Source organism: Roseateles sp. GW821-FHT09H11, from assembly GCF_059415845.1.
Genome location: NZ_JBWKOA010000009.1, coordinates 226,176 through 336,306, shown reverse-complemented (window position 1 = coordinate 336,306; position 110,131 = coordinate 226,176). Strand labels below are relative to the sequence as shown.

Genomic DNA, 110,131 nt, shown 5'->3' with positions numbered 1-110,131 from the left:
CTTCGGGCCTCTTTTTCATTGCGGCCCGAAGCCACCGCGTGAAAGCGCTGAAGGAATACTTCAGGAATGGCGGCGCCGGTGACGACATCCCCGCATCGTTCCGGACCAAGCCCGATGCTCTTTCGCGGCACTTGAACGACTTCAGCGCCAAATTTTGGGTCGGCCGATCCAACGGTTGAAGTCGTGGTCTGAACGCAGGCCCACGCCCGCTGACGGCGCCAGCTGAGAAATACAGCGCATGGTGCGAACCGGCACCGACGCCTGCCTGCCGGCCCCAGCCAATCCGGTGCCCTCCGGGAAATCGCGCGGGCGCGACGACCACGCCGACGGCGCCTACCTCGAACCCGGCCCGGCAGCCTCGCTCAGGAGGCGCTTGATGCTCCGCGGCTCCATGAAGCCTGCACCGCAATGTGCGAAGACCTCCGCGAAGGCGACCGCACAAGCGTTTCTCTGAGGCTCCTCACGGGCTTGGTGCGCCTCGTCCAAGATCGACCAAGCCGGCGATGGGTTGTGCAGCGCCTTGTTGAGGTCCCTGGCAAGCGAGAGATGTTCGGCGGGGCCTTGCATCATGCAAGCCGTCGATGCGCGCCCCGCAATTCCATAAGGCGCGGTACGACAGGTCTGTTCCGCGAAGAACAGGTAGTGCGTCGCGTCGGCGTACGCTTGCTGGAGCTCCAAGTCTGACGCAGGGCTGCCGTTGAGCGTGCCGCCCAGGCTAGCCACGAGGCTCAACCCAGCTAAGAGCTCCACCAGCGGGTTCGCCGAGCGGCGCTCCCCGCCCCAAAGCACTCCTGCGAGCGCGATGACTGCGGTCAGAGCTCCAGCCAGCGCCAGAAGCAGGTGGCCATACCACGCATGGCGAATTGCCAACGCCGTGCCGACGATGCAGAAGCAGATGCGAACGTACACCAACTGTTCTCCTCCTCAGCAGGAAGAGGCGACCGGATGCAATGACGAGTGAAGTAGGTTTCCCGAGGCGCCGGCGGAGGCGTTGCCGCACCAGGATGCGCGACACCCCCAGGCTAGAAGGCCGAAGCGCGGATGCGCCTCGGCCACCAGGCTTACAAGGTCAATTCCCTGATGAACGCCGAACCGGGGCCGGTGATGCGCGGTTCCAGGAGGCATTCGCCGCCGTCGGCGGAGGCATCCTTGGCGTCCATCAGACCGAGCTCCACCAGCTCCCTCACGTCATGCACCGAGTAGCAGGACGTCTCGGTGATGACAGATGGGAGCCGCCGCTGGCTAGCGAGCTGGAGGATGGTGACCTGGGTAGCTGAGAGTTTCATGAGACCTCACATAGTTGAAGGCGGACAAAACGTCCGCATCGAAAGATGCTAGGGAGAGTTCTGTTTCCGGCGTTCAAGCTGGTCCGGCATGAGCCTCCGCAGCATTCCGCCACGAAGGGGCGGCCCCTAGGCGGGAGGCGCCTCGAAAGCGGCCAGGGCCTTCGGAATGACGGTGCTCAACGCGTTGGCACCACGGTCGCCAAGAACCTTCGCTCCGTCCTCCTCAGGCGCTCTCCGCGGCCAAGGCGCCGACGAAGGGAACGAAGTGACATGTCGAGACATGGGGAGGTTTCAAAACTGGCCCCATCGCGGGTCGTGGGTCAGATCTTCCTCGGGCAGCGGCAGCTGAGTCGGGCCAACTTGCTCAGCCTTGGCCACTTGAACGACGTGGTGCACTCTGGTCCACCCAAGGAAGCTGTTGCGCAAGCGCCGGTCACTGAAAGTACAGGTCGGCCCCTGGCTCTTCGGCGCTAGGCCGACGTCAGCGGTTCCTTCTCTGCCCGCGATGCCAAGGAATCCCACCATCGGAGCAGCGCTCCTCGTGCGAGGTAGTGGAACGTTGACAGGTTGATCGGCAGGTCCCCAGCGACCCAATAGCCCCCTTCCGTGGTCACGGCCAATCCCACCGTGCCTACTTCAATCAACGGTCCGTCGACATCGACCCGACTGGATGGCAGGCACATCGGCGCAGGGAACGGCGTACCTCCATGCAGCGCTTCCGACCGATACCTGTAAATGACCCTCAGCACCGCCTCCAGGTTAGAGGCTGTCCACTCGACCTGGTAGCTCGGCGAATCTGGTCGAACAGCTGGCGGCGCGGGAAGATGCTCGACGACAAAGGCGACGAACTTCTCGGTCGATTTGACGAGGTGTGAGAGCTTCTTCGCGACGAACGACAGCAGATCGTCGCCGCCAACGCCTTGCACGCGCTTCGCTAGGTCCGGCATAGCCGCCTTCAGGTTCGCCACCGGCGTGCCCCAGCTTCTCTTCCACCGATTGGCGGCCGTTTCAAGCGCCGACACCAGCAGCAGCCAAGCGAGGTTCGGCTCCGATTCGGCGACCCACAGCGCGTCCTGGTACAGCCGGGCCGCACGAACCAGTTCGATGCAGTCTTCCCGCCCCAACGTCGGAACCGAGCCCAGCCTGGGTATTAGGTCTCGCAGGTCCCCTTGCGTCGCCACATAGGGAAGCATCGACCCCTCTCGGTTCATCAAGAGTGTCGGCTCGCCCCTACGACGCGGTGAGCTCGGAGTGCCGAGGTCATCCAAACCGTCGAAGCGCCTCGTTTCGTCCCCCGCCATGAACCGTTTGCCGAGCGCCAACGACGCCACTGCTGCGACCTCGTCCGGTATCCAACCACCGTGGTACAGCTCCGTCGAGGTAGGGCTTCCATAAGCATGCCGTTGGAAAAGCTGGGTGTGCATCGCGATCCGTGCGACGACAGGAACCTGCACACGCCCTGGCGCGACAGATAGGGGGATGGTGTTCAGGAAGCTATATGGCCACCCCTCTTGTCTGACCTCCGCGATGAAGCAGGCGTCCGAGAAAAGGGGGAACTCAACCACCGACAAGGGCGCGGCGCCGGCCTCTGCTGCGAGCCAATTGCTCTGGATGCTTATCCGCCGTACATCGTCTTGTTTCATGGGCAACGCAACTCCCTCGCTTCAGCGTAAGTCATGGTGAACCGCGTGTCGTCGATGGCTTTAAATATAGTTTGGCGCCATACTCTAAATATGAACGCGGACTCAGCCGATTGGTTCACAGCTCAACAGGCAGCCCGATGCTCTGGGCTGTCGCTCGCGATGGTGAACTACCTCTGCAGAAACGGCGTCGTGGTGCCATCCGGCAAAGTTCAACGTGGTCACGGCAGAACGCGCCGCTACATCTTTGGGGATCTAGTCGCGCTTCGCTTGGTGGAGAAGCTGGCACACACAGGAGTGAGCCCACTAAGGCTGAAGAAGGGGTTGATGGGGTTGCGGAAGCACCATCCAGAGATCACTCTTACGTCCTTGCCGGGAAGCCACGTCATCACCAACGGGCAAGATCTCTACCTTCGAGAAGAAGGGCAACCGATCGAACGGGCATTTGATGGGCAGTTCGCGTTCGCGTTCGTGATTGAACTCGCAACGCTTCAACGTGAGGTCGCGGAGAAGGCGCTCGCGCTGGTGAAGCGTTCCACGGACCGTAAGGCGGCTTGAGCAGCAGCAGCTGACTTCAGACTGGCAGAATCCCCAGTCCGGGTTTACGCAACCCAGTCAGCGATCTCCAACCGGGTCTCGCGCTAGGAGGAGTCCTGAGATGGTCACATTGCAACGAGAGTTCGACGTCTACCAAGCGGCGTTACCAGCCTTGCTGCGAAGCCGGCAGGGGCAATTCGTGGTCATTCATGACCTGAAAGTCTGCGACTGCTTCGAATCGTATGAAGCCGCGCTGAACTGGGCCTATGCAAAGTTTGGCCTCGAACGCTTTTTCGTCAAACAAGTCGAGCCTGACGAGCAGACGATTCACTTCCTGCACGACCTTCGTCCGTGCCGCGGATAACGCAGCCGATCACCGCTGTTGGGGCGTTGATCGATGGCTACGTGGCTGTCAGTAGCGCCAGGGCGTCCGCCTTGATCGCGGCTGGCCAACGGGTGCCGCCGCCGGCGCACGTCACGTTTCTCATCGACACGGGAACTAGCGCATCGCACGTTGACGACGGCGTGATGCGGTCTCTGGGTCTCTCGCCAACGAGCAGCGCATGGGTACACACTGCATCGACAACAGGCGTGCCTGTCGGCTGCGATGCGTACGACGTGTGCCTGCACATCAACGGCAATGCGACCCCGAACTCGTGGCTTGTCGATCCCATTCAGGTGATCGCTCTCCCCCTACTAAACCAGCCCTTTCAGGCGATCTTGGGGCGAGACGTACTGAATCGGACAAGGTTCGTTTTCGACGGACTGGCCGGCCACTACATCCTCGACCACTAGCGCCGCCGAGGTGCTCGGTTGTGCGGCTAATTTGAGGGACGCCTTCTGGGCGTCGCCCCCAACTCACCAATGCCTCGGCGCTCGCTGCAGTAGTCCTAGCCACGGCAAGCCTTGGTCAGCGCTTTCGATTCGATTGCGAAACCACGGAGCCGGCCAGGGTCTTCGTGGCGCTCGCAGAACGCGGATTGTCCAATGCGCCGGAAGCCTTGCCCTCGGTCCTTGCCCCGGTCTGCGCAGCCGTAGTACCAGCCTGGCGCAAGGCGGAGGCAGCCAATGAGCGTTGAAGAGCGCTCGCCGAGTCGCTCTGCAGCGTCTTGCCCGCAAGGGAAGCGACGCCTGGAGAAGTCTGCTTGGTGTTCGTGCCCATGAAAGCTCCTCTGCGCGAAACGATGGCGCCTGGGTTTACATCCAGATTTCACTGTATGTAGTGCTCCGTCCAAAGTCAATACACCATATCTAGTGTCTCCCTACCGATGTCGCCAGTCAGCCGGCCGTCGTCGGACTTCGACGAACAAGGGCTGAAAAGTTCGGAGTTCATTGGTTCACAGCGACGGAATAGGATGAGCGCATGCAGGCCGTGACGGCCAATCCATGGCCTTCGTCAATTCGGAACTGAGCGAACTTCGACAGCCGGAGCCCCCAATGCCTCGGGGATCGGCTCCCCCATCGAAACACCCTATGCTCGGCGCCTCCTCCGCGAGGTCTCCGACGCCCATGTCCGCACCCACCGGCCTCTCGCTCCGCGCCCGCCTCTACCTGGTCCTGGGCCTGGCGCTCGCCTTGGTTGCCGCTTCCGCGCTGCTGGGGTGGTGGCAGTCGAAGCGGCTGGCCGGGATCGCGCAGTCGCTGTATGAGGACCGCCTCGTCCCCGTCGACCTGCTCCGCGAACTCGAGCACGCGCTCGGTCCCCACCAGTTGGGCACGCTGCTGATCACGCAGACGCAACAGCCCGACGCCGGCAAGCTGGACAGCGGCGGCCGCCGTCTCGCCGACACGACCCGCCAGCTCTGGACCCGCTACCTCGCCACGCGCATGACGCCGGCCGAGAGCGCCCTCATCGCCCGCACGCAGCCGCTGCTCGACCAGCTCTGGGCCGCCCTCACTGCGAGCCAGGGGGCCACGCCGGACACGCTGCGGGAGCTGAACCAGCGCCGCCTCGCGACGACGCGGATGCTCGACGAGCTGATCGCCTTCCAGCTCAGCCAGGCCCGCGTCGACACCGAGCGCGCCCAGCAGGCCGCCACGGAGGCCGTGCACTTGGGCCTGCTGCTGGTGCTGCTGACCGGCGGCCTGTGCAGCGTCGTCGTCTGCACCGTCTGGACGCGTTACGACGACGAGCGCCGCCTCAGCCAGGATTCGCGTGAGCAGCTTCAGCGGCTCTACCTCGCGCTGTCGCAGACCAACCAGCTCATCGTGCGCCGCGAGGCCGAGGCCTTCGATGATCCTCGGGCCGAGCAGCATCTGTTCGAGGGCCTCTGCCGCATCTGCGTCGAGACGGGCCATGCCCGCTTCGCGGCCGTGGTGCTGTTCGATGGCGATCACTTCGAGCGTGTCGCCGAGCACGGTCCCGGCGACCGACTGATGCCCGGCGCGCCCCGCGAGTGGTCGCGCGACTCGCCCTTCGCGCGCAGCTCGATGGCGACGCGCGCGATCCTCGAAGGCACGCACCAGGTCAGCAACCGGGCGCTGGAGGACCCGAGCCTCGCCGTCCCCGGCGCGCCGCTGATCCCGCCCGGCGTCGAGGCCATGGCCGCCTTCCCGCTGCGCCGTCGCGGTGAGGTCGTGGGCGCGCTCACCCTGCTCGCCGGCGAGCCGGGCTACTTCAGCCCGCAGGTGCTCGGGCTCATGGACGAGATGGCCGGCGACCTGTCCTTCGCGCTCGACCATCTGCGGCGCGAGCGCGATCAGGCGCGCGAGCTCGACGGCCTGCGCGACGCGCTGCATCGACAGGAGGCCGGTCTCGTCGAGACCACGCCGGCCGCCTTCCGGCCTCCGACGCCTCCGCCGCCGCTGAGGCCTGCGGCAGAATCGCCCGATGCAACTGATCAGTCTGAACACGGCCCGCGCTGAACCGCTGCTCATCGACGGGCGCCCGGTCATGACGGGCATCCGCAAGCGTCCGGTGGACGGCGCGATCGAAGTCCGGCCCCTCGGCCTGGAGGGCGACGAGCAAGCCGATCCCAGCGTCCACGGCGGCCTGTCCAAGGCCGTCTACGCCTACCCGTCCGAGCACTACGCCTTCTGGCGCACCGTGCGGGCGCAGGCGCAGGTCGCGGGCTGGGACGACGCGCTCCCCTGGGGGGCGATGGGCGAGAACCTGACGATCTCCGGCCTCGCCGAGGGCGACGCCTGGATCGGCGACGTGCTGGTGTTCCCGGACTGCGAGCTCGCCGTCAGCGAGCCGCGCTATCCCTGCTTCAAATTCAACGCGGTGATGGGCTTCAACAAGGCCGCGAAGATGATGACCCAGAGCGGATGGTGCGGCTTCTACCTCGCGGTGCGGCAGCCCGGCACGATCACGGCCGGCCAGACCTTCACCGTGCGCCCCGGCCCGCGCGAAGTCTCCATCGCGGAGCTCTTCCGGGCTAAGACCCAGCGCTGATCGCCCTTCTTGCTCCCTCTCCCGCTTGCGGGAGAGGGTGGGGGTGAGGGCCAGCGGCGATGGCAGTACTGAAGCCCTCAGTCCGCCAACGCCGGATAATCCGTATACCCCTCGGCGCCACCGCCATACATCGTGGCCGAGTGGGCCTTCTGCAGCGGGGCGTTGAGCTTCAGCCGACGCACCAGATCCGGGTTGGAGATGAAGCTGCGGCCGAAGGCCACCGCATCTGCGTGGCCCTTGGCGACGGCGTCGATCGCCATCTCACGGGTGTAACCGTTGTTGGCGATGTACACGCCCTTGAAGCGCTCGCGCAGCGCGTCGTAATCGAACGGCGCGACATCGCGCGGCCCGCCGGTGTGACCCTCGATGACATGCAGGAAGGCCAGCTTCATCGGCGACAGCTGCTCGACGACATGGTTGAAGAGCGCCTGCGCATCGCTGTCCTGGCCCGCGTCGTTGACCGGCGTGACCGGGGACAGGCGCAGTCCGGTGCGATCGGCACCGATCGCGCCGGCGATGGCCGCCATCACTTCAAGCAGCAGGCGCGCGCGGTTCTCGATCGAGCCGCCGTAGGCATCGGTGCGGTCGTTGATGCTGTTGCGCAGGAACTGGTCCAGCAGGTAGCCGTTGGCCCCGTGAACCTCGACGGCGTCGAAGCCCGCGGCCATCGCCGCCTTCGCCGCATGGACGTAGGACTGGACGACACCGGGCAGTTCCTCGGTCTTCAGCGCGCGCGGCGCGGCGACGTCGACGAAGCCATCCTTGGTGAAGGTCTTGCTATTGGCCTGACGATCCGTCGCCGACAGCGGCTTGGCGCCGCCGGGCTGGAAGTCGGCATGGGAGATGCGGCCCACGTGCCACAGCTGCACGGCGATCTTGCCGCCGGCTTCATGGACAGCGTCCGTCACCTTTTTCCACGCGGCAATCTGCTCGGGCGAGTGGATCCCGGGCGTGTCGAGGTAGCCCTGCCCCTCCTGCGTGATCTGGGCGCCTTCGCTGATGATCAGGCCGGCGCTGGCGCGCTGGCGGTAGTACTCGATCGCGAGCGGTCCCGGCACCAGGCCGACGGAGCGGTTGCGCGTGAGCGGCGCCATGACGATGCGGTTGGCCAGGGAGACGGCGCCGACTTGCAAGGGATCGAAGAGACTGGGCATGTCGATATCGAGGATGCGGAATGGATGTGGCGTGAAGCCCGGCGGGGGCCGGACAAGGATGGATCGCAGCTTAGCGAGCGAAAGGGTCCGTCGCAGCGCCTAGGCGACAGCCCGGACGCCGGCTGGGGCCTTGCGTGACCTTCACGGCCGCGCTGAAACGCTTGGCTACACTCGCCCGGCTGCCGGGGGACGCCGTCCCCCTCCGCGCGGCGCCCCTCCTCCACCGCCACGACTCGGGAGCCTGTCGATGCCCTTCGGTTCCTCGCTCGAATCTCGACGCCGCCGGCTTCTGCAGGCCGGCGCCTCGCTGGGGCTGGCGCCCTGGCTGCTGTCGGCTCGCGCGCAGCGAGGCGGCGCGTCGGGCGCCGTGATGCACGTGGGGCCCGACCATCCGGTGAAGACGCTGGCGGCGGCCGCCTCGCAGGCGAAGGCCGGCATGACGATCGAGGTGCAGGCCGGTGACTATGCCGGCGACGTCGCCGTCTGGCCGCAGGACGACCTGACCCTGCGCGCCGTCGGCGGCCGCGCCCGGATGGTGGCCAAGGGCGCGCATGCGCAGGGCAAGGGGATCTTCGTCACGACCGGCAAACGGATGACGATCGAGGGCTTCGACTTCGTCGGCGCGCGTGTGCCGGACCGCAACGGCGCGGGCATCCGCCTGGAGCGGGGCTCGCTGACGCTGCGCGACTGCCGTTTCCAGGACAACGAGAACGGCCTGCTCGCCGGCAACGACGCCGGCATCGAGCTGCGCATCGAGTCCTGCGACTTCGGCCCGATCGCGCCTGGAGAGGGCCGCACGCACACCTGCTACGTCGGGGCGATCGGCAAGCTGTCGGTGGTCGCAAGCTACTTCCACCACGGCGCATCGGGCCATCTGCTCAAGTCGCGCGCCGCGGTGAACCACCTCTTCTACAACCGCCTGACCGATGAGACGGGCCGCGCGAGCTTCGAGCTCGAGTTCCCCAACGGCGGCGTCGCGCTGGTGATGGGCAACGTGATCCAGCAGAGCCCGTCGAGCGAGAACTACCACCTGATCGCGTATGGCAGCGAGGGGCTGTCCAACCGCCGCAACGAGCTGCACCTGATCAACAACACGCTGGTCGACCGGCGCCAGGCCGGTGGCGTGTACCTGCGCATGGCGCAGCAGGCGCAGAAGCTGCGGCTGATCAACAACCTGCTGTGCGGCAAGCACGAGCTGCCGGCCGGACCGGACCGCGAGCAGCACCACAACTACTTCGTCGAGCTGGACAGCTTCGTCGACGCGGACCGCTACGACTTCCGGCTGCGGCCGGACTCGCCGCTGATCGGGCGTGCGGTGGATGCGGGCGTCGTCGACGGCCAGGTGCTCAAGCCGGCGATGCAATACCAGCACCCGTGCGGGCTCAAGGAAGTGCCGGCGGGGACGGCGTATTCGCCGGGGGCGTTTCAGCTTTGAGGCCGATGGGCAGCTGACCCGCGGCCTGCACCGGGTACAGTGCCGGACATGCTCGCTTACCGACACGCCTTCCACGCCGGCAACCACGCCGACGTGCTCAAACACCTGGTGCTGGCCGAGGTCCTCCGCTACATGGGGGAAAAGGACAAGCCCTACACCGTCGTGGACACCCACGCCGGCGCCGGCGGATACGCCCTCGACGGCCGCTACGCCCAGAAGAACGCCGAACACGCCGGCGGCATCGCCGCGCTCTATTCGCGCAAGGACCTGCCCGAGCCGCTGCAGCAGTACGTGCAGCTGGTGCACGACTTCAATCCCGGCAAGAAGCTCGAGCAGTACCCCGGTTCGCCGGCCATCGCGCGCATGCTGATGCGCTTCGACGACCGCCTGCGCTGCTATGAGCTGCACGGCACCGACCACCGCATCCTCGCCAGCTACCTCGAGGACCGCGCCAACACGCAGGTCCTGCAGCAGGACGGCTTCGCGTCGCTGAAGGCCGAACTGCCGCCGCCCTCGCGGCGCGGCGTCGTGCTGATGGACCCCTCCTACGAGATCAAGGCCGACTACGGCAAGGTCGTCGCCGCGTTGCGCGAAGGGCTGCAACGCTTCGCCGACGGCACGATCGCGATCTGGTATCCGCAGCTGCAGACCGTCGAGTCCGCGCAGCTCGTGCAGCGCCTGAAGTCGGCCTCCGAGCCCGTCGCCAAGAAGGGCTGGCTGCACGTGCGCCTCACCGTCGCGCAGGCCGACGAGCGCGGCTTCGGCATGATGGGCAGCGGCATGTTCGTCGTGAACCCGCCGTTCGTGCTCCACGACAAGCTGGCCGAATGCCTGCCCACGCTCGTGGACACGCTCGGTCAGTACGACGACGCCAACTATCTGCTGGAACAGCAGACCGCCTGATCGCGCTCCCGCGCGTCCGGGCTCCAGGCTCCAGGCTCCTGCTCCGGGCTCGCACGAAGTTCTCGCTCGGAGCAGCGGAGGCCGGTGCCCCTGGGAGCGAATTCCGAGCGGCGAGGAGGAGATTGAGCGGACAGGGGCACCGGCCTCCGCTGCGATCTCCGGCAGCGATCAATACCCGACCGTGAACCGCCGACGGATGTGCTGCGGGCGTTCGAGCTCGTCGACGATGGCGACCGCCAGGTCGGCTGTCGACACGTGCGCCGGGCCGTTGGCGTCCATCACGGGGGTATCGAGGCTGACGCGGTAGCTGCCGCGGCGCTCGCCGGGTTCCAGGTGGGGTGCGGGCGACAGGAAGGTCCAGTCGAGCGACGACTCCAGGCGGATCAGGTTCAGCGCTTCACGCGCGGCCAGGGCGCCTTGCTTCCATTGGTCCGGGAATTCCGGCAGGTCCACGATCTGCACGCCCGGGGCCGCATACAGGCTGCCCGCGCCGCCGACCACCAGCAGGCGCTTCACGCCGGCGCGTTTCACGCCGTCGTAGATCGCGCGGGTGCCGTCCAGGAACTCGGTGTGGATGTCCGGCACCGACCAGCCCGGGTTGTAGGCGCTGACGACCGCGTCGCTGCCTTCGACGGCGGCGGCGACCTGGTCCGTCTGCTTCGCGTCGGCCTTCACCACGGTCAGGCCGGAGCGGGTTTCCAACTTCGACGGATCGCGCGCCAGGGCGACAACCTCGTGGCCGCGGGACAGCAGTTCCTTGAGCACTTCCTTGCCGACAAAGCCGGTCGGTCCGATCAGGGCGACTTTCATGGGGATTCCTTTCGAGGGAGGGTCCGAGGGATTCGGGGGAGCGACGGGGGTGTCGCGATGAAGTGGACTGTAGGAACTTCACAATCGCCGCAGAAGTCCTCAGAATCCGACTCCATTCTTTAGAAGATCTACACAATCCCCGATGCTGGACCAACTCCGCCGGATGGCCGTGCTGGCGACCGTCGTCGAACAGGGCAGCCTGGTCGCGGCGGCGCGGCAGCTCCAGACCACGACCTCCGCGGTCAGCCAGCAGCTGCGCGCACTGGAGCGCGACATGGGCGTGACGCTGCTGCACCGCTCGACGCGGCGCATCAGCCTGACGCCCGCTGGCGAGCGCTTCGTGCAAGGCTGTCAGGCGATGCTCGCCGCGGCGCGCGAGGCGCAGACCCAGCTGCACCACCTGCGCGACGCGCCCGAAGGCGAGCTGCGCATCAGCGCGCCGGTCGGCGCCGCGCGGCAGATCGGGCCGGCGCTCGGGCCGCTGCTCTCGGCGAACCCGGGGATGAGCCTGCACCTGGAAGTCGACGACGGTTTCACCGACCTCGTCGCCAAGCGCATCGACCTGGCCGTGCGTTTCGGCCGGCTGCCCGACAGCAACTGGGTCGCGCAGCGCATCGGCCAGCGGACGGTCGGTCTCTATGCGGCGCCCGCTTACCTGGCGCGGCGCGGCGTGCCCACCTCGATGTCGGACCTGACGCGGCACGACTGGGTGTTCCTGCGTTCCGACAGCGGCGCGATGCGCAGCCTCTCGCTCGTCGGCCCCGAGGGGCGCGAGGAGGTGCTGCGCGTCAGCCCACGCGCGAGCAGCAACAACCAGCTCAGCCTGCAGCAGTTCTGCGAAGCGGGCATCGGGCTGGCGCTGCTCAGCGCGGAGGATGTCGATGAGTCGCAGGCCCAGGGCCGCCTGTTGCCGCTGCTGCCGGGCTGGTCGCTGCCGACGCTGCCGGTCTACGTGATGACGCCGCAACGCGATGCGCAACCGGCCAAGGTCCGGCATGCCATCGAGGCGCTTCGTCCGGCGTTTTCGGGCTCGCCCTCGACAGCGCATCCGACATCGTCGGCATCATCCGCATCGTCGACCGCATCCGCCAGGAGCGCCCCCGATGGCCGATGACCACTGGATCCAGCTGCGCCGCGACCCGCGCACCGGCATCGAGACCGTGCGGGCGCACTTCACCGGACATGCGTACGACCCCCACGGCCACGACGAGCTCCTGATCGGCATCACGCAGCAAGGCGTGCAGCGCTTCCGTTGCCAACGCGCGCTGCACACGAGCACACCCGGGCGCGCGATCCTGATCGAACCGGGCGCGGTCCACGACGGCCATGCCCCGGAGGATGCCGGCTTCACCTACGCGATGCTCTACCTGCCGCAGGACTGGACGACACGGTTGCTGGCGCAGCACGGGCTCGGCGGGTTGTCCGCGATCCAGCCGGCGTTTCGCGACACGCTGGCGGAGGATCCGCGCCTCGTCTCGGCGATCGGGCAGGCCTTCGACGCCCTGCACGCCGGCGAGTCGCGCCTGGGCTGCGACCAGCACCTCGACCGCCTGATCGGGCTGCTCGCGCGGCATGTCGGTGTCTCGGACGAACCGGTCCGCGGGGACTCCACCCGGCTCGCCGAGCGCGCCCGCGAGTTCCTCCATGACCGGATGGCCTGGGACGTCGGCCTCGACGATCTGGTCGCGCACACCGGGATGGATCGCTTCCGGCTGACGCGGCAGTTCAAGCAGTCCTTCGGGCAATCGCCGCATGCCTACCTGGTGAGCCTGCGGCTGCGTGCCGCGCGGGCGCTGCTGGCGCGCGGCCATCGACCGTCCGAAGTGGCGACCGAGGTCGGCTTCTCCGACCAGAGCCACCTGGGCCGCTGGTTCCAGCGGGCCTATCGCCTCACGCCGGCGGACTACCGGCGTCGCTGCACAAACGTTCTAGACCGGGATCCGGGGCCGCCGTGAGGATGCGGTCTTCGCAGTTGAAGCACGCAGTGCGACGTCCATGTTTGATACGAAAGTGGCGATCATCGTCCGCAACGACCTGGCGACCTGGCAACGGCTGAACGTGACCGCGTTCCTCGCGACGGGCGTGGCGGCCTCCGCGCCGGAGGCCATCGGGGAGCCGTATGTCGATGCCCTGGGGCGCCGGTTCGCGGCCATGCTCGGCCAGCCGATGCTGGTCTTCGAAGCCGACCTCGCCGGCCTGCAGACCGCGCACCGCCGGGGCATCGACAGCGACCTGACCCTGGTGCCCTACGTCCATGCGATGTTCTCCACCGGCCATGACGAAGCCAACCGCAACGTCTTCCTCGCGGAGGACGCCCACCACCCCGACCTCGTCGGATTGGCGCTGCGGGGACCGAAGAAGGCGGTCGACAAGGCCGTCAAGGGCCTCTCGCTGCACCGCTGACGGTTCCTCGGTTGTCCGCATGGCACGGTCACGGCTCGCCGGTACATTCGCCGGATGCCATTGAGTCAAGCCGCCTGGGCCCGCATCGTCCCCTTCGCCCTCTTCATGTTGCTGCTGGCGCTGCGGGGCGCCTTGCCGGAGCAGAACGCCCTGGGCCTCGATCCGCGCTGGATCTACGCATTGAACCTGGTGGTGGTCGGCGGCGCGCTGGCCTGGTTCTGGCGCGGCTACGGCGAATTCGACCGGCAGAACCGGCCGCGCCTCGGCGAGGCCGGGTTGAGCATCGCCGTCGGGTTGATCGTCTTCGGGCTGTGGATCCATCTGGACGCGCCATGGATGCAGCTCGGCGAGGCGACCGCCGCCTTCGTGCCGATGACGGCGGACGGTCGCGTGGACTGGCCGCTGATCGCGGTCCGCTGGCTCGGTGCGACGCTGCTGGTGCCGGTGATGGAGGAGCTGTTCTGGCGCAGCTTCCTGATGCGCTGGATCGCGAGCCCGCAGTTCGAGACCGTCGATCCGCGCGCCGCCGGCCTGCGCGCGCTGGTGCTGTCGACCTTCGTCTTCATGCTCGCCCACACGCTGTGGCTGGCGGCGATCGTGGCCGGCGCGGCCTATGCATGGCTCTACATCCGCACCGGCAAACTGTGGTGCGCCGTCATCGCGCATGCGGTGACGAACGGGGTGCTCGGGATCTGGGTCGTCTGGAGCGGACGCTGGGAATTCTGGTGACCGGCCCGGAGGCGCCGCCGCTCAGCGCTTGAGCACCTTCGTCACGGCCGCCGGCCGCTGCAGGTGCTTGAAGCGCTCGAACAGCCAGCAGCGCATGCCCATCACGAGCGTGAACTGGCGCTTCTCCTCATCGGGCAGCTTCTGGTCGAGCAGGTGCTGGCGCGCGAAGTCCTCGGCGACGCGCTGAAGCCGGTCGCGCAGTTCGCGCGCCATGCCGGGGCTGAGCTGGCCGTGGACCAGCATCAACAGTTCCGCGTCGTTGTCGAAGCCTCCGGCGAAGAAGTCCTGCATGACGTTCTCGCGGAAGAAGGCCATCACCGGACCTTGCGGCCGCCAGCGGAAGGTCTTCGCCACCTGCAGCCGATATCGGTTCAAGGGCCGCAGCTCGATGATGCCGAGCCGGTCCAGTTGCACCAGCGCGCGCGTCACGTCCGGCTCGCCCATGCGGTAGGTCGCGACGATCTGCTCGAAGCTCCACTGGCTCAGGCAGCAGATGGCGGTCAGCAGCAGCTTCTCGTCGGCGACGACCTCGCGCTCCTGCTGCAGGGTCAGCTCGCGGCGCAAGGGCTGCGACTGCGCCAGGCGCTGCGAGAGCTCGGCGAAATCGGTCTTCAGCACGCGGCAGATCTCGTCGATGCGCGACAGCGGCATCTCGCCGCCCGACGCGAACATGCGCTTCACGCTGGACTCCGACAGGTCCAGCGCCGTCGCCAGCTGCGCATAGCTGATGCCGGACTGCTTCAGCTCGGCCTTGATCAGATCGATGAGGGATTGCGTGCTCGCCATGGGGGCGGACGTTAGCGCAACTCGCTGGCACGACCGGGTACCGGGATTCGAGACCGGCCGGCCCGCGCCGCGATACCGCCGCACATGAAGCGCGTCACGGCCGGCGTGAGTCCCGACCATCGCGTCCGTTCCAACTTCCAACGGGCGCCGACATGCTCCGCCGACGTCATCTCCTGTGCTGCGGCGCCGCCGCGGCAGCGGGCCTCTTCAGCGCGCTCGCGGCCGATGCGGCCGGTCCGTTGCGCAATCCCTGCGGCCATGCCTCTCTGCCGATTCCGGGCGTCGATCCGCAGTGGCTCGAACGGATCTGGGACGGCCTCGACCTCCAGCAGCTCTGGGACGTCCACGCCCATCTGATCGGCACCGGCGATTCGGGTTCGGGCTGCTGGATCGCGCCGTCGCTGTCGCAGTGGTGGCATCCGGTCGAGTTCGCCCGCAAGCACGCGATCCTCAACGGCGCCTGCGTCGATCCGCGCGCCGTCGCCGCGGGCGATATCGACCGCGCGTACGTCCGCCGCCTCACCGCGCTGGCCGATGCGTTCCCGGTCGGCGCACGCTGGCTGCTCTTTGCGTTCGACGAGGCCGTGGACGCCGCCGGTCACCGACGGCCCGACTGGACGACCTTCCACGTGCCCGATGCGTATGCCCGCGCCGTCGCGGCCGCACGACCCGACCGCTTCGGTTGGGTCGCCAGCATCCATCCGAACCGCGAAGACGCGCTGACACGGCTGGACCGTGCAATCGCCGGCGGCGCGCTGGCGATCAAGTGGCTGCCCAGCAGCATGGCCATCGACCTGCGCGACGCCCGGCTGCGGCCGTTCTACGACTGTCTCGCCGCAGCACGCCTTCCGCTCATCGTCCATTGCGGGGAGGAGCACGCCGTCCCCGGCGCGGACCGCCAGGACCTCGGCAATCCGCTGCTGCTGCGCGAACCGCTGCGCCACGGCGTGCGCGTGATCGCGGCGCACTGCGCCTCGCTGGGTCACGCGATGGACCTGGACCTCCCCCGCCCCCGCTCCGTGCCCGCCTTCGAACTCTTCGCCCGCCTGATGGACGAACCGGCCTGGCAGGGCCTGCTGCTGGGCGACGTCTCCGCGATGTTCCAGTTCAACCGCCGGCCCGAGGTCTGGCGGACCGTGCTGCGTCGCCAGGACTGGCACGACCGGCTGCTGCACGGCTCCGACTACCCGCTGCCGGGGGTGCTGCCCCTGGTCCGGCTGCCCCAACTCGTCCGGGCGGGTGTGCTGGACGAGGCCCACGTCGCTCCTTTGGGGGCATTGCGCGACCACCACCCCCTGATGTTTGATCTCGCCCTCAAGCGGCTCGCCCGGTGGCAGGGAGACGCACTGGCCGCCCCGGTCTTCGCGACCGCCCGGCACTTCCCTGTGCAGGCGGCGTGAAGGACACCCTGGAACCCCGTGGCCTACCCAGGCGATCGGGGCCGGACCGAGCGGTAGCACCGATCGATACCGGGACAGGCGGCGGGTGATACTCGCCGCAAATCTGCAGGGGGACCGGACCGCTCGCGACGACAGTCGCGCCATCGCCACCGGAAACCACTCAAAGGGGCGATGACCCCGGCAAACACACCGGTCCTGACCGACCGGCCCACAGGAGGAAACGTAGACATGAGCACCCCGCACATCCGCATCCAGCGCGACACGCAAGCCTGGCGCTACCAGGTGTGGATCTCCTTCGGCATCAGCGTCGCGCTCTGCGCGATCGGTCTGGCCTGGCTGCCCGGCGCCGACCTGGACCGCGCCTTCATGGTCATGGGCTACGTGTTCTGCCTGTCCGCCGCCTTCGCGTTGTCCAAGTACATCCGCGACAACCAGGGCGCCCGCACCGACACGCCGATGTGGGGCCTGGTCGTCTGGAGCGGCTTCGCGCTGGCGATGTCGCTCACCGGCTGGGGCCTGTGGCGCATGGAGGTCCAGCCGGTCTGGAAGGCCTACCTGCTGGTCTGCTGGCTCTACCTGATCTCCAACGTCTTCACCCTCGCCAAGATGCTGCGCGATGCGCACGAGGCCGACCTGGCCGAGGCGCGCCAGCAAGGCCGCCGCGAGGCCCAGCGCGAAGCCGTGCCGGCCGCCGCTCAATGAGCGCCGCCGCCGACCTCGCACCGTCACCCTCTTCGACTGTCCCGACCGCAAGGAGTCTTCCCATGCGTCCCCGTTCGTCCCTCATCACCCTGTTGACTGCCGCCGCCCTCGCCTTCGGGGCGACCGGCGCCGCCCGCGCCCACGGCGGTCCCAGTGACGCCAGCGTCGCGTTGTCCGCCGTCCCGGTCGCCATCTCGGTCGTCGCGCCCTCCGCGGTGCTGGCCGGCGGCGCGGCCTTCGTCGTCGTCGCGGTCGAGAGCACCGCCCGCGGCACCGTCTGGGTCCTGGAGCGCGCCTCCGACGGCGCGCGCATCAGCGTCGAGTTCTCCGGCAAGGTGGTGGTCGGCGCCGCGACCTCCGTCGGCACGGCCGTCGTCGTCACGGCGATCAGCACGGGCTATGTGATCTCCGCCGCGGCCGAGGCCATCGCCTTCATCCCGAACGAGATCGGCGCCTCGCTGCTCTACAACGAGCGCGTCACCAACAAGGACCGCGTCACGCGATGAGCGGCGGCCCTGCCATGAAGGCGGTCCTGGCGGCTGCCGCGCTGGCGGCGACCCTCGCGACGGCACCGGCCCACGCGGGCCGGCCCTGCGAGGACAAGCAGCCCACGCTCGACCAGATCCGGCGCGGCATGGACCTGGCGCAGGCGACCGCCGCCGCGCTGGACCGCAGCGGCGCGGACGTGGTGCTGCTGGCGCGCGCGGGCCAGAACCTCAGCGAGTACGGGCTGCGCTGGTCGCATGTGGGCTTCGTCTATCGCGACACGATGGGCAGCGGCGCCGATGCCAAACCGGTCTGGCGCGTGATGCACAAGCTCAACCAGTGCGGCACGGCGCTGGCCGACCTGTACCGGCAAGGGCTGGGCGAGTTCTTCATGGACAGCCCGTTCCGCTACGAGGCGGCGTACTCGGTGCTCAAGCCCGAACTGCAGCAGGCGCTGCTGCCCTTGCTGCGCGAGAACGCCCGCGTCGCCGCGCTGCACACGCCGGCCTACAACATGGTCGCGTACCCGTGGTCCCGCGAGTATCAGCAGAGCAACCAGTGGGCGCTGGAGACCCTGGCGGCGGCAGCGGCGCCGCGCGAGGTCTTCAACCGCGCGCAGGCGCAGGACTGGCTCAAGCGCCAGGGCTACGAGCCGTCGGACCTGCGCCTGTCGACCGCGAAGCGCCTGGGCGCGCGCATCGGCATGGCCAACGTGGCCTTCGACGATCATCCGTCCGCGAAGCGCTTCTCCGGCCACATCGAGACCACCACCGCCGACACCATCTTCAGCTGGCTGACCCGCAGCGGCTACGGCCAGGCGCCGCAGAACGTCAAGGCCGCGCCCTGACGACCGCGCGCCAGGCCACTGATCGATCTCCTCCCCCGACTTCCACAGCGAGCCCTCCCATGAGCGACTCTTCCCACACCAGCCAGTTCGCATTGCTGAGCCAGCGCCGCTTCGCGCCGTTCTTCTGGACGCAGTTCCTTGGCGCGGGCAACGACAACCTGTTCAAGTTCGCCTTCACCGTGCTGGTGACCTACCAGCTCAACGTGAGCTGGCTGCCGGCGGCGCAGGCCGGGCTGGCGATCGGCGCGCTGTTCATCCTGCCGTTCGTGCTGTTCTCGGCCACCAGCGGCCAGCTCGCCGACAAGTACGACAAGGCGCGGCTGATGCGCCTCGTGAAGTCGCTCGAGATCGTCATCATGGCGCTGGCCGCCTACGGCTTCTACGCCGTCAACGTGCCGGTGCTGCTGGGCTGCGTGTTCCTGATGGGGCTGCACTCGACGCTGTTCGGGCCGGTCAAGTACGCCTACCTGCCGCAGCATCTGGACGATCACGAGATCACCGGCGGCAACGGCATGGTGGAGATGGGCACCTTCGTCTCCATCCTGCTGGGCAACCTGGCGGGCGGCCTGCTGGTCGCGACGCCGATCGTCGGGCCGCAGCACGTCGCGATCGCCTGCGTGGTGGTGGCGCTGCTCGGTCGCGCGACGGCGCAGGCGATTCCCGCCAGTCCGTCGACGGATCCGAACCTCGTCATCAACTGGAACCCGGTCAGCGAGACCTGGCGCAACCTGAAGCTCGCGCACGGCCAGCTGGCGGTGTTCCGCTCGCTGCTGGGCATCTCGTGGATGTGGTTCTTCGGCGCGGTGTTCCTGGCCAACTTCCCGTCGTTCGCGAAGGAAGTGCTGCACGGCAACGAGCAGGTGGCGTCGCTGCTGCTGATGGTGTTCTCCGTCGGCATCGGCGTCGGCTCGCTGCTGTGCGAGGTGCTGTCGCGCCGACAGGTCGAGATCGGCCTGGTGCCGCTGGGCGCGATCGGGATGAGCGTCTTCGCGATCGACCTGTACTTCGCGTCGCGCGGGCTGCCGCCGTCGGCGCCGATGAGCGTGGGGGCCTTCCTCGCGAACCATGCGCACTGGCGCGTGCTGGCCGACCTGGGCCTGCTGGCGCTCTTCGCCGGCCTGTACAGCGTGCCGATGTACGCGCTGATCCAGATGCGCGCCCAGCCGTCGCACCGCGCGCGGATCATCGCGGCCAACAACATCCTCAACGCGCTGTTCATGATCGCCAGCTCGATCCTGGCCGGTGCGCTGCTGGGCGCCGGGCTGTCGATCCCGCAGCTGTTCCTGGTGGTCGGCATCGCCAACGCGCTGGTCGCGTTCTACATCTTCCTGGTGGTGCCGGAATACCTGCTGCGCTTCTTCGCCTTCGTGCTGTCACGCGTCATCTACCGCTTCCGCGTCAGCGGCGATCAGCACATCCCGGCGCAAGGCGCGGCGGTGCTGGTGTGCAACCACGTGAGCTTCGTCGACGCGGTCCTGCTGATGGCGGCGAGTCCGCGGCCGATCCGCTTCCTGATGGATCACCGCATCTTCCGGGTGCCGGTGCTCGGCTGGCTGTTCAAGCTGGCCAAGGCGATCCCGATCGCGCCGCAGAAGGAAGACGCCGCGACCTACGACGCCGCGTTCGCCGCCGCGCAGGCGGTGCTCGACGACGGCGAGCTGGTGGGGATCTTCCCCGAGGGCGGCCTGACGCGCGACGGCTCGCTGCAGACGTTCAGGGGCGGCGTGATGAAGCTGCTGGAGGGTCGCCCCGACATGCCGGTGGTGCCGATGGCGCTGCAGAACCTGTGGGGCTCGTTCTTCTCGCGCGTCGAGCAGGGGCAGGCGATGGTGCGGCCGTTCCGGCGCGGGTTGTTCAGCCGCGTGGGGCTGGTGGCGTCGGCGCCGATCGCGGCGAAGGATGTGACGCCGGAATTGCTGCGGGAACGCGTGGCGGTGTTGCTGGGCCCGGAAAGCGCTGTGGTGGCTCAGACAGCGAAGGCGTGAGCTGATGACGCGCTTCGGTCACAAGCATGAAGGCCTCCGGAAGGAGGCCTTCTGCTTTTCAGCGCCAGGTATCACGCGCTACGCGCGCCTCGCCGCATCAGCCGCCTGATCCTCAACTTGATCGCCCTCGCCGAGCGCCACACCGCGCTCGCGCGCACCCAGACCAGCAGGCCTTCCTTCCATACAGTCCAGCGGTCGTAGAGGCGCGCGAACCAGGGCAGGCTCATCAGCGCGGGCTGCGTCAGCGCGAAGATCCGCGCGACCACCGCCGTGCCGACGACCTTGGCGAGGACGATGACGGCGAGCCCCAGACCCGGCCGGCCGATGCCCATGAGCCAGAGTGCCAGCAGCTTGATCGGCAGCAGCAGCAGGCCCGGCAGGAAGAAGACGACGAGCGCCACATACGGCGGAAGTCGTCTCACGACGGCTTCCAGGTGACGCAGCACCGGCAGACGGCCAATGGCCGCCATCACGCGCTGCAGCGGCTCCCAGCCCCATTCCTCGAAGAGGATGACGATGGCCAGGACCACGCGGATCAGCCATCGGATCGGCGCGAAGAGCAACTTCAGCATCACGCCATCTTTGCACGGCCCGACTTAGGGCCCTCTGAAGTCAGACCCCGCGCGCCCGATCCGCCGCGAACCGCTGCCGGAACCCTTCGAAGTCCCCGGCATCCAGCGACTCCCGCACTTCCTTCATCAGGTTCAGGTAGTAGTGCAGGTTGTGCACGCTCGTCAGCATCGGGCCGAGCATCTCACCGCAGCGGTCGAGGTGATGCAGGTAGGCGCGGCTGAAGTTCTGGCAGCAGTAGCAGCTGCAGGTCTCGTCGACCGGCTTCTCATCGGACTTGTAGCGCGCATTGCGCAGCCGCAGGTCGCCGAAGCGGGTGAACATGTGGCCGTTGCGCGCGTTGCGCGTCGGCATGACGCAGTCGAACATGTCGACGCCCTGGCGCACGCCTTCGACCAGGTCCTCCGGCGTGCCCACGCCCATCAGGTAGCGCGGCTTGTCCGCCGGCAGCTGATGCGCGATGTGATCGAGGATGCGGAGCATGTCCGCCTTCGGCTCGCCCACCGACAGCCCGCCGATCGCGTAACCCGGCAGGTCCAGGTCCTTGAGCCCGGCCAGCGACACGTCGCGCAGGTGCTCGAACATCCCGCCCTGCACGATGCCGAACAGCGCGTTCGGGTTCTGCAGCTTCGTGAACTCGTCCTGGCAGCGCTTGGCCCAGCGCAGGCTCATCTCCATCGACAGCCGCGCTTCCTTCTCGGTCGTCAGCTGGCCCTTGGATTCATACGGCGTGCATTCGTCGAATTGCATGACGATGTCGCTGTTGAGCACCGTCTGGATCTGCATCGAGATCTCGGGCGTCAGGAACAGCTTGTCGCCGTTCACCGGCGACGCGAACTTGACGCCTTCCTCGCTGATCTTGCGCATCTCGCCCAGCGACCAGACTTGGAAGCCGCCCGAGTCCGTCAGGATCGGCTTGTTCCAGCTCTCGAAGCGGTGCAGCCCGCCGAACTGCTTCATGATGTCCAGGCCCGGCCGCATCCAGAGGTGGAAGGTGTTGCCCAGGATGATCTGCGCGCCCATTTCCTCGAGCGACCTCGGCATCACCCCCTTGACGGTGCCATAGGTGCCCACCGGCATGAAGATGGGCGTCTGCACGACGCCGTGGTTGAGCGTCATGACGCCGCGTCGCGCGCGGCCTTCGGTCTTGAGCAGTTCGAACTTCAGCATGGGCGCGATTATCGGGCCCCGCGTCCGATGGGGTCGCGCCGTGGCGAGGCGTCACGGCCGCGGCGTAGACTCCTCTCGCAATCGGGAGCGCAGACTCCCCGGAGAAGCATCTTGAGGTCCTGGATCGCCGCCCTTGTCGCGACGGCCGCCGGCACCATCGCGCCGGCGCCCGCGCTCGCCTGCGGGCCGTACACGGTCGGCCTCTACGAGTACAGCGGGCTCTACTACCGCGACGCCCAGGGTCATTGGACCGGCATCGACAAGGACGTCGTCGACGAAGTGGCCCGCCGCAGCGGCTGCAAGCTCTCGGCCATCACCGAATCGCGCGTGCGCATCTGGGCGCGGCTCGCCTCCGGCCAGATGGACATGACGGTCTCCGCGATGATGACGAAGGAGCGGGAGCTCCTCGTCGAGTTCATCCCGTACATCGAGTCGAAGCAGTTCGTCGTGATGCGCCCGGCGCTGGCGGCCTCAAGCGGAACGCCCGCGGCCTTCCTCGCCGACAAGCGGCGCCGCGTCATCGTCGTGCGCGGCTACGTCTTCACGCCGACGGTCGAATCGTGGCTCACGTCCCTGCGCATCCAGGGCCGCGTCGACGAGGCGCCCGATCAGCCCACCGCGATCCGCATCTTCAAGGCCGGCCGCGGCGACGCCGTCGTGCTGGGCGCGCACAGCCTGGCCCTCGCGCGGCGCGCGGATCCGGTGTTCGCAGCCTTCACCGCGCTGTCCTTCGCGCCGAACGAGCGCAGCATCGGCGCGCTGGCGCTGTCCCGCGAACGCATTCCGCAGGCCGATCGCGACCTCATGCGGCATGCCGTCGACGAGATGCTGAAGGATGGGACCATCGAGGGCTTCAAGCACAAGCATCTCGGCGATCTGTCCCAGACCCCGTGAGGCAATCGCGTCGGACGACGCGGACGCGACAATCCCGCCCATGCCCCACAGCCTCGCCGCGCCGGTCCACGCCGAACTGATCATCAAGAAGAGCCGCTTCATCGGCTGCGTGGAATCGGTGCCCGATCGCGCCGCGGCGCTGGCGCGCGTCGAGCAGCTGCGCACCGAACACCCCGGCGCCGCCCATGTCTGCTGGGCGCTGATGGCCGGCGGGCAGTCGGCCGCCAACGACGACGGCGAGCCCGGCGGCACCGCCGGCCGCCCGATGCTGGAGGTGCTGCGCCACCAGGACCTGGAAGGCGTGCTGGCGACGGTGGTGCGCTACTTCGGCGGCGTGAAGCTGGGTGCGGGCGGACTCGTGCGCGCCTACACCGACGCCGTCGCGCAGGCGCTGCTGAAGGCCGACAAGGTGCCGGTGATCCGGCTGCGGACGCTGCGCTGCACCCTGCCCTACGCGCAGGAAGGCCTGTTGAGGCGCGAGGCCGAGAAGGCCGGGGCGCAGTTGGTGGACGTGGCGCATGGGGCGCTGGTCGAGGTCACGCTGCGCTTGCCGGAGAGCGCCGCTGAGGGCTTCATCGCAGTGCTCAACGAGGCCGGGCAAGGGCGGATCGGCTGGCTCAAGGAAGCCTGAGTTGCCCGTTGGCGGAGCGATAAGCGCGCTGACCTTCGAAGTAAGCACGCTAACATCGCAGGTTGCATTTTCCCCTACCGTGAGGCGTACCGTGGCCGCAACCATCCTCCAAAAGATTCCCGCCGGCGAGCGCGTCGGCATCGCCTTCTCGGGCGGCCTGGACACCAGCGCCGCGGTGCACTGGATGCGCGGCAAGGGCGCCGTCCCCTGCGCCTACACCGCCAACCTCGGCCAGCCCGACGAGAGCGACTACGACGAGATCCCCCGCAAGGCCAAGGCCTACGGCGCCGAGATCGCCCGCCTGGTCGACTGCCGCGCGCTGCTGGTCGCCGAAGGCATCGCCGCCCTGCAGTGCGGCGCGTTCCACATCAAGAGCGGCGGCGCCACCTACTTCAACACGACCCCGCTGGGCCGCGCCGTGACCGGCACCGCCCTGGTCGTGGCCATGCGCGACGACGGCGTCAACATCTGGGGCGACGGCTCGACCTTCAAGGGCAACGACATCGAGCGCTTCTACCGCTACGGCCTGCTGGCCAACCCGGCGCTGAAGATCTACAAGCCCTGGCTGGACCAGACCTTCATCGACGAGCTCGGCGGCCGCAAGGAGATGAGCGAGTACCTCATCGCCAACGGCTTCGACTACAAGATGAGCGTGGAGAAGGCCTACTCGACCGACTCCAACATGCTGGGCGCCACCCACGAGGCCAAGGACCTGGAGTTCCTGAACAAGGGCATGAACATCGTCACCCCGATCATGGGCGTGGCCTTCTGGCGCGACGACGTGGCGATCAAGGCGGAGACGGTGACGGTGCGCTTCGAGGAAGGCGTGCCGGTGGCGATCAACGGCCAGACCTACGCCAACCCGGTCGACCTGTTCATGGAAGCCAACCGCGTCGGCGGCCGCCACGGCCTGGGCATGTGCGACCAGATCGAGAACCGCATCATCGAGGCCAAGTCCCGCGGCATCTACGAAGCCCCCGGCATGGCGCTGCTGCACATCGCCTACGAGCGCCTGGTCACCGGCATCCACAACGAGGACACGATCGAGCAGTACCGCATGAACGGCATGAAGCTCGGCCGTCTGCTGTACCAGGGCCGCTGGTTCGACCCGCAATGCCTGATGCTGCGCGAGACCGCCCAGCGCTGGGTCGCCCGCGCGATCACCGGTGAAGTGACGCTGGAGCTGCGCCGCGGCAACGACTACACGATCCTCGACACCGTCAGCCCCAACCTGACGTACGCGCCGGAGCGCCTGTCGATGGAGAAGGTCGAGGACGCCGCCTTCACGCCGGCCGACCGCATCGGCCAGCTGACGATGCGCAACCTGGACATCGCCGACACGCGCGAGAAGCTCGGCGTCTACAGCCGCAGCGGCCTGCTGGGCAAGAACTCGGAAGGCTCGATCCCGCTGCTGACCGGCGGGGGCGAATAAGCACCGAGTCGGCACCGAGCCGGAAAGCAAAAAGCCGCTGATCGCTCAGCGGCTTTTTTCATTCGCGGGGCCGACGCCCCGATCCCGGCGATCAGCCGCGGCGGCGGCGCACCAGGAAGCCCAGCGCGCCCAGGCCCGCCAGCATCAGCGCGTAGGTGTGCGGTTCCGGGACGGCCGGGGCAACCGCGGCGTTGACGTTGGAGCTCAGGAACTCCGCGCGCAGGCCGGTGAAGTTGTAGGTCTGGTCGACCGTGTCGGTCACGACGAACTGCAGCGTGTTCACGCCCGCGAGGAAGCCGCTCGAGGCCGCGAACGAGGTCCAGTCCGCGTAGCCGCGCTGGCCGGAGATCGTCGAGATCGCCACGCCGTTGAGCAGCAGCACGCCGTTGTTGTCCGCCGCCCAGTGGCCGCTGAACGAGGCGCTGCTGGCGTCGAAGCCGGTCAGGTCGAAGTTCAGCGTCCAGGTGAACGTCGAATTGCCCGTCGGGCTGTAGTTGGTGTTCTGGTCGGCACCCGGGATCAGCCACGACGAGGTCGCCGTGTTGGGCAGCCAGCTCGGGAACGGATCCGCGCTGCCGTTGCTGACGACGCCGAAACCGGACAGGCCGGCCGCATTGCCGGTGGCCGTGTACTTGTAGTTGGTGTCAGTGCTGCCGGTCGACTGTCCGGCGCCGGTGTTCACCAGGCCGCCGATGGAGGCGGCGGCGGCCAGGCCGCTGAACAGCGCGGCGGCGGCGGCGATCGAAGTACGTGCGAACAGCGTCATGGTGAATCCCGAGCAGAGGTAGATCTTGTAGGCTCGATTGTCCCTAAACATAGGGATTCCCAAACACGCCCAACCCCCCGTGGGCACGGGGGGACACCACAGTCCGAAGGAGGGGGTCGGGTGTTGCCTCCCCGGTCATATCGCGCCAGAACGGCGCGGAACTGCGCTGTGTGGGCGCATCGCGCCCACTTTCGGCTCACGCCGCACCGTCGCCGGGCGGGGCGGAAACGGACGGCGGCACGGCCCCGGAAACCACGAGCGGCTCGATCCTCGGCAGGTGACCGAGCTTGTCGGGATTGCGCTGGACATAGATCGCGCTGACCCGGCCCGGTTGCGGCGCGGGTCGCAGCGCGACGGTCTGGATCGGTTCGCCGGCGACGTCGTAGACGATGTAGCCCGGCAGACCGTTGACCCGCGCCGGGCGGACGCGCCAGTCGCGGGCGGTCGGCATCTTCACGAAACCCACGAAGGTCCTCGCCACCAGGGCGCCGCCTTCGAGCATGCGCGGCACCGCCGAGACCTTGCCGCCGCCGTCCGCCAGCAGGATCGCGTCGTCGGTCAGCACCTTGGCCAGGCCCTCGACGTCGAAGGACTGCAAGGCCCCCATGAAGGCCTGGAACAGGCGCTGGCGCTCCTCATCCTCGACCTCGTGGCGCGCGTAGTCGGCCTTGACGTGCTGCCGCGCGCGGCTCGCCAGCTGGCGGCAGGCCGCGGCGCTGCGGCCCAGCCGGCGCGCGATCTCGTCGAAGTCCAGCTCGAACACCTCGTGCAGCAGGAAGGCAGCGCGCTCCAGCGGGGAGAGCCGCTCCAGCGTCAGCATGAACGCCACCGACACGTCCTGCGCGAACTCGGCCTGCGCCTCCGGGCTCGGCGACCAGTCGCCGGCCTCGTCGACCAGCGGCTCGGGCAGCCAGACGCCGACGTACTGCTCGCGCCGCATCGCCGCCGACTGCAGCCGGTCCAGGCAGAGGTTGGTCACCAGCCGCGACAGGAAGGCGCCGGCGTGGCGCACGGTCGACTCGTCGACATCGGCCCAGCGCAGCCACGCTTCCTGGACGATGTCCTCGGCCTCGGCGCGCGATCCCAGCATCCGGTAGGCCAGCGCCCGCAGCGATCGGGCGTGATCGCGGTCGTAGCGCAGCGCGCGCGCGGCGGGCGAAGGGTCGAGCGCCGGGCCGTTGGCGGCGGGAGCGTCGGGAGCAGGGTCGGGAACGTGATCGGTCATGGCGCGTCGTCCGGAGTCGTCTTGCTCACAAGACGACGCAGCCTACTCCGATGTGACACGACCGGTGAGCGCAGCCGCCCCTCGTCGGCCGACGGAGGGCGGGCCCGGGAACGGGACCCGCGTCGATCAGCGCCCGGCGCGCTCCAGCAGCATGGCGTCGCCGTAGCTGAAGAAGCGGTAGCGCTGTGCGATCGCATGGCGGTAGAGCGCCATGATGGGCTCGTAGCCGGCGAAGGCCGACACCAGCATCATCAGCGTGCTCTTGGGCAGGTGGAAGTTGGTCACCAGCCGGTCGACGACCTGGAAGTCGAAGCCCGGCGTGATGAAGATGTCGGTCTCCCGCGCGCCGGCCTTCAGCCCGCCGCCGAGCGCCGCCGACTCCAGCGCGCGCAGCGTCGTGGTGCCGACGGCAGTCACCTTGCCGCCCGCGGCGCGGCAGCGCGCGATCGCGTCGACGGTGTCGGACGTGACCTGGAACCACTCGCTGTGCATCTTGTGCTCGGCCAGCGATTCGACGCGCACCGGCTGGAAGGTGCCGGCGCCGACATGCAGCGTCACGTGCGCCGTGCCGACGCCGCGTTCTGCCAGCCGCGCCAGCAGGGCTTCGTCGAAATGCAGCGCGGCGGTCGGCGCGGCCACGGCGCCGGGCTCGCGCGCGAACACGGTCTGGTAGCGCCGCACATCGTCCGCCGAGTCGCCGTGCTCGATGTAGGGCGGCAGCGGCACATGGCCGTGCTGCTCGAGCAACTCGAACGGGTCGCCGGACAGGCGCAGGTGGAAGAGACCGTCGTCCGGTCCGCAACGGCCGAGGACCTCGGCGTCGAAAGCGTCGGCGAAGCGCACCACGGCGCCCGCCTTCGGGCTCTTGCTGGCGCGCATGTGGGCCCAGACCTCGCGAGTGCCGGGCAGCACGCGCTCGACCAGCGCCTCGACCGCGCCGCCGCTGGCCTTGGCGCCGTACAGGCGGGCCTTGATGACCTTGGTGTCGTTGAACACCAGCAGGTCGCCGGGATTCAGCAGATCGGGCAGTTCGCGGAACACGCGGTCGACGGGCGGATCGGACCGGCCGTCGAGCAGACGCGAGGCGCTGCGTTCCGCGGCGGGGTGTTGGGCGATGAGGTCGGGAGGCAGAGCGAAATCGAAATCGCTCACCGAGAAGGTTCGGGACATGGGAACGATTTTCCCACTACTGCCAGCGCGCCCCCTGCTGCAGCAGCATCGCCAGCCGCCCGCTGCCCTGCAGATCGCCGATGCCGCGGCTCAGCGCGGCGGCGAAGCGCTCGCCTTCGGGCCGGATCTTCGAGAACACCGTGAACAGCGGGATCTCCGACACCGAGGGCTCCAGCCACACCAGCTTGCCGGCGGCCTCGCGCAGGTGCGTCTCCAGCAGATGGGCGCCAACGCCCTTGTCGATCAGCGCCAGATCGACGCGACCGGCCAGCAGCTTGCGCAGGTTGGCGAGGTCGTCGACGGCGCTCTCGATGGGCAGGTTCGCGGCGTCGAAACGGGGTGGATTCGCGTAGCCGTTGACGACGCCGATGCGCACCTCGCGCAGCGCGGCGAGGTCGTCGACGCGAAGCCTGTGATCCGCGCGCGCCATGAAGCCGAGCTGGTTGAGGATGCCCAGCGCTTGCGGGAAGCGCATCGTGCGCTCGCGCTCCGCCGAGCGCCACGCGCCGATGACGCCGTCATGTTCACCGCGCTGGAATTCGAGCAGCGCCCGCGCCCAGGGGCGGAAGGTGAGCGTCATCGACCGGCCCGACTGACGCAGGGCCGCGCGGGTGACCTCGCAGGCGATGCCGCCGCCCGGCAAGGTGCTGCCGGTGTAGGGCGGGAATTCGGTGGCGACCATCCGCACCGGCGCATCCTCCGCCTGCGCCGGCAGCGCCGGCATGGCGGTGGCGGCGAGCCAGAGCAGGCTCTTGCGGCGGGTGGTCATGGGCGGACGGGGTGAGTTGGATCGATGAGGGCAGACGGCCGGCAGGCGCGTCTGGGCCAGCCTAGCAGCCGTGAGTGGCGTGCGACTCCCCTCCGACCCGGGTGCGAACGCCAGAACGGCGGGCCTAACGGGCAATCGATCACGGCCACGCGCGAAATGCATCGGTATCGGGCCGGCGTTCGATGTGCCCATCCGCCGTCGTCCGCCCTCCCTGGTCACGTCCGGGACAGGGCGGCGTCCGAGGCAGAATCCTGCCCATATGTCCGAGGCCAGCACCGCTCCATCGTCGCCGCCGCCGCCCGCGAAACCGGGTCGCGCGGGAGCGGGCGGAGAGGCCGCGCCGTCCAAGTCCGCGCCGCAGAAGGCGATGGAAAAGATGGGCCTGACGCGCGACATCGACCTCGCGCTGCACCTGCCGCTGCGCTACGAGGACGAGACCACGCTGACGCCGCTGGACCGCGCCCGCGATGGCGACACGCTCCAGTGCGAAGGCGAGGTCATCGAGAGCCGCATCGAGATCCGCGGCCGCCGGCAACTGCTGGTCAAGCTGCGCGACGACGACGGCGCGCTGCTGACGCTGCGCTTCCTCCACTTCTATCCCGCGCATCAGAAGACGATGGCGGTCGGCACCCGCGTGCGGGTGCGCGGCGAAATCCGCGTGGGCTTCTTCGGTCGCGAGATGGTCCATCCGAGCTTCCGCAAGGTCGACGTGGACACGCCGCTGTCGACCTCGTTGACGCCGGTCTACCCGACCAGCGCCCAGCTGCCGCAGGCCTACCTGCGCAAGGCCGTCGCGTCCGCGCTGCGCAGAGCGCCGCTGGACGAGGTCCTGCCGCTCGCGCTCGTCCCCAAGGGGCTGCCGGCGCTGCGCGACGCGCTCAACTTCCTGCACCACCCGCCGCCGTCGGCCGGCCTGTCGACGCTGGAGGACCACACCCATCCGGCCTGGCAGCGGCTCAAGTTCGAAGAGCTGCTCGCACAGCAGCTCAGCCAGCAGCGGGCCCAGCGCGAGCGGGCCCATCTGCGCGCACCGCCGCTGCGTGGCAGGCCCGGCGGCCTGCATGAACGACTGCTCGCCGCCCTGCCCTTCGCGCTGACCGGCGCGCAGCACCGTGTCGCCGAGGAGGTCGCCGCCGACCTGGCCCGCCCGCAACCGATGCACCGCCTGCTGCAGGGCGACGTCGGGTCGGGCAAGACCGTGGTGGCCGCGCTCGCGGCCGCCGTGGCGATCGACGCCGGCTGGCAATGCGCGCTGATGGCGCCCACCGAGATCCTGGCCGAGCAGCACTTCCGCAAGCTCATCGGCTGGCTGGAGCCGCTGGGCATCCGCGTCGCCTGGATCACCGGCAGCATCAAGGGCAAGGCGCGGCAGAAGATGCTCGACGCGGCCGCCTCGGGCGAGGCCACGCTGATCGTCGGCACGCACGCGGTGATCGAGGACAAGGTGCGCTTCCACCGGCTGGGGCTGGCGATCATCGACGAGCAGCACCGCTTCGGCGTCGCGCAGCGGCTGGCGCTGCGCAAGAAGCTCGCGGACGAGGCCACCGGCGCCGCGGGCGCGGGCGCCTCGGGCTCAAGCCCGCTCGAGCCGCACCTGCTGATGATGAGCGCCACGCCGATCCCGCGCACGCTGGCGATGACCTACTTCGCCGACCTGGACGTGTCGACGATCGACGAACTGCCGCCGGGACGCAGCCCGATCGTCACGCGCGTCTTCGCGGACAGCAGACGCGACGACGTCATCGAGAAGATCGCCGCCGCCGTCGAGGACGGGCGGCAGGTCTACTGGGTCTGCCCGCTGATCGAGGAGTCGGAAGCGCTCGATCTCAAGAACGCCACCGAGACGCATGCCGAGCTCGGGGCCGCGCTGCCGGGGAAGATGGTCGGACTGCTGCACGGCCGCATGCCGTCGGCGGAGAAGGCCGCGGTGATGTCGCTGTTCAGCGGCGGGCAGATGCAGATCCTCGTCGCGACGACCGTCATCGAGGTCGGCGTCGACGTGCCCAACGCCAGCGTGATGGTCATCGAACACGCGGAGCGCTTCGGCCTGTCGCAGCTGCACCAGCTGCGCGGCCGCGTGGGGCGCGGATCGGTCGCCAGCGTGTGCGTCCTGATCTACACCGGGCCGCTCTCGGACACCGGCAAGTCGCGCCTGCGCGCGATGGCCGAGACCACGGACGGCTTCGAGATCGCGCGACGCGACCTCGACATCCGCGGACCGGGGGAATTCATGGGCGCGCGCCAGAGCGGCGCGCAGTTGCTGCGCTTCGCCGATCTGCAGGAAGACGCGCCGCTGCTGAGCGCGGCGCGGGCGCTGGCGCCCCGTCTGCTCGACGAGCAGCCGCGCGCCGCGCAGCTGCAGGTCGAGCGGTGGCTCGGTCACAAGACCGAGTACCTCAAGGCCTGAACGCTCAGGGCCGGATCGCTCAAGGCCGGATCACTTCAGCTGGATGGCCCAGTACAGCAGGACTTCGGTCGCCGGGGTCTCGGCGCCGCTGTAGAGCTGCGGCTCGGCGTTGATCTTGTCGACCGTGGCCTGGCCGGAGATCACGCGGCCGAAGGCGGCGTAGCCCGGATCGGCGGCGGTCTTGTAGTCCAGCGTCGCGCTGTTGTCGACGGAGTTGAAGAAGAACTGGCTGGTCGCCGAGTCGGCCACCGAGGTGCGCGCCATCGCGATCGTGTACTTCACGTTGGATACGCCGACGTTGGTCTCCAGCTTGATCGCGCCGCCCAGGTCGGTGCCGGGGGTCTTGGCCACGTAACCCGTGATGAAGCCGCCGCCCTGCGCGACGAAGCCCGGCACGACGCGATGGAAGATCGTGTTGTCGTAGTACTTCGCGTTGACGTACTTCAGGAAGTTGGCGGTCGTGATCGGCGTGCGGGCGTCGAGCTCGACGACCATCTCGCCGTCGCTCGTCAGCATGCACACGACGCGCGCGGCCGTGCTCGCGTTCGACGCGGCGATGCCGGCGGCGCTGCAGGACGTGGTCGGCGCGACCGGTACCGGGTTCGGCTTCGGCGTCTGCACCGGATTGCCGCTGTCGTTGTCGCTGCCACCGCCGCAGGCGGCCAGCATCAACGCGCCGCCCAGCGCGGCGGACAGTGCCAGCAGACGGGGCTTGGAGGAGATCGGGGAGAGGAGGGTGATCGACTTCATGTGGGCTCGCGATGGGAGCTTGTGGCTCCCGCTTTCTGGCAAAGAAGGGCGAAGTATCGTGGGCGCGCTGACACAAGTCATGGGGCCCGGTGCGGGCGCCGCACGAAATGAGGCGGTGCTTTCCCTAACGCCGCGTTTACAGAGTGTCGGACCTCACTCTGGCGGTTCTGGAGTGCCCAGGATTCCCGCCGGAAAGACACGTCCCGTTTCAGAACTCGAGGTTGTCGATCAGGCGTGTTTCACCGATCCGCGCGGCGGCGAGCGCCACCAGCGGCTCGCCCTCGCGCGCCGCGCCGAGGTCGTGGCGACGGCGCAGCGTCAGATAGTCCGGCGCCCAGCCGGCATCGCGCAGCGACGCCATCGCGTCGGACTCGATGCGATCGAGGTCGCGCTCGCCCGCCTGCCAGCGCGCGATCATCGCTTTCAGCGTGCGCGACAACAGCAGCGCGTCCCGCTTCTGCTGCTCGCTCAGGTAGCCGTTGCGCGAGGACAGCGCCAGGCCGTCGGCGTTGCGCTCGGTCTCGCCCGCCAGCACGCGGATCGGCATCGCCAGCTGGTCGACCATGCGGCGGATCACCATCAGCTGCTGATAGTCCTTCTTGCCGAAGACGGCCACGTCCGGCCGGACGATCTGGAACAGCTTCGCGACCACCGTGCAGACGCCGATGAAGAAGCCGGGCCGGAAGTGCCCCTCGAGGATGTCGGCCAGTTCCGCCGGCGGATGCACCTTGTAGCCCTGCGGCTCGGGGTACATCTCCCGTTCGTCGGGCGCGAAGACCAGGTCGCAGGTGGCGCCTTCCAGCAGCTCGGCGTCGCGCGGGAGCGTGCGGGGGTAGCGGTCGAAGTCCTCGTGCGGCGCGAACTGCAGCCGGTTGACGAAGACGCTGGCGACGACCAGGCCGTCCGGACCGACCGCGGCACGGGCCTGGCGCACCAGCGCCAGATGGCCGTCGTGCAGGTTGCCCATCGTGGGCACGAACGCGACCGGGCGGCCGCCCGCGAGCGCGGCGCGCAGGCCGGCGATGTCGTGGTGGATCTTCATGATCAGTAGGTGTGCTCGGCGGCGGGGAAGGCGCCGGACTTGACCTCGGTCACGTAGCGCGAGAAGGCGTCGCCGATCGAGGCCGCGCCCTGCATGAAGTCGCGCACGAAGCGCGGCTTGCGGCCGCCGCCCACGCCCAGCATGTCGTGCATCACCAGCACCTGGCCGGAGCACTCCGCGCCGGCGCCGATGCCGATGACGGGCACGCCCAGCGAGCGCGTCAGCTCGCCGGCCAGCGCGGCCGGCACCATCTCCAGCAGCAGCATCTGCGCCCCCGCGTCGACAAGTTCGCGCGCATGCGCCTTGATGCGCGCGGCGCCGGCTTCATCGCGCCCCTGCACCTTGAATCCGCCCAGGGCGGTCACGGTCTGCGGCGTCAGGCCGAGGTGGGCGCAGACAGGGATGCCGCGCTCGGTCAGGAAGCGGACCGTCTCGGTGGTCCAGCCGCCGCCTTCGAGCTTGATCATGTGCGCGCCGGCCTGCGCCAGCTGCATGGCGTTTTTCCAGGCCACCTGCGGGGACTCGTGGTACGTGCCGAACGGCAGGTCCGCGATGACCCACGCGACGCGACGCGCGCGCGCCACGTTGGCCGTGTGATAGACCATCGCCTCCAGCGTGACGGGGACCGTCGTCTGCAGGCCTTGCACCACGTTGCCCAGCGAATCGCCGATCAGGATCGAGTCCACGCCGGCGTCTTCCATCGCGTGCGCGAAGGTGGCGTCGTAGGCGGTCAGCATCGCGATCTTCTCGCCGGCGGCATGCATGTCGAGCAGGCGCTGCAGCGTGACGGGCTTGCGGTCGGGCGACGAGCCCGCGGGCCGCGGCACGGCGTAGAGGGAGGTCGGGGGGGAGGTCTGGTCGGTCATGCGTGTCCCCTGGAGGCAGGTCCGGGGAGGGTCCGGGGGGTGGGGCGGCAGTGTACCGGGACGGTGCCACGATGCCGCTTTCTGAGGACAATGCCGGCCATGACCCTGACTGAACTGCGCTACATCGTCGCCGTCGCCCGCGAGCGCCATTTTGGCCGCGCCGCGGAAGCCTGCTTCGTCTCCCAGCCGACGCTGTCGGTGGCGATCAAGAAGCTGGAGGAGGAACTCGACGTCAAGATCTTCGAGCGCGGCGCCAACGAGGTGACGATGACGCCGCTGGGCGAGGACATCGTGCGCCAGGCCCAGTCGGTGATCGAGCAGGCCAGCGCGATCAAGGACATCGCCAAGCGCGGCAAGGACCCCCTGGACGGGCCGTTGCGGCTGGGCATCATCTACACGATCGGGCCCTACCTGCTGCCGGAGCTGGTCAAGCACTGCATCGACCTCTACCCGCGCATGCCGCTGATGCTGCAGGAGAACTTCACCCAGAAGCTGCTGGACATGCTGCGCACCGGCGAGCTGGACTGCGCGATCATGGCCGAGCCCTTCCCCGACGCGGGCCTGGCGGTGGCGCCGCTGTACGACGAGTCCTTCGTCGTCGCCGTGCCGGCGGTGCATCCGCTGGCGAAGAAGCCGCGCATCAGCGCCGAGGAGCTCAAGGCCGAGACGATGCTGCTGCTGGGCAACGGCCACTGCTTCCGCGATCACGTGCTGGAGGTCTGCCCGGAGTTCGCGCGCTTCTCGACGGACGCCGAGGGCATCCGCAAGAGCTTCGAGGGCAGCTCGCTGGAGACGATCAAGCACATGGTGGCGTCCGGGATGGGCGTCACCGTGGTGCCGGCGCTGAGCGTGCCGGACCACGTCCCGCCGCACCTGCGCTACGTCCCCTTCGAGGACCCGGCGCCGACGCGTCGCGTCGTGCTTGCCTGGCGCCGCACCTTCACCCGTTACGAGGCCGTCGCGGCGCTGCGCAACGCAGTCTATGCGTGCACGCTCAAAGGGGTGACGTTGCTGTCGTGACTTGCCGCAAGACCCGACCCCTTGCCTAAGCCGCCCTCGGGCGGCTTTAGTTTTTCCTTATCGCGACACTTAAGCTATCCAAATATCGCCATCGATAGCAATTCTCTAAAGTCCTCCTCATGCGCCGTCGCCGTCCTCCTTCCGGGAGAGTTCAGCGCCGGTCCGGACCTCTACAAAAGCGTCCCTGTCTGAAGCATCGAGGAGTGCCCCGAATGAGCGCCAAGCCCCAACATCCCGCCCAGTGCCCGGTCATGACGACGAGCGCCGGCGCGCCGATCGCCGACAACCAGAATTCGCTGACCGCCGGCCCGCGCGGCCCCGTCCTGATGCAGGACTACCAGCTCATCGAAAAGCTGGCCCACCAGAACCGTGAACGCATTCCTGAGCGCGTCGTGCATGCCAAGGGCTGGGGCGCCTTCGGCACGCTGACCGTCACGCAGGACATCACCCGATTCACCCGCGCGAAGCTGTTCGGCGAGGTCGGCCGGCAGACGCCGATGCTGGCGCGCTTCTCGACGGTCGCCGGCGAGCTGGGGGCCGCCGACGCGGAACGCGACGTCCGCGGCTTCTCGCTGAAGTTCTATACCGGCGAAGGCAACTGGGACCTGGTCGGCAACAACACCCCGGTGTTCTTCATCCGCGACCCGCTGAAATTCCCCGACTTCATCCGCACGCAGAAGCGTCACCCGGTGTCCAACCTGCGCTCCGGGACCGCCGCATGGGACTTCTGGAGCCTCTCCCCCGAGAGCCTGCACCAGGTCACCATCCTGATGAGCGACCGCGGCATCCCCGTCAGCCCGCGCTTCATGGACGGCTTCGGCTCCCACACCTACAGCTTCTGGAACGCGGACGGCGAGCGCTTCTGGGTGAAGTTCCACTTCAAGACCCGCCAGGGTCATCGCACCCTGACCAACGCCGAGGCGAGCACGGTCATCGGACAGACCCGCGAGAGCTACCAGGAAGACCTCTTCGGCGCGATCGAGCAGGGGCAGTTCCCGCAGTGGACGATGTCCGTGCAGGTGATGCCGGAACTCGACGCCGACAAGACCTCGTACAACCCCTTCGACCTGACCAAGGTCTGGCCGCATGCCGACTATCCGCTGATCGAGGTCGGCGTGCTCGAGCTCAACCGCAACCCGGAGAACTACTTCGAGGAGATCGAGCAGGCCGCGTTCTCGCCGAGCAACATCGTGCCCGGCATCGGCTTCAGCCCCGACAAGGTCCTGCAGGCGCGCATCTTCAGCTACGCCGACGCGCACCGCTACCGCCTCGGCACGCATTACGAGGCGCTGCCGGTGAACGCGCCCAAGTGCCCCGTCCATCACTATCACAAGGACGGCGCAATGAAGTTCTTCCGCACGCCGACGGGCAATCCGAACGCGTACTACGAGCCCAACAGCTTCGGCGGCGCGACGCAGGATCCGTCCGTGGCCGAACCGCCGCTGCGCCTGCAGGGCGACGCGGCGCGCTTCGACCATCGCGCCGGCAACGACGACTACGCGCAGCCCGGCGCCCTCTTCCGCCTGCTCGGCGAAGAACAGCAGCAGCGCCTGGGTCGCAACATCGCCGAATCGATGCGCGGCGTGCCGGCCTTCATCATCGATCGGCAGCTGGGCCACTTCGACAAGGCCGATCCGGCCTACGGCCGTGTCGTGCGCGCCGCGCTGAGCGCGCTCGACATCGAGTTCACCGTCTGACACCGCCGGATTTCATCTGTAAGGAGCAAGACATGACCCCACGATCCGGACAACGCACACTGGGTTGGTTGCTGGTGGCCGCCGGCGCCGCGCTGAATGCACAGTCATTGATCGACTGGATGCAACACAGCGTCGCCTGAGCAGCACCCGCCTCGCGCCCCACGGTCATGTTGCCGATCACCTGGATCGGTTAGGCTGCGGGGCGTCTTTTGTCTTCCATTCCCGTAAGGAGTCCCTCGATGGCCAAGAAGAGCCCCTCGCCCGCCAAAGCCGCCTCTGCCAAGGGCGCGCCGTCCATCCAGATCGGCATCAGCGACAAGGACCGCGCCGCGATCGCGCAGGGCCTGTCCAAGCTGCTGGCCGACACCTACACCCTCTACCTGACCACGCACAACTTCCACTGGAACGTGACCGGGCCGATGTTCAACTCGCTGCACGCGATGTTCATGGCCCAGTACACCGAGCTGTGGAACGCCGTGGACCCGGTCGCCGAGCGCATCCGCTCGCTGGGTCACAAGGCGCCGGGCTCCTACGCGCAATTCGCGGCGCTGAGCTCGCTGCCGGACGCACCGACCACGCCGCCCAAGGCGCTGGACATGGTCCGCATCCTGGTCGACGGTCATGAAGGCGTCGCCCGCACCGCGCGCGCGCTGTTCGACCTGGTCGACAAGGCCAGCGACGAGCCGACCGCCGACCTGCTCACCCAGCGCCTGACGGTGCACGAGCAGACCGCGTGGATGCTGCGCTCGCTGCTGGAAGAGTGATCAGCCCACGGCCTTGATGCGCCCGTCCCGCCGGGCTTGCGCCAGCATCGAGGCCAACGCGCACGACGCGAGCCGCGCCGTGCGCGAATCGGCGCGGCTGGTCAGCACGATCGGCACCTTCGCGCCGAGCACCACCCCCGCCGCATAGGCCTGCGCCAGGAAGCTCAGGCTCTTGGCGAGCATGTTGCCCGCGTCCAGGTCCGGCACGATCAGCACGTTGGCCCTGCCCGCCACCGGCGACACGATGCCCTTGATGCGCGCGGCCTCGGGATCGATGGCGTTGTCCATCGCCAGCGGGCCGTCCAGCACCGCGCCGGTGATCTGCCCGCGGTCGGCCATCTTGCACAGCGCCGCCGCGTCCATCGTCGACGGCACCTTCGGATTCACCGTCTCCATCGACGACAGCAGCGCCACGCGCACCTCCGGCAGACGCAGCGCATGCGCGAGGTCGATCGCGTTCTGCACGATGTCGACCTTCTCCTCCAGCGTCGGCTGGATGTTGATCGCCGCGTCCGAGATGATCAGCGGCTGCGCATGCCCCGGCACGTCCATCACGAAGCAGTGGCTGATGCGCCGCGCGGTGCGCAGGCCGCCTTCGCGCCGCACCACCGCGCCCATCAGTTCGTCGGTGTGCAGGCTGCCTTTCATCAACGCGTCGACCTCGCCCTTGAGCGCCATCGCCACGCCCATGTCCGCCGCAGCATGGCTGTGCGGCACGTCGACCAGCGTGTAGCGCGACAGGTCCACGCCGGCCGCGGCGGCAGCCTCGGACACCTTGCCCGCCGGGCCGATCAGGATCGGTTCGATCAACCCCAATGACGCGGCCTCCGTCGCCGCGAGCAGGGACACGTCGTTGCAGGGGTGGACGACCGCCATGCGCAGCGGCGGCAGGTGGCGCACCGCCTCGATGAGGCGGTCGTAGTGCGGATGGGCACTGGGCGCTTGTTCGGTCATTGTTCGATCACCCTGCGTCTCCCTGGGACATTGGCAACGAGTCGCGGTCGATGATGCATGCTGCGGTGCAACAAATCAAGCCGAGCGGACCTCGCGAGGCAGTGCTGGGAGCAAAGCGAATGTCCGGAACGTCCGACTGGATCCACGACTGGCAAGCGTACGCGACCGACGCGTGGCAGCGCACGCTGCTGACGCTGGACACGATGCGCGAGCGCGGCAACGTGTTCCTCGACCATCTGCAGGCCGGCAAGCCCGCGCTGCTCAAGTTCGAACATGAACTGCTCATCGACGGCCGCGACCTGCCGCAGCCCTGCAACTACGCGCTGCTGCGCATCCTGCCGGCCGACGGCGACATCGTCGATCCCGCGCGCCGGCCCATCGTCGTCATCGATCCGCGCGCGGGCCACGGCCCCGGCATCGGCGGCTTCAAGCCGGACTCCGAGATCGGCGTCGCGCTGCGCGCCGGCCATCCGGTCTACTTCATCACCTTCGAGCCGGAACCGGTCGAGGGTCAGACCTTGCTCGACGTCGCCCGGGCCGAGGCGCAGTTCATCGAGGAAGTCGCCCGCCGCCATCCGAAGGCGCCGGGACTGCCGGCGGTGATCGGCAACTGCCAGGCCGGCTGGGCCGTCGCCGCGCTGGCCGCCGTGCGCAGCGACCTGATGGGCCCGATCGTGCTGAACGGCGCACCGCTGTCGTACTGGGCCGGCTCGCCCGAGCAGAACCCGATGCGCTACGCGGGCGGCGCGCTCGGCGGTGCCTGGATGTCGGCGCTGTCGGCAGACCTCGGCGGCGACCGCTTCGACGGCGCGCACCTGGTCTCCAACTTCGAGAACCTCAACCTCGCCAACAGCTGGTGGGACAAGTACTACCACCTCTATGCCAACGTCGACACCGAGCGCGAGCGCTTCCTCGACTTCGAGCGCTGGTGGGGCGGCTACTTCCGGATGACCGGCGAGGAGATCGAGGCCATCGTCGAGAACCTGTTCATCGGCAACCGCCTGGCGCGCGGCGAAGTCGAGCTGGAAGGCTATCGCCTGGACCTGCGCAACATCACCGCGCCCATGGTGATCTTCGCGTCCTGGGGCGACAACATCACGCCGCCGCAGCAGGCGCTGGACTGGATCATCGACGTCTGGGGCAGCGAGAAGGCGCTGGTCAAGGCGGGCCGCACCATCGTCTACATGCTGCACCCGAAGATCGGCCACCTGGGCATCTTCGTCGGCGGCGGCATCGCGCGGCGCGAGCATGAGCAGATCTTCGACACGCTCGAGCAGATCGCCGCGCTGCCGCCCGGTCTCTACGAAATGAAGATCGACGCCCGCGATCCCGACGCACCGCTGGCGGCGCTGGAATCGGGCGACTACTCCGTGAGCTTCGAGACCCGCACCGTGGACGACCTGCGCGCGCTGAATCCGGAATGCCGCCGCGACGAGGCGCTGTTCAGCACGATCGCGCAAGTGTCGGAGATGAACATGCGCCGCTACCGCCAGTGGCTGCAACCGGCGGTGCGCGCGGTCGGCAGCAAGGCGCTCGGCGAGTGGCTGCGCTGGACGCACCCGCTGCGCCTGCAGCATCTGGCGATCTCCGACCTGCATCCGCTGGCGCCGTGGCTCAAGCAGGCCGCCGACCACGCGCGGACGCAGCGCCAGAACGTCGATGCCGACAACCCGTGGCTGAAGTGGGAGCAGCTCGGCTCCCGCGCGATCAGCGAATCGCTGGACCGGCTCGGCCACCAGCGTGACGCGACGCTCGTGCACTGGGTCGAGGCGGTGTATGGCCCGAGCGGGCTGGGCGCGGTGCTGCCACCGCGTGACTCGGACCTCGCGTCCGGCGTCGCGCACGCGGCCGCCGACGAGCGCGAAGGCCGTCGCATGGCGCTGGAGCAGGTCGAACAAGGCGGATTCGCGGACGCGGTCTGCCGTATCCTGCTGGCGGGGCTGGCCCACCGCGGCGTCGTCCAGCGACGCGGGCTGGTCCTGGGCCAGCTGCTGGCCGATTCCCACCGCCGCATGGCCGAGGAGGCCGAAGGTGCCGTCGCCGCCGAGGCGGTGCCCGGCGAGGACTGGGCGACGCTCCTGCATCGGCAGGCGCTCATCGTGACCTTCGCGCCCGACGAGGCGATGGCCGCGCTGCCGACGCTGCTGCCGACGCTCGAGGACCGCGAGCAGGCGGTGGCCCTCGCGAGCGCGGTGCTGATGGCCGAATCCGAGCTCGCCGACCCGCAGTCGCCCGCGGCGCGCTACGTCCACGACCTGCTGCACGTCGATCCGGCGCGTGTCGCCGACATGGCGCTCGCGCTGTCGGCACCCATCGCAGCGACCACGGCGACGGTCTCGATCGCGGCCTCGACGGCGGCCAAGCCCGCGCGTCGTCGCAAGGCGGTGGCATGAACTCCGCCGCCGTCCAGTTCGGCCGCCTGCTGGCCGGGCGCAAGGTGCTGATCACCGGCATCGCCAACGACCAGTCCATCGCCTACGGCTGTGCCCGGGCCTTCCGCGCGATGGGCGCCGACCTGGCGCTGACCTACCTCAACGACAAGGCCCTGCCGCACGTGAAGCCGCTGGCCGACGCGCTCGGCGCCGAGCTGCTGCTGCCGCTGGACCTGCGCGAGCCCGAGTCGCTCGACGCCGTCTTCGCCGCGGTCTCCGAGCGCTGGGGCGTGCTGCACGCGGCGTTGCACTCGATCGCGTTCGCGCCGAAGGACGATCTGCACGGGCGACTCGTCGACAGCAGCGCGGCCGGTTTCGCGCTGGCGATGGACATCTCGTGCCACAGCTTCATCCGCATGGCGCGTCTGGCGGAGCCGCTGATGCGCGTCTCCGGCGGCACGCTGTTCACGATGAGCTTCCAGGGCGCGAGCCGCGTCGTCGAGCACTACAACCTGATGGGCCCGGTGAAGGCCGCGCTGGAAGCCTCGGTGCGCTACCTGGCGCACGAGCTGGGTCCGGCCGGGATCCGCGTGCACGCGATCTCGCCGGGGCCCATCGCGACGCGCGCGGCCTCGGGCCTGGAGGAGTTCGACCAACTGCTCGCCGATGCCGCCGCCCGCGCGCCGGCCCACGCGCTGGCGACGATCGACGACGTCGGCTACGCGACCGCGATGCTCGCGGGCGACCACGCGCGGCTCATCACCGGCTCGACGCTGTACGTCGACGGCGGCTATCACATCATGGGGTGAGCGATGGATCCACGACTGGAAGGCGAATTCATCGCGGTGGTCAACGCGGGCTCATCCAGCATCAAGCTGTCGATGTTCTCGCTGCACGACGACCGACGGCTGGGCCCGTTGCGGCTTGAGTTGCGCGCGCAGGTCGAAGGGATCGGCATCGCGACGCCGCACTTCGAGGCCTCGCATGCCGACGGCTCGAAGGCCGGCTCGCGCGACTGGCCGGTCGGCGAGACGCTGACGCACGAGGGGGCGCTCGATCACCTGGTCGAGTTCGTCACCCACGAGTTCCCCGGCATCGAGATGCTGGGCATCGGCCACCGCGTCGTGCACGGCGGGACCGCGTTCGCGCAGCCGGTGCGGGTGACGCCGCCGGTGCTGGCGCAACTGGAGACGCTGGTGCCGCTCGCGCCGCTGCATCAGCCGCACAACCTGGCGCCGATCCGCCGCGCGTTCTCGGCGCTTCCGGGGCTGCCGCAGGTCGCGTGTTTCGACACGGCCTTCCATCGCGGCCAGTCCGACGTCGCCGACGCCTTCGCGCTGCCCTACGCGCTGTTCGAGGCCGGCGTGCGCCGCTACGGCTTCCACGGGCTGAGCTACGAGTACATCGCGTCGCGGCTGCCGGTACTGTCGCCGCGGCTGGCCGACGGACGCACCGTCATCCTGCACCTGGGCAACGGCGCCAGCGCCTGCGCGCTGCACCGCGGCCGCAGCATCGCCAGCAGCATGGGCTTCACCGCCGTCGACGGCCTGCCGATGGGCACGCGCAGCGGCGCGGTCGATCCCGGCGTGCTGATCTACCTGATGGACGAGCAGCGCATGGACGCGCGCGAGCTCGAGACCCTGCTCTACAAGCAGTCCGGCCTGCTGGGACTGTCCGGCATCTCCAGCGACATGCGCCAGCTGCTGGCCAGCGACGCGCCGCGGGCGCGTTTCGCGATCGATGTCTTCGTCCACCGCGTCGCCCGCGAGATCGGCGCGCTGGCGGCGGAAATGGGCGGCCTGGACGGCCTGGTGTTCACCGCCGGCATCGGCGAGCACGCCGCGGAGATCCGTCGGCGGGTGCTGTCGCGCTGTCTGTGGCTGGGGGTGTCGACGCAGGAGGCCGCCAACCGCGAGGGGCCGGCCGAGCGCCGGATCAGCACCGTCGACAGCCGGTGCGAGGCCTGGGTCATCCCCACCGACGAGGAGCTCATGATGGCCCGCCACACGTTCCGGCTGCTCGCCGGGGAGGAGTGACCATGCGAACGCCCAAGCAACGCTACAGCCACGAGGAGTGGGAGAAGACCGTCGAGGACGTGGACCTGCAGATCGCGCAGCTGGCGATCATGTGCCACGTGCGGCTGCTCGATCCCGGCGTCATCGAGCGCGTGCTCGACAACGACCTGCGCATCTGCGGCGACGGCCACGAAGGCGGCTTCGAGAAGCTGCGCGGCATGCTCTACCTGCACTACGAGGTCCAGGCCCGGCTGGCCGAGGAACTGGGCCCGGTCGACGCGGCCGAGGTCGTCCAACGCGTGCGCGAGCACCTGCTGGTGCGCATCGGCACGCAGCTCGGCACGCTGGGCACGCCGCAGGCGGAAGGCGGCGGCAACGGCGGCGGCGCCAGCAGCCAATAACCCCGACGGCTTGGGCCGGGCGGGCGGCGGCGCTACAGTGGGCCGCATCGCCTTGCGGGCCTCTCGAGCCTTCCCCCATGCGCATCGCCATCCTCTCCTTCGACGGCTTCAACGAGATCGACAGCTTCATCCCGCTGGGACTGCTGAACCGGCTCAAGCCGCTGGGCTGGTCCGCCGAGCTGTGCGGCCCGGGACCGGCGGTCACCTCGATGAACGGCGTGACCGTCCAGCTGAGACATCCGCTCGAATGGGCCAACGAGGCCGACGCCGTCTGGTTCGGCTCCGGCATCTACACGCGGGCGATCGCGGAGAACTCGGCGCTGCTGGACCGGCTGCAGCTCGATCCGACGCGGCAACTGATCGCGTCGCAGTGCTCCGGCGCCTTGCTGGTGGCACGGCTGGGCTTGCTCGGCGATGCGCCGGCCTGCACCGATTCGTCCACGCGACCCTGGCTGGTCGAGGCCGGCGTGCGCGTCCTTGACGAGCCCTTCCACGCCCGCGGCCCGGTGGCGACGTCGGGCGGCTGCCTCGCGTCGCAGTACCTGTCCGCGTGGCTGATGTGGAGCAAGGCCGGCGAGAGCGCCGCGCGTGATGCGCTGACCTACGCCGCGCCGGTCGGTGAGAAGGACGAGTACGTCGAGCGCCTGCTGGCCCGTGTCCGCCCGTTCATGGCGCCCGCATGAAGGGTCCCAGGACGCCCACCCTCCGGAGTCGGCGGCAGCCGGCCCCGGGGGACGCGACCTGCGGTTGAGCCCCGCCAGCGTGGGAGCAGACCCCGGGGCCGGCTGCCGCCGACGGGCGCGGTCAAAGAAGGAAGACTGCCCGATAATCGCGGGTTCGCCGCCCCACAGCCGCCATGTCCACCGACCCCTCCCGCATCCCCGCCGAAGTACGCCGTCGCCGCACCTTCGCCATCATTTCCCACCCTGACGCGGGCAAGACCACGCTGACGGAGAAGCTGCTGCTGTTCTCCGGCGCGATCCAGATCGCGGGCTCGGTGAAGGCGCGCAAGGCCTCGCGGCATGCGACGTCCGACTGGATGGAGATCGAGAAGCAGCGGGGCATCTCGGTGGCCTCGTCGGTGATGCAGATGGAGTACCGCGACTGCGTGATCAACCTGCTGGACACCCCCGGCCACCAGGACTTCTCGGAAGACACGTACCGCGTGCTGACCGCCGTCGATGCGGCGCTGATGGTGATCGACGCGGCCAACGGCGTCGAGCCGCAGACCCGCCGGCTGATCCAGGTCTGCCGCGCGCGCAACACGCCGATCCTGACCTTCGTCAACAAGATGGACCGCGAGGTCCAGGAGCCGCTGGCGCTGATGGACGAGATCGAGCGCGAGCTGGGCATGACGGTGGTCCCGTTCACCTGGCCGGTGGGCATGGGCAAGCACTTCCACGGCGTGATGGACTTGCGCCAGCAGCGCATGCGCGTCTTCGCGCCCGGCGAGGACCGCGCCGCCGGCACCGAGGAGGTGCTGGACGGGTTGGACAACCCGGCCTATGCCGAGCGCTTCGGCATGCAGTACGACAACGCGCAGGGCGAGATCGAGCTGGTCAACGAGGCCGCGCCGGCCTTCGACGAGGCGGCCTTCCTCGCCGGCCAGCAGACGCCGATGTTCTTCGGTTCCGCGGTCAACAACTTCGGCGTGCAGGAAGTGCTGGACGCGCTGGTCGAGCTGGCCCCCGCGCCGGCCGAGCGCGCCGCGATGCAGCGCGTCGTGCAGCCGGAGGAGCCCAAGTTCACCGGCGTCGTCTTCAAGATCCAGGCCAACATGGACCCGGCGCACCGCGACCGCATCGCCTTCCTGCGCGTGGCCTCGGGCCACTTCGAGCGCGGCATGCGCCTGAAGGTCGTGCGTTCCGGCAAGGAGCTGCGTCCCAACACGGTGGTGAGCTTCCTGTCGCAGCGCCGCGAACTGCTGGACGAGGCTTTCGCCGGCGACATCATCGGCATCCCCAACCACGGCGTGCTGCAGCTGGGCGACACGATCACCGAGGGCGAAGCGCTGCAGTACACCGGCCTGCCCTTCTTCGCGCCGGAAATGTTCCGGTCGGTGGAAGTGGCGGACCCGCTCAAGACCAAGCAGTTGCGCGAAGGTCTGCGCCAGCTCGGCGAGGAAGGCGCGATCCAGGTCTTCCGCCCCGAGGCCGGCAGCGTGCTGCTGCTGGGCGCGGTCGGCCAGCTGCAGTTCGAGGTCGTCGCGCACCGGCTGGAGCATGAATACGGCGTCAAGGCCCGCGTCATGCCGGCGCGCTACAACGTCGCGCGCTGGGTCACCTGCGACGAGGCCGACGGCGGCGAGAAGGAATTGCGCCGCTTCATCGACCACAACGCCCACCGCGTCGCATGGGATGCGGTGAACGCGCCGACGGTGCTGCTCGAGTACGCCGGCGAGCTCCGCGCGATGCAGGAGAACTGGCCCAAGATCAAGTTCCACGCGCTGCGCGAGCACGCGGGCCTGGTCTTCCAGAAGCAGATGGACGCCTGAGGTTCACGACCCGTCGGCGAACGGATCGGATCAGGAAACGGAACAGGGGTCAGGTCTTTCGTCCGCCATCCGGGTGTCGTGACCTTGTTGGCGTTTATGCAACGACATCGTTGTCGGCCTGTCATCGCCCCTTCCTACACTGCCGCGATGCCCCACGAGATCCAGCCCCTGCCGGAGCGCCGTCTGTGCTGCCTCCTGCTGGCGGCGGGACTGCTGCCGGGCGCGCTGCCCGCGGCGCTGGCGGCGCCCGCGGCCCGCGCGCGGACGATCGCGGGCATGGCGGCGGGGCCGACCGAGCTGGTCGCGTTCACCGAGAACCTGCCGCCCCTGAACTACAACGAGGGCGGCGCGGCGCGCGGCTTCAGCACCGAGCTCCTGACGCTGATGGCGGCCGACGCCGGCCTGCCCTTGCGCGTCCAGGTGCTGCCGTGGCAACGGTCGGTGCAGGAGGCCGGTCGGCACCCGGACAGCGTGCTGTTCTCGCTGACGCGCACGCCCGAGCGCGAGACCCAGTACCGCTGGGTCGGACCCATCAGCCCGCGACGCATCCTGGTCTATCGGCTGAGCCACCGCACCGATGTGCGCCCCGCCAGCCTGAAGCAGCTCAACGGCTTGCGTCTGGGCGTGTCGCGTGATTCGGCCGCCGCGAAGCATCTGATCGCCGAGGGGCTGCGGCCCGAGACCGAGCTGGAACTCGGCCTCGACGACGCCACCAACCTGCGCAAGCTGCTGGCCGGCCGCATGGACCTGATCGTGCTGCTGGACTGGGCCGCGGCCTGGCACCTGCGTGAGCTGAAGCTGCCCTACGCAACGCTGGCGCCGGTGCTGCCGATGGACGTCGACAAGTCCTACTGGTACGGGCTGCCGGCGGACAGCGATCCGGCCTTGGCTCGACGCCTGCAGGCCGCGCTGGACCGTCTCAGGCGGGATGGGCGCTACGAGCGCCTGCGGCAGCAGTATTTCGATTGAGCGCCGCCGCACCGGCCGCCCCTGCAGCGGCAGGCGCGGCGGGCAGGCAGCCCAGTGCTTCGAGGGTGCGCTCGATCGCCGCATCGAGCGGCGTGTGCGGCACGCCGCCATCCCTGGCCAGTTCGGCCGCGAGGCGCGCTTCGTCCATGCGCAGCGGCTCGCGCCACAGGTAGCGCATCTCGGCCAGCTCGCGGAACAGCGGCACCACCGGCTGGGCCAGCCGCACCGCCCACCACGGGAAGCGGGTGACCCGCGGCTGCGTGCCGGTGCGCCGCCGGACGACGCGGCGGATCGCCTCCGCCATCTGGCGTCCGTCGGCATCCCAATGGCCGGCGAAGTGGAAGCGGGCGAAGGCCGGCAGCGTGTCGCAGCGCTCGATCAACGCCGCCATGGCCGTCGCGACGTCGGGCAGATAGGCCCATTGATGGCCCACACCGTCCGTGCCCGCCTGCTGGATCCGCGTCACCGGCTGGCCCGGCGTCACGAGCCCCTGCGAGAACCAGCTGTTCGCCGCGCCCGGGCCGAAGAAGTCGCCGGCCCGGAGCACGATCGCCCGGAAGGCGCCCCGCTCGGCGCCTTCCTGCAGGCGGCGTTCCATCTCGACGCGGATCGCGCCCTTGCGCGTCAGCGGGCGCTGCGGCGAGTCTTCGACCGGGTGCGGCATCGCGTCGGGCCCGAAGTTGTAGACGGTGCCGGGCAGCACGACGGTCGCGCCCCGGGCCGACGCGGCGGCGATGGTGTTGTCGAGCATCGGCAGCACCAGCTCGTTCCAGCGACGGTAGCCGGGCGGGTTCACGGCGTGGACGATCACGCTGCAGCCCGCCGCGGCGCGCTGGACGTCCTCGGCCTCCAGCGCATCGCCGCGCAGCCACTGCAGGCCGTCACGGTGTTCCGATTCGGTGGCCAGTCCGCGCTTGAGCGCGCGCACCGTCCAGCCCGCGTCGCGCAGGGCCCTGGCCACCGCGCCGCCGACACCGCCGCTCGCGCCGAGCACCAGCGCCGTCCGCCGCGCCACCGCCGTCATCGCGGCCAGCACACCGATCGCATCCATCGAAGTCATCGCATCCATCGTCAGCTCCTGTTGGACCGGGCCGGTCCGGTTGGGTGAAGGCATGGGACGGATTCTGGAAAAGAGCGGCTTTCCTGAAAATTACCGAGCATCGACAGGCGGCTATACATTTCTGCATGGCTTCGAAGACTTCCTTGCGGACGACGGATACCCCCTCTCCTGCCGGCGCCGCCGACTCCGCCGGTGCGTCCAGTTCCGGCATCGCCTGGGAGTGGTATCGCTCTTTCCTGGGCGTGCTGCGGGAGGGCTCGCTGTCCGGGGCCGCGCGGGCGCTGGACCTGACCCAGCCGACGGTGGGCCGGCACGTGACGGCGCTTGAGGCGCGGGTGGGGCAGTCCCTCTTCGTGCGGACGCCCGCCGGCCTGCTGCCGACCGAGGCAGCGCTGGCGCTGCGGCCTTACGCCGAGGCGATGGACAGCACGGCAGCCGCGCTGGAGCGCACCGCGCGCAGCCACGGCGACGGCGTGCGGGGCATCGTGCGGGTGACCGCGAGCGAGGTCATCGGCGTGGAGGTGCTGCCGCCGCTGATCGCCGAACTGCGCGAGCGCCACCCGGCGCTGATCGTCGAACTGGTGCTGAGCAACCGCGTGCAGGATCTGCTGAGACGCGAAGCGGACATCGCGATCCGCATGACGCCGCCGAAGCAGGAGCAGCTGATCGCACGGCGCGTCGGCGTGATCGAGGTCGGTCTGCATGCCCACGAGCGCTACCTGGCAGCGCATGGGACGCCGGGCTCGATGAAGGCGCTGGTCGCGGATGGTCACGCGCTGATCGGCTACGACCAGCCGGCCCCCTACGTCCGCGAGCTGGCGCGGCGCTACCCGGTGATGGATCGCGAGCACTTCGCGCTGCGCGCCGACAGCGACCTGGCGCAACTTGCACTGATCCGGGCGGGCGCCGGACTCGGGCTGTGCCAGGTCGCGCTCGCGAAGCGCGATCCGGCGCTGCATCGCGTGCTCGAGGACGAGCTCAGCATCCCGCTGGAGACCTGGGTCACGATGCACGAGGACTTGCGGGACAGTCCACGATGCCGGGCGGTGTTCGACGTGCTGGTGGCCGGCCTCGCGCGTCATGTCGAGGCCGGCGGCGGCGCCGCGCTCAGCTGATCACGGCTTGATGCTGTAGTTCGCCGGCACCCAGCGATAGCCCTTGCCGTCCGCGGCCACGTGGCCGAGGCCCGGGAAGGACACGTGCGCGATCGCGACCCAGTAGCCGTTCTTCGCCGCGTCCGCATAGGCCTTCTGGCGCTGCGGCATCGCCAGCTTCGAGTCGCTGTCGAAGTTGATCGTGACCGTCGGATCCGGGAACTGCACCGCCGCGACGTGCATCAGGTCGCCCCACACCGCCAGCTTCTGGCCCTGGCTCTCCACCATGTAGACCGTGTGCCCCGGCGTGTGGCCGTAGGCCGCGTGCGTGCGGATGCCCGGCACCAGCTCGGTCTCGCCGCTGAACGGCTTCAGGCGGCCCGCGTCCTGGTACGGCTTCAACGCCGCGATCGCCGCGCCGAAGAAGTCCTTGTGGCCGGGCGCGGCCTTGGCGGCGTTCGCCGCATTCAGCCAGTAGTCGACATCGTGCTGGTCCATCCGCACCACCGCGTTCGGGAACACCGCCTGGCCGTCCTTCGTCAGGCCGGCCGCGTGATCCGGATGCAGGTGGGTGATGTAGACCTCGTCGACCTGCTCCGGCTGGTAGCCCGCCGCCTTGAGGTTGGCGAGCAGCTTGCCCGTCGTCGGGCCGAACGCGCCGTTGGCGCCGGTGTCGATCAGCACCAGCTTGGTGCCGGTGTTGATCAGGTAGCCGTTGATCGAGGTCTCCACCGGCGGCTTCAGGGCGTTCTTCGCCAGCGCCTTCACCACCGTGCCGGGCTTGGCCTTGTCCATCAGCTGGTCGACCGGCAGATCGATCGTGCCGTCGCTCAACGCGGTGATCTCGAAGTCGCCGAGCATCAGCCGGTAATAGCCCGGCGCCTGTGTCTTCACCTGCGGCGCGGCCGCCTGCACGCCAGCGGCGGCCAGCGCGAGCGCCAGTCCCAGCGCGGCGAATTTTCCGGAACGGATCATGGGGAATCTCCTGTGCATGTGATGCGTGTGTGGGGCGTGATGAGTGTGTTCCAAGCGATGCGTGCGTTGTTGGAACCGCTGTGTTCGAGCTGGCGCGCAGCATAGCCACGCCGCGCGCGCGCCGCCCTCCCCGTTCGGAAGAAGCACCCTTCTCCCGCAGGAGATTCCGGTGACACGCGCTCTTCAAGACGGCGTTGTGGCATGTCCTGGCCCCCTTCTGAAAAGCGCCCCGGCGACGCTGCACGTCAGCCTCGTGAAAGACGCGTGCGGCGTCATGTGGAACCCCCGCGTCGCCTCGACCACAGAGGCCCGAGGGTTAGCCCTTGCGCAATGCTGCTTAAAGGGTTTTACGCTGTCGACGGGACCTCGCCGGGGCCCTAAATTCCTGGCTCCACTACAGAGGCACCGGACCACCGGCGCCCACCCTTGCGCCGATGAGCAACCTCATCCTGGAGACACGCAAACTGACCAAGGAGTTCAAGGGCTTCACCGCCGTGGACTCGGTCGACCTGCAAGTGCAGCGCGGGCATATCCACGCCCTCATCGGCCCCAACGGCGCCGGCAAGACCACCTGCTTCAACCTGCTCACGAAGTTCCTGACGCCGACCCGCGGCCAGATCCTCTTCAACGGCCACGACATCACCGGCGAGAAGCCTGCGCAGATCGCCCGGCGCGGGGTGATCCGCTCGTTCCAGATCAGCGCGGTGTTCCCGCACCTGACGGTGCTGGAGAACGTGCGCATCGGCCTGCAGCGCTTCACCGGCACGAGCTACCACTTCTGGAAGGGCCTCGGCGGCCTGTCCCAGCTGGACGGCCGGGCGCTCGAGCTGCTGGAACTCGTCGACCTGCGCGACATGGCCGCGCTGCGCGCCGCCGACCTGCCCTACGGCCGCAAGCGCGCGCTGGAGATCGCCACGACCATGGCGATGGAACCTGAACTGATGCTGCTGGACGAGCCCACGCAGGGCATGGGCCACGAGGACGTGGACCGCGTCACCGCGCTGATCAAGCGCGTCGCCGAAGGACGGACCGTGCTGATGGTGGAACACAACATGAAGGTGATCAGCAGCATCGCCGACCGCATCACCGTGCTGGCCCGCGGCGCCGTGCTGGCCGAGGGCGACTACGCCACCGTGTCCCGCCATCCGAAGGTGCTGGAGGCCTACATGGGCTCCGAGGCCACCGAGCTGCAAGGAGCACATGCATGAAGCCGACGTGCCGTTGCCGCTCGGCGTGCGCCGCGCCGGGCCGCCCCAAGCAAGCACGCGTCCCCTCGGGGGACCGGCCGATGCTGGCATCGGACGAGGGGCTCCAATGAACGCACTCGAGATCAAGGGACTTCAGGCCTGGTACGGCGAGAGCCACATCCTGCACGGCATCGACCTGGCGATCCCACAGGGTCAGGTCTTGACGCTGCTCGGCCGCAACGGCGCCGGCCGCACGACGACGCTGCGCGCCATCATGGGCCTGACCGACCGCCGCAGCGGTTCGATCAAGGTCCACGGGCAGGAGAGCGTCACCCTGCCCACGCATCGCATCGCGCGCCTCGGCCTGGGCTACTGCCCGGAGGAGCGCGGCATCTTCGCGTCGCTCAGCACCGAGGAGAACCTGCGCCTGCCGCCCGTCTTCAAGAGCGGCCGCGGCAAGGTCATGTCCGAGGACGAGATCTACGCGATGTTCCCCAACCTCTCCGAGCGCCGCCACAGCCCGGGCACCCGGTTGTCCGGCGGCGAGCAGCAGATGCTGGCCGTGGCCCGCATCCTGCGCACCGGCGCGGACATCCTGCTGCTGGACGAGATCTCCGAGGGCCTGGCCCCCGTCATCGTCCAGGCGCTGGCCCGCATGATCACCGCGCTGAAGGCGCAGGGCTTCACCATCGTGATGGTGGAGCAGAACTTCCGGTTCGCCGCGCCGCTGGCGGACCACTTCGTCGTGATGGAACACGGCCAGGTGGTCGAGTCCTTCAGCGCCGCACAGCTCGACAGCAAGCGCGCGCTGCTCGACGAGCTGCTGAGCGTGTGACGGACGCGCGCCGCCTCCGTCACGCACGATCCCGACAGCCGACATTTCCAGGATTCCGAGCTTCGAGTCTGAAACCCGCATGGGCCCGTTGAGGCCGTTAGAACAAGGAGACAAGCGATGAAGACGACCCTCAAAACCGTTGCCCTGGCCTCGGCGCTGGCCTGCGGCAGCCTCGGCGCGCAGGCGCAGATTTCCGGCGACACCGTCAAGATCGGCATCATCACCGACATGTCCAGCGTCTACGCCGACATCGACGGCGCCGGCGGCGTGGAGGCGATCCGCATGGCCATCGCCGACGCGAAGGGCATGGCCGCCGGCAAGAAGATCGAACTGGTCTTCGCCGACCACCAGAACAAGGCCGACGTCGCCGCCTCCAAGGCGCGCGAATGGTTCGACACGCAAGGCCTGGACCTGCTGATCGGCGGCACCAACTCCGGCACCAGCCTGGCGATGGCCAAGGTCGCGGCGGAGAAGAAGAAGCCCTTCATCTCGATCGGCGCCGGCACCTCGCGCCTGACCAACGAGGAATGCACGCCCTACACCATCCACTACGCCTACGACACGGTGGCCCTGGCCAACGGCACCGGCGCGGCGGTGACCAAGTCCGGCGGCAAGACCTGGTTCTTCCTGACGGCGGACTACGCCTTCGGCACCTCGCTGCAGTCCGACACGTCGGCGGTGGTGACGAAATCCGGCGGCCAGGTGCTGGGCGCGGTGAAGCATCCGCTGAACGCGAGCGACTTCTCCTCCTTCCTGCTGCAGGCGCAGAGCTCCAAGGCGCAGATCCTGGGCCTGGCCAACGCGGGCGGCGACACCATCAACGCGGTGAAGGCGGCCAACGAGTTCGGCATCACCAAGACGATGAAGCTGGCCGGCCTGCTGATGTTCATCAACGACGTGCACTCGCTGGGCCTGAAGACCACCGAAGGCATGTACCTGACCGACAGCTGGTACTGGAACCAGAGCCCCGAGGCGCGCGCCTGGGCGCGCCGCTTCTTCGAGAAGATGAAGCGCATGCCCTCGTCGCTGCAGGCGGCGGACTATTCGGCGGTGTCGCATTACCTGAAGGCGGTCGAGGCGATCAAGTCCGACGACGGCGACAAGGTCGTGGCGCAGATGAAGGCCACGCCGATCAACGACTTCTACACGAAGGGCACGATCCGCAAGGAAGACGGCCGCGGCGTGCACGACATGTTCCTGCTGCAGGTGAAGTCGCAGAAGGAATCCACCGAGCCGTGGGACTACTTCAAGGTCGTGACCCGCATCGCGGGCGACGACGCGTTCACCAAGCTGGCCGACTCCAAGTGCCCGCTGGTCAAGAAGTGAGCTGAGGCCGGAGACACCGCATGACCGACTTCTTTGGCGTCCCGTTGCCGGCGCTGCTGGGCCAGCTCCTGCTGGGGCTGGTGAACGGGTCCTTCTACGCGATGCTGTCGCTCGGGCTTGCGGTGATCTTCGGCATGCTGAACATCATCAACTTCGCCCACGGCGCGCTCTACATGATGGGCGCGTTCCTGGCGTGGATGGGGCTGGAGTACTTCGGCATCAACTACTGGGCGATGCTGCTGATCGCGCCGCTGATCGTGGGCGTGTTCGGGCTCGTCATCGAGCGGCTGCTGCTGCAGTGGCTCTACAAGCTGGACCACCTCTACGGCCTGCTGCTGACCTTCGGGCTGACGCTGGTGATCGAGGGCGTGTTCCGCTCCTTCTTCGGCGTCGGTGGGCAGCCGTACGCGGCGCCCGAGGCGCTGTCGGGCGCGACCAACCTGGGCTTCATGATCCTGCCGAACTACCGGGCCTGGGTGGTGGTGGCCTCGCTGGTGGTGTGCCTGGGCGTGTGGGTGCTGATCGAGAAGACCTCGCTGGGCGCGACGCTGCGCGCCGGCACCGAGAACCCGAAGCTGGTGCAGGCCTTCGGCGTCAACGTGCCGCGGCTGGTGTCGCTGACCTACGCCGGCGGCGTGGCGCTGGCCGGCTTCGCCGGGGTGCTGGCGGCGCCGATCCTGCAGGTCAACGCGCTGATGGGCTCCAACCTGATCATCGTCGTCTTCGCGGTGGTGGTGATCGGCGGCATGGGCTCGATCCTGGGGTCGATCCTGACCGGCCTCGGGCTGGGCGTCGTCGAGGGCCTGACCAAGGTCTTCTATCCGGAGGCGTCCAACACGGTGGTGTTCGTCGTCATGGCCCTGGTCCTGCTGGTGCGTCCCGCCGGCCTGTTCGGCAAAGAGAAATGAACAAGAAACCGCTGGGCTACGTGGCCCTGTTCATCGCCATCGCGCTGCTGCCCTTCCTGGGCGTGTATCCGATCTTCGCGATGAAGGTGATGTGCTACGCGCTGTTCGCGTGCGCCTTCAACCTGCTGATCGGCTTCACGGGGCTGCTGAGCTTCGGCCACGCGGCCTTCCTGGGCGCGGCGGCCTACGGCGCCGGACATGCGCTGAAGGTCTGGGGCTTCCCGCCGCTGGTGGGCATCGCGTTCGGCACGCTGATGGCGGCGCTGGCGGGGCTGGTGTTCGGGCTGCTGGCGATCCGCCGGTCGGGGATCTATTTCTCGATGATCACGCTGGCGCTGGCGCAGATGCTGTTCTTCTACTTCCTGCAGGCGCCGTTCACCGGCGGCGAGGACGGCCTGCAGTCGGTGCCGCGTGGCAGCCTGCTGGGCATCAACCTGGAGAACGACAGCGCGCTGTACTACCTGGTGCTGGCGATCTTCGTCTTCGGGTTCTGGTTGATCTACCGGACGGTGCATTCGCCGTTCGGGCAGGTGCTGACCTCGATCCGCGAGAACGAGGCGCGCGCGACCTCGCTGGGCTACGACGCGGCGCGGTTCAAGCTGATGGCCTTCGTGCTGTCGGCGGCGCTGGCCGGGCTGGCGGGCGCGACCAAGACGCTGGTGCTGGGCTTCGCGACGCTGACCGATGCGATCTGGACGACGTCCGGCCTGGTGATCCTGATGACGCTGGTGGGCGGCATGGGGACGATGGTGGGGCCGATCGTCGGGGCGCTGGTGATCATCGCCCTGGAGAACAAGATCGGCGACCTGGGACAGTGGCTGGCCAGCCTGACCGGCATCCAGTGGTTCGGCGGCCTGGGCGAATCGGTCAGCCTGGTCACCGGGCTGATCTTCATCGTCTGCGTGCTGGCGTTCCGGCGCGGGCTGGTGGGCGAGGCGGGGGCCTTGTGGGAGCGGCTGCGCAAGCCAGTAAATGCTCGTTAAATCGAGCGGTATCTCGTTAATGCTCGATTTAACGAGCACCATGGTCGCATCGCCGAACTAGCCATTTCGGCGACATGCTCGTAATATCGAGTCTTATCGCGTTAAGGCTCGATTTAACGAACATGAAGGTCGATCAGTCGTCCGTGCTTCCCGTGCGCCTCCAGACCGAGAGCGCTCAACTGGGGCAGCGCCTCGCACGTCTGCGGGTGGCCCGGCAAATCAAGCAGACTGATGCGGCCGTCCGGGCGGGGCTGTCCCGCAATACCGCCTACCGGATCGAACGGGGTGACCCCGGGCTCGCCATCGGCCAGATCCTGCGCTATCTGGACGCCATCGCACCGGGTCTGACGCTCACGCACCTCCTGACCGAAAGCGACCCAGCGCTCTTCCAGCAGCAGCAGGAAGAGCAGCGCCAGCGTGTGCGCGGGCTGACGCAGGCTGAAATGCTGGAACTGGACTTCTGAAGGGCGACTCATGGCGGCCAAGGAAGCCAAGCTCACCGTGTTCGCGCATTTGGGATCCGCCTGGGCGCCATGCGGCCAGCTTCAACTGAACGAGCAGGATCAGGAACTCCAGGGTTCGACCCTGGCTTACGGTTTGAACTACCTGCGACGCCCCGACGCCATCGAGATCGATCCGGTGAGCCTGAGTCTGGTCGATCGTGAACGGGTCCGCGGTCAACGGCTGCGCCCCATCAACAACCTGCCCTTCTTCGGCGGCATCCGCGACGCGGCGCCGGACGCGTGGGGACGCCGCGTCATCGAGGCCAAGCTGCGGGTACCGGCCAACAGCCTGCCGGAGTCCCAATACCTGATCCATGCAGGCAGCGAACGCGTCGGCGCGCTCGACGTGCGGGCAGGGCTGGCCGACGGACCGAGTTCGGGCGTCAGTTCCTGGCACACGTTGCAGCACCTGATGGAGGCCGCCGAACGCATCGAGGAAGGTGCGCCCGTCCCCGCACATCTGGATGCCATCTTCATGGACGGCGCATCGCTGGGAGGCGCGCGCCCAAAAGCCTCTGTACGAGACGACGACGGGGTGCTGTGGCTGGCGAAATTCGCCAGTCGCCAGGACCGCATGGACATCCCCGCCATCGAATGCGCCGCGTTGCGGCTGGCAGCCGAGGCCTCGCTGTCCGTACCACCCGTCAAGACGCTGACCATCGGCGATCGCCACGTCATGCTGATCCGACGTTTCGATCGCTACTGGTCCTCCGATCACCTGTCCGACGTCGAAGACGATCCCACCTTGCTCAAGGCCTCGCCGGCCGACGGTTTCGGAGAACGTCGGCTGGCCTTCAACAGCGGGTTGACCTGGCTGGGCTGTGACGAGAGCGAGTCGCGCACCAAGTCCTATGCCGACCTCGCCGATGCGATCCGCCGCTACGCGCACCCCGACATGATCCGTGCCGGCAATACCGAACTCTTCAAGCGCATGGTGTTCAACATCCTCGTCAGCAACGACGACGACCATCTGCGCAATCACGGCTTCCTGTGGGATCCACGACTGCAGGGCTGGCGGCTCAGCCCCCTCTACGACGTGATGCCCCGACCCGGCCTGGCGAGCGAGCGATTCCTCCATCTGGGTATCGGCCCGTCAGGCCGACTGGCTACGCTCGACAATGCGCTGGCGGCGCACGCCGGATTCACGCTCTCCGAGCGCGATGCCGCGCAGGCCATCGACGACGTCTGGCGCGTCGTCCGTCAATGGCGCATGTACTTCGAGCAGTTCGGCGTCAGCCCCCTGGAGATGGACCGCATCGCCACGGCGTTCCGCCACATCGACGACATTTCTACCGTGGAGCTGCGACGCAAGCTCAACTGAGCGATCCCCGACATGCGAACAGCTCCCGCCGCGTAACAATGAAGGCCATGACCTCCGCCGCCCCCGCTCCCGCCGCGCCGTCGCGTCTGTCGCTCTACCTGAACCTGATCCGCTGGGACCGCCCGGCGGGCACCTACCTGCTGCTGTGGCCGACGCTGGCCGCGCTGTGGATGGCCACCGACGGCTGGGCCGGGTGGCCGGGCTGGCACCTGCTCCTGGTCTTCTGCCTCGGCACCTTCCTCATGCGCAGCGCCGGCTGCGCGGTCAACGACGTCGCCGATCGCGACTTCGACAAGCACGTCAAACGGACCGCCCAGCGCCCGGTCACCTCGGGCCTGGTCTCCGTCAAGGAGGCCCTGGTGCTCGGCGCCGTCCTGGCGCTGATCGCCTTCGCGCTCGTGCTGACGACCAATCCGCCGACCATCATGCTGTCCTTCGCCGCGCTCGCGGTGACGGTCCTCTACCCCTTCACCAAGCGCTGGGTGTCGATGCCGCAGGCGGTGCTGGGCGTCGCCTTCTCCTTCGGCATCCCGATGGCCTTCTCCGCCGCGCAGGGCGGGCGCGAATGGGGATGGCACGCGATCTCAGCCTCGGTCCCGGTCGAGGCGTGGGGGCTGCTGGTCGCCAACCTGTTCTGGGTGCTGGCCTACGACACCGAGTACGCGATGGTCGACCGCGACGACGACATCCGCATCGGCATCAAGACCTCCGCGCTGACGCTGGGCCGCTTCGACGTCATCGGCGTGATGGCGTTCTACGTCGCGTTCCTCGTGCTATGGGCCGCGCTGGGACTGCGGCTGGGCATGGGCCACTGGTTCCTGGCCGGCCTCGCGGTCGCGGCGGCGCAGGTCGTCTGGCACTACACGCTGATCAAGGACCGCAGCCGCGAGGGCTGCTTCAGGGCCTTCCGCGAGAACCACTGGGTCGGCTTCGCGATCTTCGCCGGCACCGCGGCCGACTTGGCCCTGCGCTGAGACAGGGTCGGCAAGGTCGGTGAGGGCCCGCACGGGCCCTCGCGTTCACAGCATCCGGTGCTGCTTCAGGTAGGCGCCGACATCGCGATAACTCGCGTCCTCGCCGGCGTACTTGACCACGTTGCGCACCGTGCGCAGCCACTCCAGCGTCGACGGCTGCTGCGTCTGCAGCGCGGCGTCGAAGTCCGCCATGCGCAGCCCCCGCTCGTCGCCCGCCAGACCGTCCAGGACCGCCGACTCCTTGGCCAGGTCGATCAGGCCGTCGATGTCCGCGCCCGAGCAATGCGGCGTGCGCGCCGCCAATGCCGCGAGGTCGAGCGACTCCACCGGCACGCCGGTGAGCTTGATGCGCAGCATCTCCTCGCGCGCCGGCTCGTCCGGCGGCGGCACGAAGACCTGCCGCGCGAAGCGGCCCGGCCGCTTCATCGCGTCGTCCACGTCCCACGGCATGTTGGTCGCGGCCAGCACCAGCACGCCCTGGTTGTTCTTGCCCAGGCCGTCGAGCTGCGTCAGGAACTCGTTGACCACGGTCCGCGTGCTCGCGCTCGACGACTTGGACCGCGCATAGGCCAGCGCGTCGAGTTCGTCGAAGAACAGCACGCACGGTGTCTGGCTGCGCGCCCGCTCGAACATCGCCGCCAGGTTGCGCTCGCTCTCGCCCTGCCACATCGTCAGCACGTCGGACACGCCGACGGAGATGAACTCCGCATTGCATTCGTTGGCCACGGCGCGCGCCAGCAGGGTCTTGCCGCAGCCGGGCGGGCCATAGAGCAGGATGCCGCCGCCGCTGTTCATGCGGAAGCGCTGGAAGAGCCCGGGCTTGAGGAAGGGCTCGATGATCTTGAGCCGGATGGTCTTCTTCAGCGCCTCCATGCCGACGATGCTGGAGAAGCGCACCTTGTCCTCGGGCACCTGCTGGATCGCCGCGACCTTGGCGGACTGGCCGCCGCCGACCAGCTGCAGCCGCGGCGCTTCGGCCGCCGGCACTTCGCCGCGCGCCGGATGGGCATGCGCGGCGAGATCCTCCAGCGCCGCCTCCGGCTCGAAGCCGGGCGCGCGGCGCGCGCGCAGGTACAGGTCCAGCGCGGCGGCGGGCTCGCGCTCGAGCCGACACAGCGCCTGGATCACCAGGGCCGCCGCCTCATCGGGCCGCTGCTGGGCCAGGAGGCCGGCCTGGACCTCCGCCTCGTCGATGCGGCGCGCGTCCAGCAGCGCGCGCGCATAACGGGCGCGCAGCCCATGATCGAAGGGCGCCCTCAGCAGCGCCTGTTCAAGTTCCTGCATGGCAATGAATCCGGAATTCCGAGATGAGACGAAGCGCGGCGATGGCCGCTCAGCGGGCCGCCAGACGACGCACCAGGGGCGGAGCGATCCAGCTGTAGACCGCATAGACCAACCAGCAGATCCAGAAGGTCGCCGCCCATTCCGGCGCCTGCCGCTCCAGCAGCCGGCCGATGGCGACCGCCGCAACCCACAGGGCGACCGAGGCCTGCCAGCCCCAGCGCTGCAGTGGCCACAACGGCCGCAGCGCCCAATGGGCCTCGCCGGCGAGCGCCTTCACGCGCTGCAGCGCGAAGGGGTCGTCGGGCTGCGCGCGCAGGAGTTCCTTGGACAGGCGGTAGGCCTCGCGGATACGACCGCGGTCGATCAGCGCGTTGATGACCAGGGACAGTGTCTCGCGGCTGCCCGGATCCTCGACCAGCAAGCGCCGCATCGCGGCCGTGTCACCGCGCCGGCCGTCGACCAGGTCACAGAGCGCGGCGGCCTGCAGTGCGCCGTGGCTGTCCGGGGCCAGGCGCAGCGCTTCCGCCACCAGGCCGCGGGCCTTGTCCACCTGCAACGCTCTGAGCATCAGGCGGGCGTAGGACGTGTAGAACCCGGGGGCGCCCGGGAACTCGCGGATCAGGGCGAGGATCACCGCTTCGGCCTCCGCCGCCTCGTCCATGTCGGTGAGGACGTGGAACAGCAGGTACCGGCCCTCGAAGTGCGACGGGTCCTTGACCAGGACGCCGCGCACCAGGTGCAGCGCCTCGTCGTTGTCGTTCTGCGCGAAACGCGTGCGGGCCAGCTCCGTCAGCAGGGTCAGGTTCTCGGGTTCGAGCGCGAGTCCCTGGCGTAGCACGGTTTCGGCCTCGCGCCAGCGGCGGCGCTCGATCAGCAGTTCGGCGCGCTCGATCAGCGCGTCGACGCCGGGTGGCTCTTGGATGGCGGGACGCAGGTCGGAGACGTCCGGATCGACGGGTTCCATCAGGACATCCTCATGACGGCGTTGAACAGGTAGGACAGACCCGCAGCGACCACCACCATCGCCAGGCACGCGGCGAAGGCGCCTTCGACGCGCAGGCCCATCAGGTCCGCGGCGCGGCGCTGACGATGGTGGCGATGGATGGCCGCGAGTGCGGCCAGCGACGTGCACAGCGTGGTCCAGGTGCCTGGACCGCTGCGGCCCAGCAGGTCGACGAGCCAAGCGCGCAGCGGTGCGCCGGCAGCCGTCTGGGGCAGCAGGACGGCGCCGAACAGGATCACGATCAAGGCGGCGAGGAACAACGCGTCCTGGCGCCAGCGGCGCAGGCGATGGATGCTGCCGACGAAGCAGAACACCAACCCCAGCGGACCACCGAAGACACCGGTGAGGAACTGGGCGCTGGCGGAAAACGGCGCGCGGACGGGGGGTTCGGCGTGGTCCAGGCTGGGCTGGAGAAGCCGCTCGATCGAGGCATCGGACATGGCTGGAGACTTGTTCTCGTGTGAGCGCCGGCGTCCTCCCTGGACCGCCTTCGACGGGCGCGGGCGCGATTGTGCCCGGCCTCGCGGCGCATCCGCACCGGCGCCGACCCTCATGGGCGATCAGGACACGAGGTTCCCCGCGCTCATCCCCTCATCCCCGGGGACTCACGACAGCCATTGCACGATCGCGTCCGGATGAAGCGGCCAGCCGCCGAGCCCCGCCAGCCCCATCAGCAGGCCGAAGACCGTCGGCACCATCGCCGCGGCGTACAGCCACCACAGCTGCGTCAGCGCGGTCACCGCCAGCATCGCGATCGCGATGGCCAGCAGCGCATCGGACAGGTCGAACTGGTCGTCCCGGTAGTTGAGCGCGTCGTAGCGTTGCTGGTCAGCCTCCGCCTGCTTGCGCAGCTCGTCCTTCTTGGCGGCCTGGTCGGCGGCAAGCGTCTCGTAGTGCGCGATCGCCTGCCGGTAGCCGTCGGCGGCCGAGGCCGGCGCGCCGATCGCCTGCAGCTTCAGCTGCGTCAGCGCGGCCTTGGCGACCTCCTCCCGCGCATTGCGCGCCTGGTAGAAGGCCCAGTGGTCGATCTTGTCCGCCTGCGCCTGCTGCATGCCCTGGCCGATGTTGTCGTCCTTGATCTTGCACAGGCCCATGAAGGTCGCCAGCAGCGCCACGGTCAGCGCGACCGCCACGTTCAGCCGCGATTGCGGCGCCGCGGTCTCCGTCCGCTCGTTGGCCTGGCGGGCGGTCTCGATCAGTTCGTCGGGGTCGATGTCCATGGGCGGCACGGTCTTCATCAAAGGCCGCAGCAGCATACCGAGCGAAGCTGAGCGGGACCTGTACGTCCGCTTAGCCCGTGCTGAGCCCATGCTCAGGCTGCCCGGCCCCGGGGTCTGCGCGCAGGCCCCCCTGGGAGCCCTTTGCTCAGAGCCCGTCCACCCGCGCCAGCGCCGCCACCAGGTCCGACTGCGTCAGGATGCCGACCAGCCGCGCCTCGTCGCCGACGATGGGAATGTGGTGATGCCCGGTCGCCGCGAACAGCGGCACCAGGTCGGCCAGTGGCCGGTCCGCGCTGGCCACGCGCACCTGCCGGCTCATGATCTGGCCGACCACTTCCGGCCTGTCGCTGTGCGTGGTCGGCGTCGGGCGGATCAGATGGCGCAGCCGCGTCGCCCAGTCGTCGTGCACGTCCAGCGACGCGCCGCGCATGAAGTCCGCCAGCGTCACGATGCCGACCACCCGCCGGGCGCGGTCCACCACCGGCAGCGCCTTGATCTGATGCGTCCGCATCAGCGACCACGCCTCCTGCAGCGGCGTGCCCCACTCGACCGCCTTCACGTCGCGCGACATCACGTCGGCGCAGCGGAGCGTCGTCATCCGGCGCCGCGCGGCGAGCAGACCGGCCTCGTCGACGATCGCCTGCAGATCGTCACGGGGAACGTCCAGGACCTGGTTGTAGTGCGCCAGCACCGTGTCCAGGTCGACACCGCTGAAGACGGCGGTTCCGGGCTCCGTGCCGCCGGACCCGCTCGTCGCGCCCGTCGCCGGCCCCGCGGCGGGCACGGTCATCTGCGGGTGCGGGTACCTGCGGCCGGTGACGCCGTTGTAGGCCATGCCCGCGAGCACCATCAGCACCGAGTTCAGCAGCACGGGGTCGAGCGCGAAGTGCCAGTCGTGCACGCCGGTGAGCACCATCAGCAGCGCCGCGGCGCCACCGGGCGGGTGCAGGCAGCGCAGCAGGAACATCAGCCCGATCGCACCGCCGACGGCGATCGCCGCGGCCAGTTCCGGTGTGCCGCCGAAGAGGTGCGCGCACGCGATACCGACCAGCGCCGACGAGGTGTTGCCCATCACCACCGCCCAGGGCTGCGCCAGCGGACTCGCCGGCACGCCGAACACCAGCACCGCGCTCGCGCCGAGGGGTGCCACCAGCCACGGCACGCCGGGGACATGACGGGACAGCAGTTCCGTGAGCACCCCCGTCAGCAGCAGCCCGACGATGGCGCCGGCCACCACGCGGAGCCGCTCGCGCGCGTCGACGCGCATCGGCGCGGGACGGAACGCCTGCAGCCAGCGGCGGAGTCTGCTCATCACCGACGCGGCCTCGACTTGCGCCGCAGCGGCCCGGGATCGCGCAGCGCGACGTCGGGCACGAACATTTCCATCACCCGCAGCTGCTGCCCGTGGCGGGTGAAGACCGAATTGCGCGACCACTGCATCGACGCCGGTGCCTCGGTTCCCGTGGCTGCCAGCCATTGGCGCTGCATCTGGTGGTGCGTCGCACCGTGCCGCGTGACGCGTCGCGGTTGCAGCTCGCTGCGATGGATGCGGGGATCGTCGTACAGCAGATGGCCGAGCGGCCGGCTGCCCAGACCTTTCAACGCCTTCCACGGACCGGCCACCGCGTGGCCGTGCACCGCCGACCGCGCCCACACGAGCGGTTGGCCGTCGACGCGCAGCAGCACTTCGCGCACGAGCGTCAGCCCCCGCTTCGGCAGGCCGAGCGCGGCGCGCTCCTGCGGACGCAGCGGCGCCGTCGTCTGGCGCAGCACCTGCACCTCATAGCGGCGACCCGTCGCGGCCAGGCGCTTGCTCAGCGAGCCCGGCGCGCGCAACCACGCGCGCAGGCCCCAGCGATCGGCGATCCCCATCGGTTGCAACAGCTCTCGGAAGTCAGGAAGTCGGCGGCACGTCGGCGGACGATCGTGAGGCGGCGCGCATCAGGCGCGGCCGAACTCGTCGCCCAGTTCGCCCGCGCGGCGGTGCGCGGCCTTCACGGCGCGCTCGACCGCCTCGCCGACGCCGTCGGCCTGCAGGCTGGTGATCGCGGCGTGCGTGGTACCGCCCTTCGATGTCACCTTCTCCCGCAGCGCGGTCGGCGAGTCGCCCGACTGCAGTGCCAGCGCCGCGGCGCCGCCGCAGGTGGCCAACGCAAGCTCGCGCGCCTTGGCCTCGTCCAGGCCCAGCGCGCGCGCCGCTGCGACCATGTGCTCGACCAGGAAGAAGAAGTAGGCCGGCCCCGAGCCCGACAGCGCGGTGACCGTGTCGAGGTCGCCCTCGTTGTCGACCCAGACCGTCCGGCCGGTGGGCTGAAGCAGTTGCTCGACCAGCGCGCGATCGTCGGCCGTGACGGCCGCGCTTGCGCAGAGGCCGGTGATCCCCTGCCCGATCAGCGCCGGCGTGTTGGGCATGCCGCGCACGACGCGCGCGGCACCGGTCGCACGCGCGATCGCGTCACTGCGCAGACCCGCCATCACCGACAACTGCAGCGCGCCTCCAACGTGCGGCGCCACCGGTACGGCGGCTTCCTGGAACAGCTGCGGCTTGACCGCCCAGACCACGGCGCGGGCCCGCGACAGCGAGGCCTCCGCCGCGGCGAGCGGCCGGATGCCGAAGTCGGCGGCGAGACGCTCGCGCTGCGCCTCGAAGGGCTCGACCACCAGCAGATCCTCCGCCGGAAAACCGGCCCGGCGCAGGCCACCGACGATGGCGCTGGCCATGTTGCCGCCACCGATGAATGCGATGCAGGAATTCATGGGCGGGCAGTGTAGTCCCGCCTCATGGCGGGTGCGCCCTGGATCCGGGCGTTCAACGCGCTCTCAACATCGACGTGCAGAGCTCGCCCAGCGTCGCGATCGCGCGCCGTTGCGCGTCATCCATCGGATTGCCGGCGTTGATGCGGATGAAGTTGTCGAAGCGCTCGGAGTTCGAGTACATCAGCCCCGGCCCCAGCCGGATGCCCTTCTCCAGCGCGGCGTCGAACAACGCAAGCGAGGACAGCCCCTCGGGCAATTCGACCCACAGGCTCGGGCCGCCTGGCGGCAGGCTGAGCCGGGTGCCGGCCGGCAATTCGTCGGACAACGCCGCCACCATCTGCTCGCGCTGCGTGGCGAGCTTCGCCCGCAGCGCGCGCAGGTGGCGCTCGATCTGGCCGCCGGCCAGGAACTCCGCCAGGATGGCCTGACCCAGCATCTCGTTGGGCCGGCTCTGCGCGTACTTGAGGATCTCCACGCGCGGCTGCCAGCGCCCCGCCGCGATCCAGCCCACGCGCATGCCGGGCGCCAGCGTCTTGTGCAGCGACGAGCAGAAGATCACCCGCCCCGTCGTGTCCCAGGACTTGATCGCGCGCTGCGGCGTGTCGCACAGCAGCGCGTAGGTGTCGTCCTCGATGAGGGCGAGATCGCGGGCTTCGCAGACCGCCAGCAGCGCCTGCTTGGCGTCGTCCGGCATCACCGCGCCGAGCGGGTTCTGCAGGTTGGGCACGACGACCACCGCCTTGAGCCGGGGCTCGTGCATCGCGGCGGCCTCGAAGGCCTCGACGGACAGGCCCGTGTGGGGACTGGTCGGGATCTCCAGCGCGCGCAGGCCCAGGCTCTCCAGCAGCTGCAGCAGGCCGTAGTAGGTCGGCGACTCGACCGCCACCGCGTCCCCGGGCGTCGTCACGGCGCGCAGCGCGATGCCGAGCGCCTCGGTGCATCCGTGGGTGATCACGAGCTGCGACGGGTCGAGCTGGATCTGTGCGTTCAGCGCCAGGCGCGACAGGCCCTGGCGCAGCGCGAGCAGGCCTTGCGGATCGGGCTGGATGCCGAGGATCTCGGGCCGGCGGCGCAGCAGCCGCTGGCCGTGGAGGGCCAGCGCGCGGGTCGGATACAGCGACGCATGCGCGCAGGCGCCGGACAGGTTGACCTCCGGCTTCGCGGCGATGCCGCGGGTGAGGATCTCGGAGATGCGCTCGTGCACGCCGACGAAACGCGCCGGATCGGCCTGCGTCTGGCGCGGCTCGGCGGCGCGCGCCAGCCGGTTCGGGCGCGGCGGTCTCACGAAATAGCCGGCGCGTTGACGGGCCTGCAGCAGGCCCTGGCTTTCAAGCAGACGGCAGGCCTGCAGCGCGGTGCTCAGGCTCACGCGGTGCAGACCCATCAGCGTGCGCACCGACGGCATCCGGCTCCCCGGCGGCATCGTGCCGGCCGCGATGGCCTGGCGGTAGTGCGCGGCGACCTGCGCGTACAGAGGGTCCGAAGCGTCCATGCCGGCGATTCTGCGCCCGCAGGCGCGCGCGACACCGGAACAGCCGGCGCCCCGTCGATACGGAACAGGCGGGTGGCGATGGCTGTTACGCAGAACAAAGGGCGCCGCTGTGCCTGTCACACCGCGTCGCCGATGGGAACACTGGACACCCATCCCATCGAGGCGCCTTCGGGCGACGCCGTCATGTTCCTCGCCGCCGTCCTGCGATCCTTGCCCATCCCCTGGCCTTGGCAGGCCGCGCCACCGCACACCGTGCCCGCGCTGGCTGCGCCCACCCGCGTGCGGCAGCCTTCGACGGCACCGCAGGAACTCCGGCTGGTCGCCGGTCAGTCGCTGATGCTGAAGCTCGCACGAGGCACCGTGATGCACGTGCAGGCCGGCGTCGTCGATGTCGAGGACGCGCCCGCGCTCTGGGCTGACCACTGCTGGCCGCAGGCGCGCCGCTTCAGGAGCGGCGAGGTCTGGGTCGTGCCGCGCACCGGCTGGTGGCGGCTGGAGGGCCGGGTCTCGCGCGACCCGGCCAGCCGGATCAGTGCACGCCCGCCAGCAGCGCGGCGTTCCCGCCCGCGGCCGCCGTATTGATCGTCAGCGTCTGCTCCGCGACGAGGCGGTAGAGCTGGCGGGCATCGGCCAGCTCGACCATCGGCACGACCGGCAGGATCGCGCCATCACGGCCCGCCAGTTCGCGCTGCACCGGCACCTGCAGCGCCGCCGGCGCGATGACGCCCGCCAGTCGCGTCGCGCGCAGCACCGCTCCCAGCTGGTCCGCCGGCAGCAGCTGCATCGCCGCCGCGGTCACGCCGCCGCGCATCAGCGCCGTGCGCAGGTCCTGCGCCACGTCGCCGCCGCCGACGATCGCGACCGCGTTGCCGGCCACCAGCGCCGCACCGAGCGCACGCGCCAGCTCCTCCTGCGACGCGCCCTGCGCCAGCACCGCGATCACACCGCGGCCGTGCAGGCGCAGTTCGTTGCTCTCCCCGGTCGGGCCGGGCAGCTTCACGTCGACCAGCGAGCGCCGGGCGCCCGCGGCCAGCGTGCGCCAAGCCCCGGCGACCACCGGCGACTGGCCGGCCGCGGAGCGTTCCAGCGCCGTCGCGCGCTCGTCGACCGGGCGCTCGGCCCAGGCCTCGTGCGCGGTGAACAGCGGCGACAGGTCCGCGCCCGCGCCGGTCGTCGACAGCGCCGGCGCGTCGGCTGGCGCTTCCACCTTCGGCTGTGCGACGAAGCGCAGCAGGTAGTGCGGACCACCGGCTTTCGGACCGGTGCCGGACATGCCTTCGCCGCCGAACGGCTGCACGCCGACCACTGCACCGATGATGTTGCGGTTCACGTAGACGTTGCCGATGCGCGCTTCCGACGCAAGCCGCAGCGCCCGGCTGTCGATGCGGGTCTGGATGCCCAGCGTCAGGCCGTAGCCCAGCGCGTTGATCTCGCGCACGACGCCGTCGACGTCGCCGCTCCAGCGCACCACGTGCAGCACCGGACCGAAGATCTCCTTCTTCAGCGAGGCGATCGTCGGCAGCTCGACCGCCACCGGCGGCAGCAGGCGCGGGCAGCCGTCGGCCGGCACCGCCTCGGCGATCAGCGTCGCTTCGCGCTTGAGGCGCTGGACGTCCTTGGACACGCCCTCGAAGGCTTCGTCGTCGATCAGCGGGCCGACATCGGTCGACAGGTCCGCGGTATCGCCGACACGCAGTTCCTTGACCGCGCCGCGCAGCATCTCGATGACGCCGTCGGCGACCGCCTCGTGCACCGCCAGCAGTCGCAGCGCCGAGCAGCGCTGGCCCGCGCTGCGGAAGGCCGATTGCACGACGGCATCGATGACCTGCTCCGGCAGCGCCGTCGAGTCCACGATCATCGCGTTCAGGCCGCCGGTCTCGGCGATCAGCGGCAGCGCCGCGGCGCCGGGCTTGGCCGCGAGCTGGCGGTTGATGATCTGCGCCACCTGCGTGGAGCCGGTGAAGCACACGCCCGCCGTCTGCGGCGCGGCCACCAGGCGCGCGCCGACGGTCTCGCCGCGGCCGTGCACCAGTTGCACCGCGTCGACGGGAACGCCTGCCGCGTGCAGCAGCGCGACGCACTCGCGAGCAACGGCCGGGGTCTGTTCCGCGGGCTTCGCGGCGACCGCGTTGCCCGCGGCCAGCGCCGCGACCACCTGGCCGGCGAAGATCGCCAGCGGGAAGTTCCACGGCGAGATGCAGACGAACACGCCGCGCCCGTTCAACGCGACGCCGTCGGCCGCCAGGCGCTCGGCCTCGTCGGCGTAGTAGCGCAGGAAGTCGATGGCCTCGCGCACTTCGCTGATCGCGTCGCCCAGGCTCTTGTAGGCCTCCTTGACCAGCAGCGCGCAGTACTGCGGCAGCTGCGCCTGCAGCGCGTCGGCGGCGCGGCGCAGCACGGCGGCGCGCTCGGCCACGGGCGTCGCGTTCCAGCCGGCGAAGCCGCCTTGCAGTCGCGCCATCGCGGCGTCGACCTCCTCCGGCGAGGCCTCGACCATCACCGGCACCGTGCACTGCGCCAGCGCATCCAGCAGCGTCTGGCGCTGCTCGGGCACGGCGAGGTCCAGGCCCGACGAGTTGTCGCGGCCGCGGCCCGCCGCGTCGCGGTACAGGGCGATCGGCAGCGGCAGCGAGGCTTCGTCGCGGATCTCGGTCATCGGCGACGCCAGCAGCTCTTCCGGCGCGACGGTCGGATCGGCCAGCTGGTGGACGAAGGACGAGTTGGCGCCGTTCTCCAGCAGGCGACGGACCAGATAGGCGAGCAGGTCACGGTGCTCGCCCACCGGCGCGTAGACGCGGCAGGGGATCGAGCCGTCCTTCAGCACTTCCCGATAGACGCCCTCGCCCATGCCGTGCAGGCGCTGCATCTCGAACTTGGCGCCCAGCGAGCGCGCCATCTGCAGGATGGCGGCGATGGTGCCGGCGTTGTGGCTCGCGAACTGCGGATAGATGACGTCGTGATGCCGCAGCAGCGCCTGTGCGCAGGCCAGGTAGGAGACGTCGGTATGCGGCTTGTGCGTGTAGACCGGGTAGAACGGCAGGCCCTGCTCCTGGGCGCGCTTGATCTCGCCGTCCCAGTAGGCGCCCTTCACGAGGCGCACCATGAATTTCAGCCCGTGTTGGCGGGCGATCGCGGCGACCGCCTCCACGACGTCGCGGGCCCGCGTCTGGTAGGCCTGCACCGCGAGGCCGAAACCGCGCCATTGCGGGAAGTGCGTCGCGATGCGCGCGGCCAGGGCGTCCAGCAGCTCGAGCGAGATCTCGAGCCGGTCGACTTCTTCGGCATCGATCGTCAGGTTGATGTTGGCCTGCGCGGCCTTCTCGACGAGCTGCCACACGCGCGGCAGCAGCTCGGCGTAGACGCGCTCGCGCTGCAGGACCTCGTAGCGCGAGAACAGCGCCGACAGCTTGATCGAGATGCCGTCGCTGCCTTCCGGCGACTCCGCCTTGCGGCCCGCGGCGATCGCGGCGATCGCGTTCAGGTACGAGGCCTGGTAGCGCTCGGCGTCACGTTCGGTGCGGGCGCCTTCGCCCAGCATGTCGTAGGAGAAGCGCAACTGGGCCTGCACCTTGCGCGCGGCATCAGCCTCCTTCATCGCTTCCTGGATGTTGCGACCCAGCACGAACTGGCGACCCAGCAGCTGGATCGCGCGCACCGTGGCGGCAACCACGGTCTGCGCGCCCAGGCGCTTCATCAGGCCGGAGTCGGCCTCGGCATCCGGGAGGAATTTCTTGGACAGCGAGATCGCGCTCGCCGCCAGACCGGCCAGCATCTTGTGCGGGCCGTCCGAGGCGCCGTCGAAGTCGGCGCGGCCGAGCTGGTCGGCCGTCAGCGCGATGGCGGTCTCGGCATCGGGCACGCGCAGCAGCGCCTCCGCCAGACGCATCAGCGCCAGACCTTCAGCGCTGGTGATCGGGTACTCGCGCAGCAGCGATTCCATGGCCCAGAACGGCGCCGGATTCCCGCGCACCTGCTGCACCCAGGGGCGCGCCTGGTCGACGATCGCCTGCCAGTTCAGCGCTTTCATTTCCGCGGCGAGCGCGCGCACCAGCGGCAGTTCCTCGCGATACGGGTCCGGCAGGCGGGAGGTTTCCGGCGGGAGGGGGAAGGCGGTCATAGAATCCTCGGATGTTCGTGCGAGGGGCGCTCCCCTAGCGAATGGCGGGAGTTTAGGAAGTAACGCGCCGAATTACTCACCAATGTTGTCGACCTTCGCCGGATGGAATCCAGCATGAGCAGCCTTGAAGACCTGGACAAGATCGATCGCCGCATCCTGGGGCTGCTGCAGCAGGACGGCCGCATCAGCAACCTGAAGCTGGCCGAGGAAGTGCAGATGTCCGCGACGGCGGTGCTGGAGCGCGTCCGGCGCCTCACCCGCGACGGCTTCATCCTCGGCTACGAGGCGCGGCTGAACCCGGCCAAGCTGGGCGCGCAGATGCTGGTGTTCATCGAGATCCTGCTCGACCGCACGGTGCACGACGTCATGGACAACTTCCGCGCCGCCGTGCAGGCCCGCCCGGAGATCCTGGAATGCCACCTGGTGGCGGGCGGCTTCGACTACCTGCTCAAGACCCGGGTGTCCGACATGACCGCCTACCGGGAGTTCATCGGGGCGGTGATCTGGACCCTGCCCGGCGTCCGCGAGACGCGGACCTACGCCGTCATGGAAGAGGTGAAGAACACCACCGCGCTGCCGCTGTGAACGGGATCGCGCTGTCCCTGTGATTTACACACACCGCCGACAGTTGCAAGCGAATTCAAGGGGGAGATGTCCTCCCCCTTCAGCCCCTCCATCTGCGGGCTGACGGTCGGGCTGCGACAGGATCACCATGGAGTGCCTCTCCCGTGATTCCGAGGTTTCCGAGATGAAGTACCGGCCCTCCCAGACCCCGTCCCAGCTCCCGCGCGCCGCGTCCAGGCCGTTCGTGGGCGCCGGCGGCCCCGACAGCGAGCTGCCCAGCCACTACGGCGACAGCCGGTTCAGCCATGGCGACAGTCGCTACTCCGACAGCGGCAGCAGCTTCGGCGATTCCGACTTCGGCGCGGAACCGCCGCCACGGCGAACGCTCGCCGGACCGGTGGAAAGCTGGCATGACTCCAGTTTCATCCTGCGCCGCGGCCTCGAGGTCCGCGAAGTCAGCGCCAAGGAATGGCGCGTGTGGGCGGAAGCGCCCGCAGCGCCCTCTGCGACCGCCGCGCCGGCGACGCCGCGACGTCGGATGAATGGCGATGGCGACGCGTGATCGGGCCTCGGCCCGCAAGCAAGGCGATCAGGCCAGCTGCAGACGCTTGGGCGCGCGGCGCAGCGGCTCGGGCGGCGGCGTGACGACGAAGTCTTCCGGCGGCATCGGGCGGCCGTAATACCAGCCCTGCGCCCAGTCGCAGCCCTCGCGGCGCAACCACTCGGCCTGCTCGATCGTTTCGACGCCCTCGGCGAGCACGTCGAGGTTCAGGCTGCGCGCCAGCACGATGACCGTGCGGGCGATCGCGGCGACGTTGGCATCGCTGCTCAGCTCGTTGACGAAGCTGCGGTCGATCTTCAGCGTGCTGACCGGCATCCGCTTCAGGTAGGCCAGCGACGAGTAGCCGGTGCCGAAATCATCGATGGCGATGCGCACGCCGCGGTTGGAGATCCGCGTGAGCAGGCTGATGGCCTGCTCGGCGTCCTCGAGCAGGAGGCTCTCGGTGACCTCGAGCTCCAGCGCGCTCGGCGGGCAGCCGGTCTCGCCGAGGATGAAATCCAGCGTCTCGATGAAGTCCGGCTGGCGCAGCTGCCGCGCCGAAACGTTGACCGCGACCTGCTGCGGCTTGCCCTCCTGGCCCTGCCAGCGCGCCACCTGCGCGCAGGCCTGCTCCAGCACCCAGCGGCCGATGGGGATGATCAGGCCGGTCTCTTCGGCCAGCGGGATGAAGTCCGCCGGCGAGATGGGCCCGCGCGTCGGATGGCGCCAGCGCAGCAGCGCCTCCGCGCCGATCAGCGCGCCGTCGCTCAGCCGCACCTGCGGCTGGTACTCGAGGCGGAACTGCGCGGCCTCGTTGGCCTGCCGCAGCGCGTGCGTCAGCTCGAAACGCTGCTGCACCGCCTGCGTCAGCTCCGGCCGGTAAGCCTGGACCGAACCGCGCGCGTGCAGCTTGGCGCGCACCATGGCGACCTCGGCGTTGCGCAGCAGCTCGTCGACGTGCGTGCCGTCGGCCGGGAACAGCGCCAGGCCGATGCTGGCGCCGACGTTGAAGCGGTGATGGTCGATGATGATCGGCTCGTCCATCGCCTGGATCAGCCGGTCGCCGAGCCGCATCGCGGTCTCCTCGTCGACCAGGCCCGACAGCACGACGACGAATTCATCCGCGCCGACGCGCGCTACCGAGTCGCTCAAGCGCGTCACGTTGGCGAAGCGCGCCGCCGCGGTCAGCAGCACCTGGTCGCCCGCGGCATGGCCGGCGATGTCGTTGACGTCGCGGAAACCGTCCAGGTCGATGTACAGCACGGCCACGCAGGTGTGCTCGCGCTGCGCGTTGCCGACCTGGCGCGAGATGCGATCGCGCAGCAGCGCCGCGTTGGGCAGACCCGTCAGACTGTCGTGCAGCGACTGGTGCAGCAGCTCGGCCTCGGTCTGCTTGATGCGGGAGATGTCGGTCAGCACGCTGAGGTACTGCACCTGCTCCGGATCGCCCGACGGTGCCGGCACCTTCACGAAGGTCGCCCACATCGGGATCGAGTCGCCGTTCTTGTGGCGCTCGGTGACCTCGCCGCTCCACTTGCCGCGGGTCTCGATGTCGGTCCACAGGGCACGGAGCTTTTCGGGGTCCTGTTCGGCGTCGCGCAGCAGCAACGGGCGCTTGCCCAGCAGCGTCTGCCGGTCGTGGCCGACCATCGCCACCAGGGCCGGATTGACGTCGACGATGCGCAACTGGTGGTCGATGACCATGATGCCCTCGCCGCAGTGCTCGTACACGGTGGCGGCGCGGCGGGCGGCGTCGGTGGCCTGCTGCAGCTGGGTCACGTCGCGCGCGATGGCGACCTGGCCCAGGTACTGGTCGTCGTCGAACACACGGGCGCTGGAGACGTCCAGGCAACGTGTCCCGCCGCCGGTCTCGCTGCTGTCGTCGCGCCAGGTCAGGAGGCGGCCGTCGGACTGCGTGTCCACCCAGCCCGGAGGGTTCGGCAGGTCGGCGTCGCGGCGTCCGATCAGTTCCTGCTCGGTGAGGCCGACAGCCCGCTCGAAGGCCGGATTGCAGCCCTCATAGGCGCCGTTGGCATCCTTGAAATACATCGGATCGGGAATCGCGTTCAGCAGCGCGCTGAGCCGGGCGCGCTCCCGGCGCACGCGTCTGAGTTCCTCGCGGCGGCCTTGCAGACGGCCGCGCTGCTGCACGAACAGGCTGACCATCACGCCCAGCGTCAGGCCGCCGATCACGCAGCCGGCGCCCAGCCAGAACACGGTGGAGCCGGAATCGATCCACGCCGGCAGATGCGCCGCCATCGACCGCGCCGCGGACGGCACCGCCGCGGGGACGGACGCGGACGCACCCGCCCACGCCGACGTGCTCAGGCACGCAGGCAGCAGCGCGGACACGACAAGGCATCCCCAACGACGGTTCAGGCGAAGACGCATGGCTCACCCAAGGATCTTTTTATGAATGGAGGGGCAACAGCTGGCCCCATGTCGGCGCCGCCCGCGGGTCGCGGGCGTTCCCTCATGCACGACCGCCGGAGTATCGACGCCGGTAAGAAAACGTTGCTAGGGGTTACAGCGAGGCCGCCACACGCGTTCCCTGCAGGATTGCACGCTTTGCATCCAATTCTTTGGCCTCGGCCGAACCGCCGATCAGCTGCACCGACCGGCCCGCCGCGCGCAGCGGCGCTTCGAGTTCCCGCAGCGGTTCCTGACCCGCGCACAGGACGATGGTGTCGCAGTCGATGCGCTCGGGATCGGTGCGATCTTCGCCCTGGCTGATCCACAGGCCGTGCTCATCGATGCGCTCGTACTGCACGCCGCCGACCATCCGTACGCCGTGCGTCTTCAAGGCGGCGCGATGGATCCATCCGGTGGTCTTGCCCAGGCCCGCGCCGAGCTTGCCGGCGCGCCGTTGCAGCAAGGTGATCTCCCGTTCGGCGGGCTCGGGTTGCGGACGCGCGAGCCCGCCTCGCGTCTGTTCCGGATCGCCGACACCCCAGTGCTTGCGCCACGCCGGCGCGTCGAGCGCCAGCGAGTGCCCCTGCTCGAGCAGGAACTCCGCCACGTCGAAGCCGATGCCGCCCGCGCCCACGACCGCCACACGACGCCCGACCGGCTTCTCGCCGCGCAGGACCTCGAGGTAGGTCAAGACCTGGCCCCGGGCGATGCCTTCGTCCTGGCCCGGGATGCGCGGATCGCGCGGCGTCACGCCGGTGGCGAGGAGCACCTCGTCGTAGTCCATCAAATCACCGGCGCTCACGCGACGGCCCAGTCGCGGCGTGACGCCGAGCAACTCCAGCCGCCGCTTGAAGTAGCGCAGCGTCTCGTGGAACTCCTCCTTGCCCGGGATCCGCTTGGCCAGGTTGAACTGGCCGCCGATCTCCTGGGCGGCGTCGATCAGCGTGACGTGGTGGCCACGCTCGGCGAGCGTCGTCGCGGCCGCCAGGCCGGCCGGTCCCGCGCCGACGACGGCGACGCGCTTGCGCAGCTGCCCGGCGGCAACCGGGACGATGCGCAGCAGGGTCTCGTGACCGGCGCGCGGGTTCACGAGGCAGGACGCCACCTCCTGCTTGAACACGTGATCGAGGCAGGCCTGGTTGCAGGCGATGCAGGTGTTGATCTCGTCGGCCCGCCCCTCCGCGGCCTTGCGCACGAAGGCCGGATCGGCCAGCAGCGGGCGCGCCATCGACACCATGTCCGCCGATCCGTCGGCCAGCACCGACTCGGCGACCTCGGGCGTGTTGATGCGGTTGCTGGTGATCAGCGGCGTGCGGATGCCCTCGGCATGCAGCTGGTCGCGCAGCTTCTTCGTGACCCAGGCGAAGCCGGCACGCGGCACGCTGGTCGCGATCGTCGGGATGCGGGCCTCGTGCCAGCCGATGCCGGTGTTGATGATGGTGGCGCCGGCCTTCGCGACGGCCCTCGCCAGCTGCAGCACCTCGTCCCAGTTGCCGCCCTCCGGCACGAGGTCCAGCATCGACAGGCGGTAGATGATGATGAAGTCGGGGCCGACGGCCTCGCGCATGCGGGTGAGGATCTCGACGGGCAGCCGCATGCGGCGTTCGAAGTCGCCGCCCCACGCATCGGTGCGCTGGTTCGTGGCGGCGATCAGGAACTGGTTGATGAAATAGCCCTCGGAGCCCATCACCTCGACGCCGTCGTACCCGGCCTCACGCGCCAGCACGGCGCAGCGGACGAAGGCGCGGATCTGGCGCTCGATGCCGCGCTCGCTCAACGCATGCGGCGTGAACGGCGAGATCGGCGACTTCAACGCCGACGGCGCGACGTTGAACGGGTGGTAGCCGTAGCGGCCGGTGTGCAGGATCTGCAGCGCGATCTTGCCGCCTTCGCCATGCACGGCCCGCGTGATGGCCTGATGCCGGCGCGCGGCCCCGCCCGTCATGAGCGTGCCCGCGAAGGGCTTGGTCCAACCGGCGATGTTGGGCGCGTAGCCGCCGGTGACGATCAGGCCGACCTGGCCGCGGGCGCGCTCGGCGAAGTACTCGGCCAGGCGGTCGATGTGCTTGCGCGAGTCCTCGAGCCCCGTGTGCATGCTGCCCATCAGCACCCGGTTCTTGAGGGTCGTGAAGCCCAGGTCCAGGGGCGACAGCAGCTGCGGGTAGGCGTTCATCGCGCGGATGCTAGCGCCGGAGCCCGCGCGCGTTTAGAGAGGCGATACCAAGAGGCCCGGCGCCCAGACCTCGGCACCGATACCGGGAACGGACACCCGAGGCGCCCCGCAACTCTGTGTCGGCCTTGATATGGAAGTTCACAAAGCTGGCAATCGGCCACAAGCCCCAGCAACACGGCCCGCGTTCAATCGCCGCATTCTCAATCGGAGTGTCGGACGATGCGATTCAAGACCTGGGCCTGGGGCCTGAGCGTGGCCACCGCCGCCCTGCTGACCGCTTGCGGCGGCGGCAGCGACAGCAGTTCGGCGCAGATGCGCCTCCTCAACGCCAGCATCGGCTACGCCGCGCTGGACATGGCCGTGGACAGCACGACGGTGAACTCCGGCGTGGCCTATGCCGGCGTGGGCAGCTATGCCGACGTGAAGACCGACGCCACCGGCACCGAAGTGCAGAGCAACAACGTCGGCAGCACGCTGGCGTCGTCGACGCCGACGCTGGCCGCCGGCAGCCACTACACGATGATCGCGTACGGCTCGGCCGGCTCGGTGCGCACGACGCTGCTGCAGGAAGACCAGGACGCGGCGGCCACCGGCAAGTCCAAGCTGCTGGTGCTGAACCTGGCGCCGGACGCCGGCGCGATGGACGTGTACGTCACCGGCGCCGACGACTCGCTGGACACCGCCTCGACCGTGGCGAGCGGCATCGCGACCGGCTCGGGCAGCGGCTACATCACGCTCAACAGCGGCACCTTCCGCGTGCGGATCACCGCCGCGAGTTCCAAGACCGACCTGCGGCTGGACATCCCCAGCATCACGCTGCCATCCGCCGGTGTCTCGACGCTGATCCTGACGGGCAGCACCGGCGGCGTGCTGGTCAACGGCATCCAGCTGCTGCAGCAGGGCGCGACGTCCAACTTCCCCAACTCGACCGTCCGGGCCCGCCTGGTGGCCGCGGTGGGCGGCAGCGCGCTGGTCTCGGGCTCGATCGGCCAGACCTCGCTGATGCCGACCTCCGTGGCGCCGACGATCGGCGACTACACGACGGTCGCGGCCGGCACGGCGGACCTGTCGGTCTACGTCAACGGCGCGCTGATGTCGTTCACGAAGCCGGCGCTGACCGCGGGCAGCGACTACACGCTGATGGTGTGGGGCACGGCGGCGGATCCCAAGCTGGCGGTCCTGACCGACGACAACCGCCTGCCGACCAGCCCGACGACCACGGCCAAGATCCGCCTGGTCAACGGCGTGGCGAGCGCCACCACCGGACTGACGCTGAACGTCGACTACAGCGCGCTGGCCTCGAACGTGGTCGCCGGCACCTCGTCGTCGCCGCAGGCGACCGCCGCCTCGACCTCCGCGCTGCTGACGGTGACCTCGCCGTCCTCGACGACGCCGGTCTACAGCCTGAGCGAACTGGGCATCCAGGCGGGCTACGTCTACACCGTGTTCGTGATGGGCGACAGCAACGCAATGGTCGGTTCGCTGCGTCGCGAGCGCTCTTCCAACTGATCCGACCGAACCCATGATGCGTCGCTGAGCGCATCGGCCGGGAACAACGCCCGGCCCCGGGACCACTGAATGCGCGTCACAGCGCGACGATCACCACGACCGCGGCCCGGTGCACCCTCCTCCCTGTTGGCCACGTCCTCTCACGAGGCGTGGCCTTTTTTTCGTCCTTCGGAAACGTCGCCCGCCCTTTCCAGTCATTTGGGTCAGCAGACACATTCATTTGAGTCAGCGGACACCTTCTTTCACTAGAAGCCATCGGCAGTTCCACCCATCCGAGTTGATGTGTCGGCAAAGCCTGCCCCCTAGTCTGCGGAGACCTCATCCACTCGATGTCCGCTGCCCGGGCGGCCACTCCGACCATGCACATTCCCGACCGCACCACACGATGGCTGATGCCGCTCGGCGTCATCGCCGCCACACTGCTGACCGCTGCCTGCAATGGCGGCGACGACAAGGACGCGCAGATCCGCCTGCTCAACGCGAGTCCCGAGCTGGCGAGCGCCGATCTGGCCGTCGACAAGGACAAGGTGGCGGGCCCGGTGTCCGCGCTCACGCTGGGGTCCTATGCGAACCGCGGCGATGGCCCCGTGTCCCTGCAGGTGCTCAACAGCAACGGAAGTGCCACCGTGGCCACGTCGCCCGCGACCTTGAAGGCGGACACGCACTACACCTTGATCGCGTACGGGCCCGCAGGCGCGGTGCGCACCAGCCTGCTGGAGGAGGAGCAGGAAGCGCCTGTCTCCGGCCAGAGCAAGCTGCTGGTCCTGAACGTCGCACCGGACGCCGGCCCGGTCGACGTCTTCCTGACCGAGCCAGCGGCCGACCCAGCCGACGCGCCGCCGTTCGCCACCAACGTGCTCGCCGGCGGTTCCAGCGGGTTCCTGATGCGCAGCAGCGGCACCTACCGACTGCGCGTCACCGGCGCGGGGAAGCGCGACGATGTGCGGTTGGACCTCCCCGCCGTGACACTGGACTCGGCCAAGGTGTCGACGCTGGTGTTGCGAGGGGGAGCAGGTGGCGTTCTGGTCCACGCGCTGATGCTCCCGCAGCGCGGCGAGCTGACGCGCCTGGACAACGCATCGGCGCGCGTGCGGATGATCGCGGCGATGCCGGACGGGCGCGTCGACGGTGCCCTCGGAGGACAACCCCTGTTGGCCGGTCAGGCCTCGCCGACGATCGGCGACTACCGCATGGTGCCGGCCAGCGCGCCGTCGTTGACGGCTTCGGTCGACGGTCGTCCTGTCGCGGCCACGCTGCCGGCGCTGGTGGCAGGCGGGGACTACACCGTGCTGCTGCGCGGCGTATCCGCCGCGCCTGTCGTGACCGTGCTGACCGACGACAACCGCCTGCCGGCGGTGCCCGGCCAGGCGCGTCTGCGGCTGGTCAACGGTCTGGACATTTCGACCACGATGAACTTCGACTACAGCCCGGTCGTGGCCGCCGTCGATCCGGGCAGCTCGGGCTACGCCACCGTGGAGCCGGCCAGCGCCGCGTTGTTGACGGTCACCTCGACCCAGTCCATCGCGCCGCTGTACGCCGCGCGCGACGTCGCGATCGGCGCCAACGGCGTGTATGCCGTGTTCGTGGCGGGAGACCCCGCCGCACCCGCCGGCATCCTGCGGCGCGAACGCTGACCGGCCGCGGGTCCGGGCCGCCGGAGGGATTCCCCATCGCACGTCGCTCCTCCTGACGGTCCCTGGCGGGGACATGCGGCAACATCGCTGCATGTCCCTGCCCGTCTACCGTCCCACCGTGACACAGGTCCGGCGCCTGCGCCAGCTCTGGCGCTCGGCCGGCTGGCCGTGCCAGGACATGCTGGAGGTGGAACTGCTGGCGCTGGGCTGGCTCGAGCGCCGGGTCGATCCCCACGGCCGTGAGACCTTGCGGCTGACTGAGGCCGGCATCGAGGTGCTGCACCTCGGACTCCAGAAAAACCGCACCGCACGCCACCGCCACGAGGATCTGGTCGCCCGCATGGCCGTCGAGCTGCAACGCGCGGGGCGTGTCGTCTGGCGGGGGCTGTCGCTGCGCGCCGGCCTCCCGCGTGAGGACGAGCCCGAGCGGATGCGATGGGTCAACGCGATGCCGGACGTCTACTCGGTGCGCAACACCACCGTCGAGGATTACCTCGAACCCGCCGTGCACGAGATCAAGGTCAGCCGGGCCGACCTGCTGTCGGAGCTGCGCCGCCCCGCCAAGGCGCTGGCCTACCTCGCACTCAGCGGCCAATGCTGGTACGTGCTGCGCGCCGGCATCGCCGAGGTCGAGGAAATTCCGCCGGCGTTCGGCGTGCTGTTCGCGCACGACTTGAGCGGCGGCGAGGGTTTCCGTTTCGAGCTCGGCCGCCCGGCGCCGCGCCGGCCGATGAAACCGGACTTCGGCACGTGGATGACGCTCGCCAAGGCATATCCGGAGCCCGCGCCGCTCGACGAGGGTCAGGACTTGCTGGGCGAGGTCTGAGGTCCGGCGACGGGTGACCTCCGTCGTCCCCGGTTCTTGTGGCCGGGCGGCGGTGCAATGGCCGTTTTCGGACCGCTATCCTGCGCGCTCGCATCACGAGGGAGACGCCATGACCGACACGCCTGACACGCCTGACATCTTCGAAGGCGGCTGCGACTGCCGCCAGGTCCGCTACCGCATGACCGGCCGACCGCTGATCGTCCACTGCTGCCACTGCCGCTGGTGCCAGCGTGCGAGCGGCGCGGCCTTCGCGCTGAACGCGATGATCGAGGCCGACCGCGTCGAGCTGCTGGCCGGCGAACCGGTGCCGTTCTTGAACCCGAGCGAGAGCGGCAAGGGCCAGAAGATCTGGCGTTGCCCGAGCTGCGCGATCGCCGTCTGGAGCAATTACGCCGGCGGCGGCGACGCCGTGCGCTTCGTCCGCGTCGGCACGCTCGACGAGCCCGACCGCCTGCCGCCGGACATCCACATCTTCACCGCCTCCAAGCAGCCCTGGGTCCAGCTGCCGCCCGAGGCCGTCGCCGTGCCGGAGTACTACGACGTCCGTCAGCACTGGTCCCCCGAAAGCCTCGAGCGCGGAGCGATCCTGCGGGCGAAGCGTCCGTCCGGCACGGGGACGGCCCCCACGACTCAGGATCCGCCGCGCGGGGCCTGACCGTCGTCGGGCGGGCCCAGGAAGCGCCGGAGAAAGCGCACCGCCCGATGATCCGTCGGCCAATGTCCCGTCAAGGCGCGGGCGAGCAGCCACACGGCGAGCGCCTCCCGGCTGGGTGCCTCAGCCGCGTCGCGCCCACGTTCTTCCAGATGGAGGGCGCGCAGGAACTGATCCTCGCGGCCACGCGGCGATGCGACTGCTTCCAGCATGTGCGCCACCGCGAGCCAGATCGCGGACACCTCGGCACAGTCCGGCCGCGCGCGCTGGAGGCTCTGCTCGACGTCCAGCGCTTTCCACTGTCGACTCGTACCCGCGACAAAGATCCGCCGCTGCCCTTCATCAAGCGAGACCTGCGGCCCATGGGTCAGGACCGTCCCGATCGATGTGACCGGCACCATCCCCCGAGCGATGTCCGCCGACGGGACGGCAATGAAGCGCACCTCACGCAACAGGTCCTTGGCAGGTGCTGGCAGGTTCGATCTGAACTTCAGGATCGCACTGAGCGCCTCGCCGCCGACTGTCGAGCGAGCGGTCGTCGCCATGGCCGTCGCTCCAGGAACAACGCCATCGCGCGCCGGGTCCTTGCCCTCCGGGTCGGCCGCTGAATCTCGCTGAGGCTGCAAGGCACCGACGTCGCGCCGGACATCGTGCAACCACGCCCGGATCGACGCGATCGTGGCAGGATCCGGGTGGTCCCTGTTCAGGTCCGACTGGGCCTTCTTCGCCCGCAAGGCGTGATGGCACCACGGCTCACCTTCGTTGCGGCGCAGGGTCATGAGCATCACGACCCAGACCCAGCGCTGCAGTTCGACCAACGTGCATCGGTCGAAATCGTCCGAGCAACGATGCCAGTCCGAGTTCGACTGCCAGCTTGGCCGGGACAAGGGCGCTGGAGACGTGGCGGATGCGGATGCCGAGCCCGCTTCGGTCTCGTCAGGCGAGGCGGGTGGCAGGGAAGGCAGGGAGCCAGGAATCATGGCGGATGCCAGGCGCGTCTTGCGCCCGGGGAAGGGGCAGAGGGTCCCTAGTGCCGTGCAAGGTTAGAAGCGTCCCGCATATCGGGTTCTGCGGCGCGGCGCCACAATGCCAGCTTCCTCGACATCGACCGGCTCACGAGGCCGCGATTCCTGCCATGACCTTCCCCACCTCGATGGCCCGTCGTCTCCGCTTGGCCGCCCGTCTGACCGCCCTCGCCGCCGCGTTGTCCACGATCGGCGCGCTGCCGGCGCTGATGCCCACGGCCATGGCCGCGAGCGCCTCGGCCTCGGTGTCGTGGCAGGAGGCCTCCGGCGACGCCGACATCGAGCGCGCCTTCACCCAGGCCCGTGGCGAGAAGAAGCCGGTGCTGCTGTACTGGGGCGCCAAGTGGTGCCCGCCGTGCAACCAGCTCAAGGCGACGCTGTTCAACCGCGCCGACTTCATCGAGCAGTCGCGCGCCTTCGTCGCGGTCCACATCGACGGCGACAACCCCGGCGCCCAGCGCCTGGGCGCGCGTTTCAAGGTGCGCGGCTACCCGACCATGATCCTGTTCAGCAACGACGGCCAGGAACTCACGCGGCTGCCGGGCGAAGTCGACGCGCCGCAGGTGCTGCGCGTGCTGCAGCTGGGCCTGGCCGGCGGTCGTCCGGTGAAGACCGTGCTGGCCGACGCGCAGGCCGGCAAGAAGATCTCCGCCAACGAGTGGAAGCTGCTGGGCTTCTATTCGTGGGAAACCGATGAGCAGCAGCTGGTGCCCGCCGCGCAGCGTCCGGCGTTGCTCGCGAAGCTGGCTGCGGCGAGCCAGGGCGTCGATGAGGAGACGACCACGCGCCTGTGGCTGAAGGCGCTGGCCGCCACTGAAGGCGGCGGCGCCCTGAAGGCCGACGCCGCCCTGCGCGCGCGTGTGGACCAGGTGCTGGCAGACCCGGCCGCCGCCCGTGCGCAGATGGACGTGCTGAGCAACAACGGCGACGACATCGTTCGCGCGCTCGCCCCCGCGGCTGGCGCGGACCGGCAGGCACTGGTCGCGAAGTTCGATGTGGCGCTGAAGCGCTTCGAGGCCGACGCCTCGCTGTCGCGCGCCGACCGGCTGCAGTCGCTGCTGGCGCGTGTCGAGTTGGCACGCCTCGACCAGAAGAAGGATGAGCTCGCGCCCAAGCTGCCGGCGCCGCTGCTGGCCGAGGCCAAGGCGCATGCCGCCAAGGTCGACAAGGAAGTCACCGACGGCTATGAGCGCCAGGCGGTGATCACGTCGGCGGCCTACCTGCTCGGACGTGCCGGCCTGTGGAGCGAGAGTGACGCGCTGCTGAAGGCCAGCATCGCCAAGAGCCACAGCCCGTACTACCTGATGAGTTCGCTCGGCAGCAACGCCCGCAAGCAGGGCAAGAAGGACGAGGCACTGCGCTGGTACGAGGAGGCCTTCAACAAGAGCGAAGGCCCCGCCACCCGCCTGCAATGGGGATCGAACTACCTGAGCGCGCTCGTCGAGCTGGCGCCGCAGGATTCGGCCCGCATCGAGAAGACCGCGGCGCAGCTGCTGGCCGAGGCCGAGAAGGACAAGGGCGCCTTCTACGAGCGCAGCGCGCGCTCGCTGCAGAAGGTCGGCAGCCAGCTGGTGGCGTGGAACGCGAGCGGGCAGCACGACGCCTCGCTCACTCGTCTGCGCGCCCAGCTGGACGGCGTCTGCGCCAAGCAGGACGCCGGCGACAAGGGCGCCTGCGAGTCGCTGCTGAAGAAGAAGGGCTGAGGCCCCTCCTCGTCCCGAGTTACTTCAGCAGGCCTTCAGCCTTCATCGCTTCCTGGACCGCCGGCCGCGCCGCGATGCGGCCGCGGTAGGCGACCAGGTCCGGATAGCCGGCCAGGTCGACGCCAACGTGCTGGCCCCAGTTCGAGACGGTGAACAGGTAGGCATCCGCCACCGAGAACTGGTCGCCCATCAGGAACTGCTTGCCCGCGAGCTGCCCGTCGACCCACTTGAAGCGCTCGTGCAGCTTGGTCCGGAAGACGCCCTTGGCGTCCTCGGAGATCGCCGGATTGAACAGCGGGCTGAAGGTCTTGTGCAGCTCGGTGGTGATGAAGTTGAGCCACTCCTGCAGCCGGTAGCGCGCCATCGTGCCGTTGGCCGGCGCGAGCTGCTTGTCCGGCGCCTGGTCGGCGATGTATTGGATGATCGCCGGCCCTTCGGTCAATCGCTGGCCGTCGTCCAGCTCCAGCAGCGGCACGTAGCCCTTCGGATTGATGCCGTAGTAGTCGGTGCCGTCCTGCAGCTTGTGGGTCTTGGTGCTGGCCATCACCGGCTCGAAGGCCAGGCCGGCCTCGCGCAGGACGATGTGAGGGGACAGCGAGCAGGCGCCGGGACTGTAGTAGAGCTTCATGGGGGGTCTCCTTCTGACTTGTCGATCGTACTCGTACAGTCTGCCAGTCCCCACCGCGTCCAAGGGCCTCCTCCATGAGCACTGCTTCCTCCGCCAAGACCTACGCGTTCGAAGACTTCACCGTCGGCCAGGTGCGCGAGTTCGGCTCGCGCCTGGTCGACCGCGAAGAGGGTCTCGCCTTCGCCGCCGCCTACGACCCGCAACCGCTGCATCTGGATGAAGCCGCCGCCGATGCCTCGGTGCTGGGCGGCCTGTCGATCAGCGGATGGCAGACCTGCGCGCTGGTCATGCGCATGATGTGCGACGCCTACCTCCTGGACTCCACCAGCCAGGGCTCGCCCGGCATCGACAACCTGCGCTGGCTCAAGCCGGTGCGCCCCGGCGACACGTTGCGCGTGCGCATGACCGTGCTGGAGACGAAGGCCAGTCGCAGCCGTCCGCAGATCGGCCTGGTGCGTTCGGGCTGGGAAGTCTTCAACCAGAAGGACGAGCAGGTGATGAGCATGGAAGGCTGGGGCATGTTCGGTCGCAGGGAAAGCGGGTCGGAAAGCTGACCGAAGGCACCCGCCCGCGCGCCTCCCGCTCGCCATAATCGCCGGGCACCAAGGAGGAGCGAGTTGATGACGATGCGTCCCGGGGCAAGCCCTGTCCCCCGAGCCTGGCCGATCCGCGCCCTGGCCCTGATGGCGATGGCCGCCGTGGCGGCCTTGTCCGGCGTCGAAGCGCGGGCCGATGCTCCTGGCCGAGCGCTGCAACCCTGCCGCGTCGAGGGCGTGCCCACCGAGGTCCTGTGCGGGAGCCTCAAGCGCCCGCTTGATCCCGCCCGACCGGATAGCGTCCGCATCGACGTTCACTACGTCGTCGTGCCTGCGCTGGCGCGCAACAAGCTGCCGGATCCGGTGCTGCTGCTTGCCGGCGGGCCCGGTCAGAGCGCCATCGCGCTGACGGCCACGGTGATGCCCCGCCTGTCCCGGCTGAACTACCGCCGCGATCTCGTGTTCATCGACCAGCGGGGCACGGGACGGTCGGCACCGCTGGCCTGCCCGGACAACAGCGGGCGCAGCCTCGACGAACTGCTGAAGCCCGGCGCCAAGGTCCGGCTGCTGGAACAGTGCCGCGATGCGTTGAAGCAGCTGCCCTACGGCGACTTGCGCTTCTTCACGACGACGATCGCGATGCAGGACATGGACGCGGTCCGCGCGGCGCTTGGCGTCGAGCGCTGGAACCTGGTCGGTGCGTCCTACGGCACGCGGGCGGCGCTCGAGTACCAGCGTCAGTTCCCTGATCGCGTGCGCCGCAGTGTCATCGACGGCGTCGCGCCACCCGACATGGTGCTGCCGGTCACGTTCTCGCAGGACTCGCAGCGGGCGCTGGACGCGGTGTTCACTGCCTGCGCGGCCGATGCGTCCTGCGCCGCGCGTTTCCCCGGTCTGCAATCCGAGTGGCAGGGGCTGCTCAAGAGTCTGCCGCGCAAGGTCTCGTTCACGCATCCGCTGACCGGCCGGCCGGAGGAGGCGACGCTGACGCGTGAGGGCCTGCTCGGGCTGGTCCGGCCGCCGCTGTATGCCCCCAGCGTCGCCGCGGCGCTTCCGGCCGCGTTGCACGAGGCCTCGCTGGGTCGCTTCGACGCGCTGGCCGGTCTGGCCGGTCAACTGGGCGGCGGATCACGGGCGATGCGGATCTTCGAGGGCATGCACTTTTCCGTCGTCTGCGCGGAGGACGCGCCGCGCATCGCGGCCTCGACCGAAGCGCCCGCGCCCGACTTCGGCACCCTGGACCGGGACCTCTATGCCCGTGTCTGCGGCGCGTGGCCGCGCGGCGAGGTGCCGCCGGCTTTCTACACGATCCCGACGGCCAGGTCCCCGGTCCTGCTCACCAGCGGCGGCAACGATCCCGCCACGCCGGAGCGGCACGGGCAACGCGTGAAGGTGGCGCTCGGTGACCAGGCGCGTCACGTCGTCGTCGGTGCCGCCGGCCACGGCGTCGCGCTGACCCTGCCCTGCATGCGCGACGTGCTGTTCCGCTTCATCGATGCGTCGCGCGACGCCGACGCGCTTCAGGTGGACGCGAGTTGTGCCAAGGGCGTGCCCCGTCCTCCCGCGTTCCTGCCCCCCACGCCGGCCGCCATCGCGGCCGCCGCCTCCGCCGCCCGGGAGTCCGACCGATGATCCGCCTGCATGCGCTCCACAAGACCTTCCAGACGCGCGGCGGAGGGTCGCTGGCGTCGATGTTCGGAAAGAAGGCCCAGGCCCGTACGGTCGTCGCCGTGGAGCACCTGAACCTCGACGCACCCAACGGTCGCATCACCGGCCTGCTCGGCCCCAACGGCGCCGGCAAGACCACGTCGTTGCGGATGCTCGCGGGCCTTTTCCCGCCCGACCGCGGCACGATCGAGGTCGACGGCCTCGACGTGCTGAAGCAGCCGCGCGCGGCCTTGGCGCGGATGGGCATCCTTGGTGACGCGCACGGCCTGTACCCGCGACTCACGGCACGCGAAAACATCGTCTACTTCGCGCGGTTGCAGGACATGCCGATGGACGAGGCGCAGGCACGGGCCGAATCGCTGGCCGAGTTGCTGGACCTTCGCGCGATCCTTGATCGCCGCGCCGAAGGCTTCAGCCAGGGCGAACGGATGAAAACCGCTCTGGCCCGCGCGCTCGTCCACGACCCGGCCAACATCGTGCTGGACGAGCCCACCAACGGTCTGGACGTCGTCGCCACGCGCGCGTTGCGCGAGGTCCTGCGCCACCTGCGCTCGCCCGAAGGCGGTGGCAAGTGCATCGTCTTCTCCAGCCACATCATGCAAGAGGTGGAACAGCTCTGCGACCAGGTGGTCGTGATGTCCCACGGCCGCTCGGTGGCCACGGGCACCGTCGACGGACTGCTGGCGCAGACCGGCCGCCAGCGCTTCGAGGACGCCTTCGTCGACCTCGCCTTCCCTGAAGCCGCGCCCGCGCGCCTGGAGTCCGCATGAACGGTCCGTTCTTCAAAGCCTTCCGGACGGTCTTCGCCAAGGAGGTCCTCGATGCCCTCCGCGACCGCCGCACGCTGCTGCGCCTGCTGATCCCGTCGGTGCTGATGGGCCCGCTGATGCTGACCCTGATGTCGGGCTTGGCAGCCTCGCTGCAGGAGCGCGCGGAGCAGCGCGAGGTGCTCGTCGCGGGCATCGAGCACGCGCCGACCCTGCGCAACTACATCGAACGCCAGACCTACACGATCAAGACCGCGCCCGTCGACTACGAAGCGCGGCTGCGCGATTCGAAGCTCACCGATCCGGTCCTCGTCGTGCCGGTGGACTTCGAGACGCTGCTCGCCGGCGGCGAGCCGGCGACGGTGGAGATCGTGAGCGACAGCGCCAATCAGCGCGCGGAGGCCGGTGTCGGCGCGCTCGGCCGCCTGCTGCAGGGCTTCAGCAGCGAACGCGCGACGCTGACCCTCGCGATGCGCGGCATCGGCGCGCAGCAGCTCCGCCCGGTCGACGTCCAGGAACGCGACCTCGCCAGCATGCAGGCGCGCTCCACGCGGCTCACTCAGATGTTGCCGATGTTCATCATGATGGCGGTGCTCTACGGCGCGCTGACCGCGGCGCTCGACAGCACCGCCGGCGAACGCGAACGCGGTTCGCTCGAGCCGCTGCTGGTCAACCCGGCGCCTCATTCAGCGATCGTCGCGGGCAAGTGGGCCGCCGTGCTGATGGCCGGGCTGCTGGTTGCGGTGCTGTCCAACCTCAGCTTCCTGCCCGGCCAATGGTTGATGCGCAGCGACGCGCTCGCCGCGATGTTCCAGTTCGGCTGGGGCGAGGCGTTGCGCTTCCTGCTGCTGCAGATCCCGCTGGGCGCGGGGCTGTCCGCCGTGCTGATGGCGCTGGCGATCCGCACCAAGACCTTCAAGGAGGCGCAGGCGAGTACGACGCTGGTCATCACCGCCATCGCCCTGACGCCGATGGTGGCCATCGTCAATCCAGGGGGAGAGGCCTCCTGGCACTTGTGGGTGCCGGGGCTCGGTCAGAACCAGCTCATGATGCAGGTGCTCAAGGGCGAACCGCTGACCTTTGCGAAAGTGATGCCGACGGTGATCGTCGGTGCCGCGCTCACGTTCGGCGGACTCGCGCTGGTGGCCCGCTCGATGCGCGCCGCGGTGGCGCGATGAGCGGCACCGGGGTACTCAGTGGCGCGTGGCGAGCGCCAGCTGGACTTGCTCCTGCCAAGGCAGCATGTGCACGATGCCATTGAGCTGGATCGCCGATTCAATCGGCGCGAGCACCTCGCCCTCACCATTCAGGAACTGCATGTTGGTCACGAGCGCCATCGGATCGACCATCGACACCACCCCGTAAGGCATGCGCACCCAGTCCCACGCCACACCGGCTGCACCGAATTCAGATTCGCCGCTCCACAGGGTTTGCCCCATGGCCGGGTGATCCTCGTCTCCCGTCACCAACACGCGCGTGCTCAAATGCGCGAACTGTAAGCGGGGCAAACGCTGGACATCACACAATATTCGTGGCCACGCGTACACAATCCAAGCTGGTGTCATTGTCAGAATTGTTTGGTTTGGCTATTGCGGATCGGCGGTTGCTGCTTCTCCCCTTGACCAGAAGTGTGGTCACGAAGCGGTCGGCTCGCCAGCTGTAAACCCTGTCAGGGGCGTGAATGCGTCACGTGACCTATGCGGCCCGATGGGGCGCGTGGCGGATCACAGACAGGCGAGCAGGTCCGCCACAGCGACCGAAGAGGCCCACTAGGCCGGCCACGGGCCGGAGCGATCAATGCTGCAAGGCGGTTATCAATCAGTCCTGGAAGCGCGCTCACGCGAAGAGTTCCGCAGTGAGGTGATCCGCTTCGCGCATAAGCTGGACTTCCAGACGGTGTCGGCCATCACGGTCGTCGATCACACGCTGGCCGAGACCGAGTTCATCACCATCGACAACTGCCCCGTGGGCTACGCCGAAGTGATGCACGCACCGGAGTTCGGCCGCCGCGATCCGGTGATGCAGCATTGCAAGCGCAACAGCATGCCGATCGTCTGGGACCGTCAGACCTACGCCCGTCACGGCGCGAGCGACATCTGGGAATCGCAGGCGCAATTCGGCTACAGCACCGGCATCTGCCTGGCGCTGCATCTGCCCGAGGGGCGGCATTTCGTGCTCGGCGTCGATCGCGATCAGCCATTGCCCAGCGACTCGGGCCAGTTGACGCGCATGGTCGCGGATCTTCAGCTGTTCGCCGTGCACGCGGTGGACACCGCGCTGCGCGTGCTGCTGCCGGAAGAGAAGGTCATCGAATCGCCCCGGCTCACGCCGCGCGAACTCGAGTGCCTGCATTGGACGATGGAAGGCAAGACCGCCTGGGAAGTCGGCGCGATCCTCAGCATCACCGAGCGAACGGCCGTGTTGCACATCAACAATGCGATGCACAAGCTGGCCTGCTCGAACAAGCACCAGGCGGTGCTCAAGGCCCTGCGGCTGGGCCTGATTCGCTGATGCTGCCTTCGGCGCCAGCTTGTAAACACTGTAAGAGCTGACAGTTATGCGGGCGTCCGCACGCTGCTTCAATCCGTTCCGTGCTCAACACATTCCTGGGCACGTCACCGAATCTGGAGCCTCTCATGCAAGCCCAACCCCAAAACATCGCCGTCAACACGCAAGTCGAAGAAGGTCTGGTCGAGTTGGACCTGCAGTCCCTGGTGCATGTCGGCGGTGGCGCTCCGAAGGGCACGTGGCTGGTGGGGCAGACTGTCCTCGTCGATGTGTCCGCCGCGGAAGTCGAACCCGCACCCAAGGGCACTTGGTAAACCATCCATGTTTCGCGAACCGTCAGGTTCGCAACAAGGCGTAGCAAATCGTGGTGGCGCTGTTCCGCGCCGAGGCGCAGGCCTCGCAACAGCAGGCCTGGCTGGGTTCGGTGCAATTGCATCGACCGACCACGTTGAAGTGGCTGAGCATTCTGGCGCTGGGCGGTGTGATCGCAGTCGGTGCCTTCCTGTTCAGTACCGAATACACCCGCAAGGCCCGCGTCAACGGCTTGCTGGTGCCCGAGCGGGGCGTGATGCGGCTGAGCGTGCCGCAAAGCGCCACCGTCATGGCACGACCCGTCCAGGACGGGCAGCAAGTCCGCGAAGGTGACGTGCTGTTCGTGCTGTCGCTCGACAGCGCCAACCCGACTGGCGATGGCCTGTCGCGGACCTTGAAGGATCGTGAGCAATCGCTGGGTGCCGCGCAGGCGCAGCAGCGGGAACTTGCGCAGAGTCAGGCGGCGTCGCTGAAGGCGCGGGTCGCCACGCTCGCATCCACACTGCAGCAGGCAGACGCCGAGCTGCAGCTGCATGCCCAGCGCGAAGCACTGGCGCAGCAGAGTCTGGGACGGCTCGAATCGCTGGCGAAGGACCAGTTCGTTTCGAGTGCCCAGGTCCAGACCAAGCGGGAGGAGTTGCTTGGCTTGCAGGCCCAACGGCAGGCGCTGGCGCGAGAGCGCGAGAACCTGCAGCGGGAGGCGTTGGGCTTGCAAGCTGAGCTTCAGTCGATTCCGTTGAAGGCGCAGGTCCAGCAAGGGGAACTCGCACGCGACATCGCCGCGCTGCAGGCGCAAGGCGTCGAAAACGAGGCGCGCCGACGACTGGTATTGCGTGCGCCCAGCGACGGTCAGATGAGCACCGTGCTCGCCGAGCCTGGCCAGGTCGTTCAGGCCGGCACGCAACTCGCCGCCCTGCTGCCAGCGCGCACGCAACTGCAGGCCCATCTCTACGCACCGTCCAGCGCCGTCGGCTTCCTGAGACCACATCAGGCGGTGCTGCTGCGCTACCAGGCGTTTCCGTATCAGAAGTTCGGCCAGCAGCAAGGCGAGGTGCTGCAGGTCTCGCGTACGCCGCTACAGGCAGCGGAACTCGCGCAACTCGGTCTGCCTGCCGCGATGGCGCAAGGCGAGCCGATGTATCGCATCACGGTGCAGCTCCAACGCCAGTCGGTCGAGGCCTACGGGCAGGACCAGACGCTCAGCCCCGGTATGCTTCTCGAAGCCGACGTGCTTCTTGAGCGGCGCCGTCTGATCGAATGGATCTTCGAACCGCTGTTGAGCCTTGTCCGCCGTGTCTGATGCCCCCTCTTCCGGCGCCCCTGTCTCGGGCGCCACGCCCGACGGCATCCTGTCGCGGCTGAACCTCGGCTGGCGCCGCCGCCGTCCCGTCATCCTGCAGACCGAGGCCGCCGAGTGTGGCCTCGCGTGCCTCGCGATGGTCGCCGGCGCGCATGGCCAGCGTTGGACGCTCGGCGAGCTGCGCGACCGTTTCGCGGTCTCCCTCAAGGGTCTGACCATGGCGGATCTGGTGCGCATGGGCGCGCAACTGGGTCTCACCGCCCGCGCCCTGCGCGCCGAGCCGCAGACGCTGCACAAGCTGCAGACGCCCTGCATCCTGCACTGGGACTTCAACCACTTCGTCGTGCTGGAACGTGTCGACGGCGACCGTGCCGTCGTCCTCGATCCCGCGCATGGCGAGCGCCGGCTGATGCTGGCCGAGGTCTCCAAGCATTTCACCGGAGTCGCCCTCGAATTGCGCCCGGGCATGGACTTCGCACGCAAGGCGCCTGCGCCTGCGCCGAAGTGGCGCCAGCTGCTCGGTCACGTGACCGGCTTGAAACGCTCGATCGCGCAAGTCCTGGCCCTCGCCCTGGGGCTGGAGCTGCTCGGCCTCCTCGCGCCGTTCCTGCTGCAATGGACCGTCGACGGTGTCATCGTCAGCGCCGATCGCGACCTGCTCGTGACACTGGGCATCGGCTTCGCGCTGCTGGTCCTGCTGCAAGTGGGTGTCGGGCTGCTGCGCTCGTGGGCGGTGATGATCCTGTCCGCATCGCTGAACCTGCAGTGGCTTTCCAACGTGTTCTCGCATCTGCTGCGGCTGCCGCTCGCCTGGTTCGAGAAACGCCACCTCGGCGACATCTGGTCTCGGTTCTCCAGCGTGCAGGAGATCCAGAAGACGCTCACGGGCAGCTTCATCGAGGCCATCCTCGACGGTCTGATGGTGCTGCTGACACTGGCGATGATGGTGCTTTACAGCGGTCGTCTGACGGCTGTCGCGCTGGCCGCAGTGGCCGGCTATGCGCTGCTGCGCTGGGCCTGTTTCCGACCGCTGCGCGACGCGCAGGAAGAAGCGTTGACCCACGAGGCGCGCCAGAACACGCATTTCCTCGAATCGCTGCGCGGCGCGCAGGCGATCAAGCTCTTCAATGCGCAGGCGGATCGCGGCGCGCGCTTCGCCAACCTGATCGTCGAGCAGATGAACGCGTCACTGACCGGCCGCAAGCTCGAACTCGGCATGACACAGGGCAACAAGCTGCTGTTCGGTCTGGAACGCGTGGTCATCGTCGCAATGGGCGCGATGCTGGTGCTGGACAACGCGCTGTCGGTGGGCATGCTGTTCGCTTTCCTCGCCTACAAGGACCAGTTCAGCCAGCGCATCGCCGGGCTGATCGACAAGGTGGTCGCGCTGAAGATGCTGCGGCTCCAAGGCGAGCGCCTGGCCGACATCGTGCTGACCGCACCCGAGGCGGAGTTCGAAGCACCCGGCCGCGCGGTGCCGCACGACGCGGCGCTGGAACTCGACGGCCTGCGCTTCCGCTACGCCGATGGTGAGCCGGAGGTCATCGCCGGCTGCTCTCTTCGCATCGAACCCGGGGAGTCGGTCGCGATCGTCGGGCCTTCGGGTTGCGGCAAGACGACGCTGATGAAGCTGATGCTGGGCATCCATGCGCCGCAGCACGGTGAGATCCGCATCGGCGGCGTAGCGCTGACGCAGTTGGGCGCTAACGCCTGGCGCGAACGCATCGGCACGGTGATGCAGGACGACCAGCTTTTCGCCGGCAGCATTGCCGACAACATCAGCTTCTTCGACCTCGACGTCGATCCGGACTGGGTGCGCGAGTGCGCAAGGCTGGCCTGTGTGCTCGAGGACATCGAGGCCATGCCGATGCGCCTGCAGACGCTGATCGGCGACATGGGCTCAAGCCTGTCCGGCGGTCAGCGCCAGCGCATCCTGCTGGCGCGCGCGCTGTACAAGCGCCCTAGTTTCCTGTTCCTGGACGAGGCCACCAGCGCACTCGACGTCGAGCGCGAGCGGCTCGTCAACGCGAGCCTTCGCCAGCTGTCGCTGACGCGCATCGTCATCGCGCACCGCCCCGAAACGATCGCGGCGGCGCAGCGCGTCGTCAGCCTGCAGGGCGGACGGGTGGTGCAGGACCTCCGCTCGGTCCAGCACCGCTGAGCGGCGCCCCGCAGACGCCGTCTCTTCCGTTCAATCGGGCTTGATCTTCGCGCGGGCCACGACCTGCTTCCAGCGCTGCTGCTCCTGCGCGATGAATGCGGTGAACTGCGCGGGCGTGTTGCCTACAGCCTCGGCCGCGTCATGGCTCAGACGCTCCCGGGCCGACGCGGAACGGATCGCCTTCACCGATTCGACCGCCAGCTTGTCGACGTTGGCTTGCGCCAGGTTGGCCGGCGCGCACAGCCCGTACCACTGCGTCATCTCGAAGCCGGGGTAGCCCTGTTCCGCGACCGTCGGCACATCGGGCAGTTGCGGCAGGCGCTCCTTGGAGCCGGTCGCGATGCAACGCAGCTTGCCCGCCTTGATGAACTGCATGATGGCCGGCGCGCCCACGGAAGCCGCCTCGAGGCGCCCCGCGAGCAGGTCCGTCAACTGCGGGCCGGTACCTCGATACGGCACGTGCAGGATGAAGAGGTCGGCGACCATCTTCAGATATTCCATCGCCAGGTGCCCCGCACTACCGTTGCCCGCAGAACCGTAGCTGAACTTGCCCGGGTTCTTGCGCACGAGAGCCACCCACTCCTTCAGGTTGCGCGCCGGCACGTCGGGGTGGACGACGTAGAGGCTGGGCACCTTGGCCAGCAGCGTGATGGGCTTGAAGTCGCGGTTGGGGTCGTAGGGCAGCTTGTCGTAGATGTACGGGTTCACCGCCAGCGTGCCGATGTGGCCGAGGATCAGCGTGTGCTGATCTTCCGCGCGGGCAACCTCGCTCATCGCGATGTTGCCGCCGCCGCCGGGCTTGTTGTCGACGTAGACCGACTGCCCCAGCGTCTTGCTGAGTTCGGCGGCGGTCGCGCGGGCGACGATCTCGCTACTGCCACCCGGAGCGAAGGGCACGACGAAACGCACGTTCCGCGATGGCCAGGTCGATTGCGCAAAGGCAGGGAACGACGCGCCGAGGGCGGCACCCGCGGCGCCGAGCGCAGTGGACTGCAGGAGGAAGCGGCGGCGGTCCTCGTCGATGGGGATCATGCGGAGTCTCCGATAGGTTCTTCTGGAAAGTCCGACTCTACGCGGGGCCCGCTGTCAGCGTGCTTTCAGGGCCCTGGGCCGGGCGGCCGCCGCCCCACCCCGGCGAGAGGGGTCGGCGGGGAACTCAAACGGGTCGCGTCTCTTCTTCCATCCAGCCCAGCCAGCGCATCGCCTGTTCGCGGGAGTCGCCGCACATGTCTTCGGAAGGGGGCAAGGAACCGCACACCGCGGGCCGCTCCGGTTGGCCAAAGATCTTGCAGCGCAGCGCTTCATCGAGCTGGATGCAGCGCACCCCGGCCGGCTTGCCGTCAGGCATGCCGGGAATCGGACTGCTGATCGACGGCGCGATGCAGCAGGCGGCGCAGGAGGGGCGGCAATTCATGGGAGACGGATTGTCGCCGCCCGCCCGTGAATGGCGCCAACAAGGTCCTTGGCGATGCCCATGAGGCAGTGACTTATCCACAGCCCCGCGTAAAATCACGCCCTTCCCTCATCTGAACGCCAGCCGGCTTCCATCGCCTGATTTTGCGCCTTGGGCGCGTCGCGATGGCCTTGATCCATCTGATCGCCGATTTTGCTGGACGCCTTGCCATGCTTTATCCGAAAGAGTTCGACGTGATCGTGGTCGGTGGCGGCCATGCCGGTACCGAGGCCGCGCTAGCAGCCGCCCGCATGGGCGTCAGCACATTGCTGCTGACCCACAACATCGAGACTCTGGGGCAGATGAGTTGCAATCCGTCGATCGGCGGGATCGGCAAGGGCCATCTGGTCAAGGAAGTCGATGCGCTCGGCGGAGCGATGGCCGCGGCGACCGACGAGGGTGGCATCCAGTTCCGCATCCTGAACGGCTCCAAGGGTCCGGCCGTGCGCGCCACCCGCGCGCAGGCCGATCGCATTCTCTACAAGGCGGCCATCCGCCACCGGCTGGAAAACCAGCCCAACCTGATGCTGTTCCAGCAGGCCGTGGACGATCTGATGGTCGAGGGCGACCGCGTCGTCGGCGCCATCACGCAATCGGGTCTGCGTTTCCGCGCCCGCGCCGTGGTGCTGACCGCAGGGACCTTCCTCGACGGGAAGATCCACATCGGTCTTGAGAACTACGCAGCCGGCCGCGCCGGCGATCCGCCGGCGGTATCGTTGTCGGGACGGCTCAAGGAACTCAAGCTGCCTCAGGGCCGCCTCAAGACCGGCACCCCGCCGCGCCTGGATGGCCGCACCATCGATTTCTCGAAGTGCGCGGAGCAGCCCGGCGATCTGGACCCGGTGCCGGTGTTCAGCTTCATGGGGAACGCCGCGCAGCATCCTCGGCAGCTTCCCTGCTGGATCACGCATACCAACGAGCGCACCCACGAGATCATCCGGTCCGGCTTCGATCGCAGTCCGATGTTCACGGGCGTCATCGAAGGCGTCGGCCCGCGCTATTGCCCGTCCATCGAGGACAAGGTCAATCGTTTTGCCGACAAGAACTCGCACCAGATCTTCCTGGAGCCCGAGGGTCTGACGACCCACGAGTTCTATCCGAACGGCATCTCGACCTCCCTGCCCTTCGATATCCAGTTGGCCGCCGTCCGGTCGATCCCCGGCCTGGAGAACGCGCACATTCTTCGGCCCGGGTATGCGATCGAATACGACTACTTCGACCCGCGTGAACTGAAGTCCAGCTTCGAGACCCGCGCCATCGGGGGCCTGTTCTTCGCCGGTCAGATCAACGGCACGACCGGCTATGAAGAGGCGGCTGCCCAAGGGCTGTTCGCCGGCTTGAACGCGGCGCTTCAGGTCCAGGGCAAGGACAACTGGCTCCCGAGCCGCGACCAGGCCTATCTGGGCGTGCTGGTCGACGACCTGATCACCAAGGGCGTCACCGAGCCCTACCGGATGTTCACGAGCCGTGCCGAGTTCCGCTTGCAGCTCCGAGAAGACAACGCCGACATGCGCCTCACCGAAGCTGGCCGCCAACTGGGGCTGGTGGACGATGCTCGCTGGGATGCCTTCAACCGGAAGCGCGATGCTGTTTCACGTGAAACAGAGAAGCTGAAATCGACCTGGGTCAACCCGAACACCCTTCCAGCGGCCGACGCTGAGCGGCTGGTGGGCAAGGCCCTGGAGCGTGAGTACAACCTCATCGACCTGTTGCGTCGACCGGGGGTCACGTTCGACACCATCGCTGAAGCGGCATCCATTGCACGCCCTGGCGCCGGCGTCACTCGCACCGCCCTTGCTGAATCACTGGGAACCGATCTCGCCGCGGCGGTCATTGAGCAACTGGAAGTTGGCGTGAAGTACGCTGGCTACATCAGCAAACAGCAGGAAGATGTTGCCCGTGCATCGAACTACGAGCACCTGAAGCTGCCCGACGACCTGGACTACGGCTTGGTCACCGCCCTCTCCTTTGAAGCTCGCCAGAAGCTGGGCAAACATCGCCCGGAGACGCTCGGCCAAGCATCGCGGATTTCCGGCATCACGCCAGCGGCGATCTCGCTCCTATTGATCCATCTCCGGAAGGGCCGCTTCAAGGGCTTTACCGATCACACCTTGGTCGACTCGACTGCCGCTTGATTCCTTCCTCATCCGCTCATCGATGACCGACCTCGACCGCCGTTCCCGCCTCGCCACCGCCGCTGAAACACTCGGGCTCGCCCTCACTGACGAGCAACTTGACCGGTTGATCGCTTATCTCGACCTGCTGTCGAAGTGGAACAAGGTCTACAACCTGACTGCCGTTCGCGATCCCCAGGCGATGCTGACTCAGCATCTGGTGGACAGCCTCAGCCTGATCCCGCCGCTGCGGCGGCATGCCGCCGGGGAACCGCTCCGGCTGATGGACGTGGGGAGCGGCGGCGGGCTGCCGGGCGTGGTCATCGCCATCTGCGACGCGACCATCGATGTCACGTGCGTGGACACCGTCGGCAAGAAGGCTTTCTTCATCGCCCAAGTCGCTGCGGAGATTGGACTGCCCAATCTGCACGCTGAGCACTCTCGGGTAGAGCAACTGAAGACAGCGCCCTTCGATGTCATCACTTCGCGGGCATTCGCCTCGCTTGCCGACTTTACCGAGTGGACCCGGATGCACTTGAAGCCGGGGGCTGTGTGGGCAGCGATGAAGGGCCAGCATCCCACTGAAGAGCTCGCCGAACTCGCCCAACGTGCCCCGGATCTGTCGGTGTTTCACGTGGAACAGCTGAACGTTCCGGGTCTCGACGCTCAACGTTGCCTGCTGTGGATTCGTCCGACGGCCGCCATCGGTTAAGCTGCGCCCCTCTCCAGAGCCCTGCCCACCGACCATTCATGGCCAAGATTTTTTGCGTTGCGAACCAAAAAGGCGGCGTCGGCAAGACGACCACCACCGTGAATCTGGCTGCCGGACTTGCCAAGGTCGGGCAGCGCGTGCTGGTGGTGGATCTTGACCCCCAAGGTAACGCGACGATGGGCTCGGGCATCGACAAGCGAGCACTGTCGCTGACCGTCTATGACGTCCTGCTGGAGTCGGCCACCATTGCCGAGGCGAGGCAGCGGAGCGAGAAGGCCGGCTATGACGTGCTGGGCGCCAATCGTGAGCTGGCTGGTGCCGAGGTGGAGCTGGTAGAACTCGACCGCCGCGAGCAACGCTTGAAGACGGCATTGGCTGCCTCGGCACAGGATTACGACTTCATCCTGATCGACTGCCCTCCCTCGCTGTCCATGCTGACGCTGAACGGACTGTGCTCGGCGCATGGCGTCGTCGTACCGATGCAGTGCGAGTACTTTGCTCTGGAAGGCCTCACGGACCTAGTCAACACGATCAAGCAGATCCACGCCAACCTGAATCCGGACCTGCAGATCATCGGCCTGCTGCGCGTCATGTTTGACCCGCGCATCACGCTGCAGCAGCAGGTCAGCGAACAGCTGAAGGCGCACTTCGGCGAGAAGGTGTTCGACACCGTCATCCCTCGCAACGTCCGCCTGGCCGAAGCCCCCAGCTATGGCCTGCCTGGCGTCGTTTTCGACGGAGGCTCCAAGGGTGCGCACGCCTTCATCGATTTCGCCAAGGAAATGGTGACTCGCGTCGGCGCGATGCGCTGAACGATGTCGGCCGAGCTGCACGCCCTCGCCCGCCGTGCGGAACTGGCCGGCTTAAACGCGGCGTCCTCGCCACGTGAAGCACAGGTCGAGGGTTGGCTGCTGCGACTCTCCCCGGGCAAGGCCAAGCGCTCGCGATGCGTGAATGCGCTCGCGGGGGGCACCCTTCCCCTCGACGACCTGCTGCGCCGCTGCCGCGCCAGCTTCGAGCAGGCGGGACTGCCGCTGATCCTTCGGCTCACCCCATTCAGCCAACCCGCCGATCTTGACGATCAACTCGCCGCCAAGGGGTGGATCCGGTTTGATCCCGCCGACGTGATGGTGCTGCCATCATTGGATGCCTTCGCTGACGCGAACGGGTTGATGTCGCTGTCGCCCGTCGAGTACGCCGCACTGATCGGCGCACTGCGCGGTTCCAGTGCCGAGGAGATCGACGGCCATGCGCGTCGCCTCGAGCAAGCCAGCATCCCGCATCAGGCCTTCAAGATGGAGCACGACGGCGTGCTGCTCGCCTGTGGCCAAGTGGCCATCGATCCGGGTCCCGACGGAGCGCCGGCAGGCGGAATGGCGGGGCTGTTCGACATCTTCACGCCCGAGGACCAACGCGGTCGTGGTCATGGCCTCAGGCTCTGCGCGGCCCTCCTGGCCGAGGCGCGCCGGCAGGGCGCCCTCAGCGCGTATCTGCAGGTGGGAGCCGACAACGCGGCCGCGCAGCGGCTGTACGACCGCCTGGGCTTCCTGCAGGCCTATCGCTACCACTACCGCAGCGACGACCCTCGCGCCTGGGCGTGAGCGCCTAGTCGCGCGGCTGCCAGACCTTCAACAGCGTGTGGCGGGTGAAGCCCGGCACGAAGTCGTGCACATGGCTGATGCAGGCGTAGCCCAGGTGCTCGTACATCTCGGCGGTCTCGTCCAGCAGCGTCTCGATCAGCGCGTCGACGCACCCTCGTTTCAATGCCATTGCTTCGAGCTGGCGCAGGCAATCGCCGCCGATACCCTGCCCACGACGGTCCGCGTGGACCCACAGGTAGTTGACGTAGAGGCGCTGGAACTCGGTGCGCCCGGAGGCGCCGGCGATCAACTCCTCGCCGTCATACAGCGCCACGGCGATGTCTTGCGCATCGCTGCCCTGCGCCTGTTGACGTCCGTAGCGGATGACGCCGTCGCGAAGCAGCTCGAGGTCGCGCTGGGTGACGGCCCCATCCCGGCGCCATTCCCAGCCAGCGCCCTTCGTCGATGCCATCAGATGTCGTTGACGTCCGGACCGGTCAGGCCCAGCGACTCGTCCACGCCCAGATGCACATTCATGCTCTGCACCGCGGCACCGCTGGCGCCCTTGCCCAGGTTGTCCAGACGGGCCATCACGAGGATCTGCTGCTCGCTGCCGAACACGAACAGGTCGACGTTGTTCGTGTCATTGCAGGCCTGCACATCGAAAAAGCCCACGGCCAGCGTGTCCGCATCGCGCAGCGGTTTCACGTGGATGAAGCGCTCGCCTTCGTAGTGGGCGGCCAGGGCGTCGCGGACCTGTTGGGGCGTCGTGCCGGCGCGAAGCTGGCTCAGGTGCAGCGGCACGGTCACCGCCAGGCCCTTGTAGAAGTTGGAGACGATGGGCATGAACACCGGCGCCGTCTTCAAGCCGGTGTGAGCCATCATTTCCGGCAGATGCTTGTGGGCCAGGCCCAGCGCGTAAGGCCGCGGCGCGATCAGCTTCGGATTCCCGCCCGCCTCGTACTCCGCGATCATGGATTTGCCGCCTCCCGAGTAGCCGGTGATCGACGTCGCCGTGACCAGCGCGTCGGGCGACAGCAGGCCGGCATCGACCAGCGGGCGCACCGCCAGGATGAAGGCGCTGGCGTGGCAGCCCGGGTTGGCGATTCGCTTCGAATCGCGGATCGCGGCACGCTGGCCCTTTGCCAGTTCCGGAAGACCGAAGGCCCAGCCCGGCGCGGTACGGTGCGCGGTGCTGGCGTCGATCAGACAGGTCTTGGGATTGCTGACCATGGCCGCGGCTTCCCGCGAGGCGGCGTCGGGCAAACAGAGGAAGGCGACATCGGCGGCATTCAGCAGTCGCGCGCGCTCGGCGCCATCCTTGCGCTTGTCGGCGTCGATGCGCAGCACCTCGATGTCGGCGCGCTGCGCCAGATATTCATTGATGCGCAGGCCGGTCGTGCCTTCCTGCCCGTCGACATACACCGCGTACTTCATCGCCGCTCCTGCAAAATCCGCTGCCTCCGGGACCCTCCCGAAGAAAGCGCGAAGCATAAGGCCAACCGATGTCAACACACGCCATTCCGCCGAATGACCCGGACCTCTCCCCGATCACGCGGCCCGTCTACCTGCTGCCGGGGTGGTTGAACTCCGACCCCGATCACTGGCAGAGCGAATGGCAACGCCTTCACGGCGACAGCCGGGTCGAGCAGAACGACTGGGAGTGGCCACGCCGCGGCGACTGGATGGCCCGGCTTGACGAAGTGCTGCAGCAGGACGGTCGCCTGCACGACCAGCCGGCGCTGCTGGTCGCGCACAGCCTCGGCTGCCAGTTGGTGGCGGCATGGGCGGAGCATTCGGCCCACACGCGGCTGGTGGCCGGCGCGCTGCTCGTCGCGCCTCCCGACACCGAGCGCGAAGAGATGCCTCCGCAGCTGCACAACTGGAGGCCGATCCGACGCCCGCGGCTGCCCTTCCCCGCGATCGTCGTCGCATCGAACGACGATCCCTTCTGCACACCGGAACGTTCCGCCGGCATGGCGGCAGACTGGGGCGCGGAGTTCGTGCTGGCAGGACCGCTGGGACATCTCAACGCCGCGTCCGGCCTCGGCGCGTGGCCGCAAGGGCGCGAGATGCTGAAGCGTCTGGCCGGCTGAAACAGCTGATCAGGCGACATCCGACATCGGGCCGACGGCCCTCCCCCCGGAATCACGGAGAATCGCGCCCCATGGCGACAAAGAAACCCAAGGGCCTGGGCATGGGCCTGGAGGCCCTGCTCGGCCCCAAAGTGAGCGACGCACCGGCGGTGCGCGAAGGCGAACCCGGCGTGCTACCGCTGGCGCAGATGCAGGCCGGCAAATACCAGCCTCGCACCCGCATGGATGAAGGCTCACTCTACGAGCTGGCCGAAAGCATCAAGGCGCAAGGGATCATGCAACCGATCCTCGTGCGTCCGATCGCGCCCAACGGCGCGGTCCGCTACGAGATCATCGCGGGCGAACGGCGCTTCCGCGCCGCGAAGCTGGCCGGCCTGGCCGAGGTGCCGGTGCTGGTCAAGCCGGTGCCCGATGAGGCCGCCGCCGCGATGGCGCTGATCGAGAACATCCAGCGCGAAGACCTCAACGCCCTGGAAGAGGCCCAAGGCCTGAAGCGGCTGGTCGATGAATTCGGACTGACCCACGACCAGGCGGCGCAGGCGGTGGGCCGCTCGCGCAGCGCGGCCTCCAACCTGCTGCGCCTGCTGAACCTGGCAGAACCCGTCCAGAACATGCTGATGGCCGGCGACATCGACATGGGCCACGCACGCGCGCTGCTGGCGCTGGACGGCGCCCACCAGATCACCAGCGCCACTGAGATCGCCGCGAAGAAGCTCAGCGTGCGGGAGGCCGAGAAGCTGGTCCAACGTCAGCAGGGTGGCGGCCGGCAGGCGCCGCTGCTGCGGGTGAAGGCGAACAAGAGCCGGGACGTGCTCCGACTCGAGGAAGAACTTTCCGACCTGCTGACGGCGCAGGTGGAAATCCGCGTCAAGAAGAAGACCAAACGCGGCGAACAGGGTGAGGTCGCGATCAGCTTCGGCTCGCTCGATGAACTGAACGGCTTGCTGCAAAAACTGCGTCCCGCCGGCGCGGACGAGTGACGCCGCGCGCGGCCTCGCACGGAGGCTCGCCGATCGGCCAATCCGCAAGAATGGCACGCGGGATGCGTGCTGTCTTCTTCGTACTTCCCACAGGTGCCCCACGTCGGGGGATCGTCAACTTTCGCGCTTCACAGGCGTTGGACATGGGAGTACAACGGGGTCATGTCTTGCTATCGCGCATCGCTTCCGATGGGCGTAGCATGACCCGGTAAAGCCGTACCGCGCTCAAGGTCGTCGATCGGGACCTTGCACAGGACGGCGGACTTTGGACCAGCATGGGCTGGCCGTTTGCTGAATGCTTGCTGAGCTCGGAAAGCTCTGATGACGCCTTGAGTCATGGACGTCGCCAGAACTTCCTGGACGATGCGAGGTCCGTTGTCGCACGGACGCGCGTCGCCTCCCAATGAACCACCCTGGAGGTCAGCATGGATGTGATCAGCCATTTCGCGGCACGCTACGAACGCAGCAAGGTCGAAGAACTCACGCTGGAGGAGTACCTCGACGAGTGCAAGCGCAATCCCCTCGCCTACGCCACCGCCGCCGAGCGCATGCTCAAGGCGATCGGCGAGCCGCAGATGCTGGACACGCGCAATGACTCGCGCCTGTCGCGGATCTTCCAGAACAAGGTCATCAAGATCTATCCCGCCTTCGCCGAGTTCTACGGCATGGAGGACGCGATCGAGCAGGTCGTCAGCTACTTCCGCCACGCGGCGCAGGGGCTGGAAGAGAAGAAGCAGATCCTGTATCTGCTGGGCCCGGTCGGCGGCGGCAAGAGCTCGATCGCCGAGCGCCTCAAGCAGCTGATGGAGCACGTGCCGTTCTACGCGCTCAAGGACAGCCCCGTGAACGAGAGCCCGCTCGGGCTGTTCGATGTCGTCGAGGACGGCCCGCTGCTGGAACGCGAGTACGGCATCCCGCGCCGCTACCTCAACCGCATCCTGAGCCCGTGGGCGGTGAAGCGCCTCGACGAGTTCGGCGGCGACATCCGCAAGTTCAAGGTCGTCAAGCGGCTGCCGAGCGTGCTCAAGCAGATCGGTGTCGCCAAGACCGAACCGGGCGACGAGAACAACCAGGACATCAGCTCGCTGGTCGGCAAGGTCGACATCCGCAAGCTCGAGACCTACGCGCAGGACGATCCCGACGCCTACAGCTATTCCGGCGGCCTGTGCCTGGCCAACCAGGGCCTGCTGGAGTTCGTCGAGATGTTCAAGGCGCCGATCAAGGTGCTGCACCCGCTGCTGACCGCGACGCAGGAAGGGAACTTCAAGGGCACCGAAGGCTTCGGCGCGATCCCCTTCGACGGCATCGTGCTGGCGCACAGCAACGAGAGCGAGTGGAAGACCTTCCGCAACAACAAGAACAACGAGGCTTTCCTCGATCGCATCTACATCGTCAAGGTGCCCTACTGCCTGCGCGTCAGCGAGGAAGTGAAGATCTACGAGAAGCTGATCCGCGGCTCCTCGCTGGCCGAGGCCAAGTGCGCCCCCGGCACCTTGAAGATGATGGCGCAGTTCGCGGTGCTGACCCGGCTGAAGGACCCGGAGAACTCCAGCGCCTTCAGCAAGATGCAGATCTATGACGGCGACAACCTGAAGGACACCGACCCGAAGGCCAAGTCGATCCAGGAATACCGCGATTACGCCGGCGTCGACGAGGGCATGGCCGGCATCTCGACGCGGTTCGCGTACAAGATCCTGTCGAAGGTCTTCAACTTCGACTCGACCGAGGTCGCCGCCAATCCGGTCCATCTGATGTACGTGCTCGAGCAGCAGATCGAGCGCGAGCAGTTCCCGCAGGAGTCGGAACAGAAGTTCGTCGGCTTCATCAAGGAGGTTCTGGCACCGCGCTACGCCGAGTTCATCGGCAAGGAGATCCAGACCGCCTATCTGGAAAGCTACAGCGAGTACGGCCAGAACATCTTCGACCGCTACGTGACCTACGCCGATTACTGGATCCAGGACCAGGAGTACCGCGACACCGACACCGGCGAGGTCTTCGACCGGTCGGCGCTGAACGCGGAGCTCGAGAAGATCGAGAAGCCCGCGGGCATCAGCAACCCGAAGGATTTCCGCAACGAGATCGTCAACTTCGTGCTGCGCGCGCGCGCCAACAACGCCGGCAAGAACCCGCTGTGGACCAGCTACGAGAAGCTGCGCACGGTGATCGAGAAGAAGATGTTCTCCAACACCGAGGAACTGCTGCCGGTGATCAGCTTCAACGCCAAGGCCAGCGCCGACGAGGCGAAGAAGCATGAGAACTTCGTCCAGCGGATGGTCGACAAGGGCTACACGCCGAAGCAGGTCCGGCTGCTCTGCGAGTGGTATCTGCGCGTGAGGAAGTCGAGCTGAGTCGAACGAATGCCACCGGAAAGGTCCCCCTCATGACAGGCCTTCAACAAATCATCGATAGACGGCTGTCGGGCAAGAACAAGTCGATCGGGAATCGGGAGCGCTTCCTGCGCCGCTACAAGGACCAGATCCGCGACGCGGTGCGGCGCGCGGTGGACAAGCGCGGCATCCGGGACATGGAGCGCGGCGAGGATGTCCAGATCCCCAAACGCGACCTGAGCGAGCCCGTCTTCAGCCACGGAGAAGGCGGGACCCGCGAAGTCGTGCGGCCCGGCAACACGGAGCACATCAAGGGTGACCGCATCGGCAAGCCGCAGGGCGGCCAGGGCGGGGGCGGCGGCTCTCAGGCGAGCGACTCCGGCGAGGGCGAGGACGACTTCGTCTTCCACCTCAGCAAGGAGGAGTTCATGCAGGTCTTCTTCGAGGACCTGGCGCTGCCCAACCTCGCCCGCACGACGCTGGCCGAGACCCCCGAGTACAAGACCGTGCGGGCCGGCTACGTCACCGACGGCACGCCGACCAACCTGCACGTGGTGCGCTCGATGCGCGGCGCGTTGGGGCGCCGGATCGCGCTGGGCATGGACAAGCGGCGCGAGCTCCACGAACTCGAGACCCGGCTGCTGACCCTCCAGCAGGAAGAGGACCAGCGCCGCCCCGAGATCCAGGCGCTGATCGCGGAGACCGAGGCGCGCATCGTGCTCCTGCGCCAGCGCCTGTCCAACATCCCGTTCCTCGACCCGATCGACCTGCGCTTCCGCAACCGCATCAAGGTGCCGCAGCCGACGACGCGGGCGGTGATGTTCTGCCTGATGGATGTCTCGGGCTCGATGGACGAAAGCCGCAAGGACCTGGCCAAGCGCTTCTTCATCCTGCTCTACCTGTTCCTGACGCGGCACTACGAGAAGATCGAGGTCGTCTTCATCCGCCACCACACCCAGGCGCAGGAAGTCGACGAGCAGAACTTCTTCCACGCCACGGAGACGGGCGGCACGGTGGTGTCGTCGGCGCTGGTGATGATGGAAGAGATCATCCGCGCGCGTTATCCGGCCGGCGATTGGAACATCTACGGCGCGCAGGCCAGCGACGGCGACAACTGGCACCACGACAGCGGCCGCTGCCGCGAATTGCTGGCCGACAAGATCCTCCCGCTCTGCCGCTACTACGCCTACGTGCAGGTGGCGGAGGCCGAGCAGAACCTCTGGGAGGAGTACGCCAAGCTGGAGCAGGAGGTGCATCACTTCGCCATGCGCAAGGCGGTCGACGTGGCGCAGATCTATCCGGTCTTCCGCGACCTGTTCAAGAAGGAAGGGGCGACCGCGTGACCGCGGCGCCGGAGGGCATCACCATGAGCAGCCTGGAGAATCGCCGCAATGTCGGTGTCGGCGTCGGTGCCAACGAATACGGCGGCCGCCGTGTCCGCGCGCCATTGACGCAGATGCGGCCGCTGGAGAAGCGGCCCGACCATCCGCTCCCGTCGCCGAGCGACTGGACCTTCGAGCTCGTCGAGCAGTACCACGACGTCATCCGCCAGACGGCCGAGCGCTATGGGCTGGACACCTATCCGAACCAGCTCGAGGTCATCACCGCCGAGCAGATGATGGATGCGTATGCGTCGGTCGGGATGCCGGTGAACTACCGGCACTGGAGCTACGGCAAGGAGTTCATCTCCACCGAGCGCAACTACAAGCGCGGCCAGATGGGTCTGGCCTACGAGATCGTCATCAACTCCGACCCTTGCATCGCCTACCTGATGGAGGAAAACACGATGGCGATGCAGGCGCTGGTGATTGCGCATGCCTGCTACGGCCACAACAGCTTCTTCAAGAACAACTACCTGTTCCGGATGTGGACCGACGCGTCGTCGATCATCGACTACCTGGTCTACGCGAAGAACTACGTCGCCGACTGCGAGCAGCGCTACGGCCTCGACGCGGTGGAGTCGACGCTGGACTCGTGCCACGCGCTGATGAATCACGGCGTCGACCGGTATCGCCGGCCAGCCAAGCTCTCGCTCGCGCAGGAGCAGGCGATGCGCAAGGACCGCGAGTCCTATGCGCAGCTGCAGGTCAACGACATGTGGCGCACGCTGCCGCGGCGTATGGAGGACGAGGCCAAGGAAGAGGAGAAGCGCCGCTTCCCCAGCGAGCCGCAGGAGAACCTGCTGTACTTCATCGAGAAGAACGCGCCGTTGCTCGAGCCGTGGCAGCGCGAGATCGTGCGCATCGTCCGCAAGATCGCGCAGTACTTCTATCCGCAGCGTCAGACGCAGGTCATGAACGAAGGCTGGGCGACGTTCTGGCATCACAAGCTGCTCAACACCATGTACGACGACGGCTACCTGTCGGACGGCATGATGATCGAGTGGTTGAAGTCGCACACCAACGTGGTGGCGCAGCCGGCGATGGCGCAGCTCAATCCGTATGCGTTGGGATTCGCGATGTACACGGACATCAAGCGCATCTGCGAGAAGCCGACCGACGAGGACCGCGAGTGGTTCCCCGCGATCGCCGGCAGCGACTGGCTGCCGACGCTGGACCACGCGATGCGCAACTTCAAGGACGAGAGCTTCATCGCGCAGTACCTGAGCCCGAAGATCATGCGCGATTTCCGGCTGTTCTCGATCCTCGACGACGAGCACCAGGCGGAGTACGAGATCTCCGCGATCCACGATGAACAGGGCTACCAGTACGTGCGGCAGGCGCTGTCCCGGCAGTACGACCTGTCCACGCGCGAGCCCAACATCCAGGTGTGGAACGTCAACCTGCGAGGCGACCGTTCATTGACGCTGCGCCACCAGCAGCATCAGGACCGCCCGCTGCATGACGGCGCACAGGAAGTGCTGAAGCACGTCGCCCGACTCTGGGGATTCGGCGTCCAGCTCGAGAGCGTGAATGCACGCGGCGACGTGTCACGTCGCTGGAGCGTGCCGGCACCTCAGCACTGAAATTCCGGGCCCGTCAGGCGAAGATCTTCCCGGGATTCATGATGTCGTTCGGATCGAGCGCCCGCTTGAGCGCTCGCATCTGATCGACCGCGCCCTCCCCCGCCTCCTGCAGCAGGAAGCCCTGCTTGTGCAGGCCGATGCCGTGCTCGCCGGTGCAGGTGCCTTCGAACGCGATGGCCCGAGCCACCATCTGCGCGCTCAGGCGCTCGGCGGTGTCGCGCTCCGCGGGAATGGCCGGATCAATCAGGTACCCCATGTGGAAGTTGCCGTCGCCGACATGGCCGACGATGAAGTACGGCAGCCCGCTGGCCTCGACCTCCTCGACCGAGACGTTGATCGACTCCGCCAGTCGAGAGATCGGCACGCAGGTGTCCGTCGTCACCGCCCGGCAGCCGGGCTTCGTCTGCAGCGCCGACAGGTAGGCGTGATGCCGCGCGGTCCAGAGTCGCGTGCGCTCCTCCGGCGTCGTCGCCCATTCGAAGCCGGTGCCGCCGTGCTCGGCCGCGATCTCCTGCACCGTCGCGGCCTGCTCCGCGACACCGGCCTCGGAGCCGTGGAACTCCATCAGCAGCATCGGCGCCTCGCGCAAGCTCAGCTTGTCGTGGCGGTTGACCGCCCGGACGGCATGCGCGTCGAGCAGCTCGCAGCGCGCGATCGGCACGCCCATCTGGATGATCTCGATCGTCGTCCGGACGGCGGCGTCGATCGATTCGAAGGAGCACACCGCGGCCGACACCGCTTCCGGCAACGGATACAGCCGCAGCGTGATCTCGCAGATCGCGCCCAACGTCCCCTCGCTGCCGACATACAAGCGCGTCAGGTCATACCCCGCGCTGCTCTTGCGGGCCCGGGAACCGGTACGGATCAGCCGGCCATCTGGCGTCGCGACGGTCAGCCCGAGCACGTTCTCCTTCATCGTCCCGTAGCGCACCGCGTTCGTGCCACTCGCGCGCGTCGCCGACATCCCGCCGATCGAGGCATCCGCGCCCGGGTCGATCGGAAAGAACAGGCCCTGATGACGGACCTCGGCATTGAGCTGATTGCGGGTCACGCCGGCCTGGACGGTCACCGTCAGATCCTCGGCATTGACCCGCAGGATGCCTTTCATCCGCGACAGATCCAGGCTCACGCCGCCCTGCACCGCCAGCAGATGCCCTTCCAGCGAGGTCCCGGCGCCGTAGGGAATCACCGGCACGCGATGCGCGTTGGCCAACGCCAGCACCGCGGCCACCTCTTCGTTGCTCTCGGCGAAGACGACGGCCTCCGGCGGTGGCACGTCGAACGGCGACTCGTCGCGACCGTGCTGCTCGCGCAACGCCATTGCGGTGCTGCAGCGATCACCGAACCGCGCCTTCAACGCGTCCAGCATCGCCGCCGGCATTGGCCGCGGCGCATGGGACGGCTGATGGGCCGACGCGTGTGGCGTCGGAGGGTCACCGAGTTCTCGAGGCGCATTCATCGCTGTCTCCTGGTTCCACGCGGTCCGATGCGGAGGAACTCCGCGGCCGGTGTTGTCCGGTCGATTCTAGGAAGCGCGGTCGCTGCATCCGCTTGCATCGTCACGCTTGCATCGCGACCCGCACAGTGACAGCATGGATGGACCGCGCGCTGGCTCGCGCGACATGAGGAGTCCGCCATGTCCCATCTGTGGTTATGGACGATCTGGGCCCTGCTGCTGGCGCTGCTGGTGGTCGCCACGCTGCGCATGGATTGGCTGAAGGTCTGGTGGATGGATCAGCTCCGCCACCTGCCCAACGACGCCGCTGCCCGCGACATCGATCCCGGCGTTCCCGCCGACGCGCCCGAACCGGGCACGCGCCCGCAGGCGCATCACGTGCCGAGACCCGTCGGCATTCCGCGCCACGCGGTCCACGACATCCACGGCCATTCGACCGGCATGTCCCACCACCGCCCGGTATTCCATCGCAGCGGCAGCCGGAACTGACGGATCTGACGGCGCTCGGTCCACGGGTCGGACGAGTTGCGGCAAGATGCCGGGTTTGCACTCCGCAGCCCGCGCGGCACCCGCCATGGCCAATCGACTCTCCCAGATCGCGACCCGCACCGGTGACGACGGCACGACCGGACTCGGCGACGGCACGCGCGTCCCCAAGGACCATCTGCGCGTGCAGGCGATGGGCGATGTGGACGAACTGAATTCCCAGATCGGCGTGTTGCTGGCCGAGCCCCTGCCCGACGACGTCCGCGATCTGCTGGTCACGATCCAGCACGAGCTGTTCAACCTCGGTGGGGAGCTTTGCATGCCCGGCTACAGCCTGCTGAAGGAAGCCGCGGTCCTGCATCTCGACCAGGCACTGGCCGATCACAACGCCGCCCTGCCCCGCCTGGCGGAATTCATCCTTCCCGCCGGCACCCGCAGTGCCGCCATTGCCCATGTCTGCCGCACGATCGCCCGGCGCGCCGAGCGCGCCGTGGTCACGCTGGCAGCGCACGAGACGATCAACACCGCGCCGCGCCACTACCTGAACCGCTTGTCGGACCTGCTGTTCGTGCTGGCGCGCGTGCTGAATCGGGCCAATCTCGACGGCAAGGGCGGCGATGACGTCTACTGGAAAAGCGAGCGTCTGGCCCGATACGCGGCCGAAGAGGCCGCGGAACAAGCCCAGGAAGGCCCCGGGAACGCCTCCTGAGCGCCTGAACGGCTTCCCTCAGGCCACGGCGGCCGCCGCGGTCCTGAGGCGCTTCACGTAGGCCTCGCGCAGCGCGGGCGGCGCCACCACGTCGACCTGGCCGGCGTGCCGCAGCAAGTCCATGAGCAGCTCCGTCGCATCGACGAACGGCAGCTCCAGCCGCCAGCGTCCATCGGGCATCCATTCGCTACGCTGTGCCGGATGCCATTCCTCGCTGGAGACCCAGGCCGCGATCTGCTCGCTGAAGATCACCGTCGCCCACTGCGGATCGCCGCCGGCGAAGATCCCGTAACCCTGGTCGAGTTCTCCCTCGAGCTCCTTGAGCGGCAGGCTGCGCGCCGCCTGATCCTCCAGCACGGCCGCATCCTCCATCGCATCGAGCGCGAAGCGTCTCAGCCCGTCGCTGGCATGACACCA

At 68.6% G+C, this 110,131-nt stretch carries 104 protein-coding genes and 1 pseudogene (1 of these 105 running past the window's edge); 66 read left to right on the top strand and 39 right to left on the bottom strand.

Annotation, left to right across the window (positions count from 1 at the left end; genetic code table 11):
• The first annotated feature begins 38 nt into the window (after positions 1 to 38).
• Positions 39 to 179: a hypothetical protein gene (locus tag AC07PR_RS27490; protein WP_495137157.1), complete on the top strand. Its 141-nt coding sequence runs from the start codon at positions 39 to 41 to the stop codon at positions 177 to 179.
• Positions 180 to 333: 154 nt separating this feature from the next.
• Here AC07PR_RS27490 and AC07PR_RS27485 read toward each other — a convergent pair whose 3' ends face one another.
• The 3 genes from AC07PR_RS27485 to AC07PR_RS27475 all read right to left on the bottom strand — a co-directional run bounded on the left by AC07PR_RS27485 (position 334) and on the right by AC07PR_RS27475 (position 2,929).
• Positions 334 to 909 (bottom strand): hypothetical protein, encoded by a 576-nt coding sequence (locus tag AC07PR_RS27485; RefSeq protein WP_495137156.1) that lies wholly within the window; start codon positions 907 to 909, stop codon positions 334 to 336.
• A 152-nt stretch (positions 910 to 1,061) separates the two neighbouring features.
• Positions 1,062 to 1,286 (bottom strand): hypothetical protein, encoded by a 225-nt coding sequence (locus AC07PR_RS27480; protein ID WP_495137155.1) that lies wholly within the window; start codon positions 1,284 to 1,286, stop codon positions 1,062 to 1,064.
• A 470-nt stretch (positions 1,287 to 1,756) separates the two neighbouring features.
• Positions 1,757 to 2,929, bottom strand: coding sequence for a hypothetical protein (locus AC07PR_RS27475; protein WP_495137154.1), 1,173 nt, complete (start codon positions 2,927 to 2,929; stop codon positions 1,757 to 1,759).
• Positions 2,930 to 3,088: 159 nt separating this feature from the next.
• Between AC07PR_RS27475 and AC07PR_RS27470 the strand changes: the two genes are divergently transcribed.
• Positions 3,089 to 3,484 carry a hypothetical protein gene (locus AC07PR_RS27470; RefSeq protein WP_495137153.1) on the top strand — a complete coding sequence of 132 codons (396 nt, stop codon included), beginning with the start codon at positions 3,089 to 3,091 and terminating at the stop codon, positions 3,482 to 3,484.
• 100 nt (positions 3,485 to 3,584) lie between these two features.
• Positions 3,585 to 3,827 carry a hypothetical protein gene (locus AC07PR_RS27465; RefSeq protein ID WP_495137152.1) on the top strand — a complete coding sequence of 81 codons (243 nt, stop codon included), beginning with the start codon at positions 3,585 to 3,587 and terminating at the stop codon, positions 3,825 to 3,827.
• A gap of 546 nt (positions 3,828 to 4,373) precedes the next feature.
• Here the strand turns inward: AC07PR_RS27465 and AC07PR_RS27460 are convergent.
• Positions 4,374 to 4,625 carry a hypothetical protein gene (locus AC07PR_RS27460; protein ID WP_495137151.1) on the bottom strand — a complete coding sequence of 84 codons (252 nt, stop codon included), beginning with the start codon at positions 4,623 to 4,625 and terminating at the stop codon, positions 4,374 to 4,376.
• Between the two features lie 347 nt (positions 4,626 to 4,972).
• Between AC07PR_RS27460 and AC07PR_RS27455 the strand changes: the two genes are divergently transcribed.
• Complete coding sequence (locus AC07PR_RS27455; RefSeq protein ID WP_495137150.1) at positions 4,973 to 6,328, top strand: GAF domain-containing protein; 1,356 nt, start codon at positions 4,973 to 4,975, stop codon at positions 6,326 to 6,328.
• Positions 6,294 to 6,860: an MOSC domain-containing protein gene (locus tag AC07PR_RS27450; protein ID WP_377158711.1), complete on the top strand. Its 567-nt coding sequence runs from the start codon at positions 6,294 to 6,296 to the stop codon at positions 6,858 to 6,860. The genes AC07PR_RS27455 and AC07PR_RS27450 overlap by 35 nt, the downstream gene beginning before the upstream one ends.
• Positions 6,861 to 6,937: 77 nt before the next feature.
• Here the strand turns inward: AC07PR_RS27450 and AC07PR_RS27445 are convergent, their stop codons facing one another.
• Positions 6,938 to 8,014, bottom strand: coding sequence for an alkene reductase (locus AC07PR_RS27445; protein WP_431100993.1), 1,077 nt, complete (start codon positions 8,012 to 8,014; stop codon positions 6,938 to 6,940).
• A 247-nt stretch (positions 8,015 to 8,261) separates the two neighbouring features.
• On the opposite strand from AC07PR_RS27445, the gene AC07PR_RS27440 reads away from it, so the two are divergent.
• Together AC07PR_RS27440 and AC07PR_RS27435 are read left to right on the top strand one after the other, a co-directional pair.
• Complete coding sequence (locus AC07PR_RS27440) at positions 8,262 to 9,449, top strand: right-handed parallel beta-helix repeat-containing protein (RefSeq protein ID WP_483108378.1); 1,188 nt, start codon at positions 8,262 to 8,264, stop codon at positions 9,447 to 9,449.
• A 48-nt stretch (positions 9,450 to 9,497) separates the two neighbouring features.
• Positions 9,498 to 10,352, top strand: a complete 855-nt coding sequence (locus tag AC07PR_RS27435) for a 23S rRNA (adenine(2030)-N(6))-methyltransferase RlmJ (RefSeq protein WP_495137149.1) — start codon at positions 9,498 to 9,500, stop codon at positions 10,350 to 10,352.
• Between the two features lie 168 nt (positions 10,353 to 10,520).
• Here AC07PR_RS27435 and AC07PR_RS27430 read toward each other — a convergent pair whose 3' ends face one another.
• Positions 10,521 to 11,162 carry an NAD(P)-dependent oxidoreductase gene (locus tag AC07PR_RS27430; protein ID WP_495137148.1) on the bottom strand — a complete coding sequence of 214 codons (642 nt, stop codon included), beginning with the start codon at positions 11,160 to 11,162 and terminating at the stop codon, positions 10,521 to 10,523.
• Positions 11,163 to 11,304: 142 nt separating this feature from the next.
• Between AC07PR_RS27430 and AC07PR_RS27425 the strand changes: the two genes are divergently transcribed.
• Genes AC07PR_RS27425 through AC07PR_RS27410 form a run of 4 tightly spaced genes read left to right on the top strand, consistent with a single transcriptional unit; the run spans position 11,305 to position 14,294 of the window.
• Positions 11,305 to 12,276, top strand: coding sequence for a LysR family transcriptional regulator (locus tag AC07PR_RS27425; RefSeq protein WP_377158717.1), 972 nt, complete (start codon positions 11,305 to 11,307; stop codon positions 12,274 to 12,276).
• On the top strand, positions 12,266 to 13,117 hold the full coding sequence (locus tag AC07PR_RS27420; protein ID WP_483108374.1) for an AraC family ligand binding domain-containing protein: 852 nt from the start codon (positions 12,266 to 12,268) through the stop codon (positions 13,115 to 13,117). Before AC07PR_RS27425 ends, AC07PR_RS27420 begins: the two co-directional genes overlap by 11 nt.
• A 40-nt stretch (positions 13,118 to 13,157) precedes the next feature.
• A complete protein-coding gene (locus AC07PR_RS27415) occupies positions 13,158 to 13,565 on the top strand; it encodes a DUF2000 family protein (RefSeq protein ID WP_483108373.1) in 408 nt (135 codons plus the stop codon).
• A 54-nt stretch (positions 13,566 to 13,619) separates the two neighbouring features.
• Positions 13,620 to 14,294: a CAAX prenyl protease-related protein gene (locus AC07PR_RS27410; RefSeq protein ID WP_377158721.1), complete on the top strand. Its 675-nt coding sequence runs from the start codon at positions 13,620 to 13,622 to the stop codon at positions 14,292 to 14,294.
• Positions 14,295 to 14,315: 21 nt separating this feature from the next.
• Here the strand turns inward: AC07PR_RS27410 and AC07PR_RS27405 are convergent, their stop codons facing one another.
• A complete protein-coding gene (locus AC07PR_RS27405) occupies positions 14,316 to 15,080 on the bottom strand; it encodes a helix-turn-helix domain-containing protein (RefSeq protein WP_495137147.1) in 765 nt (254 codons plus the stop codon).
• 152 nt (positions 15,081 to 15,232) lie between these two features.
• On the opposite strand from AC07PR_RS27405, the gene AC07PR_RS27400 reads away from it, so the two are divergent.
• The 5 genes from AC07PR_RS27400 to AC07PR_RS27380 all read left to right on the top strand — a co-directional run bounded on the left by AC07PR_RS27400 (position 15,233) and on the right by AC07PR_RS27380 (position 20,500).
• On the top strand, positions 15,233 to 16,480 hold the full coding sequence (locus tag AC07PR_RS27400) for an amidohydrolase family protein (RefSeq protein ID WP_495137146.1): 1,248 nt from the start codon (positions 15,233 to 15,235) through the stop codon (positions 16,478 to 16,480).
• A gap of 228 nt (positions 16,481 to 16,708) precedes the next feature.
• Complete coding sequence (locus AC07PR_RS27395) at positions 16,709 to 17,182, top strand: YiaA/YiaB family inner membrane protein (protein ID WP_377158725.1); 474 nt, start codon at positions 16,709 to 16,711, stop codon at positions 17,180 to 17,182.
• A gap of 62 nt (positions 17,183 to 17,244) precedes the next feature.
• Positions 17,245 to 17,688: a hypothetical protein gene (locus AC07PR_RS27390; RefSeq protein ID WP_495137145.1), complete on the top strand. Its 444-nt coding sequence runs from the start codon at positions 17,245 to 17,247 to the stop codon at positions 17,686 to 17,688.
• On the top strand, positions 17,685 to 18,515 hold the full coding sequence (locus AC07PR_RS27385; RefSeq protein WP_495137144.1) for a DUF2145 domain-containing protein: 831 nt from the start codon (positions 17,685 to 17,687) through the stop codon (positions 18,513 to 18,515). The genes AC07PR_RS27390 and AC07PR_RS27385 overlap by 4 nt, the downstream gene beginning before the upstream one ends.
• Before the next feature lie 59 nt (positions 18,516 to 18,574).
• A complete protein-coding gene (locus tag AC07PR_RS27380; protein ID WP_495137143.1) occupies positions 18,575 to 20,500 on the top strand; it encodes an MFS transporter in 1,926 nt (641 codons plus the stop codon).
• Between the two features lie 71 nt (positions 20,501 to 20,571).
• On the opposite strand, the gene AC07PR_RS27375 is transcribed toward AC07PR_RS27380, so the two are convergent.
• Positions 20,572 to 21,072 carry a hypothetical protein gene (locus AC07PR_RS27375; protein WP_495137142.1) on the bottom strand — a complete coding sequence of 167 codons (501 nt, stop codon included), beginning with the start codon at positions 21,070 to 21,072 and terminating at the stop codon, positions 20,572 to 20,574.
• A 40-nt stretch (positions 21,073 to 21,112) separates the two neighbouring features.
• Positions 21,113 to 22,240 (bottom strand): tRNA guanosine(34) transglycosylase Tgt, encoded by a 1,128-nt coding sequence (gene tgt, locus AC07PR_RS27370; protein ID WP_431100981.1) that lies wholly within the window; start codon positions 22,238 to 22,240, stop codon positions 21,113 to 21,115.
• A gap of 111 nt (positions 22,241 to 22,351) precedes the next feature.
• On the opposite strand from tgt, the gene AC07PR_RS27365 reads away from it, so the two are divergent.
• The 3 genes from AC07PR_RS27365 (at position 22,352) to argG (ending at position 25,197) form a co-directional block, all read left to right on the top strand.
• A complete protein-coding gene (locus AC07PR_RS27365) occupies positions 22,352 to 23,134 on the top strand; it encodes a substrate-binding periplasmic protein (RefSeq protein ID WP_495137141.1) in 783 nt (260 codons plus the stop codon).
• 40 nt (positions 23,135 to 23,174) lie between these two features.
• Positions 23,175 to 23,765, top strand: a complete 591-nt coding sequence (locus tag AC07PR_RS27360) for an IMPACT family protein (RefSeq protein ID WP_483108365.1) — start codon at positions 23,175 to 23,177, stop codon at positions 23,763 to 23,765.
• A gap of 91 nt (positions 23,766 to 23,856) precedes the next feature.
• A complete protein-coding gene (argG, locus tag AC07PR_RS27355; protein WP_483108364.1) occupies positions 23,857 to 25,197 on the top strand; it encodes an argininosuccinate synthase in 1,341 nt (446 codons plus the stop codon).
• Positions 25,198 to 25,288: 91 nt separating this feature from the next.
• Here argG and AC07PR_RS27350 read toward each other — a convergent pair whose 3' ends face one another.
• From AC07PR_RS27350 to AC07PR_RS27335, 4 genes are all read right to left on the bottom strand, one after another.
• Positions 25,289 to 25,963 carry a PEP-CTERM sorting domain-containing protein gene (locus AC07PR_RS27350; protein ID WP_377158740.1) on the bottom strand — a complete coding sequence of 225 codons (675 nt, stop codon included), beginning with the start codon at positions 25,961 to 25,963 and terminating at the stop codon, positions 25,289 to 25,291.
• Between the two features lie 196 nt (positions 25,964 to 26,159).
• Positions 26,160 to 27,188, bottom strand: a complete 1,029-nt coding sequence (sigJ, locus tag AC07PR_RS27345; RefSeq protein ID WP_483108363.1) for an RNA polymerase sigma factor SigJ — start codon at positions 27,186 to 27,188, stop codon at positions 26,160 to 26,162.
• Positions 27,189 to 27,314: 126 nt separating this feature from the next.
• Positions 27,315 to 28,358, bottom strand: a complete 1,044-nt coding sequence (queA, locus tag AC07PR_RS27340) for a tRNA preQ1(34) S-adenosylmethionine ribosyltransferase-isomerase QueA (RefSeq protein ID WP_377158742.1) — start codon at positions 28,356 to 28,358, stop codon at positions 27,315 to 27,317.
• A 16-nt stretch (positions 28,359 to 28,374) separates the two neighbouring features.
• Positions 28,375 to 29,127, bottom strand: a complete 753-nt coding sequence (locus AC07PR_RS27335) for a substrate-binding periplasmic protein (RefSeq protein ID WP_495137140.1) — start codon at positions 29,125 to 29,127, stop codon at positions 28,375 to 28,377.
• A gap of 259 nt (positions 29,128 to 29,386) precedes the next feature.
• Here AC07PR_RS27335 and recG point away from each other — a divergent pair, with 259 nt between their 5' ends.
• Positions 29,387 to 31,534, top strand: coding sequence for an ATP-dependent DNA helicase RecG (recG, locus tag AC07PR_RS27330; protein ID WP_483108362.1), 2,148 nt, complete (start codon positions 29,387 to 29,389; stop codon positions 31,532 to 31,534).
• Between the two features lie 30 nt (positions 31,535 to 31,564).
• Here recG and AC07PR_RS27325 read toward each other — a convergent pair whose 3' ends face one another.
• The 3 genes from AC07PR_RS27325 to panB form a co-directional block, all read right to left on the bottom strand.
• Positions 31,565 to 32,284, bottom strand: a complete 720-nt coding sequence (locus tag AC07PR_RS27325; RefSeq protein ID WP_377158747.1) for a peptidylprolyl isomerase — start codon at positions 32,282 to 32,284, stop codon at positions 31,565 to 31,567.
• Positions 32,285 to 32,492: 208 nt separating this feature from the next.
• A complete protein-coding gene (gene panC, locus AC07PR_RS27320) occupies positions 32,493 to 33,326 on the bottom strand; it encodes a pantoate--beta-alanine ligase (protein ID WP_495137139.1) in 834 nt (277 codons plus the stop codon).
• 2 nt (positions 33,327 to 33,328) lie between these two features.
• Positions 33,329 to 34,192 (bottom strand): 3-methyl-2-oxobutanoate hydroxymethyltransferase, encoded by an 864-nt coding sequence (gene panB, locus AC07PR_RS27315; protein ID WP_431100971.1) that lies wholly within the window; start codon positions 34,190 to 34,192, stop codon positions 33,329 to 33,331.
• A 99-nt stretch (positions 34,193 to 34,291) separates the two neighbouring features.
• On the opposite strand from panB, the gene AC07PR_RS27310 reads away from it, so the two are divergent.
• The 3 genes from AC07PR_RS27310 to AC07PR_RS27300 all read left to right on the top strand — a co-directional run bounded on the left by AC07PR_RS27310 (position 34,292) and on the right by AC07PR_RS27300 (position 37,673).
• Entirely contained in the window at positions 34,292 to 35,212 is a 921-nt protein-coding gene (locus tag AC07PR_RS27310) for a hydrogen peroxide-inducible genes activator (RefSeq protein ID WP_297532779.1), read from the top strand.
• 212 nt (positions 35,213 to 35,424) lie between these two features.
• The gene (locus AC07PR_RS27305) at positions 35,425 to 36,909 is read left to right on the top strand and encodes a catalase (protein WP_495137138.1); all 1,485 of its coding nucleotides are present in this window, start codon (positions 35,425 to 35,427) and stop codon (positions 36,907 to 36,909) included.
• Between the two features lie 239 nt (positions 36,910 to 37,148).
• Positions 37,149 to 37,673, top strand: coding sequence for a Dps family protein (locus AC07PR_RS27300; protein WP_067280034.1), 525 nt, complete (start codon positions 37,149 to 37,151; stop codon positions 37,671 to 37,673).
• Here AC07PR_RS27300 and AC07PR_RS27295 read toward each other — a convergent pair whose 3' ends face one another.
• Positions 37,674 to 38,627, bottom strand: a complete 954-nt coding sequence (locus AC07PR_RS27295; RefSeq protein ID WP_495137137.1) for a phosphate acetyltransferase — start codon at positions 38,625 to 38,627, stop codon at positions 37,674 to 37,676.
• 119 nt (positions 38,628 to 38,746) lie between these two features.
• On the opposite strand from AC07PR_RS27295, the gene AC07PR_RS27290 reads away from it, so the two are divergent.
• From AC07PR_RS27290 to AC07PR_RS27260, 7 genes are all read left to right on the top strand, one after another.
• On the top strand, positions 38,747 to 41,020 hold the full coding sequence (locus tag AC07PR_RS27290) for a DUF3141 domain-containing protein (RefSeq protein ID WP_483108358.1): 2,274 nt from the start codon (positions 38,747 to 38,749) through the stop codon (positions 41,018 to 41,020).
• Positions 41,017 to 41,808 (top strand): enoyl-ACP reductase FabI, encoded by a 792-nt coding sequence (fabI, locus tag AC07PR_RS27285; protein WP_483108357.1) that lies wholly within the window; start codon positions 41,017 to 41,019, stop codon positions 41,806 to 41,808. The genes AC07PR_RS27290 and fabI overlap by 4 nt, the downstream gene beginning before the upstream one ends.
• 3 nt (positions 41,809 to 41,811) lie before the next feature.
• Positions 41,812 to 43,035 (top strand): acetate/propionate family kinase, encoded by a 1,224-nt coding sequence (locus AC07PR_RS27280; protein ID WP_495137136.1) that lies wholly within the window; start codon positions 41,812 to 41,814, stop codon positions 43,033 to 43,035.
• Positions 43,036 to 43,037: 2 nt separating this feature from the next.
• A complete protein-coding gene (locus tag AC07PR_RS27275) occupies positions 43,038 to 43,415 on the top strand; it encodes a hypothetical protein (RefSeq protein ID WP_495137135.1) in 378 nt (125 codons plus the stop codon).
• A gap of 77 nt (positions 43,416 to 43,492) precedes the next feature.
• On the top strand, positions 43,493 to 44,098 hold the full coding sequence (locus AC07PR_RS27270; protein WP_495137134.1) for a DJ-1/PfpI family protein: 606 nt from the start codon (positions 43,493 to 43,495) through the stop codon (positions 44,096 to 44,098).
• 173 nt (positions 44,099 to 44,271) lie between these two features.
• A complete protein-coding gene (locus AC07PR_RS27265) occupies positions 44,272 to 45,909 on the top strand; it encodes a peptide chain release factor 3 (protein WP_431100963.1) in 1,638 nt (545 codons plus the stop codon).
• 147 nt (positions 45,910 to 46,056) lie between these two features.
• Complete coding sequence (locus tag AC07PR_RS27260; protein WP_377158757.1) at positions 46,057 to 46,878, top strand: substrate-binding periplasmic protein; 822 nt, start codon at positions 46,057 to 46,059, stop codon at positions 46,876 to 46,878.
• Here the strand turns inward: AC07PR_RS27260 and AC07PR_RS27255 are convergent.
• Entirely contained in the window at positions 46,829 to 47,911 is a 1,083-nt protein-coding gene (locus AC07PR_RS27255; protein WP_495137167.1) for an NAD-dependent epimerase/dehydratase family protein, read from the bottom strand. The genes AC07PR_RS27260 and AC07PR_RS27255 overlap by 50 nt on opposite strands.
• Positions 47,912 to 48,063: 152 nt before the next feature.
• On the opposite strand from AC07PR_RS27255, the gene AC07PR_RS27250 reads away from it, so the two are divergent.
• Entirely contained in the window at positions 48,064 to 49,053 is a 990-nt protein-coding gene (locus tag AC07PR_RS27250; RefSeq protein WP_495137133.1) for a LysR family transcriptional regulator, read from the top strand.
• Here the strand turns inward: AC07PR_RS27250 and AC07PR_RS27245 are convergent, their stop codons facing one another.
• Positions 49,054 to 50,007, bottom strand: coding sequence for an MBL fold metallo-hydrolase (locus tag AC07PR_RS27245; RefSeq protein WP_483108351.1), 954 nt, complete (start codon positions 50,005 to 50,007; stop codon positions 49,054 to 49,056).
• A 434-nt stretch (positions 50,008 to 50,441) separates the two neighbouring features.
• Here AC07PR_RS27245 and AC07PR_RS27240 point away from each other — a divergent pair, with 434 nt between their 5' ends.
• The 8 genes from AC07PR_RS27240 to ubiA all read left to right on the top strand — a co-directional run bounded on the left by AC07PR_RS27240 (position 50,442) and on the right by ubiA (position 58,044).
• Positions 50,442 to 51,215: an ABC transporter ATP-binding protein gene (locus tag AC07PR_RS27240; RefSeq protein WP_495137132.1), complete on the top strand. Its 774-nt coding sequence runs from the start codon at positions 50,442 to 50,444 to the stop codon at positions 51,213 to 51,215.
• A 106-nt stretch (positions 51,216 to 51,321) separates the two neighbouring features.
• Positions 51,322 to 52,029, top strand: coding sequence for an ABC transporter ATP-binding protein (locus tag AC07PR_RS27235; RefSeq protein ID WP_377158760.1), 708 nt, complete (start codon positions 51,322 to 51,324; stop codon positions 52,027 to 52,029).
• A gap of 117 nt (positions 52,030 to 52,146) precedes the next feature.
• Complete coding sequence (locus AC07PR_RS27230; protein ID WP_495137131.1) at positions 52,147 to 53,355, top strand: ABC transporter substrate-binding protein; 1,209 nt, start codon at positions 52,147 to 52,149, stop codon at positions 53,353 to 53,355.
• Between the two features lie 20 nt (positions 53,356 to 53,375).
• Complete coding sequence (locus tag AC07PR_RS27225) at positions 53,376 to 54,263, top strand: branched-chain amino acid ABC transporter permease (RefSeq protein ID WP_431100957.1); 888 nt, start codon at positions 53,376 to 53,378, stop codon at positions 54,261 to 54,263.
• The gene (locus AC07PR_RS27220) at positions 54,260 to 55,246 is read left to right on the top strand and encodes a branched-chain amino acid ABC transporter permease (RefSeq protein ID WP_377158762.1); all 987 of its coding nucleotides are present in this window, start codon (positions 54,260 to 54,262) and stop codon (positions 55,244 to 55,246) included. Before AC07PR_RS27225 ends, AC07PR_RS27220 begins: the two co-directional genes overlap by 4 nt.
• A 122-nt stretch (positions 55,247 to 55,368) precedes the next feature.
• On the top strand, positions 55,369 to 55,710 hold the full coding sequence (locus AC07PR_RS27215) for a helix-turn-helix domain-containing protein (protein WP_377158763.1): 342 nt from the start codon (positions 55,369 to 55,371) through the stop codon (positions 55,708 to 55,710).
• A gap of 10 nt (positions 55,711 to 55,720) precedes the next feature.
• Complete coding sequence (locus AC07PR_RS27210; protein ID WP_377158765.1) at positions 55,721 to 57,070, top strand: type II toxin-antitoxin system HipA family toxin; 1,350 nt, start codon at positions 55,721 to 55,723, stop codon at positions 57,068 to 57,070.
• A 47-nt stretch (positions 57,071 to 57,117) separates the two neighbouring features.
• On the top strand, positions 57,118 to 58,044 hold the full coding sequence (gene ubiA, locus AC07PR_RS27205; RefSeq protein ID WP_495137130.1) for a 4-hydroxybenzoate octaprenyltransferase: 927 nt from the start codon (positions 57,118 to 57,120) through the stop codon (positions 58,042 to 58,044).
• Between the two features lie 45 nt (positions 58,045 to 58,089).
• On the opposite strand, the gene AC07PR_RS27200 is transcribed toward ubiA, so the two are convergent.
• The 8 genes from AC07PR_RS27200 to AC07PR_RS27165 form a co-directional block, all read right to left on the bottom strand.
• Positions 58,090 to 59,328, bottom strand: a complete 1,239-nt coding sequence (locus AC07PR_RS27200; protein ID WP_495137129.1) for an ATP-binding protein — start codon at positions 59,326 to 59,328, stop codon at positions 58,090 to 58,092.
• A 49-nt stretch (positions 59,329 to 59,377) separates the two neighbouring features.
• A complete protein-coding gene (locus AC07PR_RS27195; protein ID WP_483108347.1) occupies positions 59,378 to 60,292 on the bottom strand; it encodes a tetratricopeptide repeat protein in 915 nt (304 codons plus the stop codon).
• A complete protein-coding gene (locus AC07PR_RS27190) occupies positions 60,292 to 60,771 on the bottom strand; it encodes a hypothetical protein (protein WP_495137128.1) in 480 nt (159 codons plus the stop codon). The genes AC07PR_RS27195 and AC07PR_RS27190 overlap by 1 nt, the downstream gene beginning before the upstream one ends.
• 165 nt (positions 60,772 to 60,936) lie before the next feature.
• Complete coding sequence (locus AC07PR_RS27185) at positions 60,937 to 61,551, bottom strand: DUF4337 domain-containing protein (RefSeq protein ID WP_377158771.1); 615 nt, start codon at positions 61,549 to 61,551, stop codon at positions 60,937 to 60,939.
• Positions 61,552 to 61,696: 145 nt separating this feature from the next.
• Complete coding sequence (locus tag AC07PR_RS27180) at positions 61,697 to 62,863, bottom strand: HPP family protein (RefSeq protein WP_495137127.1); 1,167 nt, start codon at positions 62,861 to 62,863, stop codon at positions 61,697 to 61,699.
• On the bottom strand, positions 62,863 to 63,423 hold the full coding sequence (locus tag AC07PR_RS27175) for a chorismate--pyruvate lyase family protein (protein WP_483108344.1): 561 nt from the start codon (positions 63,421 to 63,423) through the stop codon (positions 62,863 to 62,865). Before AC07PR_RS27175 ends, AC07PR_RS27180 begins: the two co-directional genes overlap by 1 nt.
• A 69-nt stretch (positions 63,424 to 63,492) precedes the next feature.
• Positions 63,493 to 64,308, bottom strand: coding sequence for a pyrroline-5-carboxylate reductase (gene proC / locus AC07PR_RS27170; protein ID WP_495137126.1), 816 nt, complete (start codon positions 64,306 to 64,308; stop codon positions 63,493 to 63,495).
• 52 nt (positions 64,309 to 64,360) lie between these two features.
• Entirely contained in the window at positions 64,361 to 65,800 is a 1,440-nt protein-coding gene (locus AC07PR_RS27165) for an aminotransferase-like domain-containing protein (protein ID WP_483108342.1), read from the bottom strand.
• Positions 65,801 to 65,932: 132 nt separating this feature from the next.
• Here AC07PR_RS27165 and AC07PR_RS27160 point away from each other — a divergent pair, with 132 nt between their 5' ends.
• A complete protein-coding gene (locus AC07PR_RS27160) occupies positions 65,933 to 66,382 on the top strand; it encodes a hypothetical protein (protein WP_495137125.1) in 450 nt (149 codons plus the stop codon).
• A gap of 631 nt (positions 66,383 to 67,013) precedes the next feature.
• Here AC07PR_RS27160 and AC07PR_RS27155 read toward each other — a convergent pair.
• Positions 67,014 to 69,917: pseudogene (locus AC07PR_RS27155) on the bottom strand (L-glutamate gamma-semialdehyde dehydrogenase); the annotation flags it as partial.
• Between the two features lie 114 nt (positions 69,918 to 70,031).
• On the opposite strand from AC07PR_RS27155, the gene AC07PR_RS27150 reads away from it, so the two are divergent.
• Positions 70,032 to 70,502 (top strand): Lrp/AsnC ligand binding domain-containing protein, encoded by a 471-nt coding sequence (locus tag AC07PR_RS27150; RefSeq protein WP_377158776.1) that lies wholly within the window; start codon positions 70,032 to 70,034, stop codon positions 70,500 to 70,502.
• Between the two features lie 163 nt (positions 70,503 to 70,665).
• Complete coding sequence (locus AC07PR_RS27145; protein ID WP_377158778.1) at positions 70,666 to 71,043, top strand: hypothetical protein; 378 nt, start codon at positions 70,666 to 70,668, stop codon at positions 71,041 to 71,043.
• A gap of 27 nt (positions 71,044 to 71,070) precedes the next feature.
• Here the strand turns inward: AC07PR_RS27145 and AC07PR_RS27140 are convergent, their stop codons facing one another.
• Both AC07PR_RS27140 and AC07PR_RS27135 read right to left on the bottom strand, forming a co-directional pair.
• A complete protein-coding gene (locus tag AC07PR_RS27140) occupies positions 71,071 to 73,374 on the bottom strand; it encodes a sensor domain-containing protein (RefSeq protein ID WP_377158780.1) in 2,304 nt (767 codons plus the stop codon).
• Positions 73,375 to 73,546: 172 nt separating this feature from the next.
• Positions 73,547 to 75,607 (bottom strand): FAD-dependent oxidoreductase, encoded by a 2,061-nt coding sequence (locus AC07PR_RS27135; protein WP_483108337.1) that lies wholly within the window; start codon positions 75,605 to 75,607, stop codon positions 73,547 to 73,549.
• Between the two features lie 219 nt (positions 75,608 to 75,826).
• On the opposite strand from AC07PR_RS27135, the gene AC07PR_RS27130 reads away from it, so the two are divergent.
• The 4 genes from AC07PR_RS27130 (at position 75,827) to AC07PR_RS27115 (ending at position 80,231) form a co-directional block, all read left to right on the top strand.
• Positions 75,827 to 77,116, top strand: coding sequence for a DUF4397 domain-containing protein (locus AC07PR_RS27130; RefSeq protein ID WP_483108336.1), 1,290 nt, complete (start codon positions 75,827 to 75,829; stop codon positions 77,114 to 77,116).
• 392 nt (positions 77,117 to 77,508) lie between these two features.
• Positions 77,509 to 78,750 carry a DUF4397 domain-containing protein gene (locus AC07PR_RS27125; RefSeq protein WP_495137124.1) on the top strand — a complete coding sequence of 414 codons (1,242 nt, stop codon included), beginning with the start codon at positions 77,509 to 77,511 and terminating at the stop codon, positions 78,748 to 78,750.
• Positions 78,751 to 78,841: 91 nt separating this feature from the next.
• A complete protein-coding gene (locus tag AC07PR_RS27120; protein ID WP_495137123.1) occupies positions 78,842 to 79,576 on the top strand; it encodes a hypothetical protein in 735 nt (244 codons plus the stop codon).
• 109 nt (positions 79,577 to 79,685) lie between these two features.
• Positions 79,686 to 80,231 carry a GFA family protein gene (locus AC07PR_RS27115; protein ID WP_377158788.1) on the top strand — a complete coding sequence of 182 codons (546 nt, stop codon included), beginning with the start codon at positions 79,686 to 79,688 and terminating at the stop codon, positions 80,229 to 80,231.
• Here AC07PR_RS27115 and AC07PR_RS27110 read toward each other — a convergent pair.
• Positions 80,207 to 81,046, bottom strand: coding sequence for a hypothetical protein (locus AC07PR_RS27110; RefSeq protein ID WP_495137122.1), 840 nt, complete (start codon positions 81,044 to 81,046; stop codon positions 80,207 to 80,209). The two genes, AC07PR_RS27115 and AC07PR_RS27110, sit on opposite strands and share 25 nt — an antisense overlap.
• Before the next feature lie 317 nt (positions 81,047 to 81,363).
• Here AC07PR_RS27110 and AC07PR_RS27105 point away from each other — a divergent pair, with 317 nt between their 5' ends.
• Positions 81,364 to 82,956 carry a thioredoxin family protein gene (locus tag AC07PR_RS27105; RefSeq protein ID WP_495137121.1) on the top strand — a complete coding sequence of 531 codons (1,593 nt, stop codon included), beginning with the start codon at positions 81,364 to 81,366 and terminating at the stop codon, positions 82,954 to 82,956.
• Between the two features lie 19 nt (positions 82,957 to 82,975).
• Here AC07PR_RS27105 and gstA read toward each other — a convergent pair whose 3' ends face one another.
• Positions 82,976 to 83,584 (bottom strand): glutathione transferase GstA, encoded by a 609-nt coding sequence (gstA, locus tag AC07PR_RS27100; RefSeq protein ID WP_483108331.1) that lies wholly within the window; start codon positions 83,582 to 83,584, stop codon positions 82,976 to 82,978.
• Positions 83,585 to 83,658: 74 nt separating this feature from the next.
• On the opposite strand from gstA, the gene AC07PR_RS27095 reads away from it, so the two are divergent.
• The 4 genes from AC07PR_RS27095 to AC07PR_RS27080 all read left to right on the top strand — a co-directional run bounded on the left by AC07PR_RS27095 (position 83,659) and on the right by AC07PR_RS27080 (position 87,733).
• Entirely contained in the window at positions 83,659 to 84,138 is a 480-nt protein-coding gene (locus tag AC07PR_RS27095) for a MaoC family dehydratase (protein ID WP_483108330.1), read from the top strand.
• A gap of 66 nt (positions 84,139 to 84,204) precedes the next feature.
• Positions 84,205 to 85,752: an alpha/beta hydrolase gene (locus AC07PR_RS27090; protein ID WP_495137120.1), complete on the top strand. Its 1,548-nt coding sequence runs from the start codon at positions 84,205 to 84,207 to the stop codon at positions 85,750 to 85,752.
• Positions 85,749 to 86,558, top strand: a complete 810-nt coding sequence (locus AC07PR_RS27085) for an ABC transporter ATP-binding protein (RefSeq protein WP_495137119.1) — start codon at positions 85,749 to 85,751, stop codon at positions 86,556 to 86,558. Before AC07PR_RS27090 ends, AC07PR_RS27085 begins: the two co-directional genes overlap by 4 nt.
• Complete coding sequence (locus tag AC07PR_RS27080; RefSeq protein WP_495137118.1) at positions 86,555 to 87,733, top strand: ABC transporter permease; 1,179 nt, start codon at positions 86,555 to 86,557, stop codon at positions 87,731 to 87,733. The genes AC07PR_RS27085 and AC07PR_RS27080 overlap by 4 nt, the downstream gene beginning before the upstream one ends.
• 15 nt (positions 87,734 to 87,748) lie before the next feature.
• Here the strand turns inward: AC07PR_RS27080 and AC07PR_RS27075 are convergent, their stop codons facing one another.
• Positions 87,749 to 88,120, bottom strand: coding sequence for a DUF4902 domain-containing protein (locus AC07PR_RS27075; RefSeq protein ID WP_488657366.1), 372 nt, complete (start codon positions 88,118 to 88,120; stop codon positions 87,749 to 87,751).
• A gap of 232 nt (positions 88,121 to 88,352) precedes the next feature.
• Between AC07PR_RS27075 and AC07PR_RS27070 the strand changes: the two genes are divergently transcribed.
• From AC07PR_RS27070 to AC07PR_RS27055, 4 genes are all read left to right on the top strand, one after another.
• The gene (locus AC07PR_RS27070) at positions 88,353 to 89,066 is read left to right on the top strand and encodes a helix-turn-helix transcriptional regulator (protein ID WP_377158805.1); all 714 of its coding nucleotides are present in this window, start codon (positions 88,353 to 88,355) and stop codon (positions 89,064 to 89,066) included.
• Positions 89,067 to 89,191: 125 nt separating this feature from the next.
• Entirely contained in the window at positions 89,192 to 89,377 is a 186-nt protein-coding gene (locus AC07PR_RS27065; protein ID WP_377158806.1) for a hypothetical protein, read from the top strand.
• Between the two features lie 50 nt (positions 89,378 to 89,427).
• A complete protein-coding gene (locus AC07PR_RS27060) occupies positions 89,428 to 90,675 on the top strand; it encodes an HlyD family secretion protein (RefSeq protein ID WP_483108326.1) in 1,248 nt (415 codons plus the stop codon).
• The gene (locus AC07PR_RS27055) at positions 90,668 to 92,836 is read left to right on the top strand and encodes a peptidase domain-containing ABC transporter (RefSeq protein ID WP_495137117.1); all 2,169 of its coding nucleotides are present in this window, start codon (positions 90,668 to 90,670) and stop codon (positions 92,834 to 92,836) included. Before AC07PR_RS27060 ends, AC07PR_RS27055 begins: the two co-directional genes overlap by 8 nt.
• Positions 92,837 to 92,866: 30 nt before the next feature.
• Here AC07PR_RS27055 and AC07PR_RS27050 read toward each other — a convergent pair whose 3' ends face one another.
• Positions 92,867 to 93,868, bottom strand: a complete 1,002-nt coding sequence (locus AC07PR_RS27050) for a Bug family tripartite tricarboxylate transporter substrate binding protein (protein WP_377158812.1) — start codon at positions 93,866 to 93,868, stop codon at positions 92,867 to 92,869.
• A 124-nt stretch (positions 93,869 to 93,992) separates the two neighbouring features.
• The gene (locus tag AC07PR_RS27045; RefSeq protein ID WP_067280155.1) at positions 93,993 to 94,250 is read right to left on the bottom strand and encodes a YkgJ family cysteine cluster protein; all 258 of its coding nucleotides are present in this window, start codon (positions 94,248 to 94,250) and stop codon (positions 93,993 to 93,995) included.
• Between the two features lie 209 nt (positions 94,251 to 94,459).
• On the opposite strand from AC07PR_RS27045, the gene mnmG reads away from it, so the two are divergent.
• Genes mnmG through AC07PR_RS27025 form a run of 4 tightly spaced genes read left to right on the top strand, consistent with a single transcriptional unit; the run spans position 94,460 to position 98,716 of the window.
• On the top strand, positions 94,460 to 96,424 hold the full coding sequence (mnmG, locus tag AC07PR_RS27040; RefSeq protein ID WP_495137166.1) for a tRNA uridine-5-carboxymethylaminomethyl(34) synthesis enzyme MnmG: 1,965 nt from the start codon (positions 94,460 to 94,462) through the stop codon (positions 96,422 to 96,424).
• 22 nt (positions 96,425 to 96,446) lie between these two features.
• On the top strand, positions 96,447 to 97,115 hold the full coding sequence (rsmG, locus tag AC07PR_RS27035; protein WP_377158814.1) for a 16S rRNA (guanine(527)-N(7))-methyltransferase RsmG: 669 nt from the start codon (positions 96,447 to 96,449) through the stop codon (positions 97,113 to 97,115).
• Between the two features lie 38 nt (positions 97,116 to 97,153).
• Entirely contained in the window at positions 97,154 to 97,927 is a 774-nt protein-coding gene (locus tag AC07PR_RS27030; protein ID WP_483108322.1) for a ParA family protein, read from the top strand.
• Between the two features lie 3 nt (positions 97,928 to 97,930).
• Complete coding sequence (locus AC07PR_RS27025; protein WP_495137116.1) at positions 97,931 to 98,716, top strand: GNAT family N-acetyltransferase; 786 nt, start codon at positions 97,931 to 97,933, stop codon at positions 98,714 to 98,716.
• A 4-nt stretch (positions 98,717 to 98,720) separates the two neighbouring features.
• On the opposite strand, the gene AC07PR_RS27020 is transcribed toward AC07PR_RS27025, so the two are convergent.
• Positions 98,721 to 99,167 carry a GNAT family N-acetyltransferase gene (locus tag AC07PR_RS27020; protein WP_431100925.1) on the bottom strand — a complete coding sequence of 149 codons (447 nt, stop codon included), beginning with the start codon at positions 99,165 to 99,167 and terminating at the stop codon, positions 98,721 to 98,723.
• The gene (gene argC / locus AC07PR_RS27015) at positions 99,167 to 100,132 is read right to left on the bottom strand and encodes an N-acetyl-gamma-glutamyl-phosphate reductase (RefSeq protein WP_495137115.1); all 966 of its coding nucleotides are present in this window, start codon (positions 100,130 to 100,132) and stop codon (positions 99,167 to 99,169) included. The genes AC07PR_RS27020 and argC overlap by 1 nt, the downstream gene beginning before the upstream one ends.
• 68 nt (positions 100,133 to 100,200) lie before the next feature.
• On the opposite strand from argC, the gene AC07PR_RS27010 reads away from it, so the two are divergent.
• The 5 genes from AC07PR_RS27010 to AC07PR_RS26990 all read left to right on the top strand — a co-directional run bounded on the left by AC07PR_RS27010 (position 100,201) and on the right by AC07PR_RS26990 (position 107,063).
• Complete coding sequence (locus AC07PR_RS27010) at positions 100,201 to 100,791, top strand: RBBP9/YdeN family alpha/beta hydrolase (RefSeq protein ID WP_377158823.1); 591 nt, start codon at positions 100,201 to 100,203, stop codon at positions 100,789 to 100,791.
• Positions 100,792 to 100,862: 71 nt separating this feature from the next.
• Complete coding sequence (locus AC07PR_RS27005) at positions 100,863 to 101,771, top strand: ParB/RepB/Spo0J family partition protein (protein ID WP_331614092.1); 909 nt, start codon at positions 100,863 to 100,865, stop codon at positions 101,769 to 101,771.
• A gap of 425 nt (positions 101,772 to 102,196) precedes the next feature.
• The gene (locus AC07PR_RS27000) at positions 102,197 to 104,119 is read left to right on the top strand and encodes a PrkA family serine protein kinase (RefSeq protein WP_377158825.1); all 1,923 of its coding nucleotides are present in this window, start codon (positions 102,197 to 102,199) and stop codon (positions 104,117 to 104,119) included.
• Between the two features lie 32 nt (positions 104,120 to 104,151).
• Positions 104,152 to 105,441, top strand: coding sequence for a YeaH/YhbH family protein (locus AC07PR_RS26995; protein WP_377158827.1), 1,290 nt, complete (start codon positions 104,152 to 104,154; stop codon positions 105,439 to 105,441).
• 113 nt (positions 105,442 to 105,554) lie between these two features.
• Positions 105,555 to 107,063 (top strand): SpoVR family protein, encoded by a 1,509-nt coding sequence (locus tag AC07PR_RS26990; RefSeq protein ID WP_377161664.1) that lies wholly within the window; start codon positions 105,555 to 105,557, stop codon positions 107,061 to 107,063.
• A gap of 13 nt (positions 107,064 to 107,076) precedes the next feature.
• On the opposite strand, the gene AC07PR_RS26985 is transcribed toward AC07PR_RS26990, so the two are convergent.
• Positions 107,077 to 108,522: an FAD-binding oxidoreductase gene (locus tag AC07PR_RS26985; protein WP_377158829.1), complete on the bottom strand. Its 1,446-nt coding sequence runs from the start codon at positions 108,520 to 108,522 to the stop codon at positions 107,077 to 107,079.
• 177 nt (positions 108,523 to 108,699) lie between these two features.
• Here AC07PR_RS26985 and AC07PR_RS26980 point away from each other — a divergent pair, with 177 nt between their 5' ends.
• Positions 108,700 to 109,008 (top strand): hypothetical protein, encoded by a 309-nt coding sequence (locus AC07PR_RS26980; protein WP_377158831.1) that lies wholly within the window; start codon positions 108,700 to 108,702, stop codon positions 109,006 to 109,008.
• Between the two features lie 85 nt (positions 109,009 to 109,093).
• The gene (locus AC07PR_RS26975; RefSeq protein WP_377158834.1) at positions 109,094 to 109,714 is read left to right on the top strand and encodes a cob(I)yrinic acid a,c-diamide adenosyltransferase; all 621 of its coding nucleotides are present in this window, start codon (positions 109,094 to 109,096) and stop codon (positions 109,712 to 109,714) included.
• Between the two features lie 18 nt (positions 109,715 to 109,732).
• Here AC07PR_RS26975 and AC07PR_RS26970 read toward each other — a convergent pair whose 3' ends face one another.
• Positions 109,733 to 110,131: the final stretch of a helix-turn-helix transcriptional regulator gene (locus AC07PR_RS26970; RefSeq protein WP_495137114.1), read on the bottom strand. Its footprint extends 582 nt past the window's final position; only the last 399 of its 981 coding nucleotides appear in the window; the start codon falls outside the window, past its right edge — the gene reads right to left on this strand; the stop codon is at positions 109,733 to 109,735.

What these genes read in the sequence shown, in the direction of transcription:
- rsmG (WP_377158814.1), top strand. Translation starts at nt 96,447, where the DNA reads ATGACCGACCTCGACCGCCGTTCCCGCCTCGCCACCGCCGCTGAAACA.
- AC07PR_RS27420 (WP_483108374.1), top strand. Translation starts at nt 12,266, where the DNA reads ATGGCCGATGACCACTGGATCCAGCTGCGCCGCGACCCGCGCACCGGC.
- argC (WP_495137115.1), bottom strand. Translation starts at nt 100,132, where the DNA reads ATGAAGTACGCGGTGTATGTCGACGGGCAGGAAGGCACGACCGGCCTG.
- AC07PR_RS27430 (WP_495137148.1), bottom strand. Translation starts at nt 11,162, where the DNA reads ATGAAAGTCGCCCTGATCGGACCGACCGGCTTTGTCGGCAAGGAAGTG.
- panB (WP_431100971.1), bottom strand. Translation starts at nt 34,192, where the DNA reads ATGACCGACCAGACCTCCCCCCCGACCTCCCTCTACGCCGTGCCGCGG.
- AC07PR_RS27050 (WP_377158812.1), bottom strand. Translation starts at nt 93,868, where the DNA reads ATGATCCCCATCGACGAGGACCGCCGCCGCTTCCTCCTGCAGTCCACT.
- AC07PR_RS27195 (WP_483108347.1), bottom strand. Translation starts at nt 60,292, where the DNA reads ATGGAACCCGTCGATCCGGACGTCTCCGACCTGCGTCCCGCCATCCAA.
- AC07PR_RS27405 (WP_495137147.1), bottom strand. Translation starts at nt 15,080, where the DNA reads ATGGCGAGCACGCAATCCCTCATCGATCTGATCAAGGCCGAGCTGAAG.
- AC07PR_RS27130 (WP_483108336.1), top strand. Translation starts at nt 75,827, where the DNA reads ATGCGATTCAAGACCTGGGCCTGGGGCCTGAGCGTGGCCACCGCCGCC.
- AC07PR_RS26990 (WP_377161664.1), top strand. Translation starts at nt 105,555, where the DNA reads ATGCGGCCGCTGGAGAAGCGGCCCGACCATCCGCTCCCGTCGCCGAGC.
- AC07PR_RS27335 (WP_495137140.1), bottom strand. Translation starts at nt 29,127, where the DNA reads ATGACCACCCGCCGCAAGAGCCTGCTCTGGCTCGCCGCCACCGCCATG.
- AC07PR_RS27440 (WP_483108378.1), top strand. Translation starts at nt 8,262, where the DNA reads ATGCCCTTCGGTTCCTCGCTCGAATCTCGACGCCGCCGGCTTCTGCAG.
- mnmG (WP_495137166.1), top strand. Translation starts at nt 94,460, where the DNA reads ATGCTTTATCCGAAAGAGTTCGACGTGATCGTGGTCGGTGGCGGCCAT.
- AC07PR_RS27080 (WP_495137118.1), top strand. Translation starts at nt 86,555, where the DNA reads ATGAACGGTCCGTTCTTCAAAGCCTTCCGGACGGTCTTCGCCAAGGAG.
- fabI (WP_483108357.1), top strand. Translation starts at nt 41,017, where the DNA reads ATGAACTCCGCCGCCGTCCAGTTCGGCCGCCTGCTGGCCGGGCGCAAG.
- AC07PR_RS27085 (WP_495137119.1), top strand. Translation starts at nt 85,749, where the DNA reads ATGATCCGCCTGCATGCGCTCCACAAGACCTTCCAGACGCGCGGCGGA.
- AC07PR_RS27010 (WP_377158823.1), top strand. Translation starts at nt 100,201, where the DNA reads ATGTCAACACACGCCATTCCGCCGAATGACCCGGACCTCTCCCCGATC.
- AC07PR_RS27000 (WP_377158825.1), top strand. Translation starts at nt 102,197, where the DNA reads ATGGATGTGATCAGCCATTTCGCGGCACGCTACGAACGCAGCAAGGTC.
- AC07PR_RS27180 (WP_495137127.1), bottom strand. Translation starts at nt 62,863, where the DNA reads ATGAGCAGACTCCGCCGCTGGCTGCAGGCGTTCCGTCCCGCGCCGATG.
- AC07PR_RS27260 (WP_377158757.1), top strand. Translation starts at nt 46,057, where the DNA reads ATGCCCCACGAGATCCAGCCCCTGCCGGAGCGCCGTCTGTGCTGCCTC.
- AC07PR_RS27390 (WP_495137145.1), top strand. Translation starts at nt 17,245, where the DNA reads ATGCGTCCCCGTTCGTCCCTCATCACCCTGTTGACTGCCGCCGCCCTC.
- AC07PR_RS27470 (WP_495137153.1), top strand. Translation starts at nt 3,089, where the DNA reads ATGGTGAACTACCTCTGCAGAAACGGCGTCGTGGTGCCATCCGGCAAA.
- recG (WP_483108362.1), top strand. Translation starts at nt 29,387, where the DNA reads ATGTCCGAGGCCAGCACCGCTCCATCGTCGCCGCCGCCGCCCGCGAAA.
- AC07PR_RS27245 (WP_483108351.1), bottom strand. Translation starts at nt 50,007, where the DNA reads ATGATCCGTTCCGGAAAATTCGCCGCGCTGGGACTGGCGCTCGCGCTG.
- AC07PR_RS27030 (WP_483108322.1), top strand. Translation starts at nt 97,154, where the DNA reads ATGGCCAAGATTTTTTGCGTTGCGAACCAAAAAGGCGGCGTCGGCAAG.
- AC07PR_RS27075 (WP_488657366.1), bottom strand. Translation starts at nt 88,120, where the DNA reads ATGACACCAGCTTGGATTGTGTACGCGTGGCCACGAATATTGTGTGAT.
- AC07PR_RS27415 (WP_483108373.1), top strand. Translation starts at nt 13,158, where the DNA reads ATGTTTGATACGAAAGTGGCGATCATCGTCCGCAACGACCTGGCGACC.
- ubiA (WP_495137130.1), top strand. Translation starts at nt 57,118, where the DNA reads ATGACCTCCGCCGCCCCCGCTCCCGCCGCGCCGTCGCGTCTGTCGCTC.
- AC07PR_RS27265 (WP_431100963.1), top strand. Translation starts at nt 44,272, where the DNA reads ATGTCCACCGACCCCTCCCGCATCCCCGCCGAAGTACGCCGTCGCCGC.
- queA (WP_377158742.1), bottom strand. Translation starts at nt 28,358, where the DNA reads ATGTCCCGAACCTTCTCGGTGAGCGATTTCGATTTCGCTCTGCCTCCC.
- AC07PR_RS27190 (WP_495137128.1), bottom strand. Translation starts at nt 60,771, where the DNA reads ATGTCCGATGCCTCGATCGAGCGGCTTCTCCAGCCCAGCCTGGACCAC.
- tgt (WP_431100981.1), bottom strand. Translation starts at nt 22,240, where the DNA reads ATGCTGAAGTTCGAACTGCTCAAGACCGAAGGCCGCGCGCGACGCGGC.
- AC07PR_RS27115 (WP_377158788.1), top strand. Translation starts at nt 79,686, where the DNA reads ATGACCGACACGCCTGACACGCCTGACATCTTCGAAGGCGGCTGCGAC.
- AC07PR_RS27125 (WP_495137124.1), top strand. Translation starts at nt 77,509, where the DNA reads ATGCCGCTCGGCGTCATCGCCGCCACACTGCTGACCGCTGCCTGCAAT.
- AC07PR_RS27385 (WP_495137144.1), top strand. Translation starts at nt 17,685, where the DNA reads ATGAGCGGCGGCCCTGCCATGAAGGCGGTCCTGGCGGCTGCCGCGCTG.
- AC07PR_RS27290 (WP_483108358.1), top strand. Translation starts at nt 38,747, where the DNA reads ATGTCCGGAACGTCCGACTGGATCCACGACTGGCAAGCGTACGCGACC.
- AC07PR_RS27230 (WP_495137131.1), top strand. Translation starts at nt 52,147, where the DNA reads ATGAAGACGACCCTCAAAACCGTTGCCCTGGCCTCGGCGCTGGCCTGC.
- AC07PR_RS27065 (WP_377158806.1), top strand. Translation starts at nt 89,192, where the DNA reads ATGCAAGCCCAACCCCAAAACATCGCCGTCAACACGCAAGTCGAAGAA.
- AC07PR_RS27150 (WP_377158776.1), top strand. Translation starts at nt 70,032, where the DNA reads ATGAGCAGCCTTGAAGACCTGGACAAGATCGATCGCCGCATCCTGGGG.
- AC07PR_RS27275 (WP_495137135.1), top strand. Translation starts at nt 43,038, where the DNA reads ATGCGAACGCCCAAGCAACGCTACAGCCACGAGGAGTGGGAGAAGACC.
- AC07PR_RS27480 (WP_495137155.1), bottom strand. Translation starts at nt 1,286, where the DNA reads ATGAAACTCTCAGCTACCCAGGTCACCATCCTCCAGCTCGCTAGCCAG.
- AC07PR_RS27305 (WP_495137138.1), top strand. Translation starts at nt 35,425, where the DNA reads ATGAGCGCCAAGCCCCAACATCCCGCCCAGTGCCCGGTCATGACGACG.
- AC07PR_RS27250 (WP_495137133.1), top strand. Translation starts at nt 48,064, where the DNA reads ATGGCTTCGAAGACTTCCTTGCGGACGACGGATACCCCCTCTCCTGCC.
- AC07PR_RS27185 (WP_377158771.1), bottom strand. Translation starts at nt 61,551, where the DNA reads ATGGACATCGACCCCGACGAACTGATCGAGACCGCCCGCCAGGCCAAC.
- AC07PR_RS27270 (WP_495137134.1), top strand. Translation starts at nt 43,493, where the DNA reads ATGCGCATCGCCATCCTCTCCTTCGACGGCTTCAACGAGATCGACAGC.
- AC07PR_RS27475 (WP_495137154.1), bottom strand. Translation starts at nt 2,929, where the DNA reads ATGAAACAAGACGATGTACGGCGGATAAGCATCCAGAGCAATTGGCTC.
- AC07PR_RS26975 (WP_377158834.1), top strand. Translation starts at nt 109,094, where the DNA reads ATGGCCAATCGACTCTCCCAGATCGCGACCCGCACCGGTGACGACGGC.
- AC07PR_RS27310 (WP_297532779.1), top strand. Translation starts at nt 34,292, where the DNA reads ATGACCCTGACTGAACTGCGCTACATCGTCGCCGTCGCCCGCGAGCGC.
- AC07PR_RS27410 (WP_377158721.1), top strand. Translation starts at nt 13,620, where the DNA reads ATGCCATTGAGTCAAGCCGCCTGGGCCCGCATCGTCCCCTTCGCCCTC.
- gstA (WP_483108331.1), bottom strand. Translation starts at nt 83,584, where the DNA reads ATGAAGCTCTACTACAGTCCCGGCGCCTGCTCGCTGTCCCCTCACATC.
- AC07PR_RS27445 (WP_431100993.1), bottom strand. Translation starts at nt 8,014, where the DNA reads ATGCCCAGTCTCTTCGATCCCTTGCAAGTCGGCGCCGTCTCCCTGGCC.
- AC07PR_RS27435 (WP_495137149.1), top strand. Translation starts at nt 9,498, where the DNA reads ATGCTCGCTTACCGACACGCCTTCCACGCCGGCAACCACGCCGACGTG.
- AC07PR_RS27380 (WP_495137143.1), top strand. Translation starts at nt 18,575, where the DNA reads ATGAGCGACTCTTCCCACACCAGCCAGTTCGCATTGCTGAGCCAGCGC.
- AC07PR_RS27070 (WP_377158805.1), top strand. Translation starts at nt 88,353, where the DNA reads ATGCTGCAAGGCGGTTATCAATCAGTCCTGGAAGCGCGCTCACGCGAA.
- AC07PR_RS27090 (WP_495137120.1), top strand. Translation starts at nt 84,205, where the DNA reads ATGACGATGCGTCCCGGGGCAAGCCCTGTCCCCCGAGCCTGGCCGATC.
- AC07PR_RS27165 (WP_483108342.1), bottom strand. Translation starts at nt 65,800, where the DNA reads ATGGACGCTTCGGACCCTCTGTACGCGCAGGTCGCCGCGCACTACCGC.
- AC07PR_RS27200 (WP_495137129.1), bottom strand. Translation starts at nt 59,328, where the DNA reads ATGCAGGAACTTGAACAGGCGCTGCTGAGGGCGCCCTTCGATCATGGG.
- AC07PR_RS27175 (WP_483108344.1), bottom strand. Translation starts at nt 63,423, where the DNA reads ATGGGGATCGCCGATCGCTGGGGCCTGCGCGCGTGGTTGCGCGCGCCG.
- AC07PR_RS27095 (WP_483108330.1), top strand. Translation starts at nt 83,659, where the DNA reads ATGAGCACTGCTTCCTCCGCCAAGACCTACGCGTTCGAAGACTTCACC.
- AC07PR_RS27450 (WP_377158711.1), top strand. Translation starts at nt 6,294, where the DNA reads ATGCAACTGATCAGTCTGAACACGGCCCGCGCTGAACCGCTGCTCATC.
- AC07PR_RS27465 (WP_495137152.1), top strand. Translation starts at nt 3,585, where the DNA reads ATGGTCACATTGCAACGAGAGTTCGACGTCTACCAAGCGGCGTTACCA.
- AC07PR_RS27025 (WP_495137116.1), top strand. Translation starts at nt 97,931, where the DNA reads ATGTCGGCCGAGCTGCACGCCCTCGCCCGCCGTGCGGAACTGGCCGGC.
- AC07PR_RS27045 (WP_067280155.1), bottom strand. Translation starts at nt 94,250, where the DNA reads ATGAATTGCCGCCCCTCCTGCGCCGCCTGCTGCATCGCGCCGTCGATC.
- AC07PR_RS27350 (WP_377158740.1), bottom strand. Translation starts at nt 25,963, where the DNA reads ATGACGCTGTTCGCACGTACTTCGATCGCCGCCGCCGCCGCGCTGTTC.
- AC07PR_RS27300 (WP_067280034.1), top strand. Translation starts at nt 37,149, where the DNA reads ATGGCCAAGAAGAGCCCCTCGCCCGCCAAAGCCGCCTCTGCCAAGGGC.
- AC07PR_RS26985 (WP_377158829.1), bottom strand. Translation starts at nt 108,522, where the DNA reads ATGAATGCGCCTCGAGAACTCGGTGACCCTCCGACGCCACACGCGTCG.
- AC07PR_RS27160 (WP_495137125.1), top strand. Translation starts at nt 65,933, where the DNA reads ATGGGAACACTGGACACCCATCCCATCGAGGCGCCTTCGGGCGACGCC.
- AC07PR_RS27215 (WP_377158763.1), top strand. Translation starts at nt 55,369, where the DNA reads ATGAAGGTCGATCAGTCGTCCGTGCTTCCCGTGCGCCTCCAGACCGAG.
- AC07PR_RS27395 (WP_377158725.1), top strand. Translation starts at nt 16,709, where the DNA reads ATGAGCACCCCGCACATCCGCATCCAGCGCGACACGCAAGCCTGGCGC.
- AC07PR_RS27455 (WP_495137150.1), top strand. Translation starts at nt 4,973, where the DNA reads ATGTCCGCACCCACCGGCCTCTCGCTCCGCGCCCGCCTCTACCTGGTC.
- AC07PR_RS27120 (WP_495137123.1), top strand. Translation starts at nt 78,842, where the DNA reads ATGTCCCTGCCCGTCTACCGTCCCACCGTGACACAGGTCCGGCGCCTG.
- AC07PR_RS27005 (WP_331614092.1), top strand. Translation starts at nt 100,863, where the DNA reads ATGGCGACAAAGAAACCCAAGGGCCTGGGCATGGGCCTGGAGGCCCTG.
- AC07PR_RS27235 (WP_377158760.1), top strand. Translation starts at nt 51,322, where the DNA reads ATGAACGCACTCGAGATCAAGGGACTTCAGGCCTGGTACGGCGAGAGC.
- proC (WP_495137126.1), bottom strand. Translation starts at nt 64,308, where the DNA reads ATGAATTCCTGCATCGCATTCATCGGTGGCGGCAACATGGCCAGCGCC.
- AC07PR_RS27020 (WP_431100925.1), bottom strand. Translation starts at nt 99,167, where the DNA reads ATGGCATCGACGAAGGGCGCTGGCTGGGAATGGCGCCGGGATGGGGCC.
- sigJ (WP_483108363.1), bottom strand. Translation starts at nt 27,188, where the DNA reads ATGACCGATCACGTTCCCGACCCTGCTCCCGACGCTCCCGCCGCCAAC.
- AC07PR_RS27400 (WP_495137146.1), top strand. Translation starts at nt 15,233, where the DNA reads ATGCTCCGCCGACGTCATCTCCTGTGCTGCGGCGCCGCCGCGGCAGCG.
- AC07PR_RS27210 (WP_377158765.1), top strand. Translation starts at nt 55,721, where the DNA reads ATGGCGGCCAAGGAAGCCAAGCTCACCGTGTTCGCGCATTTGGGATCC.
- AC07PR_RS26980 (WP_377158831.1), top strand. Translation starts at nt 108,700, where the DNA reads ATGTCCCATCTGTGGTTATGGACGATCTGGGCCCTGCTGCTGGCGCTG.
- AC07PR_RS27325 (WP_377158747.1), bottom strand. Translation starts at nt 32,284, where the DNA reads ATGAAGTCGATCACCCTCCTCTCCCCGATCTCCTCCAAGCCCCGTCTG.
- AC07PR_RS26995 (WP_377158827.1), top strand. Translation starts at nt 104,152, where the DNA reads ATGACAGGCCTTCAACAAATCATCGATAGACGGCTGTCGGGCAAGAAC.
- AC07PR_RS27240 (WP_495137132.1), top strand. Translation starts at nt 50,442, where the DNA reads ATGAGCAACCTCATCCTGGAGACACGCAAACTGACCAAGGAGTTCAAG.
- AC07PR_RS27220 (WP_377158762.1), top strand. Translation starts at nt 54,260, where the DNA reads ATGAACAAGAAACCGCTGGGCTACGTGGCCCTGTTCATCGCCATCGCG.
- panC (WP_495137139.1), bottom strand. Translation starts at nt 33,326, where the DNA reads ATGAAGATCCACCACGACATCGCCGGCCTGCGCGCCGCGCTCGCGGGC.
- AC07PR_RS27460 (WP_495137151.1), bottom strand. Translation starts at nt 4,625, where the DNA reads ATGGGCACGAACACCAAGCAGACTTCTCCAGGCGTCGCTTCCCTTGCG.
- AC07PR_RS27375 (WP_495137142.1), bottom strand. Translation starts at nt 21,072, where the DNA reads ATGCTGAAGTTGCTCTTCGCGCCGATCCGATGGCTGATCCGCGTGGTC.
- AC07PR_RS27295 (WP_495137137.1), bottom strand. Translation starts at nt 38,627, where the DNA reads ATGACCGAACAAGCGCCCAGTGCCCATCCGCACTACGACCGCCTCATC.
- AC07PR_RS27105 (WP_495137121.1), top strand. Translation starts at nt 81,364, where the DNA reads ATGACCTTCCCCACCTCGATGGCCCGTCGTCTCCGCTTGGCCGCCCGT.
- AC07PR_RS27145 (WP_377158778.1), top strand. Translation starts at nt 70,666, where the DNA reads ATGAAGTACCGGCCCTCCCAGACCCCGTCCCAGCTCCCGCGCGCCGCG.
- AC07PR_RS27135 (WP_483108337.1), bottom strand. Translation starts at nt 75,607, where the DNA reads ATGAACGCCTACCCGCAGCTGCTGTCGCCCCTGGACCTGGGCTTCACG.
- AC07PR_RS27425 (WP_377158717.1), top strand. Translation starts at nt 11,305, where the DNA reads ATGCTGGACCAACTCCGCCGGATGGCCGTGCTGGCGACCGTCGTCGAA.
- AC07PR_RS27280 (WP_495137136.1), top strand. Translation starts at nt 41,812, where the DNA reads ATGGATCCACGACTGGAAGGCGAATTCATCGCGGTGGTCAACGCGGGC.
- AC07PR_RS27225 (WP_431100957.1), top strand. Translation starts at nt 53,376, where the DNA reads ATGACCGACTTCTTTGGCGTCCCGTTGCCGGCGCTGCTGGGCCAGCTC.
- AC07PR_RS27360 (WP_483108365.1), top strand. Translation starts at nt 23,175, where the DNA reads ATGCCCCACAGCCTCGCCGCGCCGGTCCACGCCGAACTGATCATCAAG.